At 30.6% G+C, this 85,262-nt stretch carries 86 protein-coding genes; 32 read left to right on the top strand and 54 right to left on the bottom strand.

Going from position 1 to position 85,262, the window contains the following annotated elements; genetic code table 11:
• The first annotated feature begins 228 nt into the window (after positions 1-228).
• Positions 229-534, top strand: a complete 306-nt coding sequence (locus MPF19_RS14570) for a GIY-YIG nuclease family protein (RefSeq protein WP_249988813.1) — start codon at positions 229-231, stop codon at positions 532-534.
• A 313-nt stretch (positions 535-847) separates the two neighbouring features.
• Here MPF19_RS14570 and MPF19_RS14565 read toward each other — a convergent pair whose 3' ends face one another.
• Together MPF19_RS14565 and MPF19_RS14560 are read right to left on the bottom strand one after the other, a co-directional pair.
• Entirely contained in the window at positions 848-2,014 is a 1,167-nt protein-coding gene (locus MPF19_RS14565) for an MFS transporter (RefSeq protein ID WP_249988812.1), read from the bottom strand.
• Positions 2,015-2,130: 116 nt separating this feature from the next.
• Positions 2,131-2,232, bottom strand: coding sequence for a helix-turn-helix domain-containing protein (locus tag MPF19_RS14560; RefSeq protein WP_249988811.1), 102 nt, complete (start codon positions 2,230-2,232; stop codon positions 2,131-2,133).
• A 213-nt stretch (positions 2,233-2,445) separates the two neighbouring features.
• On the opposite strand from MPF19_RS14560, the gene MPF19_RS14555 reads away from it, so the two are divergent.
• The 4 genes from MPF19_RS14555 to MPF19_RS14540 all read left to right on the top strand — a co-directional run bounded on the left by MPF19_RS14555 (position 2,446) and on the right by MPF19_RS14540 (position 5,632).
• Positions 2,446-3,480 (top strand): sensor histidine kinase, encoded by a 1,035-nt coding sequence (locus tag MPF19_RS14555; protein WP_249988810.1) that lies wholly within the window; start codon positions 2,446-2,448, stop codon positions 3,478-3,480.
• 3 nt (positions 3,481-3,483) lie between these two features.
• Entirely contained in the window at positions 3,484-4,218 is a 735-nt protein-coding gene (locus MPF19_RS14550; RefSeq protein ID WP_203392425.1) for a LytR/AlgR family response regulator transcription factor, read from the top strand.
• A gap of 126 nt (positions 4,219-4,344) precedes the next feature.
• On the top strand, positions 4,345-4,647 hold the full coding sequence (locus MPF19_RS14545; RefSeq protein ID WP_249988809.1) for an EF-hand domain-containing protein: 303 nt from the start codon (positions 4,345-4,347) through the stop codon (positions 4,645-4,647).
• Positions 4,648-5,005: 358 nt separating this feature from the next.
• Positions 5,006-5,632 (top strand): DUF6515 family protein, encoded by a 627-nt coding sequence (locus MPF19_RS14540; protein ID WP_249988808.1) that lies wholly within the window; start codon positions 5,006-5,008, stop codon positions 5,630-5,632.
• 63 nt (positions 5,633-5,695) lie between these two features.
• Here MPF19_RS14540 and MPF19_RS14535 read toward each other — a convergent pair whose 3' ends face one another.
• From MPF19_RS14535 to MPF19_RS14525, 3 genes are read right to left on the bottom strand one after another with little or no spacing between them, the layout of a single operon-like run.
• Entirely contained in the window at positions 5,696-6,946 is a 1,251-nt protein-coding gene (locus MPF19_RS14535; protein WP_249988807.1) for a mechanosensitive ion channel family protein, read from the bottom strand.
• A 57-nt stretch (positions 6,947-7,003) separates the two neighbouring features.
• Complete coding sequence (locus tag MPF19_RS14530; RefSeq protein ID WP_249988806.1) at positions 7,004-7,642, bottom strand: thiamine phosphate synthase; 639 nt, start codon at positions 7,640-7,642, stop codon at positions 7,004-7,006.
• 45 nt (positions 7,643-7,687) lie between these two features.
• Positions 7,688-8,302 carry a DEAD/DEAH box helicase gene (locus MPF19_RS14525; protein WP_203392430.1) on the bottom strand — a complete coding sequence of 205 codons (615 nt, stop codon included), beginning with the start codon at positions 8,300-8,302 and terminating at the stop codon, positions 7,688-7,690.
• A 546-nt stretch (positions 8,303-8,848) separates the two neighbouring features.
• On the opposite strand from MPF19_RS14525, the gene MPF19_RS19430 reads away from it, so the two are divergent.
• The 8 genes from MPF19_RS19430 to MPF19_RS14485 all read left to right on the top strand — a co-directional run bounded on the left by MPF19_RS19430 (position 8,849) and on the right by MPF19_RS14485 (position 16,146).
• Complete coding sequence (locus MPF19_RS19430; protein WP_203392431.1) at positions 8,849-9,712, top strand: helix-turn-helix domain-containing protein; 864 nt, start codon at positions 8,849-8,851, stop codon at positions 9,710-9,712.
• A 111-nt stretch (positions 9,713-9,823) separates the two neighbouring features.
• A complete protein-coding gene (locus MPF19_RS14515) occupies positions 9,824-10,153 on the top strand; it encodes a CBU_0592 family membrane protein (protein ID WP_249988805.1) in 330 nt (109 codons plus the stop codon).
• A gap of 165 nt (positions 10,154-10,318) precedes the next feature.
• Positions 10,319-10,939 carry a MarC family protein gene (locus MPF19_RS14510; protein ID WP_203392432.1) on the top strand — a complete coding sequence of 207 codons (621 nt, stop codon included), beginning with the start codon at positions 10,319-10,321 and terminating at the stop codon, positions 10,937-10,939.
• A 99-nt stretch (positions 10,940-11,038) separates the two neighbouring features.
• Positions 11,039-11,635, top strand: coding sequence for an NAD(P)H-dependent oxidoreductase (locus MPF19_RS14505; protein WP_203392433.1), 597 nt, complete (start codon positions 11,039-11,041; stop codon positions 11,633-11,635).
• A 3-nt stretch (positions 11,636-11,638) separates the two neighbouring features.
• The gene (locus MPF19_RS14500; protein WP_249988804.1) at positions 11,639-13,528 is read left to right on the top strand and encodes a monovalent cation:proton antiporter-2 (CPA2) family protein; all 1,890 of its coding nucleotides are present in this window, start codon (positions 11,639-11,641) and stop codon (positions 13,526-13,528) included.
• 6 nt (positions 13,529-13,534) lie between these two features.
• Entirely contained in the window at positions 13,535-14,413 is an 879-nt protein-coding gene (locus MPF19_RS14495; protein ID WP_249988803.1) for an AraC family transcriptional regulator, read from the top strand.
• A gap of 95 nt (positions 14,414-14,508) precedes the next feature.
• Positions 14,509-15,369, top strand: a complete 861-nt coding sequence (locus MPF19_RS14490) for a nuclear transport factor 2 family protein (RefSeq protein WP_249988802.1) — start codon at positions 14,509-14,511, stop codon at positions 15,367-15,369.
• 237 nt (positions 15,370-15,606) lie between these two features.
• The gene (locus MPF19_RS14485; RefSeq protein WP_249988801.1) at positions 15,607-16,146 is read left to right on the top strand and encodes a dual specificity protein phosphatase family protein; all 540 of its coding nucleotides are present in this window, start codon (positions 15,607-15,609) and stop codon (positions 16,144-16,146) included.
• 122 nt (positions 16,147-16,268) lie between these two features.
• On the opposite strand, the gene MPF19_RS14480 is transcribed toward MPF19_RS14485, so the two are convergent.
• Positions 16,269-17,192, bottom strand: coding sequence for an outer membrane beta-barrel protein (locus tag MPF19_RS14480; protein ID WP_249988800.1), 924 nt, complete (start codon positions 17,190-17,192; stop codon positions 16,269-16,271).
• A 371-nt stretch (positions 17,193-17,563) separates the two neighbouring features.
• Complete coding sequence (locus tag MPF19_RS14475; RefSeq protein WP_249988799.1) at positions 17,564-18,616, bottom strand: WD40/YVTN/BNR-like repeat-containing protein; 1,053 nt, start codon at positions 18,614-18,616, stop codon at positions 17,564-17,566.
• Positions 18,617-18,822: 206 nt separating this feature from the next.
• On the opposite strand from MPF19_RS14475, the gene MPF19_RS14470 reads away from it, so the two are divergent.
• On the top strand, positions 18,823-19,791 hold the full coding sequence (locus MPF19_RS14470) for a patatin-like phospholipase family protein (protein ID WP_203392439.1): 969 nt from the start codon (positions 18,823-18,825) through the stop codon (positions 19,789-19,791).
• Positions 19,792-20,031: 240 nt separating this feature from the next.
• Here the strand turns inward: MPF19_RS14470 and MPF19_RS14465 are convergent, their stop codons facing one another.
• Positions 20,032-21,525 (bottom strand): GFO_1087 family putative carboxy terminal peptidase, encoded by a 1,494-nt coding sequence (locus MPF19_RS14465; protein ID WP_249988798.1) that lies wholly within the window; start codon positions 21,523-21,525, stop codon positions 20,032-20,034.
• 160 nt (positions 21,526-21,685) lie between these two features.
• Between MPF19_RS14465 and MPF19_RS14460 the strand changes: the two genes are divergently transcribed.
• The 7 genes from MPF19_RS14460 (at position 21,686) to MPF19_RS14430 (ending at position 29,800) form a co-directional block, all read left to right on the top strand.
• The gene (locus MPF19_RS14460) at positions 21,686-22,195 is read left to right on the top strand and encodes a GFO_1088 family ECF-type sigma factor (protein ID WP_165731238.1); all 510 of its coding nucleotides are present in this window, start codon (positions 21,686-21,688) and stop codon (positions 22,193-22,195) included.
• Positions 22,182-22,604 carry a PG0215 family putative anti-sigma factor gene (locus MPF19_RS14455; RefSeq protein WP_249988797.1) on the top strand — a complete coding sequence of 141 codons (423 nt, stop codon included), beginning with the start codon at positions 22,182-22,184 and terminating at the stop codon, positions 22,602-22,604. Before MPF19_RS14460 ends, MPF19_RS14455 begins: the two co-directional genes overlap by 14 nt.
• A gap of 41 nt (positions 22,605-22,645) precedes the next feature.
• Positions 22,646-23,152, top strand: a complete 507-nt coding sequence (locus tag MPF19_RS14450; RefSeq protein ID WP_249988796.1) for a GFO_1090 family protein — start codon at positions 22,646-22,648, stop codon at positions 23,150-23,152.
• 119 nt (positions 23,153-23,271) lie between these two features.
• Positions 23,272-23,814 (top strand): GFO_1091 family lipoprotein, encoded by a 543-nt coding sequence (locus tag MPF19_RS14445; RefSeq protein ID WP_249988795.1) that lies wholly within the window; start codon positions 23,272-23,274, stop codon positions 23,812-23,814.
• 78 nt (positions 23,815-23,892) lie between these two features.
• Entirely contained in the window at positions 23,893-26,640 is a 2,748-nt protein-coding gene (locus MPF19_RS14440; RefSeq protein WP_249988794.1) for a Kelch repeat-containing protein, read from the top strand.
• Positions 26,641-26,745: 105 nt separating this feature from the next.
• Positions 26,746-29,148 (top strand): M1 family metallopeptidase, encoded by a 2,403-nt coding sequence (locus tag MPF19_RS14435; protein ID WP_249988793.1) that lies wholly within the window; start codon positions 26,746-26,748, stop codon positions 29,146-29,148.
• Positions 29,149-29,284: 136 nt separating this feature from the next.
• Positions 29,285-29,800: a GNAT family N-acetyltransferase gene (locus tag MPF19_RS14430; RefSeq protein WP_249988792.1), complete on the top strand. Its 516-nt coding sequence runs from the start codon at positions 29,285-29,287 to the stop codon at positions 29,798-29,800.
• A gap of 138 nt (positions 29,801-29,938) precedes the next feature.
• On the opposite strand, the gene MPF19_RS14425 is transcribed toward MPF19_RS14430, so the two are convergent.
• Entirely contained in the window at positions 29,939-32,296 is a 2,358-nt protein-coding gene (locus MPF19_RS14425) for a sensor histidine kinase (RefSeq protein ID WP_249988791.1), read from the bottom strand.
• Between the two features lie 222 nt (positions 32,297-32,518).
• Here MPF19_RS14425 and MPF19_RS14420 point away from each other — a divergent pair, with 222 nt between their 5' ends.
• Complete coding sequence (locus MPF19_RS14420; protein WP_249988790.1) at positions 32,519-33,295, top strand: M90 family metallopeptidase; 777 nt, start codon at positions 32,519-32,521, stop codon at positions 33,293-33,295.
• A gap of 96 nt (positions 33,296-33,391) precedes the next feature.
• Here MPF19_RS14420 and MPF19_RS14415 read toward each other — a convergent pair whose 3' ends face one another.
• Both MPF19_RS14415 and MPF19_RS14410 read right to left on the bottom strand, forming a co-directional pair.
• A complete protein-coding gene (locus MPF19_RS14415; RefSeq protein ID WP_249988789.1) occupies positions 33,392-33,916 on the bottom strand; it encodes a thioredoxin family protein in 525 nt (174 codons plus the stop codon).
• A gap of 53 nt (positions 33,917-33,969) precedes the next feature.
• Positions 33,970-34,620, bottom strand: a complete 651-nt coding sequence (locus tag MPF19_RS14410) for a peroxiredoxin-like family protein (protein WP_249988788.1) — start codon at positions 34,618-34,620, stop codon at positions 33,970-33,972.
• Positions 34,621-35,008: 388 nt separating this feature from the next.
• Between MPF19_RS14410 and MPF19_RS14405 the strand changes: the two genes are divergently transcribed.
• The 3 genes from MPF19_RS14405 to MPF19_RS14395 all read left to right on the top strand — a co-directional run bounded on the left by MPF19_RS14405 (position 35,009) and on the right by MPF19_RS14395 (position 38,134).
• Entirely contained in the window at positions 35,009-35,485 is a 477-nt protein-coding gene (locus tag MPF19_RS14405; protein ID WP_203392449.1) for an Hsp20/alpha crystallin family protein, read from the top strand.
• Positions 35,486-35,663: 178 nt separating this feature from the next.
• Positions 35,664-36,152, top strand: a complete 489-nt coding sequence (locus tag MPF19_RS14400; protein ID WP_249988787.1) for a hypothetical protein — start codon at positions 35,664-35,666, stop codon at positions 36,150-36,152.
• 122 nt (positions 36,153-36,274) lie between these two features.
• Positions 36,275-38,134 (top strand): B12-binding domain-containing radical SAM protein, encoded by a 1,860-nt coding sequence (locus tag MPF19_RS14395; RefSeq protein WP_249988786.1) that lies wholly within the window; start codon positions 36,275-36,277, stop codon positions 38,132-38,134.
• Between the two features lie 143 nt (positions 38,135-38,277).
• On the opposite strand, the gene MPF19_RS14390 is transcribed toward MPF19_RS14395, so the two are convergent.
• Positions 38,278-38,790, bottom strand: a complete 513-nt coding sequence (locus MPF19_RS14390) for a VOC family protein (RefSeq protein ID WP_249988785.1) — start codon at positions 38,788-38,790, stop codon at positions 38,278-38,280.
• Between the two features lie 157 nt (positions 38,791-38,947).
• Between MPF19_RS14390 and MPF19_RS14385 the strand changes: the two genes are divergently transcribed.
• Positions 38,948-39,226, top strand: a complete 279-nt coding sequence (locus MPF19_RS14385; protein WP_249988814.1) for a winged helix-turn-helix transcriptional regulator — start codon at positions 38,948-38,950, stop codon at positions 39,224-39,226.
• 97 nt (positions 39,227-39,323) lie between these two features.
• On the opposite strand, the gene MPF19_RS14380 is transcribed toward MPF19_RS14385, so the two are convergent.
• From MPF19_RS14380 to MPF19_RS14360, 5 genes are all read right to left on the bottom strand, one after another.
• Positions 39,324-39,839 carry a PepSY-associated transmembrane domain-containing protein gene (locus MPF19_RS14380; protein WP_249988784.1) on the bottom strand — a complete coding sequence of 172 codons (516 nt, stop codon included), beginning with the start codon at positions 39,837-39,839 and terminating at the stop codon, positions 39,324-39,326.
• 154 nt (positions 39,840-39,993) lie between these two features.
• The gene (locus MPF19_RS14375; protein WP_249988783.1) at positions 39,994-40,824 is read right to left on the bottom strand and encodes a mechanosensitive ion channel family protein; all 831 of its coding nucleotides are present in this window, start codon (positions 40,822-40,824) and stop codon (positions 39,994-39,996) included.
• A gap of 48 nt (positions 40,825-40,872) precedes the next feature.
• Complete coding sequence (locus tag MPF19_RS14370; RefSeq protein ID WP_203392455.1) at positions 40,873-41,256, bottom strand: DUF3037 domain-containing protein; 384 nt, start codon at positions 41,254-41,256, stop codon at positions 40,873-40,875.
• Entirely contained in the window at positions 41,246-42,025 is a 780-nt protein-coding gene (locus tag MPF19_RS14365) for a HipA family kinase (RefSeq protein ID WP_249988782.1), read from the bottom strand. The genes MPF19_RS14370 and MPF19_RS14365 overlap by 11 nt, the downstream gene beginning before the upstream one ends.
• Before the next feature lie 83 nt (positions 42,026-42,108).
• The gene (locus MPF19_RS14360; RefSeq protein WP_249988781.1) at positions 42,109-42,483 is read right to left on the bottom strand and encodes a helix-turn-helix domain-containing protein; all 375 of its coding nucleotides are present in this window, start codon (positions 42,481-42,483) and stop codon (positions 42,109-42,111) included.
• A 441-nt stretch (positions 42,484-42,924) separates the two neighbouring features.
• Here MPF19_RS14360 and MPF19_RS14355 point away from each other — a divergent pair, with 441 nt between their 5' ends.
• From MPF19_RS14355 to MPF19_RS14340, 4 genes are all read left to right on the top strand, one after another.
• Entirely contained in the window at positions 42,925-44,007 is a 1,083-nt protein-coding gene (locus MPF19_RS14355; RefSeq protein ID WP_249988780.1) for a M14 family metallopeptidase, read from the top strand.
• A 76-nt stretch (positions 44,008-44,083) separates the two neighbouring features.
• Positions 44,084-44,563, top strand: a complete 480-nt coding sequence (locus MPF19_RS14350; protein WP_203392458.1) for an Lrp/AsnC family transcriptional regulator — start codon at positions 44,084-44,086, stop codon at positions 44,561-44,563.
• Between the two features lie 412 nt (positions 44,564-44,975).
• Positions 44,976-45,980, top strand: a complete 1,005-nt coding sequence (locus MPF19_RS14345) for an NADP-dependent oxidoreductase (protein WP_249988779.1) — start codon at positions 44,976-44,978, stop codon at positions 45,978-45,980.
• Positions 45,980-46,165 (top strand): CPXCG motif-containing cysteine-rich protein, encoded by a 186-nt coding sequence (locus tag MPF19_RS14340; RefSeq protein WP_249988778.1) that lies wholly within the window; start codon positions 45,980-45,982, stop codon positions 46,163-46,165. Before MPF19_RS14345 ends, MPF19_RS14340 begins: the two co-directional genes overlap by 1 nt.
• A 272-nt stretch (positions 46,166-46,437) precedes the next feature.
• On the opposite strand, the gene MPF19_RS14335 is transcribed toward MPF19_RS14340, so the two are convergent.
• The 9 genes from MPF19_RS14335 to MPF19_RS14295 all read right to left on the bottom strand — a co-directional run bounded on the left by MPF19_RS14335 (position 46,438) and on the right by MPF19_RS14295 (position 55,579).
• Positions 46,438-47,142, bottom strand: a complete 705-nt coding sequence (locus tag MPF19_RS14335; RefSeq protein WP_249988777.1) for a pseudouridine synthase — start codon at positions 47,140-47,142, stop codon at positions 46,438-46,440.
• Positions 47,143-47,149: 7 nt separating this feature from the next.
• Entirely contained in the window at positions 47,150-48,271 is a 1,122-nt protein-coding gene (locus MPF19_RS14330) for a TlpA disulfide reductase family protein (protein WP_249988776.1), read from the bottom strand.
• 143 nt (positions 48,272-48,414) lie between these two features.
• The gene (locus MPF19_RS14325) at positions 48,415-49,608 is read right to left on the bottom strand and encodes a multidrug effflux MFS transporter (RefSeq protein ID WP_249988775.1); all 1,194 of its coding nucleotides are present in this window, start codon (positions 49,606-49,608) and stop codon (positions 48,415-48,417) included.
• Between the two features lie 217 nt (positions 49,609-49,825).
• Complete coding sequence (locus MPF19_RS14320) at positions 49,826-50,230, bottom strand: DUF805 domain-containing protein (RefSeq protein ID WP_203392464.1); 405 nt, start codon at positions 50,228-50,230, stop codon at positions 49,826-49,828.
• 47 nt (positions 50,231-50,277) lie between these two features.
• A complete protein-coding gene (locus MPF19_RS14315; protein ID WP_249988774.1) occupies positions 50,278-51,612 on the bottom strand; it encodes a DUF58 domain-containing protein in 1,335 nt (444 codons plus the stop codon).
• A gap of 66 nt (positions 51,613-51,678) precedes the next feature.
• Entirely contained in the window at positions 51,679-52,683 is a 1,005-nt protein-coding gene (locus tag MPF19_RS14310) for an AAA family ATPase (RefSeq protein WP_249988773.1), read from the bottom strand.
• Positions 52,684-52,686: 3 nt separating this feature from the next.
• Positions 52,687-53,895, bottom strand: coding sequence for a DUF4350 domain-containing protein (locus tag MPF19_RS14305; RefSeq protein WP_249988772.1), 1,209 nt, complete (start codon positions 53,893-53,895; stop codon positions 52,687-52,689).
• A complete protein-coding gene (locus MPF19_RS14300; protein WP_249988771.1) occupies positions 53,895-54,614 on the bottom strand; it encodes a hypothetical protein in 720 nt (239 codons plus the stop codon). Before MPF19_RS14300 ends, MPF19_RS14305 begins: the two co-directional genes overlap by 1 nt.
• A complete protein-coding gene (locus tag MPF19_RS14295; protein ID WP_249988770.1) occupies positions 54,611-55,579 on the bottom strand; it encodes a stage II sporulation protein M in 969 nt (322 codons plus the stop codon). The genes MPF19_RS14300 and MPF19_RS14295 overlap by 4 nt, the downstream gene beginning before the upstream one ends.
• A gap of 22 nt (positions 55,580-55,601) precedes the next feature.
• On the opposite strand from MPF19_RS14295, the gene MPF19_RS14290 reads away from it, so the two are divergent.
• Both MPF19_RS14290 and MPF19_RS14285 read left to right on the top strand, forming a co-directional pair.
• Positions 55,602-56,414, top strand: coding sequence for an RDD family protein (locus MPF19_RS14290; protein ID WP_249988769.1), 813 nt, complete (start codon positions 55,602-55,604; stop codon positions 56,412-56,414).
• A gap of 162 nt (positions 56,415-56,576) precedes the next feature.
• On the top strand, positions 56,577-56,960 hold the full coding sequence (locus MPF19_RS14285; RefSeq protein WP_203392470.1) for a hypothetical protein: 384 nt from the start codon (positions 56,577-56,579) through the stop codon (positions 56,958-56,960).
• Between the two features lie 1,018 nt (positions 56,961-57,978).
• Here the strand turns inward: MPF19_RS14285 and MPF19_RS14280 are convergent.
• From MPF19_RS14280 to MPF19_RS14145, 28 genes are all read right to left on the bottom strand, one after another.
• Entirely contained in the window at positions 57,979-58,422 is a 444-nt protein-coding gene (locus MPF19_RS14280; RefSeq protein WP_249988768.1) for a hypothetical protein, read from the bottom strand.
• Between the two features lie 10 nt (positions 58,423-58,432).
• Positions 58,433-59,335: a haloalkane dehalogenase gene (locus MPF19_RS14275; protein ID WP_249988767.1), complete on the bottom strand. Its 903-nt coding sequence runs from the start codon at positions 59,333-59,335 to the stop codon at positions 58,433-58,435.
• A gap of 5 nt (positions 59,336-59,340) precedes the next feature.
• Positions 59,341-60,054: a DNA alkylation repair protein gene (locus MPF19_RS14270; protein ID WP_249988766.1), complete on the bottom strand. Its 714-nt coding sequence runs from the start codon at positions 60,052-60,054 to the stop codon at positions 59,341-59,343.
• A 44-nt stretch (positions 60,055-60,098) separates the two neighbouring features.
• A complete protein-coding gene (locus MPF19_RS14265) occupies positions 60,099-60,734 on the bottom strand; it encodes an SDR family oxidoreductase (RefSeq protein ID WP_249988765.1) in 636 nt (211 codons plus the stop codon).
• 16 nt (positions 60,735-60,750) lie between these two features.
• Positions 60,751-61,491: an SDR family oxidoreductase gene (locus MPF19_RS14260; protein WP_249988764.1), complete on the bottom strand. Its 741-nt coding sequence runs from the start codon at positions 61,489-61,491 to the stop codon at positions 60,751-60,753.
• Between the two features lie 22 nt (positions 61,492-61,513).
• Positions 61,514-61,840 carry a hypothetical protein gene (locus MPF19_RS14255; protein WP_249988763.1) on the bottom strand — a complete coding sequence of 109 codons (327 nt, stop codon included), beginning with the start codon at positions 61,838-61,840 and terminating at the stop codon, positions 61,514-61,516.
• A 73-nt stretch (positions 61,841-61,913) separates the two neighbouring features.
• On the bottom strand, positions 61,914-62,576 hold the full coding sequence (locus MPF19_RS14250) for an NAD-dependent epimerase/dehydratase family protein (protein WP_249988762.1): 663 nt from the start codon (positions 62,574-62,576) through the stop codon (positions 61,914-61,916).
• Positions 62,573-62,905: a TfoX/Sxy family protein gene (locus MPF19_RS14245; protein ID WP_249988761.1), complete on the bottom strand. Its 333-nt coding sequence runs from the start codon at positions 62,903-62,905 to the stop codon at positions 62,573-62,575. The genes MPF19_RS14250 and MPF19_RS14245 overlap by 4 nt, the downstream gene beginning before the upstream one ends.
• Complete coding sequence (locus tag MPF19_RS14240; RefSeq protein ID WP_249988760.1) at positions 62,906-64,216, bottom strand: lactonase family protein; 1,311 nt, start codon at positions 64,214-64,216, stop codon at positions 62,906-62,908. It abuts the gene before it with no gap.
• A 21-nt stretch (positions 64,217-64,237) separates the two neighbouring features.
• Positions 64,238-65,164: an alpha/beta fold hydrolase gene (locus MPF19_RS14235; RefSeq protein ID WP_249988759.1), complete on the bottom strand. Its 927-nt coding sequence runs from the start codon at positions 65,162-65,164 to the stop codon at positions 64,238-64,240.
• A 73-nt stretch (positions 65,165-65,237) separates the two neighbouring features.
• The gene (locus MPF19_RS14230) at positions 65,238-65,801 is read right to left on the bottom strand and encodes a TetR/AcrR family transcriptional regulator (protein WP_249988758.1); all 564 of its coding nucleotides are present in this window, start codon (positions 65,799-65,801) and stop codon (positions 65,238-65,240) included.
• 673 nt (positions 65,802-66,474) lie between these two features.
• Entirely contained in the window at positions 66,475-67,074 is a 600-nt protein-coding gene (locus MPF19_RS14225; RefSeq protein WP_249988757.1) for a TetR/AcrR family transcriptional regulator, read from the bottom strand.
• 12 nt (positions 67,075-67,086) lie between these two features.
• Positions 67,087-68,364, bottom strand: coding sequence for a TolC family protein (locus MPF19_RS14220; protein ID WP_249988756.1), 1,278 nt, complete (start codon positions 68,362-68,364; stop codon positions 67,087-67,089).
• Between the two features lie 90 nt (positions 68,365-68,454).
• Positions 68,455-71,649: an efflux RND transporter permease subunit gene (locus MPF19_RS14215; protein WP_249988755.1), complete on the bottom strand. Its 3,195-nt coding sequence runs from the start codon at positions 71,647-71,649 to the stop codon at positions 68,455-68,457.
• 14 nt (positions 71,650-71,663) lie between these two features.
• Positions 71,664-72,686 carry an efflux RND transporter periplasmic adaptor subunit gene (locus MPF19_RS14210; protein WP_249988754.1) on the bottom strand — a complete coding sequence of 341 codons (1,023 nt, stop codon included), beginning with the start codon at positions 72,684-72,686 and terminating at the stop codon, positions 71,664-71,666.
• A 212-nt stretch (positions 72,687-72,898) separates the two neighbouring features.
• On the bottom strand, positions 72,899-73,795 hold the full coding sequence (locus tag MPF19_RS14205) for a helix-turn-helix domain-containing protein (RefSeq protein ID WP_249988753.1): 897 nt from the start codon (positions 73,793-73,795) through the stop codon (positions 72,899-72,901).
• Positions 73,796-74,299: 504 nt separating this feature from the next.
• Complete coding sequence (locus MPF19_RS14200; RefSeq protein WP_249988752.1) at positions 74,300-74,893, bottom strand: DsbA family oxidoreductase; 594 nt, start codon at positions 74,891-74,893, stop codon at positions 74,300-74,302.
• A gap of 24 nt (positions 74,894-74,917) precedes the next feature.
• Positions 74,918-75,184, bottom strand: coding sequence for an alpha/beta fold hydrolase (locus tag MPF19_RS14195; RefSeq protein ID WP_249988751.1), 267 nt, complete (start codon positions 75,182-75,184; stop codon positions 74,918-74,920).
• A gap of 333 nt (positions 75,185-75,517) precedes the next feature.
• Positions 75,518-77,008 (bottom strand): aldehyde dehydrogenase family protein, encoded by a 1,491-nt coding sequence (locus MPF19_RS14190; protein ID WP_249988750.1) that lies wholly within the window; start codon positions 77,006-77,008, stop codon positions 75,518-75,520.
• Positions 77,009-77,037: 29 nt separating this feature from the next.
• A complete protein-coding gene (locus tag MPF19_RS14185; protein ID WP_249988749.1) occupies positions 77,038-78,876 on the bottom strand; it encodes an antibiotic biosynthesis monooxygenase in 1,839 nt (612 codons plus the stop codon).
• Positions 78,873-79,499 (bottom strand): putative quinol monooxygenase, encoded by a 627-nt coding sequence (locus tag MPF19_RS14180; protein WP_249988748.1) that lies wholly within the window; start codon positions 79,497-79,499, stop codon positions 78,873-78,875. The genes MPF19_RS14185 and MPF19_RS14180 overlap by 4 nt, the downstream gene beginning before the upstream one ends.
• A 24-nt stretch (positions 79,500-79,523) precedes the next feature.
• Positions 79,524-80,462, bottom strand: coding sequence for an alpha/beta fold hydrolase (locus MPF19_RS14175; RefSeq protein ID WP_249988747.1), 939 nt, complete (start codon positions 80,460-80,462; stop codon positions 79,524-79,526).
• Between the two features lie 13 nt (positions 80,463-80,475).
• On the bottom strand, positions 80,476-81,417 hold the full coding sequence (locus MPF19_RS14170; protein ID WP_249988746.1) for an NADP-dependent oxidoreductase: 942 nt from the start codon (positions 81,415-81,417) through the stop codon (positions 80,476-80,478).
• Positions 81,418-81,456: 39 nt separating this feature from the next.
• Positions 81,457-81,975, bottom strand: coding sequence for a nuclear transport factor 2 family protein (locus MPF19_RS14165; RefSeq protein ID WP_249988745.1), 519 nt, complete (start codon positions 81,973-81,975; stop codon positions 81,457-81,459).
• A 154-nt stretch (positions 81,976-82,129) separates the two neighbouring features.
• On the bottom strand, positions 82,130-83,395 hold the full coding sequence (locus MPF19_RS14160; RefSeq protein ID WP_249988744.1) for a carboxymuconolactone decarboxylase family protein: 1,266 nt from the start codon (positions 83,393-83,395) through the stop codon (positions 82,130-82,132).
• A 7-nt stretch (positions 83,396-83,402) separates the two neighbouring features.
• Positions 83,403-84,257, bottom strand: coding sequence for an acetolactate decarboxylase (gene budA, locus MPF19_RS14155; protein WP_203392507.1), 855 nt, complete (start codon positions 84,255-84,257; stop codon positions 83,403-83,405).
• A gap of 32 nt (positions 84,258-84,289) precedes the next feature.
• A complete protein-coding gene (locus MPF19_RS14150; protein WP_249988743.1) occupies positions 84,290-84,913 on the bottom strand; it encodes a putative quinol monooxygenase in 624 nt (207 codons plus the stop codon).
• A gap of 31 nt (positions 84,914-84,944) precedes the next feature.
• A partial coding sequence (locus MPF19_RS14145) for a nitroreductase family protein (RefSeq protein WP_249988742.1) occupies positions 84,945-85,262 on the bottom strand: 318 nt, incomplete at its 5' end.

Below are 85,262 nucleotides of genomic sequence, written 5' to 3'. Positions count from 1 at the left end.
CGCTCGAACACCCTGTTAAATAAACTGTTTTCAAGAAGAGTAACCAAACGGTCTTCGAGCGGAGTCGAGAAGCAAAGTCAATATGTATTCAGATTTAAGGAAACAACACAAGTTCTCGACTGCGCTCGAACACCCTGTTAAATAAATGGTATTCAAGAAAAGTAACAAAATGGTCTTCGAGCGGAGTCGAGAAGGATAAATAAAAAAATCCTTATCTTAGAAAAAAAAATGGCTGGATACGTATACATATTACAATGCTCTGATGGCACCTATTACACGGGAAGTACAAGAAATTTGGAAAAAAGATTAGCAGAGCACCAATCAAAAAATGGAGCTAATTACACTAAAACCAGATTGCCAGTAATATTAGTCTTTCAAGAATTATTTTTAAATATTGCCGATGCTTTCTATTATGAAAAGAAAATTCAAAAATGGTCACATGCTAAAAAAAAGGCATTGATTGAAAACAATTGGGAACTCTTACCTATACTTTCAGAATGTAAGAATGATACACACTTTAAAAATAAAAAGTAAGGAAGATATACAAGTTCTCGACTCCGGTCGAACACCCTGATAAATAAACTTTATTCAAGAAGAGTAACCAAACGGTCTTCGAGCGGAGTCGAGAAGCATACCCAATAAGTATTAAATTCAAAGAAACCATACAAGTTCTCGACTGCGCTCGAACACCCTGTTGAATAAACTGTATTTAAGAAGAGTAGCAAAACGGTCTTCGAGCGGAGTCGAGAAGCGTATCCAACAAGCATTCAATTTTAAAGTAATAATACAAGTTCTCGATTCCGCTCGAACGGACAATTGAAAGTTAAATCTATTTAGTTACAGAGTTCTAAATAGATTTTTTAGGTTCAAAAATAAATTGAACGATTAAAATGGATATTGATATGAATAATCCTAAAACAGAAACCCCTTGCCAACCGTAATGTTCCCAAGCAAAAGCTCCTAAAAATGTACCGATTGCACCACCAATAAAAAAGCCGACCATATAAACTGTATTCACACGATTTCTAGCTTCCGGATTCTTTGAAAAAATAGTAACTTGATTGGTAATATGTAATACTTGCATTCCTAAATCTACTATAATTACTCCCAACGCTAAACCGATTAGTGAATATCCAGAAAAAAGGAAAATTAACCAGGAAATCATCAATAATATCGTAGAGAAGATAATAAGCCTCTTTTGTTTATATCTATGACTTATTTTGCCTACAACGGTAGCTCCAAGTGCCCCTACAATACCAAAAACACCAAAGGCTCCGGCAATATCACTTTCGTAATTGAAATGGTCTTCCATTAGAAAAACAAAGGTGGTCCAAAAAACACTTAAGCCCGCAAAACCAAGTCCACCACGTAAAGCAGCCAATCGTAACGAAGGTTCTGTTTTAAAATAATGTCCTATAGATTTTAACAAACTTCCATAACTACCTTTGTAATTTGGTTTTATTTTTGGCAATTTATATTGAAGTAAAATAAAGAGCAACACCATGAGTACTGTTGCGGCAGAAAACATAAATCGCCACCCAAACCATTTTCCGATAACACCACTTATAACACGACTTCCTAGAATACCAATTAACAATCCGCTCATTACAATACCAATGGCACGTCCTCTGCCTTTATCATCTGATAATTGTGCGACCATCGGGACAAATAATTGTGGTAATGCTGATGAAAAACCAATAAAAAAACTACTTATAATTAGAAGAGATAAAGAGGTTGATATTGATGCAGCAATAAGTGACAGTATCATTAAAGCAAAATCGAACTGTAATATTTTTTTATTAGAAACTTTATCACCTAAAGGGACGATAAACAATAAGCCAAAAGCATATCCGAGTTGTGTAGCTAACGGAACTTTGCTAATCGCAGATTCGCTAACACCAAACTCTAAAGTCATTTTGTGCAGAAGAGGTTGGTTGTAATAGAGGTTTGCTACAACAAGTCCAGCAGCTATACTCATTAAGTATAATACTGAATTTGATAAATTTTTACTCATATTTTAAAACTTAAGAATACCTTTAAATAAAGGATCAAAGGTATTAAACTCTAAAATTTTATAAGTAATTAAATCCCTAATTAATTTATCTAATTTTAATGCTCTTTATTTCTAAATTAAGTAGCTGCAACACCTAAGTTTCGTTTAAAAAACTGATTAAAATTAGCAACTTCATTAAAACCTAAAGTATACGCAACTTCTGCTATCGATTTATCCATTTGGTGCAGTATTTTACTATTATCATCTATTAGGTAGCGTCGATAAAATGGTCTGATTCATATAGTCAATTCCCTAAAACATCTATTCCTTATAGAAAAGAATGTAAATAGTTTTACCTTTGAAATATTCATCTTAAAAATTTATATTACATAATATATTTGATCCTTAAGTTGATATAATTAGTTTTAGAATAAGATTCAAATTAAAACAAAATGTATAAAAATAAAAACATAACTCTCTTTTCTCATATACTCGTTTGGCTTGTACTTTTTAGCATGCCTTACTTGTTATCTTATGGTCAGGAGCAAGATTTGAATAGAATAATAGCACATTTTTGGGTTCCCATAACGTTTTATGCAATTATATTTTATGTCAATTATTTTATACTCATTGACAAATACTTATTTTCTAATAAAACAGTTCAGTTTGTACTTATAAATGTATTAATTATTGCGTTGAGTATTACATTTAAAGAAACCATAGAAGATTTTTTATTTGGCGAATCTTTAAAAAGATCAGCTAAAATGGAGGGAGTAGGGCCACCTATTAAAATGTTTATTTATATACAAATGCTATCATATATGGCACCTTTGTTATTTTCAATAGCCATAAAAACCACCAAAAGATGGGTACAAACAGAAGCAGCACGTAAAGAAGCGGCTAATTTTAAATTAAAATCAGAATTGCAACATTTGCATTATCAGTTGCAGCCACATTTCTTTTTTAACTCGTTAAATAATATTTATGCCTTGGTAGATATTTCTCCGGATCAAGCAAAAACCTCGATACACAGTTTAAGTAAATTGATGAGGTATATGTTATACGAAACCAATGTAGAATTGATATCTTTATCTAAAGAAATTGATTTTATGAAAAAGTATATCGATTTAATGAAATTACGTGTTTCCGATAAAACCATTGTAAATTATCATTTTCCGTCTGAAGAAACAGGAATTAAAGTTGCCCCTTTATTATTTATTTCGTTAATTGAAAATGCTTTTAAGCATGGTGTTTCGGCAAGTAAACCAAGTACCATTGAAATTAGTATTAGCACACAAGAAAAAACAGTCTTATTTACGATCGAAAATGATGATTTTCCTAAAAAATCGGATGATAAAAGTGGTTCTGGAATTGGACTTGTAAATATTGAAAAACGATTGGCATTATTATATCCGAATAAAAATAGTTTTAAAACGTTTGTAAAAGACAATCGTTTTGTAGCACAATTAGAAATTGAAACCAACTAAAATATGAGCAATATAAAAATTACCTGTGTTATTGTAGATGATGAGCCGATGGCGCTTAATTTGGTTGAAAGTTATGTAGAAAAAACACCTTTTTTAGTTTTAAAAAAGAAATGTAGCAGTGCTATTGAGGCGATGGAATTTGTGAAAAATGAGCCCGTAGATTTACTTTTTTTAGACATACAAATGCCCGATTTAACAGGTATTGAGTTTTCTAGAATGTTGCCTAAAGAAACGCGTGTTATTTTTACCACTGCGTTTGATCAATATGCGTTAGAAGGTTTTAAAGTAGAAGCGTTAGATTACCTTTTAAAACCTTTTGATTATGCAGAATTTTTAGCTGCTGCAAACAAAGCAAATACGTGGTTTGAGTTGGTGAAAGGAAAAAAACAGCCTATAGTTTCTGAGGAAAAAGAGTTTCTTTTTGTAAAATCGGAATACAAACAATTACGTATTAAATTGGCGGATGTCTTGTATTTTGAAGGCTTAAAGGATTACATTAAAATTTGGTTAAAAGACAATCCGAAGGCTATTTTAACACTAATGAGCTTAAAAACTTTGGAAGCAGAATTGCCTGAAACGCAGTTTATGCGTGTGCATCGTTCTTTTATTGTATCCTTAAAAAATATTGATGTTATAGAACGTAGTCAGATTGTAATTAATAAACAACGGATTACCGTTTCAGAAAATTATAAGCCTAAATTCTTGGACTTTGTCAATAATAATTCCTTGAATAATTAAGTAAATTTTGGTTCATCTATTAATACCTATTATTAAAAGACAAATTGATAGCATTGGTCTATTTCTTTTTATCAATGTATTAAATAAAATTACTTTTGATGTAACATAAAATCATAATTACAAATCATGAAAAAATTCGCATTAACATTAGTATTAACAGCTTCAATGTTTAGCTGTAGTAGTATTCAAAATATGGGGTCTAGCTCTAGTATTAAACAAGCAGCAACATTATTAGGTTCTTTAAGTTCTAACTCTACAGTACAACAAGTTACTAGTCTTTTCTCTTTATTAGATACTAATAAAGATGAAGCTATTAGCAGTACAGAAGCTATTGGTTCTGTAGCAGAAAACTTTAATGTATTAGATACAGATAGTAATTCTAGTTTAAACCTTACTGAGTTAACAGGTTTATTAGCGTTATTGAAATAATATAGTTTTGAATTTGTTAAAAGAAGGCATGCTTTAAAAGTATGACTTCTTTTTTGTTTTTATTGCTGAGAGATAGTCAAGGTTTTATTCATTGAAGCTTACTTAGAAATGACAAACATTTCTTTTAGGAGTAAACTTCTTACCATTTAGGCGAGATTATTGATTACATACTGTGTTTATAATCTGATAGTTACTTTTAAAACAATAAAAGAAATATAATTCCATCTATAAAATTATCCAATTCATAGATACAAATACTTAGTTTGTCTATTCATCAAAAAAAAACATTAAACCAATGTTATTTCTAGGAGTCTTAGAAGTATAGAAAAGAAAGTTTAATTTAAAAATATTAAAAATCATGAGAAATTTTATAAAATCATTCGTTTTACCATCTTTGTTTATCGTTGCTGTTGCAACACAAGTTTCTGCACAATCTCGTAGAACAACAACGACAACAACTACGACAAAAACTAAAAAGGCACCTGTTAAAAAAATCACTAAAACAACGAAAGTAACTCCTAAAGCTACAACTAGGAGAGTAGCAAGCACAAAGGTTACTTATAAAAAACCTACAAAAAAAGTAGTTTCTGTAAGAAGTGTGCCAAATAAAAGTGTTGTTAGTTATAAAGGGCAAAATTATTATTATTCAAATAATAAATACTATACACAATCTAGCGGTAGATATATTGTGATTGCTCCGAAAATTGGATTTAGAATAAATGTTTTACCAACTAATTATAATAGAGTACGTTTTAATAACTACAATTATTACAATGTAAATGGTACTTTTTACATTCAAACTAATAATCAATACGAAGTAGTTGAACCAGAAATGGGAACTATTGTTTATGAATTACCAAATGATTATGAAAAAGTAGTAATAGACGGACAAACGTATTATGAATATGCAAATATTCTATATGAAAAAGTACAAGTAGATGGTACAAGAGCTTATGAAGTAGTGGGTATTATTGATGTACAATAAAAGATATTGGTTGATTGATAAAGGAGGGTTATTGAAAAATGACTCTCCTTTTTTTATGTAATACTATTTTTTTTTATTGATAAAACTAGAATTACTCGGTAATTCAAAAATTTCTAAATTAAAATAGGGAACGGCAGCGATAACATGGTCAAAGATATCAGACATAATGTATTCGTAATTTTTCCAACGTTTGTCGCTACTAAAAGCATAAATTTCTAAAGGGATTCCTTGAGTACCAGGTACTAATTGACGTACCATAATCATCATTTCTTTATTGGTACCAGAATGATTTTCTATATAGGTTTCTATATACTTTCTAAAAACACCTATGTTGGTAAGGTTTCTGCCATTTAAAGGTAATTCTTTATTGATATTATTTTTCTGGTTATAGCCATTAATTTCTGCCTGACGACTTTCTAAATAAGTGGTAATTGCTTGAATTTTTTTAAGATCATTTACTTCCTTATCAGATAAATAATGAATGCTATTTAAGTTGATGTTTAAAGATCTTTTGATACGTCTACCACCAGAATCTGTCATTCCTCTCCAGTTTTTAAAAGAATCAGAAATTAGGGCATAGGTAGGAATTGTAGTAATGGTATTATCAAAATTTTGAACTTTTACAGTAGATAGATTAATTTCAACGACGTCACCATCTGCACCATATTTTTCAAAAGTAATCCAATCTCCAATTCTTACCATATCATTTATAGAGACTTGTATACTAGCAACAAAACCTAAAATGGTGTCTTTAAAGACCAAAATAATAACGGCAGAAGCAGCTCCAATAGTGGTAATAAACTTGATAAATTCTATACCTGTAATAATGGCAAAAGCAGATAGAATTCCGAATGTCCAAGCAAAGATCATAAATACCTGAGTATAACTATCTATAGGTTTGTCTTTTAAGCGAGGTACCGTTTTTAAGTAATCTTTAAGAGCATTTAAGAGGCTTCTTACAATCCAAAGTATTAAAACAATGGTAAAAACCTCTAAACTTTTCTGAATTATATTTTCTATATATTGGAAATCTACAAATACAAAAGGCGTACATTCTAAAGCAAAAATTAACGGGATGATATGCGCTATATTTCTAGGGACTTTATTTTTTACTAATAAGTCATCAAAATTGGTTTTACTTTTAACAGCAAACTGAGTAAATAGTTGGACAATAATTTTTTTAACGATAAGATCAATGATAAACGCAATAATTAGCACTGCTAAAAGTAAGATAGCCATATTTATATAGGCAGCCAATGTTGCAGAAATCCCTGTCTTTACTAAATAATCGTATAATAAATGATCCGTATTCATAAATGTACAAGTTTTAATGAAGATTTTGTTTTCTTTAAAATAGGCTTTTTATCAAACCTAAAAAGTATGACGTTGCTCGTCTATAGAAGATGCGCTTAATAATTTATTAAATAGTTTTATACTATCAAAATTGCGAGTAATTTCATCCGATACCGCAATTCCAGAAATACCAGTTTCTAAAATAGCAGTCACATCGTCTGTGGTAATTAAACCTGCACCAATAATTGGGGTTTCGGTTTTTAAGGCTTCTACAATTACAGTAAAACCATTTAAACCTAAAACGGTAAGTGAATTGTCTTTGGTTTCTGAACTTCTAAACGGACTTAAAGTAATATAATCTACTTTTTTACCAATTAAGGTTTTACAATCTTGTAATGTGTTTGCCGTACCACCAACAATTTGCCACGTAAATAAATGCTCTAGCGCTGTTGTTGCGCAGAAATCTATGTTTTCTAAATGAACACCATCTGCTTTTACTTCTTTTGCTATTTTATAATGATTGTTTAAAATTAACCTCGTTTGAAAATGAGACGTAATTTCTCTCGCTTCTAAAGCAAATTTTAAATATTTTTTTTCTGAAATACCATTCAAACGTAATTGTACTAATTCCGCTCCAGCTGAACACGCTTTTTGTATATTTTCTAGATGCTCTTTTGGTGAACTTCCTTGTGAGATGTAATGTAGTTTAGGAATCATAATGTATTCGTTTTTCGGTGAGAATTATGGCAATAAAAAAGTAAATTATTTAATAGATACTATTTTTGCATATTGCATAAAATAAGACTCAAATCGTTTTAAAATTGGGTGCATTTTATCAGAATAGATTACATATTGGCATTTATGAATACTTTGTGTAATAGCCATTAATGCTGCATACGCAGTTTTTTCTACCAAAAATTCAGCATCATCAATATTAAATATCTTTAATTGCGTGGTATTTACACCTTCTAATAAAAGTAATTTATTCATGGTTTTAGGCGTTGCAATAAGAACATCTACACCTTCAAATATTTCTGACTTTAACAGTTCAATGTGGTTTCTTTCATCACAAGCATAAACCCGTAATGCATCATATTTACTATGTTTTATAAATTCGTCATGCAATGCTACAGCTTTTTCAGAGTTTTCTACTAAAACCAATGCTCTTGGTGCACTACCAACTTCTTGGCATTTTAATTTGTGTAAAGTAGTAAGCACAAGTGTGGTTGTTTTTCCACTATCTTTTGGAGCAGTGCAATAAATATTGGCACCACTTTTAATAACAGGTATACTTTTGCTCTGAAAAGGAGTAGGCGCTGTTATTTCTAGAGATTCTAAAATCTCTTTTATATCTACATGTAATTTTTTAAATGGCATATCTAGAAAAAGGTAATTGTTGATTGTAAAAATGAAGGCAAAGATACAATTAATATTCACGTACCTATTTTTTTTGCTTGGTGCATTTATCTTGGAAATTTATGATAAAGTTTATATTGTATAAATTAAAATTAATGCTTTATGTTTATGATTAAATAACATTGTATGACAATTTCTTTTAATTTGATAATCTCATAATTTTAAAATATTTTTTTTTAACAATTTTCTTGGTACTATTTAATACTGCAATATGTACATCACAAATTACTGACTGTAAGTTGTTCTTGCTTTCTAAAGTAACTTTATTATTTAAAACGTCGTTTTTTTTACTATAAATGAGAGCACCTAGTATATTTATAATTTCACTGTAAACGTTGATTCATTTAATTGTAATTTATCATCAAAAGGAATAGTTCCATAGAAATTTTAGTACCTGCATAAAACCATGTTAAAAATGGTGAAAAAAGAAGTGTATTTATTTAAAATGACTAAAAGTTTTATTAAAATTAAACATACTTTTGATTTTTAAATTAACAAGATTTATAAGTGACATCAGAAATTAAAAAATACAGTTTTAAAGAAGGTTTATCTTATGAGTTTGAGCGTGTAAACTTAGCTGAATTATATACCAAAAATTTTGAAAGTTTAACGGTACCACATAGAGCAGATTTCTATCAGATTATATGGTTTAAAAAAGGACAACCAAAACATATGATAGATTTTAACCATCTAGACATTAAACCAAACACCATTTTATTTGTAGATAAAAATAGTGTTCAATGTTTTGATCCTTTAGTACCTATTGAAGGAGAGGTCTTGCTTTTTACTGATAATTTTTTCTGCAAAACAGAAGAAGATACTCAGTTTTTAAGAAGTAATATGCTTTTTAATGATTTACATACTATTTCTACCATTCAAGTTCAAGATTTGAAAACTATTTTTCACAGCTTTTTTCAACTTATAAAAAAAGAAGAAGACACAACTTTAGATTACTTTCATGCTGATATTCTTAGAAACTACCTTAAAAACATATTGTTATTGTCTGAAAGAGCAAGACAGAATCAAAATAATATAACAATTGATAAGGGAACAGATTTGGAATGTGTTATTAGGTTTAGAGACTTATTAGATGTTCAATTTCAATATCAGAAATCTGTAAGTAAATATGCGCTTCAATTAAATGTTACTCAAAAACGTTTAAGTAGGGCTACTTTAAAAATAATGGCAATTACACCAAAGCAAATGATAGACGCTAGAATATTATTAGAAGCTAAACGATTACTTGTGCATAACTCTGCTAGTGTAAAAGAAATAGGATATACACTTGGTTTTGATGAACCTACAAATTTTGTAAAGTTTTTTAAAAAACACCAAACCATTACACCAAAAGAGTTTAGAATTAAGTTTTAAAAATGGCGTAAAATTACCATCTAAAGTTGCTTTTGTATCATATTTTATTAAAGCACTTACCGCAAATTTGCTTCATAGTTTAACAATTATAAATGAAACAAATTAAAAAAAATGAAACTATTAATTGATGTATTAGGATGGTCTGGTTCTGTATTTTTAATTCTAGCTTACGGACTAACACTTGTAGAGAATAATAAACACGTTAACTACTCTAAGTATTTAAATCTTTTTGGAGCGCTTTTAATAGCCATTAATTGTTATTACTACAATGCCATACCGTCTTTTGTTTCTAATTTAATTTGGAGTATTATGGCTACTTTTACTTTATATAGAGTTAAGAGAAAAGAGCGCCGTTTAGCGAATGTTAAAGTAGTAGAGCATATATTCCTTTATCAACGTTTTCGAGAACTTATGATGAAGATAAAATCAAAGAATTATTAAGTGTTGCTAAGTATTTAATAGCCACAATACCAGTACTTAATTATTTAAATGCTGAGATTAATTTTTTATTAATCTCAGCATTTCTTGTATTAAAAAAAAAGATAAAATTACTTAGGTAGTATCAAAGTTATTTTATCTTTTTGCATACTCAAATTATCATGATAAATGGATAACTTATTAACCTTTGCAATCACTGTATTTACTGGCTTTTTCGCCATTACCAACCCAATTTCTAACATGACAGTTTTTGTGTCTTTAACACGAGGATTGGATAAAAAAACAAAAAGGGATATTAATAAACGAAGTAATATCATTGCTTTTGTTATTGTAACTGTTTTTGTGCTTTTAGGAAAGTATATTTTTGAATTGTTTAATATTAGTATTCCTGCATTTAAAATTACAGGAGGTATTTTAATATTTTACATTGGATTTGAAATGCTACAATCAAAAAAATCTGATGTGAAAAACATAAAAAATGTAGATATTGATGAAGATATTGCGGTGTCTCCATTAGCAATTCCTATTTTGGCAGGCCCAGGAACCATTGTAACTGCTATGAATTTTGTGGCAAATGTACAAACCATACACATTATTTTAGTAATTGCTATATTTGGTTCTATGAGTTTAATTACTTTTTATACTTTTAGATTGAGTGATTTAATAGTAAAAGTAGTGGGGAATAACGTAATTTCTGTTATTGGTAAAATAATGGGACTAATTATTGCCATTATTGGTACAGGTATGGTAATTACAGGTATTAAAATTACTTTTCATTTAATGTCTTAAGATTTTTAGTGAAATTTAAGGGCGAAAAAAAAGTAGTTATTGTTAAAATTTAGACTATCTTTTTACAAACACCAACATTTATCTTTATAACCGAGTAGCATGAAAAAAATATTAATTCTGTTTTCGCATCCAAAGTACGAAAAATCAAGAGCAAATTCTATACTGGTAGATCAAATTAAAGATAAAGAAGGAGTTACCTTTATTGATTTGTATGAACGTTACCCAGATTTTCATATAGATGTACCTAAAGAGAAGGAGTTGCTAAAAGAACATGATGTTATTATTTGGCATCATCCTTTTTATTGGTTTAGTTGTCCACCTTTAATGAAACAATGGATTGATATGGTTTTAGAATTTGGTTGGGCGTATGGGCCAAATGCAGATGCTTTACAAGATAAAATTTGCTTAAATGTAATAACTACAGGTGGTTCTAAAGAAATATATTGTTCTAAAGGTACCAATGGGTTTACTGTAAACCAGTTTTTAAGACCTTTTGAGCAAACTGCAAACTCTTGTGGTATGAGTTATTTACCGCCATTTGCGGTTATGGGAACTCATCATTTAAGTAAAGAAGCTTTAGCAGATTACGCCAATCAATACAGTAAATTAATAGAATTGTTACAGCAAGATTTTACTATAGAAAACTGTGCTGAACGTTTTTTTCTAAATGATATTCCAGAACTAAAAACCTCTTAAAAAATGACCGGAAGTTTACTTTTTCAAGCGATTATATTTTTAGCTGGAGCTATTATTTGTGTTTCCATAGCCAAACGATTCGGTCTCAGTTCTGTAATAGGTTATTTATTAGCCGGAGTTTTAATTGGTCCTTATGTTTTAGGTTTTATTGGAAATGAAGGGGAAGATATTTTACACTTTGCAGAATTTGGAGTAGTTATGATGTTGTTTTTAATTGGGCTAGAAATTGAACCAAAAAATTTCTGGAACATGCGAAAAACAATTATTGGTATGGGAGGCATACAAGTAGGAGGTACCATGTTGTTCTCTTATTTTTTGTTTACGCTTTTAGGGTTAGAATGGAAAGTAGCTTTGGTAATTTCTATGGCCGTTGCCTTGTCATCTACCGCAATTGCAATGCAAACCATAAAAGAAAAAGGTTTGATGAAAACCACATTTGGTACGTCTTCTTTTTCTATCTTATTGTTTCAGGATATCATTGTAATTTTCATGTTAGGTTTTATTCCGTTATTGGCAAATACAGATGGCAGCACTTCTACAGAAAACCATGGTAATACTAATAGTTTATTAGAGCAACTTCCTTTGGGTTTTCAAACCTTGGCTATTCTTTTATCTGTAATTTTAATTATTGTGGCGGGTAAATTTTTAATTGTTCCCATGTTACGTAAAGTAGCAAAAACAGAGGTTAGAGAATTGTTAATTGCTGCGGCTTTTTTAATTGTTTTCGGAATTTCATTTTTAATGGAATTTGTAGGTATAAGTCCTGCTTTAGGTGCCTTTTTAGGTGGTGTTGTTTTATCTAATAGTGAATTTAAGCACGAACTAGAAAGTACTTTAGAACCATTTAAAAACTTGCTTTTAGGATTGTTTTTTATGGCTGTTGGTGCTTCTATTAACTTTATTGTCATCGCAAATAATCCTTTAAAAATAGGAGGATTATTAATAGCCATTATTCTTATAAAAGCACTTGTTTTATTTATTACAGGACAAATTTTTAAGTTAAAATTAGATCAAAAATTACTACTAACCTTTAGTTTGGCACAAATAGGAGAATTTGCTTTTGTACTGTTATCATTTGCCTCTGGTCTTCATATTTTAGAACAAGATCAAATGGACATGATGTTGGTAATAACCGCATTAAGTATGTCTATTACGCCAATTATAAGTATTATTAATGAACGTTTTATACTACCAAAAATAGGCACGAAAGAATCTATAAAACGTCCGATGGATCATATTGCCAAATCTCAAAAAATTATATTGGTAGGTTTTGGGCACTTCGGGAGTACTATTGGACGCTTTTTACGTTCTCACGGAGTAGAAGCAACTATTTTAGACCATGATTCTAATCGAGTAGATTTTCTTAGAAAAATGGGTTTCGAAGTGTACTATGGAGATGCCACTCGTTTAGATTTGTTAGAATCTGCAGGTATTGCAGAAGCTAAAATAGTTATTTGTGCAACTAATAAAATATCGGTTTCTAAAGCTATTGGTAAAATAATTAAAGATAAATATCCACATGTGGAATTTATGATTCGTACAAAAAACAGATATGATGCTTACGAATTATTGAATCTTGGTAATGAACATGTGTATAGAGAATCTTTAGAGACTTCATTAACTTTAGCTAAAGATGTTTTGAGTAAAATGGGGTATAGAAAATACACCTTAAGTAAACAAGTTAAAAATTTCATCAAATATGACGAAGACAGCTTAAGGCGTTTATCATCCGAAGCAAAAGATGAAGAAAATTATATTTTTAAAGCAAGAATAGAGTTAGCGCAACAAGAAAAATTCTTAAATGAAGATTTAAAGAGAGGTATTGTAGAGTATGATAAACATTGGGACAGTGAATTTATTAGAAAATCGTTAAAGAAAGTTCAAAAAAAATAATCTAGTATGCGAAATGACATTCCTAATCTTGATTTTAATTCTAAAAAACCAGACAATAGCGGAATTGATATCTTAACTATTGAAAGTCTTTTTGTACGGAAACATGAGATTGCTCACCACCCAGAAAAAGCACATCAGGTTACCTTTAACATGATTGTTTTTTATACTGGTGGAGAAAGCAGACAGTTGGTAGATTTTGTATGGCATAACGTAAAAAAGAATACAGTAATCCATTTATCTAAAGGACAAATAACTGCTTTTCAATTTACCGAAGGGCTAAAAGGGTATATTATATTGTTTACCGAAGCGTATTTAAAAAAACAGATTCATTCATTGCCAAAAAATGAGTTAATCCGTTTGTTTAATGCACATTTATTCTCACCAGTTATTCAAGTTCCAGAAGACGATAATGTAATTACGTATCTGCAATTATTTTATGAAGAATATTCAGATATAGAAGAAGGTTACAATCAAGAAAACACGTATAATTCTTTATATTCTATCATTTTTTCAAAATTAGAACGTTTAAAACAATACCAAACATTTCATCTAAAACGGTCAGATAAATTAACCCATTTTTTAGATTTTAAATCACTTTTAGAAATTCATTTTAATACAAATAGAAATGCAGATTTTTATGCAGAAAAACTTCACATTACGTATAAACATCTAAACACCATTTGTAAAGATACCGTTGCAGTTACTGCAAAACAATTTATAGATGCCTTTGTGGTTTTAGAAGCAAAACGGCTCCTCATAAATTCGGATATTAAAAGTACAGAACTATCCTATTTTTTAGGATTTGAAGAACCTACTAATTTTATTAAATATTTTAAAAAACATACAGGATTAACCCCAAATAGCTTCAAAAAAACCTATTTATAGATATGTAGGTTCGATATTTACCGTTTTTAAAACCTTTTTCACCTATAGTTAACTGCAGTACTACTGTAATTTTGTCGTCATAAATAACAACAATTATGAAACAAACAATTACAGCAATAGCATTAGTGATGACAATAGTGTCATGTAAATCAGAAAAAGAATTAAATACAATAACAGAAATGGAATTATCAACTAAAGAAAAAACGGTAGCGGTTTTAAAAAGTATAGAAACCGGAGATGAAAAAGGAGTAAGCTATATTAATCCAACTAATTACGTACAACACAATTTGGCTGTGGCAGATGGTTTAGCTGGTTTTGGAGCATTATTAGCACAAGCACCTGAAGGTGGATTTAAAGTGAATACGGTAAGAGCTTTTGAAGATGGAGATTATGGTTTTGCACAAACGGAATACGATTTCTTTGGACCGAAAATTGGTTTTGATGTTTTTAGATATGAAAACGGACAAATTGTAGAACATTGGGATAATTTAATGGCAACAACTCCTGCAAATCCAAGTGGACACACACAAACAGACGGAGCAACTACGTTAACAGATTTAGATAAAACGGAAGCGAATAAAACTTTAGTATCTAATTTTGTAAATGATATTTTGGTAAACGGTAAAATGGACAAATTATCTGGTTATTTTTATGGAGATAACTACATACAACACAACCCAAATATTGGTGATGGATTGTCTGGTTTAGGACAGGCATTAGAAGCAATGGCAAAACAAGGTATAACTATGGTGTATACAACTACTCATAAAGTGCTAGGACAAGGTAATTTTGTTTTAACAATTAGTGAGGGAACATTTGCAGGTGTACCAACTTCTTTTTACGATTTATTTAGAGTTGAAAACAATAAAATAGCAGAACATTGGGATGTTTTAGAAACAATTGCAGCAGAGGCAGACAGACAAAATACCAACGGAAAATTTAATTTCCCTCAATAATTAATTTAATTTTTAGAGATTATTTAAAAATAGGCTGCCTTAAAAAGGTGGCCTATTTTGTGTATTATAAAAACATTTAACCAATTTTATTATGGTATTAATTTTTAAAACTAAACTTATAAAAAAAGAAAAAGAGAACCTTAATAAGATATCAAGGTAAATAACTTTAACTTTTATTTTAAAACTATAAATTAAGTTTAGCATCATTTTTGATTAATCATTAAAAAAAAAGATACAATGAGAAAATTGATATTAATGATGCTTATCTGTCTTGGTGGTGTTACCTATAATTATGGTCAAGAAGCACCTTTAAAAAAGGTGGATTCAAAGCATTTCAAAAATCTATATAGAGTAAATGATAATTTATATAGATCGGAGCAACCTAGCAAAAAGGGATTTAAAGAAATTGAGTTGATAGGAGTAAAGACCATTTTAAATTTACGTAGACTTAGAAATAACACCAAAAAGGCAAAGGACTTCAATTTTAATTTGGTGCATTATCCCATTAAAACAAAAGTATTAAATGAAGAAGATATTTTTAATGCGCTGCGTGTTATTAAAAATTCTATGCAGCCCGTTTTAGTGCATTGTTGGCATGGATCTGATAGAACAGGTACCATTATTGCGGCTTACAGAATGGTGCTAGATAATTGGTCTAAAGAGGAAGCTATAAATGAATTTCAGAAAGATAATTTAGGATATCATTACAAAATGTATCCCAATTTATTGGTGCTATTGAATAACTTAGATATTCAAAAAATGAAGAATAGATTGTAAGATTTATTTATCATTCTTAATAAAGGAATCGTTTAGAAGTGTAGATTTATCGCAAAAAAAACACCCAATAATTATAACATAAAGTGATAATTATTGGGTATTAAAAGATAAATCTTTTTTAATTATTTTTTACTTGAACCACTAAACTTGTAAGTAATACCAAAGTTTATTCCAAAAGAAGAATAAGGTACTTTTTGAGATAATTCAGTAGAATGAGAAGAGTCTCCTGCAGCAATGGCCGCTGCTTGTGCTGCTGCTTCTGTATGTGATAATTCATCTACATAAGTTGTATTACTAAAAACATTAGTAGCCATAGTCTCAAGACTTGGTGATGGTAAATTATCTAAAGAATATAAACCGCTTACCGCAACAGTACCATCTGCTAAAACAATGTTAGTATTGAATTCTGCTAACTCAGAATCTTTTCTTTTTAAACTAATTCCGTAATATTCTGCTTCAACAAAAAGAGAAAAATTTTCATCTAAATCAAATTTATACCCCAATGCCCCCACAAAACCTAAAGGAAAATGTCCGTGAAAGTCTTCTACATAGTTTGTTTCAGAGTAAGAGCCACTAGGTAGACCTTGAGCCGTAGCTTGTGCATCTGAAAAGTAAGATTTGCTAGAAACAACGGCTTCTGTTTTACCACCAACTTTTAATAAAGCACCAATACGTCCGTAAAAGTTTTCTGTAAATTTATACACCATAGAAGTAGATGCACCAAATGCACGTGCTCTTGCAATGGCATTTACTTCTGCAACACCAGGTACAGATGTTTTATTAATTGTTTGGTCTGCTCCGTTTAAATATCCTAAAGCTAATTCTAGTCCAAATTTTTCATTTAAAAAGTAAGTACCTCTTAATTGAAAATTTAAACCTTCTCCGTAACTTCCGTAATTGTTTTCTGTACTTGTTGTAGTTGTGGTAGTTCCTGTAAGCATTCCGGCACTACCCATTGCATAACCGGTACTTGCAGAAATTTGAAATTGTGCATAAGACACCGTACTAATTAAAATGGCTGCTACTACTGTAATTAATTGTTTCATAATTTAAAATTTTTGAATTATTTATTTATAAAATGATAGAAATTATAGGGATTATAATATCTCAAATAAAAGTATTTATTTTTTTAATATATAGAGATAATTATGAATACCATAAATTAAAATCGCCGTCAAATATACTTTTTTTTTAATAAGATTGATTGGCGTTATTAAAGGTAAATATTTTGAACTTAATTAGATAGTAAATCAAGAAAAATATTATAAAACATTACTCTTTAATTACTAGGTATATAGCTTTTAAATTAGGGTGCTTATTTGTGCTTTTAAGACTTAAACACGTTAAAAATCCCTTTAAATTGATAACACGATGAAAATATTTTTAGTTTACAAAAAGAGCTGATATTGTTTGTTTTTTACTTCAAAACTAATTTACCTAATTTAGTATTACCAGATAACCAAGCCGTATTTCTATCTACAAACTGAATGGCATAATAGGCGTCTTTGCTTACTTCTGTCCAAGATAAACCTCCGTTATTAGAAAAAGAAACACCTGTTTTACCTACAGCAAAAATTTCTAAGCCGTTGGTGTTTGGTACATATTGTACGCAGCTTTTGTAATTAGGTTCTTGTCCGTTGGCTACTAGCGTCCAAGTACGTCCACTATCTTTGGTAATGGCTTTATTTGCTTTGTTTTCTGAAGGATTTGAGTAATCACCACCCATTATAATTCCGTTATTTTTATCAGTAAAATCAATAGAATAAATGCCTTGTGGTCCGTTTCCTTGAATGATTGGAGTTTCAAAAATTTGCCAAGTATTTCCAAAATCATCAGATTTTAAAATACGTGCTTTTTTTCCTCCAGAAGCAATCCAAACCGTGCTTCCAATAGTTTTAATATTGGTGTTACTTGCTGCAAAAAAAGCTTCGCCTTCTTTAAATTCTGGTAAATTAGCACACGGAATTTTATGCCAACTATCTCCACCATCCGAAGTTAATAGAATAGAAGCACAATTTTCTGTTGGATCTCCTACTGCAATTCCGTGCAGGTTGTCATCAAAAAATTGCAAAGCATCATAAAAAACTTTCTCATGATTTTCGGTATATTTTAAGGTAGCTTTTCTATCTGATATCTGGTATAATAGGGCAGGATTTGCAATACTTAAAGCAAACACGGCTTTACCATTAGAAGCAATACTTCTAAAGTTCGGCCGTATAGAATCTTGATATTGAATTTTTAAGACCATAGTTTCTAATGCGGGCTCTTTACTATCAGAAAAGAAACCAATATCTCCATTAGAGCCTGCGTAAATAACTTCATTCTTATTGATAACCTGAATTGCACGGATGCTAACACTGTCTATTTTAAACTCTTTAATGGTAATAGCATTGATTTCTCTAGGTTGATAATTGTCTTTGCAAGAGACAAAAATTAGGAAACCAAAAATAAATATGATTATTCTCTTCATTTTTGATACTTTTATAGGACTAAAATAGCTGTTTTTTTTTGAACTATAAACTTATTTAATTTAGTTGCATATAATGTATTGCAAGATTAATTTTATAAACAAAAAAAAACTATTTTAGATTTCCACGTTTTTGGGAATAACAGTTTTAAGGACATCCACTAAAAAATAGTTGGATTTTTTTTAAATAAACAAATCATTTTTAGATAATGAAAAAAGCATTGGTAATTTCTGGAGGAGGAAGTAAAGGAGCATTTGCAGGAGGAGTTGCACAATATTTAATGAAGAAAGAAAACAAAGATTACGATTTGTATATAGGAACGTCTACAGGAAGTTTAATGGTTTCTCACCTAGCTTTAGGTAAATTAGATGAGCTAAAAGAGTTATATACCAACGTAAACCAAAAAACTATTTTTAGTAATAATCCTTTTAAAATTAAAAAAGTAGCCGGAGAAAAAGTAGTTAGTATTCGACATTTAAATACGATATGGAACTTTTTAAACGGAAGAAAAACTTTTGGGGAAAGTAAAAACTTACGGACTTTAATAAAAAACAAGATTACCAAAGAAATATACGATGAAATTAGAGAAAACAACAAAGAGGTTGTGGTTACGGTTTCTAATTTAACAGCCAATCAAATTGAATATAAGTCTATAAATGATTGTACTTATGATGATTTTTGTGATTGGATTTGGGGTTCTTGTAATTATGTGCCTTTTATGAGTTTGTTAGAAAAAAATAATTGTCAGTATGCAGATGGTGGTTTTGGTTCTTTAGTTCCCATTAGAGAAGCCATATTAAGAGGAGCAACAGAAATTGATGCCATTATTTTAGAAACAGAAGTTACTCAGTTTAATAAATTGCCTGCTACAAACCCGTTTTCTTTATTGTTTGATGTATTCGATTTTATGCTAGCACACGTAGAAAGACACAATATTACCATTGGTAAATTGGCAGCTACAAATAAAAATATTAAGCTAAATTTATATTATACACCTACGGTTTTAACTACAAATTCTTTAGTTTTTGATGAAAAATTAATGAGAAAATGGTGGAAATCTGGTTATAAATACGCAAAGTCTAAAAGAGAAGAGTTAATGAGCGAATTTAGACCCGATGTTTTAACCGATCAAGAAATAGAAGAAGGTATAGAAGATTTAGACAACTTAAATTTCTAAGCAGTATTAGCTAGAGCGTTGCGCTCAAAAATTCAATAAGTAAGACATAACACGCACGTTACAAAGTGCTTATATGAGCCTTTTGTAATCAATAATATTTGTATTAAGTAGAAAATGTTAACGGTATTGGCACGAGCGAGACGCTCGCGCTAGCGGAGATGATTTATTTGTAAAGAAATTAATATGATGGCAATGGTTAATAATCCGCTATCTACATATACCATCATTATAATTTCATTTTTATTTTTTAAAATCTACATACATGTTATTACCTGCAGGAGTTGCTAATTTAGAATTGTAAATCTCAGAATATTCTTCAACATTCGTTTTAAAATCACCTTTAGATCCGGTAGTAATATAAGTTATAGTTCTTGCTAATAAAGGTTCTGTTGGGTCTCCTAATTCACCTAAATTGTTATAATCTTCTTCCAATTGAATTCCTGGTAATGTTACTCCGGGAGTAAAGCCATTAATTTCATCTTGATCGTCTTTATTAGATATTTTTAATACAATAGGTTGCATTGCATACGTATGATTTGTGTTTAAATCAGCACCTGTTCTAGAATAATCTTCAGAGTCATATAAAGTAATAGACCCAACTTGTTTTCCTACTGTTGTTGTACCTACAAGTTTAACATCTATATATGGTCTTAAAGCATTTATAACCAATTCTGATGCAGAAGCTGTGCTACCAGAAACTATAAAATAAACACTAGTAAGATTTAGACTATTTATAGGCTCTTGTAAAATAACACTTCCATTTTCATCGGTATTATTAATTTCATTTGTAAAATAATTAATCAAATTATCAGGAGTAAAGACTTTCATTGCTTTTTCATTCCATACTTGTTTAGAAAAAATGTTATCAGTAGGTTGTGTGCTTATCATACTACCTAAATAGGTTGCTGTTCTAACAGAGCCACCACCGTTGTACCGTAAATCTATAATTAATTTATCTACAAGTTCTGTTTTAAAATCATTGAATGCTGCATTTAATTCGCCATCAAAAGAACTAGAAAATTGATTATATAATAGGTAACCAATTTTTTTACCTCCTTTATTAATTACTTTAGAAATTGCAACCGGGTTTTCTGTAACGATTTCTTTAGTTAAAGAAATCGTTGTTCCGTTTGTGTTAGGGTTTCCTGCATTATAATCTGCTAAACCAATCTCTAAATTAGAGTTAGTACCAAAAAGTAAATTTTGATAGTTTGTGTCTGTTAATTGAGTTCCGTTTATGGTATTAAAAATCATGCCTCTTTCTACGCCTTTTATTTCGGCATTAGTAGTCGGAATTACATATCTTACGTAGCCATAAACATTTGTGGTACTGCTATTATAGCGTTTTAAGCCAAACTCCATTCCTGTGCTTAGGTTTATTCCTTGAAAAGAGTTTTCTAAAGCAACATAATCATCAACAATCCAAGAAAAACGATCGTACCCCTTTTCATTTACAGGATAGCCATTAGCTTCTGTATATAATAAATTATCAAATAAATTTTCAGGTGATGAAAAACCTTCTAAATAACTGTTTATTTGATTCTGATTACTAAAACGTACATCTGCCAAATCTGGCACATCATTTTGCCATAAATAATAAGCGTTTAAACCTCTCCAAACAAAGTTTTCTATTTCTAGGTTTTCGGGTATACCATCTTCACTTTTAGTACAATTAAAAAAGAGTACAGAAATTATAAAAAAGACAATTACTTTAGGGAATAATTTAAACTTCATGAATTTAATATTTATAGAATATAACGCAAGATAAAAAGAAATAGTATTATTTTTAAAATATGTTGTAACAAAATATATTGTGTATCGTCTTAATTATGTAGACCCAATAATAACAAGTAAAAATTATTATGAGTTTACAAGAACAATCAACCAAAACCAAATGAACCAGTCAGACTTTTTAAAAGTTGTTTTACCCTTTAAAGACAAAGTCTTCCGTTTAGCAAAAAGACTTTTAGTTTCTACAGAAGAAGCTGAAGATGCTACGCAAGAATTGATTTTTAAATTATGGAAAAGCAAAGAAAAGATTGCTGATTATAAAAATGTTGAAGCGTTTGCAATGACCATGACTAAAAATTATTGTTATGATCGGTTAAAAAGTAAACAAGCAAGTAATTTAACATTAATACACAGTAATTATAAAGAAAAAGATACGTCTTTAGATAAGCAAGTAGAACATCGAGACAGTGTAAACCAAGTACACCAATTGATAGAAGCATTGCCAGAGCAACAAAAAATTATTATTCAATTAAGAGATATTGAACAATATGATTTTGATGAAATCTGTAAAATGGTAGATATGAAACCAACAGCAGTAAGAGTGGCATTATCTAGAGCAAGAAAAACAATAAGAGAACAATTAATTAAAAAACACAACTATGGAGTTAGCTAACATAGAAAAATTAGTAGAAAAATACGAAAACGCAGAAACGTCTTTGCAAGAAGAAACAACCTTAAGAAACTATTTTACAGGAGGGTCTGTTGCACCACATTTGCAAGAATACGAATACATGTTTAACTATTTTGCTACTAGCAAAGATGAAACGTACACCAAAACCATTAAGTTAGAACCTAAGAAATCTAAAAAGAGAAACTTAAAATGGTTGTCTGTAGCTGCATCATTAGTCTTATTATTTAGTGTATTTATTGGTAAAAATGAATACGATAGATATCAAGCAAAAAAACAATTCGATCAAATAAGTAAAGGGTTAATGCTTTTATCTGCCAATCTTAAAAAAGGAGAGCAAGCGGTAGCAACTTTGTATACTTATGAAGATACCGTAAAAAAAATATTAAAATAAAAACCAAGTAACAATAGTAAAACCAAGTAAACACAGAAATTATGAAAAAAATAGCAATATTAATAGCGTTAGTAGTTGCCCCAATGGTAACAAGCGCACAGTCCTTTTTTGACACTTTAGAAGATATGAATGGAGTAGATATGGTAGTAGTTACCAAAGATGCTTTTGAGTTAATCTCTAAATTTAAAAATGTACAAGTAGATGATAATGAAGGTATGAAGGTATTTCAGATGATTCAAGACTTAAAGGAATTTAAAATGTTTTCTACGAAAGATACTGGCATTGCAAACAAAATGGAAGCGATGACAAATGCTGCAATTAAAAAACAAAACTTAACTCAATTAATGCGAATTAAAGACGATAATTCTCGTGTAAAAATTTATGTAAAATCTACAAAAAATAAAGATTTTGTGAGTGAAGTATTAATGTTTATTAAAGGTATTGATAAACAAACGAAAGGAAATGCAGAAGCTGTAGTTGTTTCTTTAACAGGAAACATAGACATTAATAAAATGTCTGAATTAGCAGATACTTTTTCTAAAAAATAAAGCATTAAAATGAAGTCTGTTTGAGCGCAGTCGGAAACTTTATCTGTTCTAAAACGATAGCAATAATTTTCAACTGGGCTCAAAAAGGCACTTTTATCAACAAAAACTTAAAATAAATCATGAAAAACACAACCAAAATACTTTCTCTTTTATTACTTGTCTTGATGATTACTTCATGTAAAAATGAAAAATCATTACAAGGATATTTAGTAGAAAGCCAAGAAAAATCGGGTTTCATAACTGTAGATATTCCTACAAGTTTTTTACAATTAAAGTCTGAAGATGTTTCCGAAGAAGTAAAAGAAACCTTAAAAAGTATTCGAAAAGTTAACGTAGTAGCTTTACCAATTAAAGGAAATGAAGCTGCGTATGAAGTTGAGAAATTAAAATTAAAAAGTATTTTTAAAGATAATGAAGATTATAAAACTTTAATGTCTCTAAAAGCGCAAGGAATGAATGTAAGCATTTACTATACTGGAGATACAGAATCTATTGATGAAGTAATTGCTTTTGGTTATGGTAATGAAATTGGAGTAGGAGTTGCCCGTTTATTAGGCGATAACATGAATCCTGCTAAAATTATAGAAATGATGAATAGCGTTAAATTTGATGGAGACAATGTGAATCTAGATCATTTTAGTGCCATTTTTAAAGGGAAATAGAACTTAATTTTTTTATCTGTAAAAGCTGTAATTTCATTAGAAGTTACAGCTTTTTTGTTATTATATTTGTTAAAAAATATGAATTTAAAGATTAGTTTATTAATATGTCTCTTTTTTCTTATTATTTCTTGTGAATCTAATGAAAGTGTTGAGGAAAAAGTAATTCCAGATGCAAAAATTATTTCACATACTATTTTAGAGAATAATGAAAATTTTCTAAAAACTCAAGTTGATTTAGAATTTTCAGACTCAAAAAATAAATTTTTAGAAGAACATGGTGTTTTTTGGTATAAAAAATCAACTCCTAAAAGAAAAATTAACTTTGGGGTTTTAGAAGCATCTCATTTTACAGCAGCTATTTCACAAGGTTTATTAAAAGATTCTATTTATAAAACCTATCCATTTATTAAGTTTCAAGACAAATATATTTATGGAGATACTATCACTTTCAAAAGTTTATTTACTTCTATTATAACAGTAGATGAAATTTTACCTAAAAATGGTTTTATAAATGATACAATTAAAATTATTGGTAAAAACTTTTGTGTAGAAGATTTTAGGAATAGTGTTTACCTTGGTCAATTTTCTCAATTAGATATTATTTCTGAATCAGATACTTTAATTAAAGGTACTATTCCTGCTTATTTAAAAGAATCAACACTTTCTTTAACTCTTAAAACCTGTAACACAACCACGCAAATAAAAGATGAATTTACGATAGATGAACCTATTTTAGATTCTTTAAGTTCTGGAGAAAAATATATAGGAGATGAATTAACCATTTATGGGAAAAACATTCATTCCTCAATCTCTGAGGTTTGGATAGACAATATAAAAGTAGAAGTTTTAAATAGTAATTCCATAGATAGTTTTTCAGTTAAAATCCCTAAAAATTTATCTATAGGTAAAGTAAATTTTAAATTAAAGGTAATTGATAAAGTAATTGAAAAGGAAAAATATTTTCAAACAACAACTCCATTTATAGAGAGCTTATTGCCACAAACAGTTGGTTTTCTAGACACTTTAACCATCAAAGGAAATTATTTTAAACAGAAGAACTCTCAATTAAAAGTATATGTAGGAAATAGTTTGCAAAGTATAGTAAGTCATAAAAAAAACGAAGTTAAAATTTTTATTGACCGATATTTTAACGAAACAGAGCCAAAAGTAAAATTAGAATTTAATGACTTTACGATTGAAGAACCTGTTCAAATAAAACCTCCAGTTATCAAAGGTTTCAATAAAGAGATTTATCATTTAAACGAAACTAATTTTGTGATAAAAACAGAAAGTTTTTTAGATGATGATATAGAAATAGGAGGAAGAGCAAAAACATTTGGAGTTAAAAGTGAAGTTGATGTATCAGGTAATTTAGGTTTATCTCTAAATAGTTGGTTAGACATTGATTTTTATAGTTGGGGATATAATCTAACAACACCTGGTAGTTTAGAGGTTAAGATTAAAACACAGTTTGGAGAAGATTCTAAATTGGTTAAAATTCATAAACCAGAAATAACTTCGGTAAATAAAGAAGAGTTTTTATATAATGATCATATTATTTTAACAGGAAATAATTTTGCATATAGAAGTTTTACAAAAGTTTATATAGATAATGAAGAAGTGCCTTTTCAATCAAATTCAGCTTATACATTAAATAATAGTAAAATAGAATTTCCTTTAAATATAAATACAACTGCAGGAAAGCATAAACTTTACATAATTACTGCTGGACAGAAATCTAATGAAATAGAATATAGTATCAAAAAAACAGAAGTTTTTTCTTTAAATAAAAATATGGGTACCAGAAAAGACCTTTATGAAATTCAAGGGAAAAATCTTAAAAAACTAGAAATAACTGCAGATAATTTTTATGTTTTTCAAATAGGTGAGGAAGATGAAAAAGTTACGTTTAGATTACCTTATTTTAATAAATTAAAACCAAGTTTTAAAATTACAGCTTCAAGTGGTGACCAAAAATTTGATTTAGGTACTTTTAATGGTATCGAACCTTATGATATTTTTGAAGATGCTTTTGAGAATGATGTTCGTTATTATAAAAAACACATTACTTTTTCTGATGAAGAAAATTGGTATTATTGTAATAATGATGGTGTTTTTAAGTTTTCGTTAATAAAAAATAAATGGGAAGTTTTCGATACAAATTCGCCTCCTTTTAATACCCCTCTTTTTGGAGAAAGCACATTTGTTTCTTTGGAAAATGGAATCGCAAAATATGCAATTGGAAGCCAGTTACATACTTACAACACAAATACTAAAGAATGGAATCTAATAAATCTAAAAAACATAATTATAAAAACAGGTATTGTAGTTGGTGATTTTATTTATGCAAAACAATATGATAAAATAAATTTTATAAAATATAATTTGAAAAATCAAACATTTGAAGATTTAAATAAACCATCAGATTTAAATATATCTTTTGAGAATATTACTTTTGGAGACAATAAAATATTTATAAATCCAGTGCAAGGAAGTGGATATTATTTTGATATTACGAATGATACTTGGAACAATATAGGAAGACCAAGGAATTTTTCAGGAACTTACAATAATGTTGCTCTAAAATATTTTAATGGAAATTTATATTTTAGTGGTGGTTATACAGATGGGGGAATAGAACATAGATTGTATGAGTATAATTTAATCTCAAATTCTTGGACAGAGAAAACACCAATGCTGCAAAAACTATTGAGTCATTCTATGTTTATAAAAAATGGTAAAATCTACTTTAGTCTTGGCATGAATGAAAATTATAGTATAAATTCTAATATTCAAGTTTATGATTTTATTAATGACCCGAACTAGTTTAACGGGTAATTAACGTTATATGGTATCGTATTTGCTAATTTTGTTTTATTAATAACACTATTTATGATAATTAAAAAAGTTTCATTTCTCCTTTTAATATTGATGAGTTCAATAAGTTTTTCTCAAACTTATAAAACCTATAAACCAGAAAGAAATAAAATTCACAGTTTGGTTCACACAAAATTAAAAGTAGATTTTAATTTTAGTGAAAAACAATTAAACGGGGAAGCTTGGGTTACTGCAAAACCTCACTTTTATGCAACTAATAAAATTACATTAGATGCGAAAGCGATGCTAATTCATCAAGTTTCTTTAGATAATAAGAAATTAGACTATAATTATGATGATGCTAGCATTGTTATCGATTTACCAAAGGAATATAAAAAAGACGAAGAGTTTACACTTTATATAAAATATACTGCACGTCCAGAAAAAGTACAACAGAAAGGAAGCGCAGCAATAACTGATGCAAAAGGATTGTATTTTATAAATGCTGATGGTTTAGACAAAAACAAGCCAACTCAAATCTGGACACAAGGTGAAACGGAAGCAAGTAGCTGTTGGTTTCCTACTATAGACAGTCCGAATCAAAAAACTACACAAGAAATTTATATCACCGTTCCAGATAAATATGTGACACTTTCTAATGGGAAATTAGAAAGTTCAATTAAAAACGGAACAAACAGAACCGATTATTGGAAAATGGACCAAAAGCATGCGCCTTACTTATTTTTTATGGGAGTAGGAGAGTATGAGGTTATTAAAGATTCGTATAAAAATATTCCTGTAGATTATTATGTAGAAAAAGAATATGCTCCGTATGCCAAAGATATTTTTGGTCTAACCCCAGAAATGATTGGTTTCTTTTCTGACATTTTAGGAGTAGAATATCCTTGGAATAAATACAGTCAAATTGTAGGTAGAGATTATGTTTCTGGTGCTATGGAGAATACAACGGCAGTAATTCATGGAGAACAAGCCTATCAAACTCCAGGACAGTTAATTGATGAAAATGTACAAGAAAATACCATTGCACATGAGCTTTTTCATCATTGGTTTGGAGATTTAGTAACTTCAGAAAGTTGGTCTAACTTAACTTTAAATGAATCTTTTGCAAATTATAGCGAGTATTTATGGAGAGAACATAAGTACGGGAAATTAGATGCAGATATGCATTTGTTTGAGGACCGTCAGGCTTATTTAAATGGTCAAAATACCGACAAACATTTGGTACGTTATAATTATGTAGACAAAGAAGATATGTTCGATTTAGTCACCTACAATAAAGGTGGTTCCATTTTGCACATGTTGCGTAATTATTTAGGTGATGAGGCTTTTTTCTTAGGTTTAAAAACCTATTTAAATGAAAATAAATACAAAGCTGCAGAAGTACATCAATTGAGATTGGTTTTTGAAAGAATTACAGGAAAAGACTTAAACTGGTTCTTTAATCAATGGTATTTTGGAGCTGGACACCCAAAAATTGATGTTACTTATGATTATAACACCATTCAGAAAAAAGTAACCGTTAATCTTTTGCAATTAAATGTAAATGAATTTAAATTTCCTTTGGCTATCGATGTTTTCGAAGACGGTAAAAAAACAAGACATAATGTGTTTGTGAATGGAAATGATGCTTCTTTTACGTTTCCTTACGCAAAACAACCTACATTAATTCAAATAAATGCAGATGGTGTTTTGTTATGTGAAATCACAGAAAATAAGGTGTTAAGTGATTATATTTTTCAATTAAAAAATGCTGAAAATTATCAACATAGAAGAGAAGCTTTATTAGAAGTAGCTAAGAAGCAAGAAGAAAAAGATGCTTTTAATGCAGTTGTAAATGCAATGAACGACCCTTCTTATAAAATTAGAATTTTGGCCTTACAAAAAGTAGATTTAATTAATAAGTTTTCTAAAAAAGATGCCATTTCAAAAATAATGGAAATTGCCAATAATGATAAAAAAACATTGGTACAGGCTGCAGCAATTGAAACGTTAGGGAAATTAACAGATCCAGAATTGAAATCGATATTTGTAAAAGGATTAGAAAGTAAATCATATTCTGTAATAGGAAAATCTTTGGTAGCGATGTATTATATAGACAAACCTACTGCAATTGCAAAATCTAAAGAATTACCAGACGAAATTAAAAAAATATTAGCAACGCCTTTAACACGCATTTATATAGAAGAAAATGACGAAAAGGAATTGCCTTTTATAGCAAAAAGTGTCGTTTCTGGTATGTTTTTGTCTGGTGATGATGCTACAAAAAGTTTGTATCAAAAAGCCTTTAAACAAATCTCAGAAAGCAATAATTCTGAAGCTATTCAGAATTTAGTAGATGATATGGTGGTAAAAGGAAACCAATACAAATCTTTTAATTTTGATAAGGTGGTGATTAATTTAATGAGAACCATGATAAATGATCAAAAAACCAAAAACACTTCAAATAAAATTAGAAATACTGAAATTATTAAGGAAGCAATGGCTAAGTTACTGTAGTATAAAATATTCATATTTTTTATAAGCCCAAATGGATATCCAAAACATAAAAAATAATTTAGTAGCACCAATTGCCAATCTGAATAATAAATGATGAAAATTATTGGTTAAATTAGACTGTAATAAATAAAATAAAATGGTGGAAATTATAAAAGCAAACGCAACGCATTGCGATGTTATTATAGCTACTGGAAAACAAGCCTTTCTAGAATCTCATGGGCATAGTGCTTCTAAAGAAGATATTGAACTTTATATTGATAAAGCATATCAGAAAGAAACTATTCTTACAGAGTTAAAAAACAGTAAAGTACATTATTATCTTATTTATATTGATACCATTATTGCAGGTTTTTCTAAAATTGAATTAGATACTACCAACAAAAATATAGCCGATACAAACATTACAAAGCTAGACAGAATATACCTTTTAGAAAGTTTTCATGGTAAGCAGCTAGGTGCACAATTATTTAATTTTAATTTAGAATTATCTAAAAAAAATAATCAGAATGGTATTTGGTTGGCAGTTTGGACAGAGAATAAAAAGGGAGTAAAGTTTTATCATAAAATGGGTTTTAAAATTGCTGGAGCATTTGATTTTAAAATATCTGATACGCATACCAATCCTAATCATATTATGTATTTAAAATACTAAAAACTCAATATAAAATTCGATAGGGAATTAGTACATTTTTACTTTATAAGGCATAACAAAAACTATATTTTTAATATTTAATTTTTTTCTAAAAAGAACTAAGAAGCCCAAAATACGGTTAAAAAAGTTGGCGATATTTTACAAGTTTGACGCTTTAGGTAGCGTAAAATAAAATGTGGTACCTCTATCAACTTCACTTTCAACCCAAATTTTTCCTTTATAAAATTGAATTACTTTTTTAACGATAGAAAGCCCAATTCCAGATTTACTTTCACTACCGTCTATACTTTGAAACAATTCAAATATTTTTTTAAAATATTTTTCATCAATACCTTTTCCGTTGTCTTTAATGTAAAATTCCCAAAACAGATCAGTTTCCTTTACACCAATCTCTATTTTACCAGTTTCGGTAATGATGCTTTTTATTGCGTTTTGTAGCAAATTTTGAAAGACTTGAAGAATTCTATGCTTATTACCTCTTATCATTGGCAGATCTGCAGCTACTTTAATTTCAACAGAATCTGGTATAATCATTAATTTTATAATATCATTTACCAAATCATAGGTATTAATTTCGTATTCAGGCATATCTACATTATCAATGCTAGAATATTTTAAAATACCAGTAATTAAAGATTCCATTTTTTCTAGATTTTCTAGAATTAATTGAGAATAGGTTTTACTTTCTTCTGAAAGTTTATTTTCTGAATCCTCTTCAATCCAATTAAGCAAAGTATAAATGCTATGTAAAGGTGTTTTTAAATCATGAGAAACAATGTGAGCATAATTGTTTAAATCTGTGTTTTTCTGTTCTAAATTCACCAAAAGTTCTTCTCTTGCTTTATTGGCATTTAAAATATCTTTCGATTGTTTTTCAATGTGTGCTACTAAATTTATAGATTCATTTATTTCCGAAATATTTTCTACAGAGTCAATATTTAAAACCTTTGCAATGTAATTTAGACTCTTTATAACTTTTTTAAGATTCTTTGTTTCTTTTTGTGCGTCTTTACGTTCTGTAATATCACTAACAGCACCAATTACATTTATAATTTCGTTTTCTTTATTAACTAATAAAGAAACATATAAATCTCCCCAAATAACCGTTTTGTCTTTTCTTATATATCGTTTTTCTATATTATAAGCATCAATTTCTCTATTAATTAATTTATTAAATTTATCTAAATCATTTTCTAAATCATCTGGATGTGTGAAATCTGAAAAGGTCATTTTAGTAAGGTCTTTTTCAGAGTATCCTAAAACATCCATTAATTTTTTATTTGTAAATACGGGTTTCCCTTTCAAATCTAATAATGTAATTCCTATACCTGCATTGTTAAATATGGAATAAAATTTTCTTTCGGTAAGTTTTAATTCATCTAGTTTAATGCGTAAGGTTTCTTGTAGCTTATTTTTTAGATTTTCTAGCTGGTTGTTTTTGTGTTGTAATTTTTTATATTGAAGTTGTAATTTGTAGTTGTAATATTGATTTCCTATTAGAAGAAATAGAATTAAAAGAACAATAATAATAAAGGAAATCCATTTATAGGCAACGTAAATAAACTTGTCTTTTTTAATCTTTTCAATGTCTATTTTATGAATAAGAATAAGGGCTTTATTGTCTTTGTAAGAGTTGTTTTTTATACTATTATCATCTATTGTTAATTTTTTATAGACATAAATAAAATTCTTATTGGTGTAACTACCAGTAGCATGTTGGTGTATCTCATTCCATAGTTTTTTCTCTGTTTTATATAATGTCAAACTATCAGAATTTGACGTAATATGAGCAAAGTTGTTGTGTTTGTTTTTAGAGATTAAACTAAATCCTTCTTCAGTTCTAAGCTCAAAATCTGCATATTCTCCCTTGTTCTGTGTAGCCAATTTATGAAACAAATTATCCATAAAATAGTTAATTACTATTAAGCCATTCCACTTTCCATTTGGTGTATATACTTTTTTTGCAACTCTAAGCACCGGGTTGTATGGAGTTTCAATTTTTCCATATTCCATATTCAAATCAATATTAGAAAAATAAATATCACCTTTTTGTACTTTTACAGCATTCTTAAAATAATAACGATTGCTTTTATTTTGAAGTTTATTATATTCTTTCACTTTAGCCGCATTAATGCTATCAAAATCTACACGAATCGTTTCAAGACCTAAAGTATCAATAAATCGAACCTGATCGTAAGTAGTTTGTAGGTTTGATAAATGAAGAAAAAACTCCTTAAGTTTTTCTTTTTTAGGTTGATTATCTCCTGCAAAATCTTTACTGAATTCCCAATGAATAAGATCAATATCCGTTGCCAAAGACCTGTACATATCATTAATTATAATCCCTTTAGAATTTAAATCATTAACTGCTCCATTTTTAATAATTTCTAGTTGATTTTCAGTAATTATTCTATAATAATTATGAATAATTAAATAACTAATTAAAGACAAAGGAATTAAGAAAAGGAATAGTTTTTTAATATTTATAAATTTCATTATTAGTTTTTTAAGAAAAATAAAACGGTGTTGTTTTATAAAGTAATAATTTATTTTAACATAGTGAAATTCTAAATTATTTAGATTTTAAATGTATAGTAAAAGTCTTAAATAGTAAAGTATTTATTAAGGTTTGTTTTTAAGTGCTCTATAATTATTTAGAGAATTTATGATAGTAGAAATCAAAGAGATGTTGTAGATTTCCGTTTCTAAAAAAATACAATGCTTTATTTTATTACAATTATTATACTACTCATTATTTTGTATATGAGTTTAAAACCTAATAAAAAGGAAAAAATAATTCCTTTAGAAAAAGGGGTAATTCCAACGCATTGGCATCAAAGATTAGCAGATAATGTACTTTTCTATAAGAAACTTACCCATAAAGAACAAAAATTATTTTGTGCTAAGATGGTCTATTTCTTAGAAGTAACAAATATAGAAGCCATTCATTTTAAACTAGAAGAGTTAGATAAGTTGTTAATTGCAGCCAGTGCGGTAATTCCTGTTTTTAGATTTCCAACATGGCATTATGCGAATTTATATACGGTATTAATTTATCCAGATTATTTTGATGAAGACCTGCAATTTAGCAGTAAAACCGAAGGCAGAAATATAGGTGGTTTGGTAGGTACGGGACGTTTCGAAAATCAAATGATTTTATCTAGAAAGGCATTACATCTGGGTTTTCAAAATAAAACAGACAAAGGCAATACTGCTATTCATGAATTTATTCATTTATTAGACAAAGCAGATGGGGTTATAGATGGCATTCCGGCTGCTTTGTTAGATAAACAATTTACAATTCCTTATTTACAGATAATTCATAAAGAAATGGAAGCTATTAATAATGACAAATCAGATATTCGAAATTATGGTGGCACCTCAGAAATTGAATTTTTAGCCGTTGCAGGAGAATATTTTTTTGAAAGACCTAAGTTGTTTAAAAGAAAGCATCCAGAATTGTATACAATGCTAGAAGCTTGTTTTGTGAAATGAGATAATGGTTTAAAAGGTAGATTAAGTATACCTTTTAACTATAAAAATAAACTTCTTTTCGGCTCTTACTAAAGTCAAAAAGAAGTTTATTTTGTGTTATTTTTTCATTACAAATTGATTTGTAATATTCTCGATATCCTTTTGGGTAACCTTTTTGGCAGATTTCTTTATTTTTTTGATAAAGACCGCTACTTCTTCGGCACTTCCTGGAGCTCCTAAATTTTGATTATTAGCATCATTAGAGTCTGTAATTACTTTTAAATTAGCATCTAAAATTAACCAAAAAGGTAAGCCAGCTTTATCTCCATTATACTTTTTTAATACTTCTAGAGAACCTGGATTTTCTAAATTTCTATTTTTTGCAGATTCTTTAACAACAATAGGTACAATTACATAATTGTCATCAAAAAACTTTTTAGTATTTTTAGATTGCATGTCTTTGGTCATTTTATGGCACCAACTACACCAAGAGGCTTCAAATTTTATAAAAATAGATTTCCCTTCTTTTTTTGCAAGCTCTTGCGCATTTTCTAATAAATTTTTTGTGCTTTCTTGTGCGGAAACTTGTTGATTAAAAGCGAATAAAGAAGTTATAAAAAGTGCTAGAAATTTAGTTTTCATAGATGTTTTTTTAATGTTTAAAATGTTTTTTTTTGTACTGTCTCAATAATTTACTAAGATAACTTTTTTAAAGCTTCTATAATTTCATCAGGCTCAGAACGTGTTCTATAATCAACATTTACATAATTCCATGTAACTATGCCTTTGCGGTTCAATATAAAAGTGGCAGGAATTGGCAATACACTAGCATTACCATTATTTATTTTATCTAAATCAAGATTGCGATCTACGCGCATGTGTTCTGCCATAAATTCTGGTACTTCCCAAGCAACACCATATTTAGAAGCTATTTTTGCATTTTGATCAGACATAACTATAAAATCCATTTCACTAATCTCACTTTTCGTTAAGGATCCATCAGGCACTTGCGGACTAATAGCAACTAAGTTAGCTCCTAAGTCTTTAATTTCGTTTAATTTAGCTTGTAAAGCTCTCAGTTGTAAATTACAGTACGGACACCAATCTCCTCGGTAAAATGTAATTACAAGCGGACCTTCTTCTAATAAAGAATCTAAAGAAATTAATTTTCCTTCTGCATTTGGCAACTCAAAACTAGGTGCTTTTTCTCCAACTTTTAGCGCATTTTTTCCTTCTTCAAAAGCTTTTGCTTTAGTTATTATAGCATCAACACCTTGCATGAAATCAGGGTTATTTTTTCTTCCAGCTGCAATTTTAGCATCTGTTTGTGCTCTTAAATTCTTCATTATTTTATTTTTATATTACCAAAAACATCACTAATAATTGAATTTAAAAAGAGTGAATTTATAGATTCATTCTTTTTAGATATTTAAAATGAAATATTTATCATCTTAATACTTTTATAAGTAAGCTGTTTTCGCAAAGCTAAAGAAAAGATAGTTACCATTGTGTTGATTTATGTGTTATGTAAAGCTTTTTTTAAAAGAAATTCAAATGAAAATATGTCATTTTATTCTAAGGTAATTATGACAATTATTCATAATTATGACAAAATATCATAGAATATTTTAGATAAAAGCAATTAATTTATTTTGGTATTTTTTTTGTTTAAAAAACTATGAAGTCTAAAAGATTTCATAATTGAAATAATGTTTAATTTAAAATTTTATAATTATGAGCAATTTAGTAAGTGTTCCTAAAAATGGAAGTTTAGAGAACAGTAATTCAAATCAAAACGTTCTAACTTTGTCAAATTGGTTAGATGACATCTTTAACAGAGAACTGCCATCAGTATTCTCTTCCAATTTTAATACTGGTATTACTTTACCCAAAGTAAACATAAAAGAAACTGCTGATTCTTTTATAGTGGAAATGGCGGTTCCAGGTTTAAAAAAATCAGATTTTCATATAGACCTAGATAATCAAGTATTATCTATCTCTACAGAAACAAAAAAAGAAAGTGAACACAAGGAAGATAATTATACCCGTAGAGAGTTTGGTTATTCTTCTTTTAAAAGAACCTTTAATTTACCAGAAACGGTTAATGATGAAAAGATTAATGCAAATTATGACAATGGTATTCTAAATATTCTTTTACCTAAAAAAGAAGAAGCCAAACAAAAGCCTGTAAGAAACATACAGATTTTATAATTGTATCACTTAATTTTAGAATCAAATATTAAGAGGGATGCTGATTTTTTTCAGCATCCTCTTAATAATCAATTTATTTCTTTAAAATTATATTATGATATCAGCAGAATTTATATCTGGAGATTGAATAAAAGTTTTAGACTGCCCTTAAATTAATTATAAATTAAACTTTAAAGTGATGAAAAAATATATTTTATTATTTATGCTTGGCTTGTTAAGCGTTGGTTGCAAAGGACAAGAAAATGAAACTAAAAAAGTTGAAAAAGGAGGAAACAAAACAAATGTAATTGAAGAACCAAAAGGCACATGGAAAGTTGATAAGGAATTTGATGAAAATGGAAATTTAACCAAATATGACAGTATTTATTCTTGGTCGTCCAATAAAAAGTTAGAGAATCTCTCATTGTCCGATAGAGATAGTTTGATAGAATCCTTTAAATCACGATTTTTTTCAAATTTTTTAGGATTTGAAAACCAGGGGTTTGATAATGTGTTTTCTAAAGATTCACTTTTTAGCAAACATTTTTTTAATGATCATTTTTTTGAAAGTGAATTTGGTAATGATTTTATGAATATTGATACATTAAGACAACAAATGATTGTTAGACAAAAGAAATTTTTAGAAAAATATCAATCAGAATTTATTAAACCTAAAGACGAGAACTAAATAGGTTTTGTCTTTTTTATTAGTATCTAAAGCTATAAAAGAATAAAATCATTTCTAAAAAGCAAATACAATTTTAACTATAGTTCATAAATGAGATAGTATCTTTGCGCTTTATTTTATTTATGTCTATAAACACACTTTTAATAACACCACCTTTTACGCAATTAAATACTGCGTATCCTGCAACTGCATATATTAAAGGATTTTTAGATTCTAAAAATGTACCAACAACTCAAATGGATTTAAGTATCGAGTTGTTTACGGCAGTGTTTACCAAAGAATTTATAGACGCTATTTTTAAACAAGCAGAAATGCTCGGCAATAAAGAGTTGCCTTTAGTTTGGAAACAAAGAGAGGATTACATAAATAAAGTAGATTCTGTAATGGATTATTTGCGTGTACAAGAAGTTACGGCGGCGTATCAAATTGTGCATAAAGATTATTTACCTCACGGGCACCGACGTATAAAATTAAACAAAGATTTAAGTACAGAGTTCGGGAAATTAGGAATCTTAGACAAAGCAAAACATATTGCAACGCTGTTTGTAGAAGAATTGGGCGATTTTATCAACACCAATGTAGACGAGTTTTTCTCGTTTACACGCTATGCCGAACAAATTGGTAGAGCCGCTTCTAGTTTTGATGAGATAGATGACTGTTTACAGTTCGAAACTACGCTGATAGAAGATGAAATGTTGTATTTGTTGGATGAGAAATTACAACAAAATAACTACGATTTAATCTGTTTTACCATTCCTTTTCCAGGGAATTTATTTTCCGCTTTGCGATGTGCTCAGTTTATAAAACAAAATTATCCTGAAATTAAAATAGGAATGGGTGGTGGTTATTGCAACACCGAATTAAGACGTTTATCAGATCCTAGAATTTTCGATTTTGTAGATTTTATTACGTTAGATGATGGCGAAGGTCCGTTGTTAAGAATCACCGAATTTTTAGACGGTAAAATAGGTGAGGAGTCTTTAGAAAGAACTTATATCTGTAAAAATGATACAGTAATATTTGCTGATAAAAAACCAAATACTATTTTTCATCATAAGAATTTACCAGCGCCAAGTTATATTGGTTTGCCAACCGAAAAATATTTATCTTTTTTAGATGTTATGAATCCGATGCACAGAATGTGGTCTGATGGTAAGTGGAATAAACTAACCATTTCTCATGGTTGTTATTGGAAAAAATGTACTTTCTGTGATGTAAACCTAGATTATATCAGCAATTATCAAAATACAACGGCAGATGATTTGGTGGATAAAATTGAGAAAATAATTTCCGAAACCGGAATTACAGGTTTTCATTTTGTAGACGAAGCTGCACCACCTAAAATGCTAAGAGCATTGGCGAATAAGTTGATAGAACGAAAAGTGTACATTACTTGGTGGACCAATATTCGTTTCGAAAAAACTTTTAATGCCGAATTATGCGCGTTGCTTTCTAAATCTGGCTGTATTGCTGTAACCGGTGGATTAGAAGTTGCTTCAGACAGGTTATTGGCAAAAATGAAAAAAGGAGTTGATATTGGGCAAGTAGCTAGAGTTACTAAAGCTTTTGCTGATGAAAATATTATGGTGCACGCCTATTTAATGTTTGGGTTCCCTACAGAAACGGCACAAGAAACCATTGATTCTTTAGAAGTTGTACGTCAGTTATTTTATAACAATTGCATTCAATCTGCATTTTGGCATCAGTTTGCATGTACAAGCCACAGTCCGGTTGGTAAAAACCCAGATGAATTTGAAATCAATATTATTGGTCCAGAATTTAAAGGTTTTGCAGAAAACGATTTGTATCACGAAGATCCAACAGGAGCAGAGCATCACTTATATAGCGAAGGTTTAAATATTGCTTTAAATAATTACTTAAATCACAAGGGATTTGAAATTCCGATAGACGACTATTTCAATTTTAAAGTTCCTAGAATTACTTTAGAAAGTAATTTGATTGCAGATTGTTTAAAGGAATAGAAGCTATTATTTTATAAACATCATTGCGAGTTTTCTAATACATCTTTTTAATTTGTCATTGCGAAGTTTACTTTTTTGTAAACTGTGGCAATCTCGTATGTAATAAATAGATTGCTTCGTGCCTCGCAATGACAAGTTTATTTTTATTTTGCGTACGCTCCAGAGGAATATGTTAACTCATAACTATGTGTGTAAACTTCAAAGACAATACCGAAAGGATCTTCTACATAGCACATTTTAAAAGGTTTGTCTTTTGGGTAATATTCTCTAATTGGCATTCTTTGTTTACCGCCGTAAGCCACAATTTTAGCTACCAATTCTTCAATATTTGGGTCTTGGATACAAAAATGAAAAAGCCCTGTATTGAAAGGGCTAAACTCTGGCGCTTCCTTTATACCTTGTGGAAAAGAAAATAATTCTACCCCAATTCCGTCTGAAGTAGACAAATGCGCAATTTCAAATTCGGTCCAATCTTCACCAAAAACATCAATACACATCATGCCAATGGCAGTTTTTTTTTCTTTTTTAACCGTAGATGGCTCCATAATAATATACCAACCCATTACTTCCGAATAAAATTTTACTGCCTCTTTAATATTAGGAACCGTAAGACCAATATGTGAAAATGACTTAGGATACTCTTGTTTTGTATTCATAATAATTAATTTAAGTTGCAAAATTAATTTATATTTGCCTTATAAGCAATAACTTACCTAAAAGTAGTATAGTTACCAAAACGAGTAAAATATTGATTATCAATATAATAAATATATCATTTTGATAGAAAAAAATACATGTCCGTTAAATTATACCATGAATTTAATAGGTACAAAATGGAAACCTTTAGTTTTATTTCATTTATTAGAAGGTGGTTTACGTTCTGGAGTACTGCAAAAACATATTGCAGGTATTTCTAACAAAATGTTTACACAGACTGTTAGAGAATTAGAAAAAGACGGACTTATTTCTAGAAAAGTATATCCTGTTGTTCCACCAAAGGTGGAATATAAATTAACTAAAAGAGGCCAGTCTTTAGAAGGGATTTTAAGAAGTTTAGACGAATGGGGGTTGGAAGATACTTTGAATCAATAAAATCGATCTATTTTTAAATGCAGGTAATTTTTATTGGTTTTATTGCCGAATTAAATTCAGTAATAAAACCAATAAAATTAATTTACGCTAATTTCTCTTAAACAAACAATAAAATAATTGTCAATACAATTCCACCAGCAGCAAAATACATTCCTTTTTTAAAGACTGGCATTTTAGGCGTGTACATCCAAAAAGCAGAAAACACAAAAAAGAGCAATGCTACACCAAAAAAGATATTTAAAAAATAAAGTGGACTATTGGTATTTGCTTTGTGTAATTTTTCCATTTTATCTAGCACAAATGGTAATTGCATTTTTTTAATATTGGCAAGACCTGTAGTTTGGTTGTAATTTCCGTTTCTTAGGTATAATACAGCTCCTTCTTGCTTTATTACTTTTGCTCCTTTTTTAAAGATAGGAGCTAGGTCTCTAGCAGTTAAGTTTGGCGCTAATTTTTTCTCAGTAATTACTTCTGTTTTTAAGAAATCTGTATCTCTAAAAATCATAATAATTCCGCTTAACGCATACACAAACATAATTCCTGCTAAAAAATAACCTAAATATCTGTGAATAATTCTAACTTGTAATGAAACTGGATTTTTTCTTTTTGCCATGACGATATAAGATTTTAAAGTCTATTATATAGACATAAAATTACAATAAAGGTTTAACTTAAAAGCTTCTTTTTATTAAAAATATAGTACTTTTTTATCAACCTTTTGGTATCGTTTTTTATGTTAAAGATATGCCGTTCTAACTTCCTTTTATTTAATTAGATTTCATGTGTACATCCATTTGTGGAAAAGGAATGTTAATGTTATGTTCAATGAATTTACGTCTCATAACTCTACGGATATCACTTTTCATTCTGTCGGAACCAAAGATAGTACTGCTATAAAATAACACTTGAAAATTTAAAGAAGAATCTCCAAAACTCACCAATCTAGCTTCTATGGTTTTTTTAGCATCTACCTCTAAATGTTCTCTGGCACTTTCTTCTAGAATTTTAATTACAAATTCTACATCACTTTCATAAGACACCCCAATATCTATTCTAAAACGGTTTAAATGTGTTTGATGGCTCCAGTTAATCACTTTATTTGTGGTGATTAAAGAGTTAGGAATTATAATAGAAATATCATCTGTATTCAATCCTTTAGAGGTACGTAAACCAATCTCTTGTATTTTTACGATATCTCCATCTATTTCTAAAACATCAGAAATTCTAATAGATCTTTCCGAAAGTAAAATAATCCCAGAAATAATATCATTAAAAGTTTGTTGCAAACCAAGACCAACTCCTACCAATAATGCTGCAGAACCAGCAATTAATATAGTTACTTTAATGCCTAGTGTTTCTAAAACTAATCCGAATGCGATCACCCAAATTACATATTTTATAATTTGAAATAAAGAATAGGTATTCCCTTCATTAAATTCTTCTACGTTTTTATGTCTAAACATAGATTTCTTTAATAACCATAAAACCATTTTTGTGAAAAGTATTATTAAAAGTACCATACATAAAGTACTTACTTTTAAGCTATATTCTTCAAGACTAAGAAGTTCAAAGTCTAAAATTTTCTTTACTAATTCCATCTAGTTTTTATTATTAATTTTCCTGTTTGTTATCTTTTTCTTTATTTTTTATAAAACATATTTGTCAAAAATATCATTTATGGTAGTTGCCGGATTTTCGCACAAACCCGGATGCGTTTTAGAACTCTGTATTATAGTGCTTCTGCAAGCTGCCAACCATCTAAATCGATCTGATATTTCAAAGGCACCTATTTTACCACCAGCAGATTTTCCGTCGCAAATTAATTTCCATGCATTTAAATAGTTATTAAGAGTTTCTAGTTCTAATTCTGGCGCCATTGCTTTTAGCTTGTCTGCATTGATATGATATTTGATATCTAAGAACTTTTTACGTTTAGAGAATAAAATTACACCTACATTAAAGAATTCTTCACGTTCTACTTTTGGCACCAATCTAATAATAGCGTATTCAAAGGTAACTTTATCTTGCATTTTCGGCTTCTTTAACTAATTCGTCAATCATAGAAAGTTTTGCATTTAAAAATTGAGTATATGCAGCTCTTATTTCGTTTGGATTTAAAACATCTCCTTCATTCAATAACCAGTCTTCCGGAATGTTCGCAATAATTTCTTTGATTACATCTGCATTGATTCGTTCTTTTATTTCTGAGGAAGCTTCTTGTAAATGAGTCGCTTTAGGTAAAAGTACATGGTCTTTTATTAAAGGAAAAGTTCTTGTTAAATGGTTTTCCCAAGTTTCCCAATTATGATGAAAATAGAAACTAGCTCCATTATCAATAATCCAAAGTTCATTATTCCAGTTTAGTAGATTGGTGTTTTTAGCAGTTCTATCAATATTACTAATCAAACTATCTAAAATAACCACTTTAGAAGCCGTGAATGCATCTACCTCAGAAACCAAAGGGTCGTAGGTAATGGCGCTAGATAAAAAATGGAGTCCTAAATTTAAACCGACGCTAAATTTTAATAAATCCTGAATTTCCTCATCGGGTTCCGTTTTGCTAAAAGAGTCGTCTAGATTCATAAAAACCAACTCGGGTACATGTAAGCCAATTGCTCTTGCGAGTTCTCCTCCAATAAATTCTGAGATCAATGCTTTTTTACCTTGACCTGCACCTCTAAACTTAAGCACATATAAAAAACCATCATCTGCTTTTACGATTGCGGGCAAAGATCCACCTTCTCTTAAAGGTTGTAAGTATTGAACAACGTTTACTGTTCTAATATCTATTTTATTCATAAATACTAAATTATACTATTTAAATAAATTGAAGATAAAAAAGGAAAATTTGTTTTGCACAATCCTAAGAAGTTTCTTTTTGACTATTTCTGATATTCTTCAAAAGTTCCATCAGAATAAAAAACGACAATACGTTGTATTTTTTTTCCGACTGCTTCAGAAGAAGAAGTATCATTAAATAAAGTTGGAGTACCAGTAGAAGTTAATTTAGGTTCAATTTTATTTTCTACATTTTTAGGAAAACTACCTTTTCCATTTAACAACCAATACATGTCTACGTCATTAAATTCTGTTGTTACTTTTAGAATAAAATCTAAACTAGGTTTGTTTCTTCCAGAGAGTATATGAGAAATACTAGAACGTTGTACACCTATTTTATCTGCAAACATAGAGGCAGATAATTGATGAAATTCCATCACCTTTTTTAATCGAGTAGTAAATTCAGATATGTTTACCATTGTAAAAGTATTGCTTTATACAAATGTATACAATCTAAGAGTAGTAACAAAGTATAACATTGTAAATAATTACAAGACAGAATATATGATTAAATTAAAACTTTAAGTAAGTTGTGTAATTAACTTAAATTAAGCAAATTAAAAATCAAACATAAAGAATTCTTATAAGGTTTAAGTGAGTTATGACAACCATTCACTAGTTTACAGTTTACAATTTACAACAGTAACATTTGTAACCCAAATCACACTTTACAATTGTAACATTTTGTTGATTTACAATTGTAACTTGTAAATTAGTAACAATTGTAAATAAGAGTATAGGAGAAAATTATTCAAATAAAATACCTTTAAAAAAGAGTGATTTATTAAAAAAAAAATCACTTTTTTAATATTAAGATGATTAATTATAAATGATCGTTAGGTTTCAAAAATTCTTTATTTTTGAAAAAAAATACATCATCGAATATGAATACTTTACCAATCAATTTTTTAGAAAATATTTACGCCCAGCAAAAAGAAAGTACTCTGCATGGAAAATGGATTACCTATAAAGACATTGAGAATCTATTTTCTAAATATGCTTCTAAGTTTGAAGTTTCTCAAATTGGTTCTTCCGAAGAAAACAGACCTATTCATCAATTAAAAATTGGAAATGGTGCCAAGAAAATATTATTATGGTCTCAAATGCACGGAAATGAAAGTACAGGTACAAGAGCATTATTCGACCTTTTTAATTGTATTTTAAATTCGTCAGAAAGTATTTTTACTAAAATATTAGAAGAATGTACCTTGGTTTTTATACCAATGTTAAATCCTGATGGCGCACAAGCTTATACAAGAGTGAATGCAAACGAAGTAGATTTAAATAGAGATGCTGTTAATAGAAAAGCAAAAGAAAGTAAGCTTTTACGCAGTGTTTTAGAGCAATTCAATCCTCAGTTTTGCTTCAATTTACATGACCAAAGAACTATTTTTAGTGTAGAAGGTACTAAAAACCCAGCAACGATTTCTTTTTTAGCGCCATCCGAAGAAATTACGAGAGGTCTTACAGAAGGTAGAATAGCAACAATGGATGTTATAGTAAGTATGAATACGATGTTGCAAAACGTGATTCCTAATTTTGTTGGTAGATATACAGATGAGTTTTACCCAACAGCAACGGGAGATAACTTTCAGAAGCTAGGACATAATACTATTTTAATAGAATCAGGACATTATCCTGATGATTATGACAGGGAGGAAACAAGAAAATATACATTCTTTTCTATATTACAAGGATTGCATCACATTGCTAATTCTGCAACCTTTATAGCGTATGAAGATTATTTTAATATTCCGAATAACGATAAAATTTTCTATGATATCATTCATCGATATGCAGACTCTAAAAATGATATTGCTTATCAATATGTAGATAAAATTATAGACGGGAAATTTGTTTCAAAATTAAACAAAGTAGATGAAAATAGTTTAAAATTCAAGATTGGGCACTCCGAAATCGTTTTCGAAGATAAAATTGTTTAAGTATTTGTCAGTTTTGTGCTAGTTAAATTAAATTAAATTCATAAATTTGCATAGTAATTTGAATAATACGTAAAAAATGAAAAAATTTATATTAGACGAAATTGATCATCAAATATTAGATGTGTTAATTGAAAACGCAAGAACCCCTTTTACAGATATTGCTAAACAGTTATTAGTGTCTGCAGGTACAATTCACGTACGTGTTAAAAAAATGGAAGACGAAGGTATTATTCAAGGGTCTACACTTACCTTAAATTATGAAAAAATGGGCTATTCTTTTATAGCACATGTAGGTATATATCTAGAAAAAACATCTATGACTCAGAATGTTATTGAAGATTTAAGAAAGATACCCAATGTAACAGTAGCGTATGTTACTGCTGGCAAATACAATATTTTCTGTAAAGTTAGAGCTAAAGGTACTAATGATGCAAAGGATATTATTTATAGAATAGACGATGTTCCTGGAGTAAATAGAACAGAAACAATGATTGCTTTAGAAGAAAGCATCAATGATAAAAAGAGAATGATGCACGAAATTTTTCAACAACTGTAAGCTTCTTTTTTTTTATACTATATAAAATCCTTATCAATAATATGATAAGGATTTTTTTATGGATTCTGTATTTTTATCAATAACATTATTGATGTCATAATATTTTAGAGGTTTATATAAAAAGTGAATTGGAGAAAAGTTCACGAGATAATAATTTTGCTGGAATTTATAACTTTTAGGGTACGTGGTCATAGAAGAATCGAGTGATGGGTATTTAGATTTTTAAGTGATGTATCTTACATTTCCACAAGGCTACAAGTACTTTATTTATTTCCGCAATAAGCAATCCGAATCTGCTACTTTTATTTATTTGGTATTCTAACACAAATTATTAGTAGACCTTAAAATTTTAACATTTCTATATTTGTTGAATTATTAAAAAATACTATTTTTAGAACTTAAACGACTACTAATGAACAATAAACAAATCACCTTAAAAAATCGTCCAAAAGGAACTCCAGACAAAAACACTTGGCAATTCGAGGAAAACCCGGTTCCTGAGCTAGAAGAAGGAGAAATTTTAATACAGCAACATTACATTTCTTTAGATCCAGCAATGCGTGGTTGGATGAATGATACCAAATCTTATATTCCGCCTGTTGCTATAGATAGTGTTATGCGGGCAGGTTCTATTGGTAAGGTAATTAAAAACAAAAACAATCCTAATTTTCAAATAGGCGACTGTGTTTCTGGTTGGGGTGGCGTGCAGCAGTATATTGTTTCAAATGGAGAAGGTTGCTTTAAAGTAGATGAAAAAGTGGCTCCAATGCCAACTTTTCTCGGTACTTTAGGCATGCCTGGAATGACTGCTTATTTCGGAATTTTAGAAGTAGCAAAGATAAAAGAAGGAGATATTGTATTGGTTTCAGGCGCTGCAGGTGCTGTTGGTAGTATTGTTGGTCAGATTGCAAAAATTAAGGGGTGCAGAGTTATTGGTATTGCAGGTGGAAAAGAAAAATGCGATTATATTATAGATGAGTTGGGTTTTGATGCTGCTATAGATTATAAAACAGAAAATATTTACACCGCTTTAAAGCAGAAATGCCCAAGAGGAGTGGATGTTTATTTTGACAATGTTGGTGGTAAAATTCTAGATGCAGCTTTAAGTAAGTTGCGCATGAACGCAACTGTGGTGCTTTGCGGAGCAATTTCACAGTACAACAACAAAGCAAAAGTTACTGGCCCAAGTAATTACCTATCTTTATTAGTTACGCGTTCTACAATGAAAGGAATGGTGGTTATGGATTATGCTAAAGATTTTGGTAAAGCAGCAAGTCAGATGGCAATTTGGATGCAAGAAGGTAGGTTAAAGTCTCGAGAAGATATTTACGAAGGCATTGAGAATTTTCAAGAAACATATAATAGATTGTTTACGGGAGAGAAAAACGGAAAATTATTGTTAAAGGTTATAGAGTAGTGGAGTTAGAGCACTTTTTTCAATGTCCACATTGTTGGGAAGAAATCTCAATGATTTTAGACAGCAGTGTGCATCAACAAACGTATATAGAAGATTGCGAAGTCTGTTGCAATCCCATAGAAATTACGCCAATTTTTGAGGATGGTGAACTTGTTAGTTTTAACGCACAGTCAATAGATCAATAATATTTTATCTTTTTTGAAGCCATTTCCTGCTTTCCGCACTCGCTTTTTTTATTCAGAAAAAGAATAAAAAAGAGCTCAAACAATTGCTGCAATCAGGGCTAAGATTGTTTGCAAACTTTTTGTAATAATTAATAAAAGAACAGCCTATAAAAATGAAGCATAGGTTCCTATCTGTGTAAGAATGACAAAATCATAGATTCTCTAAAAGAATATTTAAAAAAAACATTGACTCTCTGAATTTTTACTTTGTGAATCTCTGCGAAACAATTTATCTACTCATGTGGGTTTTTCCAAGAAAAAGCTTTAAATAAGGCTATCCAATCTTCGGGAAAAGAAGCTTTTAAGATTAACTCTTCTTCTGTGAAAGGATGTTTAAATTCTAATTTTCCAGCATGTAAAAACATGTTTTTCCAACCAAAATTTTCTTCAAACATTACATCATGGTTTTTATCACCATATTTTGTGTCACCAATTAAAGGGTGACTTATTTTGTTAGAATGCACACGTAATTGATGCATTCTTCCCGTTTTTGGAGATAGTTCTACCAAACTATAACGAGAAGAATCGTATGGTTTTACAGGGATGTCTAGTGTAACTTGTTCTAACGTTTTTAAGTGTGTTAAGGCTTCTTTATGTACGTTTGCATCTCTACCTTTTACAGGAGAATCAATAACTTTTGTTTCCGGAGAAAAACCACGGACAACTCCATAGTAGGTTTTCTGAATTTCGTTAGCTGTAAACAAATCTTGAAACTTAGAAACATACTTCGTTTCCTTAGCTAGTAAAATAATGCCAGATGTTTTTCTGTCTAAGCGATGAATCGGGTAAAATTTTCCACCTATTTGTTCGTCTAGCAGTTGTAAAAGAGACTTCTCATCAGCAACATTTCTAGAATGATGCGCGTGATGTACGAGTACGTTATTGGGCTTTGCAACACAAATAATATACTCATCTTGGTAAATTACAGGGATTTCCATAAAAAAATTATAATAATTTTTGAAGTTGATACTCTAATTCAGAAACAGATATCTTTTCTTTAATAATACCACCGTTTCCATCTATTAAAACCATATAAGGAATTGATTTAATGCCATACATAGAAGAAATTCGGCCATAATCATCAAAAATATGATGCCAGCTTAACATATTGTCTTGTTCAATACCAGATTTCCAAGTTTCCCTGTTTTTATCTTCAGAAACCGTAAGAATTGTAAAACCTTTGTTTTTGTACTTATTATAGATTTCTCTAACTCTAGGCGTTACCATTCTACAAGGTCCGCACCAACTTGCCCAAAAATCTATTAACACTATTTTATTGCCTTTTATAATGGATTCTAAGGAAATTAACTCTCTGTTTAAGCCATCACCAGAAAACATAATAGCTGGTTTTCTGTATACTTTTTTAGCAGCTACTATTTTATTTTTTTCAGCCAATTCAGCATCAAAAATTTGTTGTTGCCTCGTAATTTCTTTATCTAAAAGAGTTTTTAAAATGGTTGATTTTGCAACTTCAGTATTACTTACAATGCTTTTAAGCTCTTCTAAATTAAAGTTTTGAGGTGTTAAAAAGAGCGTAGATGATAGAAGGTTATTTGCGTTGGCAATAATATAATCAGAATTTAAGATTTTAAGTTCAGAATTTATTTCTTCAATAGATTTTCGAAAATCTTTAGAGGTTATTTTTTTAACCATAAAAGAGTCTAATAAAGCTAATTTTTTGAAGCTTAGCTCTTTTTTTAAGGAATTAAATTTCTGTTGTTTCGTGTTTAATAAACCTCCTATAATGGTAATGTCGTTTTTGTCTACAAAAACAGAATACTTACTATTCTCTATAATTATTGGGTGTTTTTTAGTTTGATTTTGTACTTGTATTTTATAGTCTTTTGCAGAATCTACAAAACCGTTAAAGGTAAAAGAGTTCTTGTTAATTTTAGAAGAATCTATTTTTACATTTAGATCGTTAAGTAAATAAACGAGAGAAGAATTTGTGGTAGATAAAGTCCCATTTACGGAAAAACCACTTTTAATTACTTCTTTTTTAACATCGGTCTTACAAGAAGTAAGTGTAATGAAAACTAAACTTAAAAAAATAACTAGTTTACGCATAAAACATATTTATAAATTGATGTAACACCTAATAACCTCGCAAAATACTATTATTTGCTCAATTTATATATTGAAAAGAATTATTTTTAAGTGTTTCTTTTTAATTGTAGTTATTCATCCCGCGAAAGCGGAATCTATTCGTATTAGTTTTTTCTAAATTTTAGAAGTGTAATTAAAAGTAAAGAAATAGCACCGCAAACAAAAAAACCAATGAATAGAGGTAAAGCAGTAGTGGTAATGTAGCTGCCAATATAAGTGGCAATTGGCACTGCCATAATTGTAGAAACAAAACCATTTATTGCGGCTCCAACTCCAGCAATATGACCAATTGGTTCCATCGCTAATGCTCTGGTGTTACCAAATAGAAAACCAATAGAAAAAAATTGCAATCCAAAAAAGAGCAATAAAATATAAATACTAGGATTTGAATCTCCCCAGAAAAAGACAATATATAGTAGTGAAACTATTGTAAACATGGCTGTGAAAAAGAAAACTAATTTAAACATTCCTATTTTTACAACTAGTTTTCCGTTTAAAAAAGTAGCCAAACCAATACTTATAGCCAAGCCAGCAAAAATAAAAGGAAATTCTTCTTCTAAATTATATTGTTCTACAAAAATATGTTGACTAGCGCTTAGATACACCATAAATGAACCCGTTATAAAACCAGAAAATATGGTAAAAATTACCGCGTATTTATACTTTATAAATTCTTTAATACCATCTACAAAAAGTGCTAACCTAAATTTCTTTCTTTTTTCTATTTTTAAAGTTTCTGGTTGTCGTTTCCAAACCCAAAGCATAATGAAAACTCCTACAACTAACTGACTATAAAAAATAGATTTCCAACCGTAAGCATCTAGTAGTAACTTACCTAAAGCAGGTGCTATAACAGGTATTAATAGAAAAATAACGGTGATAAAAGACATCACTCTTGCCATATAGTTACCGTTAAAACGGTCCCTAACCATGGCGATGCTTATAGTTCTAGGTGCAGACAAACCAACTCCTTGTAAAAGTCGACCTACAATCATAGTATCTAAATCTGTAGCAAAAAGACAAATAAAACTAGCGAATACAAAAACTGTAAAACCGATATAAATAACAGGTTTTCTACCAAAACTATCAGATAATGGCCCGGAAACAAGTTGCCCAAAACCAATACCTAAAAAAATCATGGTAATAAATAGCTGATTGTTTTTTGGATCTGCAATATGAATAGTCTTGCTAATATCTGCAACAGCCGGCAACAAAGCGTCTATTGCAAAAGCAACTAACGACATTAATGAAGCCATTACAATAATAAATTCCGATTCTGATTTTTGTCTGATTTTCACGTATAGAAAATGTCTTTATTTAATTTTTTTAAGCTTGTATTTATTAAAGCAATGTAAAAAAAGAAGTTGTCTAAGAAGTAATATTACTTGTCATGCTGAACTTGTTTCAGCATCTTTACTTACTGAAGTTTCATCTTCCAAAGAATCTGAAATAAATTCAGATTGACAAAAAAATACTTTTTAGACAACCTATATTGTAATTGAATAAATTTTCTATTTATTCTCTCCCAATTTCATTTATTGTAGAATTATTTCCAATTCCTTTTGGGTTTTCACCCCATTTATTTGCACCAGAAACACTATCTGTACACAATATTACCAATAACCAAATAGAGCCAATTAAAGGTATTAGTGCAATTAAAAAGAACCAACCACTTTTTCCTGTATCATGTAATCTTCTTACAAGAACAGCTAAACTTGGTACTAAAACGGCCAAAGTATAAATATAACTTAATCCCCCTAATAAAGGCGACTCTAAAGCGATACCAATTCCAGCAAACACAAAAGTTATTACAATAGAAATTATTGCATTAAATAGTGTAAACATCCAAAATTCTTCTCTTCTTGCTCTACCGTTAAAATCTGCGTAATGTTCTTTTACTACTTTTAAATACCAATTCATATAATTTATTTTTGTTTTTTATTAAAGCTGCAAATGTAAGTTATTATTTAAAAAAGACCTCTCGATTTTAACTCTAAATACTTGTTTATTGTATCTCCCGTTAAGTTTTTTGGCTTTGTTAAAACAGATTGTATACCATACTTTTTAAGTTCTTTTACAATGCTTTTCTTTTCGTACATAAATTTTTCAGCAATAATACTGTCATAGACGTCTAAAACATCTTCTGATTTTGAGGTTGTTAATGCTTCTAAATCAGTGTTTTCAAAAAAGATAACTAGCACCAAATGGTTTTTTGCCAACGCTCTTAAATAGGGGAGTTGTCTCTTTAAACCATCCATAGTTTCGAAATTTGTATAAAGAATTAACAAGCTTCTTTGTGTAATTTTTCTTTTAACAACGGCATATAACGTACTAAAATCCGATTCTGAGAAATCTGTTTTTATGTTGTGTAAAGCTTCTGAAATTAAACTCATTTGAGAGTTCCTTTTCTCTGCAACTACCCAATCTTCCAACTTTGTTGAAAAAGACAACATACCTGCTTTGTCTTGCTTTCTTAAAATAATATTGCTAATGGCCAACGTAGAATTAATAGCATAATCTAACAGACTTAAATTATTGAAATGCATCTGCATAGCACGACCTTTATCAATAATAGAATATACAGGTTGCGATTTTTCTTCTACATACTGATTGATCATTAACTGACTTCTCTTTGCAGTGGCTTTCCAGTTTAAAGACCGAATATCATCACCCGAAACATATTCTTTAATCTGCTCAAACTCTAAAGAATGACCGATTCTTCGGACTTTCTTTGTCCCATAAGAAACCGCATCATTGTTAAAAGCTCTAAAATCGAATTCACGTAACTTCAAAAACGAAGGATAACATTTGAGCTCTTTTTGTTCTCCTAATACGTGTTTTTTAGTCGCTAATTGCAACGGAGAACTTGTGTATACATTAATATTTCCAAATAAATAAACGCCTCGTTCAGTTGGAGTTAAATCGTAATGAATTGTTTTTTCTTCTTTTTTTGATAAAATAATATTGAAGATAAAATCTCTTTTTTGAAACTGAAACGGAATTTCTTCTATGATAGAAAGATGTGTTTTAAACCCGTAAAAACTCTGCAATTGCATTGAAATTTTATTCTCATCGCCATTTGATAAGCGTTCTGGTAAATACCTGTTTACTGTAATTGCGTTCTTGGTGTTGTATAAAATAAAAATATCTACCAATACCAGCACCACTAAAATAAAAAGCAACATTTTAGCCACCACAAAAAAGAGAGGAATAAAAAATCCAACCACAAAAAGGGCGGCAATTCCGCCTAAAAGGTAGAAAAATCGGTTGTTTAAGAATAAAGTGTTGTAAAAATGTTTCAATGTTGTTTGCTATTAGCTTGTTGGCTTTTAGCTCTTAGCGAAACGCTAAAGGCTAAAGGAATATTTTTACCTCGGAATCTCTACTGCCTCAATAATTTGCTCTATAATTTGTTTGCTTGTTAAACCTTCCATTTCTCTTTCTGGAGTTACAATAACTCTGTGTTGCAAAACAGGAATGGTAGCTCTCTTAATATCTTCTGGTGTTACAAAATCTCTTCCTTCAATGGCAGCAAAAGCTTTAGATGCGCCTAAAATTGCAATACTTGCTCTTGGCGACGCTCCTAAATATAAAAAGGAGTTAGAGCGTGTATTCACCACAATATTGGCAATGTACTTGAGTAAATTCTCTTCAATTTTAATCTGATTGACTAAATTTCTAAACTCAACTATTTTAGCTCCAGTAATAACGGTTTCTATTTTACTCGCTTTTGTGGTGTTTTCTAACGCTTGCTCCTTTAAAAGAATTTGTAATTCCTCATCAGCATTCGGGTAATCGACATTAATTTTGAATAAAAAACGGTCTAATTGCGCTTCTGGTAAACGATAGGTTCCTTCTTGTTCTATAGGGTTTTGCGTTGCTAAAACCACAAAAGGCTCTTGTAGTTTAAAGGTTTGTCCGTCTATAGTAATTTGTTTTTCTTCCATCACTTCAAACAAAGCAGCTTGTGTTTTGGCAGGCGCTCTGTTTATTTCATCTATTAGAATCATGCTAGAAAAAATAGGTCCTTTTTTAAACTCAAATTCAGATGTTTTCACATTAAAAACAGAAGTTCCTAAAATATCCGAAGGCATTAAATCTGGTGTAAACTGAATTCTACTAAAACCGACATCAATAGTTCTTGCTAACAATTTTGCGGTAATGGTTTTGGCAACTCCAGGTACACCTTCAATTAAAACATGACCGTCTGCAAGCAGTGCAACAATCAATAAATCCATCATGTCTTTTTGACCGACAATTACTTTTTGTAATTCCTTTTTTATCTTAAAAACACTCTCTTGTAATTCAGATAAATCGATTCTATTTTCAAAAGAGATGTTCTCTTGTGGTTCTTCGTTATTTGGTATTTCCATATCTTAGTTATTTAAGAAATTTTCTATCATTTTATGCAATACAACTAATTCTTCTTCAAGACATTCTGTCTTTTTATTTAAAGTAATAATTGAATTTACTAAATACTTTGTTCTTTGCAAATCATTTCCAGATTTAGCGGCTAGTTTTTCTATGAAATCAGTATTTAAATTACTAGTATCTAAAAGGTATTTAGACCTTACTTTCTCTAAAAAGTAAGCTATTTTTTTATCAACTAAATTCTTATGATCTTGTTCTTTTAAATACAAATTGGCAATGGTTTGTGTAAATTCTACCGTCGAGTTTTTTAAAGGTTCTATAATAGGAATTGCACGTTGTTTTCTTCTTGCATTAAAAAGCATAAACAGTAATAACCCAATCAGGGAAACAAATAAAAACCACGTTAATGTAGGGTGTTCTAAAAAGAATTTAAACACATTAGAGTTGTCTTCTTTTTTATCTGCATGTTTGCTAGATTTTATATGTGTATCCCAAATAACGTCTGCATTTGGCAAATATGAAAATACATTTGCCATATATTCTTCATTATTGTTTAACAAATAATAATTAGTGAATGCAATTGGTTGAATGTGTAAATAGAAAGCGCCTTTTCCGTGATGGATTTTAATAAAGTTAGGTACTTTTTCTCCATCAACCTCAAAAGTTCCTAAAACACTAGTGGTATTTTCATCATATTGTAAAAAGTAGTTTCTTCTAATGTTTCTATCAAAAGAAAAAGAAGTTTTAGCAAAATTGTTGTTATTTAACTCAAAAGTTCCTTTTAACTTCTTTAAAGCCTTTACGGAATATACGTTTTTATCTAAATTATTAGTGGTAAATTTTAAAGAAGCTTGTAAGGTATCTCTAAAACTATTAAATGCTAAAAAGACATTATTTCCTTTAGAAACAAAGTCTAAAAGCGCTGTAGTAGCACTATTTGTATATTTATAACCACTGTACTTTATACAAACGTAATTGTGTTTTTTTAAGCTGTCAAAATCAGCATTAAATTCTAAATAATCATAAATATTTTCTTTGAGCAAGGTAACATCTTGGTCTTTAAAAAGGTTTTCTGCCTCATGATATGCAATATAATTGCCAAACGGACTTTTCTCTTTCTCTTTAAAGTTTTCGTTCCAATCCGTTTTATTGCAGCTTATGAAAGCGAATAAGAGCAGGAGCGGAGCGTACTTTTTAATATATTGAAGTATCATTATTTTAAAGACTTTTTAAAAGATTGATACTTGCTTTCTGCCAATTTAAAATTGGTTTCGTCTATCGGGAAATCTCCATACCAAACATAAGAATACACATACGACAAATATGAAAAATTGGTTCTTGTAGTGGTGTCTTCAATTTCAAAAAGGTACTCTGAGTTTGTTTTATCTTTATGATAATCAATAAGTTTCTTGTTTGATAATATTTTTAAAACCGACAAATAATAATAGCGAATTGCCAATCTGTATTCTTTAGAAAGAATCGCTTTTTGCAGTAAGCCTTCGATATCTGTTTCATGAATATCTTCGTCTTCATAAATTAACTTTTCGGCAACTTTCTTTTTAGACTTTTTAAAGTTCCAAAAATTAGAATCTGCACCTAAAATAGTTTTTAGAATAATAAAAATGATAATAGCTCCTAAAATAAACGGGAATATATGACTGATAAAATATATAATTGCACCAATAATAGCAGCACTTGTAGGAGAAGTTGGTTTTTTTTCTTCTTCCTCTTCAACATCTTCTTCTGTATACTGAAATTCTTTATCGTTGTACTTTTCTTTTAAATCTTCAGTAAAAACTCTTTTTTCAGCGTATTCTATAGATTTATTATAATGAATAGTCTCTTTTTCTAAAAAAACAAGGCTGTCATTTTTTACCTGAGAGAACCCCACAGTTATATAAAAAAACAATAAAAGGATCAGGCTTTTTCTCATGAACGCAAATTGTATTTATTAGCTACCTTAAAAGGAAAAACCAAATAATAATAACTTATAGAAATAAGACTAAAGCCAATAATAGCAAAACATACAATGGTAGGCATTATATTAGAATATCGTGTAATATACCCTTCTAAAAATGCTGCGGCTAAGGTAAACGGAATGGTGCTTATAAAAATATAAAACGCCGCTTTTACCCCAATTTTAAAAGATTCGAAACGTTTGTAAGCGCCCGGAAACAAGATGCTTGCGCCAATAATATAACCAGCAGCAGCTTCTATAATCATTCCGAAAATTTCGTAAGTTCCATGAATCCAGATTCCTTTTAAACTATCAAAAAAACTATTATTCTGATAAAAGAAAGCCTGAAAAACCGCCACCATAATGGCATTATAAACCACATAAAACCCAGTGCCAATTCCTAAAAACAGGCCAGATAAAAACATATTTAAACCTACACGTTGGTTGTTATCGTATATACCAATAAAAGTTCCCCAATTGCTTCCGCCTTTATAGATGGCCATGGCATCGCCACTTTCTATGTTTTCTAAGGTTTTTTCTACATAACTATCACCCAAAATTTGTCGTGCAAAAGAAGCATCATTCAATGTAGATAATAATCCGATGAAAAAACAGGCAAAAAAGACGATAAACGATAAGTAAATGAGTTTTCTGTATTGGTAGGCGAGTAGTGGTACTTTATCAAAAAAGAAATATAAAAACACATTTCTATTACGCCTTTTTGAGTGGTATACCTTATCAAAGCTAGATTTTGCCAACTTATTTAAATACTCTGTAACCTTACTTTTAGGGTAATACGTTTGCGCATATACCAAATCATTCATGATCTGAATATGCAGGTTGGCTATGTCGTCCGGACTTTTTTTCTCTTTATTTGAAAAACCTTGTTCAAATTCGAGCCATTTTTCTTTATTTTGCTTTATAAAAGCGACCTCTCTCATTCAGAGCGAATTTAACCATTGCATGAAAAGACTCCAAATAAAAACAGCACAAAATGTCAACATCAATTTTACCCTTGCAAATGTGGGGCAAAGGCTCTTTGCGTTTGGTATAGATAACATTTTAAAATTTGCTTATATCTATTTTGCTATTAAAATGTTAGACTTTAAAATGTTTGAAACCGCGGTAGAAGGAGATTCTTGGTCTTTACGTGCCATCGATATTATGATTTTTTTACCCGTTACTTTTTATTCTTTGTATACAGAGATTTTGTTAGGCGGACAAACAGTGGGTAAAAAACTATTGCATTTAAAAGTAATCAATATTGAGGGTTTTAAACCCTCTACAACCGATTTTGTAATCCGATGGTTTTTAAGAGTCGTAGATTTTAACCTTTTTACCTTATTATTTGTTTATGTGGCGTCTTTAGGGTTAGACGGTGAAGTTGTTTTATTAATGCTGCTATTTTTCTTCGGAAAAATGATTGGTTTCTTTTTGATATTATTCACCAAAAACCAACAACGTTTTGGGGATATCATAGCCAATACTGTTGTTATTTACCTAAAGGATAATGTAAAGTTTTCTGAAACTATTTTAGAAAATATTTCAAATACGTACATGCCAACGTATCCGAATGTGATTAAATTGTCTGACAATGATGCCCGTATTATTAAAAGTACGTTTCAAAATGCACTTAAATTTAACGATTACAAAACACTCATTAAACTACGATCTAAGGTACTAGAAGTTACGGGTATTAAATCTGTACATAATAGTGATAAAGAGTTTATAGATATTGTTTTAAAGGATTATAATTTCTATACGCAGAATATGTAAATGATAGTTAAACCTAACAAAAATCATGTTTTGACTGCTGCTAATTTTTTAATTTTATCGAATTCTTTAAAAGATTTCACTTTTAAGAATTTAGATCCTTATTCTTGCTGATGCTGTAAAGTATTTGTGATAAGAATTATTTAATTTTAAAAATAATACTGTATGCAAACAAAAATATCACACTTAAGTGATTTAAAATTTAACTTAGAAACCTGGAGGAGAGAATTGCGTTTTCATTTTAATGAAATGGATACGTTTGAAGAACAATTGGAAGAAATTGCTGCAAGAAAGTATAACAAAAATGCTGCTATACAAATAGAGCAATTTCAAAATCGAATTCTGTTAGAGAAAGATGCCATCGCCAAATTAAAGCATCGTTGTAAGAATAAAATGGCTATTTTAAATAAGTTGAATTTCTGTGAGGATGTTGATGCAAGGTATAGAAGTGAACATAGACCTTTAATGAAGGATATGCGCACGTATATTAAAATGCATTATGAATTGAAAGAGGAAATGATGGCGTTTTTCTTAAATTGGTTGGAATAGCGTTTTAGTCTTTTATTTTATAAAGTAAGTAGGATCTTCTTTTTTCTTTATAAAAAACCTATTTAACATAATATAAATTATAATACACTTTATAACAATTAGCGAAATAGCGCTTTTGGCCAATATTTAACATAATTGCAGATATAATGTCTTTAGACTTATATCGATAGTAATTATGTTAAGCTAATTGTGGGTTCATTAGAATAATATAAATTCGTCAACAAGTGTTTTTTAGAATTTCGTAGAATCGTGTAATTGATATAAAGCTATAAATTTTTTGTAATAAGCTATTATCAAAACCAACATTGTCAGTTCGAGTGATTTCGATTTTTCATCGAAATTGTATCGAGAACTTTTTTTAGTAAATTATAAATTTCTCTGGATTAAAAAACTTTTCCTATTCACTGCAATATATCTTGGTGGTGAGTAAAAGTCAAATTCTATGCACTTGTTCTATTTTGAAATTAGAATTTACCTTTTTTGGTTGTGTTTATATTATTATGTTAAATACAAGACAATTCTGAAGTTTAATAAAACCTAGATTTTTGCTATTTTAAAAATTTATCCACTGGATTAATTCTTTAAAATAATATGTTAAATAGATAATAACATTGTTACTATTAATCTTTAATTATTTTCTTTTTATCCTTGATGAAAAGAGAAATCGACTTTTTAGGAGATTCACGAACACTTAAGAATATAAACGTGTGAGCTAAACAAAAAAATCAAGACTTACATATAATTTTGGAAACTATAACGGTTCATTCGCTATATTTTAGACTATTTAACGTTAAGAAAATGTACCCAAAGTACATTTTTAGTTAAATACGATTTGAAACTAACATTTAGTAAAGTGTTGTATCCAAATACAATCATCCACTGGATCATTGTATTTGGATAGCCTAAAATATTTACGCTCACTTCACCTTATTGTTTTACCAAAATTTTATGAGGCCAAGGTCATTATTAGAATTCTCCTTTTTAGATAAAATTCAGAATAAATAAGCAAAATAAAACTTTACTTACTAACCCAACGTTCTGTCTTATATAGCTTAGAGGCTATAAATGCACCAATTAAGAGACCAATCCAAGCAAATAGTATCGCCAAAAAGCCTGTAGACCATTCTCCTAAACCTGTATTAACAGTTGCTATCCAAAATATGCCAATAGTAGCCCAAGCTGTTACAGTTGCACTTATAAAAATAGCTTTAGTAGTGTTGCCAAAAGCTTTCGCGCAAAGCCAAAAAATGAAAACCAATATAATGGTTAACAGCGTATCCCATAAGGTCCAGATAACCATATTCTTAAGTGCCATTTCCCCTATTACCATTTTACCCTCAAAAAAGGATTGCATTCTAGGGAATACTAATAAAACAGCACGTAAAACTTCTGAAATATTTATCCAAATACTGGTTATTAGTGTGATTACAATAAACTGTTTTAAATTAAAATCGGTTTTCATTTTTATCTTTTTATTTATTTAATATTTTTTTATACCAATCTACAATACCTTCCCCAATTTCGTGTGGATGTGATTCTTGTAGATAATGCTTTCCTTCACCTAAATCTACTGCGGTAACATTTTTCCATGTTTCAGCTATATGCTCACCTAATTTTCGGTTAATTATGAGTCCTGGTTCTGCATAAAAGAGCAACTTAGGAACGTCTGAATTTTTGTGGTATTCATTATATGAATTAACAATGTCTGTAGTGAATTTTGGAACACCATCAAACGAAATTTGACCTGGCCACATAAACAGTGGTTTACGGCTATTTTCTTCCAAATAAGGAGCTCGGTAATGGTCCATTTCTTCTTTAGTTAATTCTCTGCCTGCCATCATAGGTAGCATAGTTTCAATAAAGAAGTTGTTTTTAACGATCATTTCATGTCCTTCTACAGGGTCACGGAATTTTTTGAATAGTGTTTCAGTCTCTTTAGTCGTATTTTTCCAATAAGAAACTTGAACCATAGCTTCAAAAAACACTATTCCTTTTACATTTTCTCTATGCTGATTGGCATAATTGAAACCTAAACCAGAACCCCAATCTTGTATTACTAGAATGACGTTTTTTAGCCCTAACTTTTCAACAAATGCATCTAAATAAGCAATGTGATCTTTTAATGTGTAGTCTATATCTGGCTTGTCAGATTTGCCCATTCCAATAAGATCTGGAACAACTACACGACCTAACGGACTTACATGCGGAATGATGTTTCGCCATAAATAACTTGATGTAGGATTACCGTGTATGAGTAAAAAAGTATGTTCTGAATTTTTATCTCCTTCATCTACATAATGCATTTTAGAATCTAATACTTCTTGAAATTTAGATTCAAAAGGAAACGCTGCTGATATTTGTTTTTTGTTAGTCATATTTTTTATTTTTGAAATTTTGAAATTGAATTTTTGCGGTTTAAAACTCTTCCTGCTTTTCTAATTTCCTTCAGTTTTTCTCGTTTTGTTTTATCCCATTTTTCCGTACCTGCACTATATCCATAAGCACAAATTTTAGTTGCATTTTCAAATAGAAATTCTTCCTGCTCTTTTGGGTAAATATTTCCTATTTCTCTAAGCGTCCAACCTACTCCTTTCTCTACATAATAAGCGTTGTCAGAAATTAAAGGTGTTACCAAATCTATAAGTACCTGAAAAGGTAAATAGTGCTTTCTATGTGCGCTATAATAAAGTAAACCTACTATACTTTGCCTTCTATGCCATGGGTTTTTAGAAGTATTCCATTTTTTATACGTTGGCAAAATTAGTGCTGCATCATATTCTACTAATTGCGCATATATTTTTGAAATACTATCACTTGTTTCCCAACGATTAATTTTGTCTTGCCATACTTTAATCGTTGACCAAGAGACAAGCATTTCTTCTTTGTTTTTAATATGCTCCTCCAAGAAATACAAACAAAACATTTCTGCTCTATACACTTTTGTGTTCGTCCAGATATAATTCCATATCTCTAGTTGTTCACTAAAAGTTAAAAGGCTAAAACTAAAGCCGGCATTAAAAGCTTTCCTTTGTAAAGGAACGGTTTCACCTGCTTTAGAAGTGATTGTTTCTATTTCTTGAAGGTAGTTTTGCATTTCTGTTCTAAAAATTTTGAACTGTTGGGCGAATTATTAATTCATTAACTTAAAGATTCTCTAATAGATTCCTTTCCACTAAATAACTCATATGTTTTGCCTTTTGTAGAGTTATTTTCTAGACAATACGTAATTACATGAGCGACATCTTCTCTTGGAATGACTAACTCTTTAAAATTATCAGATCTATTAGTTCTAATTAAACCCGTTCCTTTTTCATTGATTAAACTACCAGGTTGTAAAATCGTATACGCTAAACCACTTTCTAATAAATAATAATCGGCAAAATACTTCGCTACTAAATATGGTTTTAAGTCAGATACAAACTCGTTAGGATCACCAGCACCCAGACCACTTACCATAATAAAATGCTGTATATCATTTTTTATAGCATAATCAACAGCCTTTTTGGCTGCCCATAAATCTATTAAAAGTGTTTTATCGTAACCTGTATTACCTCCAGAACCAGCACTAAATACTACTTTATCGCAATCCTTAAAAGCGTGTTCAAAATCGTTTTCAAGGTCTCCAACTACAATTTCTGCACCTAGTTTTTCAAGTTCTTGCCCCTTCTGTTCATTACGAACCAAGGCAACTACAGAATTTTCTTCTTGGAGCAATTTTTCAACAAGCATTTTGCCTATTTGCCCACTTGCTCCTATAACTAATGTTTTTTTCATAATATATTTTATATCATTAAAATTCCTGTACCGTAGGACGAATTACTAATTCATTAATATCTACATCATCTGGTTGCTCAATAGCATAAGCCACTGCTTTAGCAATAGAAATTGCAGGAATAGCATCTTTATATACTTGTTGAACATACTGAGATGTAGCCTCGTCTGAGCTTCCTAATTGCAATTCAGAATCTATTAGACCTGGTGTAAGTATGGTGGTTCTAATGTCTTTACCTACTTCTTTTCGTAAGCCTTCACTAATCGCTCTTACTGCAAATTTAGTCCCACTATACACAGCTCCACCTGGGCTCACATTTAATCCGGCTACGGAAGCAAGATTTATAAAATGACCTGATTTTTGTTTCTGAAATTCTGGTAATGCAGCTGCAATTCCGTATAATACTCCTTTGATATTTACGTCAATCATGCTATCCCATTCGTCTACTTTAAGTGCAGCTAATGGTGCTAATGGCATAATGCCCGCATTATTTATCATTACATCAATTTTACCAAAACTGTCAATTGCTTTTTTAACCAATGCCTTTACATCATTAGCTTTGGTAACGTCTGTTTTTAGTACTTCAATTGCTCCTCCGTTTTTTCTTATTTCATCAGCAATTACTTCTAATTTATTTAGTCTACGAGCACCTAAAACTATTTTGGCTCCTTTTTCTGCTAAAAAACGTGCTGTAGCTTCTCCTAATCCACTACTTCCTCCTGTAATTACTACTACTTTACCTTCTATATTATTTTTCATCGTATTTGATTTTAAGTTTTTATTAATTTGTTTTTCCTATTACTAATTTTGAAAATGGTATTCCCGTAACTTTTACACTTCCAATTATGAAGACAATTGCTAATACTAAATCCATTCCCGTAGTGTATATCATTTCTTGTGGCACATCCCCAACCGTTGTGGCATAGGATACTAGAAATACGTTAAATAAGCGCACAAAACCATTCCAAAGGATTATGGGTGCTCTTGTGTTTACTTCTTGTATCGCCCATATTAGTGATGCTCCCGCGAAGATTATAAAAGCACCTGCTACCGAATTGGTTATTAAGGCTTCGCCCGTTTTACTAGAGATTGCTTGTACAATCATCATAATACCTATTGGGAAGTTTAAGACACCTGCTATTAGAACTATTGTTTTAAATATTTTATTCATTTTGATTGATTTAATTTTTGGCTAATTTATTAACCTGTTCATTTTCTAAAAGTTTGTTGTCGGTTCCAAAAAGAACGCTATTAATCATAGCGAGACCAACGTTGACACTTGTGGTGTTATTTTTCTTTTTTTCTAAAAGTCTAAAAAACGGACGAGCGATAAAATAGAATGCATTTACCCACGCGGTCTTGGATTTCACGCCTTTCAAAGGAAGAATTAATTGAAGTCGAAACATATAAGCATCTTTAAAACCCATATTCAAAATCATATTCTCGGTTTTCCCTTTCACTCGAGCCCACATCAATTTTCCTTTTTCGGTACTGTCTGTGCCTTCACCAGAAACATAGTTAAATACCATTTCAGGATTTATATGATAAAGCGTTTTAGCCAATGCTTCCGTTATTCCGTAGGTAAAACGATGATATTCTTCCTCTTTCTTTCCAATAGAAGAAACTCCCATGCAATGAAAACAAGCATCATACCCTTTTAAATCTTCCTTAATGGAACTAAAATTGAAGAAATCTTTATGAATTACTTCTTTCAATTTTGGATGCTGCATTTGCAAAGAGCTTCGGTTTATGACCAATACTTCTTCAACATTTGGAGATTCTAAACATTCTATTAAAACGCCTCGTCCTACCATACCCGTGGTTCCTGTTATAATTACTTTCATACTTCGTTTTTTCTTTTTTGAATCTCTAAAGAGGCTTCAGCCCAAACCACAAATTGATTTGCGTCTTCAATAATTTCAACAGGAACCTCATAAAAAGAAGCGACCACACTGTTACTTTTAAAAAGTTTTAAAGTCTCTGACCCAGCTTCTAAATACTTGTTTTTATTGGAGTCGTCTACTTTAAAATAAATAGTTTCTTTGGCGATTATACCGAACATTAAACCGTCGGCATACAAGCCAATACAACCAAACATTCGTTTTGTTAGTATAGGTTTCCAATTTGATAATTGGTCCAGAATAAAGTCTAAATAATCGGTTGAAGCAGCCATTTAATCTATTCTTTTAATAATGTGCGATCCACGCATTACTGGAATGGAATATTTTGTCTGAATCAGTTTCGGATTTTCTTCATCTAATAATCTAAAGAAATCTACCGAACCACCTTTTTGGTTTGCATCATGATGGTCGAAAACAGCAACCGCTAAAAATTTGCTTGCCCCATCAAAAACAACACCTTCAGGCATAACACCTTCATAAAAAAATTCATCTTTTAAAGTAATTTTACCAGTCTCTTGATTTAAACTATATAAAGATATGGAATAAAAAGGCTGATAGTTTGGACTCTCTACAGGAAATAAAGAGGCTTCGAAATTTAAAGCAACCACCCATTTTCCGTCAGGACTCACAGCAATATTTTCTGGAGACACTCGTGCTGGTTCAATAGATACAATTTGATTTTGCGGTCCGTTTTCACCTTTATTTTCTCTATCTAAACGAATAGCAGCAACGGTACCTCTATTCGGTGCCAAGTACATACCAGGTACATCCATTCCCCAACCAATGTTGGTTACCAATAGATATTTACCATTGGGAGTCCAGTACATAATACCCGGTAATTTTCCTGGTTTAACAGGCATTCCATATGCTATAAAAGTTAAATCGGTTTCATTGAACTTGTAAAAACGAACCGTTTCGTCTCCAAAAGAACTAGACATTGCTAAATATTCCCCTGTAGGGTCAAATGTTAAATGCGAAATTTTAGAACCAGGAAGTATGGATGCTGCTAGCTCTTTTAAAACAATGTTTTTTGCTTTTCCTAATTTACCGTTTTCTAAAGGGAAAAGAATAATATCTTTACTTTCTTCCATAGTAGAAACCACCACATACTTTCCGCTTGGGTGCACATCTATGGCGTTTACACCATCTGCAATTTCAGCACTACTAATCACCTTTGCAGTTTCAAGATCTACAATCGTTATTTTTCTACCAACCGGAGTATCATTAATCATAGACTCACCTAAAGGAGCAGGACCAAATAATTCTGCGACCAAAGCATATTTACCATCAGGAGTAACGGTTAAACTGTTAGGCCAATACTTAACTGAGTTACTTACTGGTGCCGTTTTTAATGCTGATGGGTCTGTTATAGTTGCACCATTTATTATTGTTAATTGATCCTTTAAATCGGCTGTTTTATTACCAGATTTTCCATCAACGTATGTTGAAGCCAATTGGTCTGCATCAGACAAAACCACTAACTTTTTGGCTTTAAAATCTAAAGGTTTAAATTTTTCTTGTGCATTTACTGAAGTCAATACAAAGAGAATTGTGCTTAATACTATGGCGAACTTTGTTTTCATTTTTATTTAAGTTTAAAATTTCTATTCTAGATTTTTCATCATTCTTCTCAACGAAAACACAAAACTCTCTGGGCTATCTTCTTGTGTAAAATGACCAGCTTCTGGTAACAATTGCACTGGTGCTTTAGGAAAAATAGAACGCCATTTATCTTGAATATTTTGAGAGGCGACTGCTTCATCTTTTAATCCAAATATAAGTTCTACTTGTTTCTTTTGTAATGTATTTAAATTGCCTTCTAAATCTTCTAACCAATCTACTGCCAATGTAATTTGTGCCGGAAAAACAGCGGTTCCTTTTCTAGACTCTTTGGTGGGGAAAGCCATGGCATATGCATCTGTAATGGCTTTATTACTACTCGATTTTGTATTGATTGAACTTTGCATCAAAGTGGTAGCAAAAAAGTTTTCGTCTATAATTTTTGCTTGCATTTCTGGTGTTCTCATATACATGGAGAAATCGAACATTTTTCCTTCAGCTTTCCAAGCCCAAGTATTGCTTATAACAACTCCCAATACTTTATCAGGGTTACTTGTAGCCACAGATAATCCTGTAGGACCTCCCCAATCTTGAACAACAATAATAAATTTATCTAATTTTAAATGTTCAAAAAGTAGTGAGCTAATCCATTCTACATGTTCTTGTGGTGTGAAACCATAATTTTCTGGGGTGTCAGAAAAACCAAATCCAGGTAAATCGTAAGCTATTACTCTAGCTTCACCAGAAAGTGCTTTAATAATATTTCTATTTAAAAAAGACCAATCCGGATTTCCGTGTGTTAATACAATAGGAATACCTTCGCCTTCATCTATATAATGCATGGAAATTCCGTCTTTTTCAAACCAATTACTTTTAAAAGGATACTCTTCCTTATCTACTATAAATGGTCGTTGTTTCTTGTTGGTAACATCTTTGTTATATACTTCTTGTGACTGCATGTTGTTTTCCATAATTTCTATTTTTAAAATTTCTTTCGTTTTATTTTATTCTAATCAATCGATTAGTTTTAAGGTAAAAAAAATGTTATAAATTTTTAAATGTCATTTCTATATAATCTTCTATGACAGCATTGTCTTTTACTTTTGTTGCTAAGCCTAAACCACCAATAGCCAAATCAAGGTAATTTACTTGTCTTTTTATAGTGTCGTTATCTTTTGTAGTATTGAATTCAAGATTCTTCTTAAATAAAGCCTTTAACTGTTCTGCGTAATTTGAAATAAGAGCACCAACTTCTTTATCTACCTCAAGACCAAATTCAGACATTGTATTGATCATTAAACAGCCTCTTTTGTACTCATTTTGGTTTGAAAATTCTGCAAATGCATAAAAGAAGTTCTTAATACTCTCAATACCATTAGAATTCTCTTCAAAGGTTTTTAATAATTGCTGTAGCTTAGTTCTGTACAATTTTAAACTTTCTAAAAACAGATTTTGTTTATTACCAAAACTTGCATTTATAGAAAATTGATTGATACCCATTTCTTTGGATAACATTCGTAAAGAAGTACTTTTATAACCATTCTGCCAGAATAAGCCCATTGCACGTTCTATTACTTCTGCTTCATTATATTTTTTTTCTCTAGGCATAAAACTAAATTAGAGTACAAAACTAATCAATTGATTAGTTATAAAAAAATAAACACAATATTTTGTGATAATAATAACATAAGATTATAATACGATACGAGAACTTATTTAAATTTTAATAAGAAATTAGTGATTTGGTATAATTGCCATTTCACACACATTACGCTTCCCTCCTAAGTCGTCGCATAAAAAGTGTTCCATTAGCATTGTATAAGAAACTTTTAGAATAAATTTTTCTAAGAAACGGTAGAAACAACTTTGCCATTGCATCATCTCGCTCAAAAAACAAAAGGTCTGCAAGACCTTCTATTTTTATGCCGTAACCTAAGCTCAAGTTACATAACACGGAACATTATAATACACTTTATAACAATTAGCGAAATAGCGCTTTGGGCCGATATTTAACATAATTGCAGATATAATGTCTTTAGATTTATATCGATAGTAATTATGTTAAGCTAATTGTGGATTGGTTTCTAAAATATAAATATGATAGCTATTATTCTCTATAATAGAAAATATGCGAGAAGATTCTGAACAATATTCTATAAACATTCGTTTGGACGTGTTTTATTTAAATATCGTAGAATCTCGTATTTGGTATTATGTAGGAATATTTTTTAAATACGCGATTCTCAGATATTGACTATATAGAGAAACTTGAGGTATATAATTAAATGCTATTCAAACGATTTAAGATCTCCAAACCTTTTACAGAAACTAACCTATGCATAAATAATGCATTCAAAAAACACACTGCATTTTTCTTGGTTTCTGGGCTGAATGACATCTCTGAAGTGACAATAATTTTAGAAATATTATCAAAAGAATTGCACATATCTTGCGTGGAAATATCATCTTTATAGAGTCCTTCAGTTATTCCTTTTTCTATATTATATAATACAAAAGGAATAATGATTTCATTTTTATACTTAAAGATTTCAATATATTTATTAGGGTAATACTTTTTTAATTCACGACTATAAGCAGGTGAAATTACTAGTGAAAGTGCATTTATATATTTAAAAAACGAATGCAATTCTTCAATAGCATTTTTAGATATTGCATTCGTTTTTTTTAAAGTTACTTTTAAATCTTCTACTTGTAAAACAATGGTTTCATTTAATAAATCACTTTTATTGGTATAATGCTTGTAAATCGTTTTTTTAGACACTCCACATTTACTGGCAATATCATTCATACTGATATTCTGAATTCCAAAACTGAAAAACAACTCTCGGGACACTTCTAAAATATGATTTTTAATATGCATAATTAAAAAGATTTAATTAATTTGACCAATAGATTTTTTGTAATTCGCCTGACTTATTTGTTGCATTGCTTTGGCGTCGATCACTTCAGAATAGGCTTTTTGCCAAAGTACTTGCGCTTCTAAAACATCTTTTCCTACTACAGTACCAGCATCAAAACGATCTTGGTGTAACCTTAAATTTTCGTCAGCTTGTGCTAAAGATTTTTCAGTGATTTTAACTCTTTTTATGGCTTGTTGCAATTCTAAATAGGCATTTTCAATCTGAATCACAATTAACTCTTGTGTGTCTTGTAATTCCAATTGTTTCGCTTCGGTTTTAAACTGTTGTTCTTTTACTTTTTGTTTACGTCCACCCCAATCAAACACAGGTATATTAACACTCAACACGCTATAATAGGAAGTTAAATCGTTAGAAGCATCACTAAAATTGATTGCTTTTCCTGTGCCATACAATCCACTTACATTAAAGGCAACCGTTGGTTTTCTATCGGCTTTTAAAACTTTAGTTTGTAACGTTTCAATTTCAACAGCATTCGTAAGCATTTTAATTTCTGGCCTATTCGTTAAAGCATCTTTAGCATTTGCTTTTTCCGTAAGTGGAGCATTGATGTTTAAAGCGTCCTTAACTTCAAAATCAGCATTTTCAAGTCCTATTAATTGTGCCATTTTAAGCTTTAAAATTGCTAATCCGTCATTGGCTTTTAATAAATTTAATTCAGCTGTATTTAGTTGTACTTGCACTTTAAGTACATCATTTTTGTAGATAATGCCTGCATCAAACGAATTGGTTAAATCTTTCAATAATTCTGTTAACAGGTCTTTGTATTTGTTGGCTAAATCTACTTTAGCAGTAACATTAATAATTTGCCAAAACGTAGTTTCAACGTCCAATAAAACTTCTGCTTGGGTGAGTTCTTTTTGCGAGGTATATAAATCTACAGCCGTCGAACTTATTTTTTTTGCTGTATGTATTTTACCACCAGCATAAATAACTTGCGAAACACCTAAAGAGGCTACTGCTTGATTTTCTGGTAATAATGCGTTAATTGGTTCACCTACATGAATTCCCATAGCGCTAGCATCTACAAATGGTTTATCTGATGCATAAACCGAAGCTTTTGCAGCTTCTGCTGCGGCTATATTTTGTGACGCACGTTTTGTCTTTTTATTGTTTGTTTTTGCTAATGTTTTGGCTTGTTCCAAGGTTAATATTCGATCTTGAGCCTGTAAGCTTTGAAATGAAATAACCAATAGAAAAACAAAAGACAGGATATATTTATATGTTTTCATTATTTATTTTTTTAAATATACTATAGTGACTACCACTTCCCTTTTAGGGGGGATTGAAATAAATTCAAGAAGCAGTAGTCTATAGTTTTGTTATTTAAATCGTTTTTTTAATTTGTGTTTTAATACCTCTATTTTTCTTGACGTTCTACTTTTCTTAGGTTTGTAAAGAATAGGTTCAAATTCTTCAGCATCTGGGTGTGGATGTTCTGCATCAGGTGTTGGTTTTACAAACTTGTAATACAAAACAGGCACAATAAATAAGGTCAAAACCATAGAAACAATTAAACCAACTGCTAATACACTTCCCAAAGGTGCCCAAAGTGGAGATTTACCAACAATCATTGGCACTACTCCAACGGCAGCAGCAATAGAGGTTAAGAATATAGGGCGCATACGTCTTTTACCAGAAGCTTTAGCCGCTGCTTTTATAGTGTAGCCATGTTGTAGTACCAATTCATCTGCATAATCTACCAGAATAATTCCGTTTCTTACCACGATACCTATTAAGCTTATGACTCCCATAAATGCGGTGAAACCAAGTGGATTATTTGTCAATATTAGCCCTAAAAAGGCTCCTAAAAGACTTAACGGGAATGTAGCTAGTATGACTAATACTTTGGTGAAATCTTTAAATTGAAATAATAAAACCAAGAATATTAATACTAAACTAATACTTAAGGACATCATCATGCCTGGAGCCGTATCATTGGTACTTTCATATTCGCCACCATAATTAATAGTTATACCATCTGGTAATTCTAAATTGGCAATTTTTGGCATCACATTATTTTGAACCGTAGCTGCCTTTAATCCCATTTGCGTTTCGGCAAGTACAGTTAATGTTCTTAAACCATTGCGATGTGTAATAACTCCTGTATGCCATTCTGGTGTAATGGTTGCCACTTCTTTTAAAGGCACTTTAGTACCGAACATAGTAGAAATAGAAAGCACACCCAAATCACTTATATTTTCGCGATTATTGGCATTGTAACGCAATACAATATCGACCGCTTTATCACCTTCATACAATGTGGAAACCGGATACCCTTTTAATCCTGCACCCAATGTTTGCGAAACCATCGCATTAGTAACCCCTAACCTATTTGCTTTATCATCTTTTAAATTGACATTAACACCATAATAATCATCTTGATATGAAGATCTCACCCAGTTTGTACCTTCTTCATTATTTAATATAGAAGTTACTTGTTCTGCAACTTGTTTTTGCTTGGTTAAATCCTCTCCCACAATACGCACTTCTATTGGTGCAGGGGTATCTTTCATAGACAATTGTCTAATTCGAATATAACCATCGGGAATAAAGCCATCAAACTTTTTAATATAGGCATCAGCCAACTCTTGCGTGGCTTCTTTTCCTGTAGTGGTTATGAATATTTGTGCAAAGTTTTTACGTGGAAATTCTGGCGCGTACGTTGAATGAAAACGAGGTGAACTGGTGCCAACAAAACTAGCAACACCTAAAACTCTTTCATCTCCTTTAATTTCTTTTTCAATACGATTAACAGCAGCTTCTGTTTGTTCTAAACTTCCTCCATTTGGTAACCAAACTTCAATATTAAATTGATTTCTTTCGGCTGTTGGAAACAATTCTTGTTCTAAACCTGTAGCAAGACCTAAAGCTAATACAACTGAAGATAAGCCTACTAACAATGTGTTTTTTGGATATCTAAAGCTAAAATCTAAGGCTTTGTTAAATACAGTTTGCAATCTATCTAGCAATGATTTCTTTTCTAGTTGATCGCTAACTTTATGTTTTAATCCCTTTTTAATAAATACATAGCACATGTATGGTGTTAATAATAACGCCACAAGTAACGATGCAAATAAGGCTACAGCCACAGCGATTGGTAGGGCTTGAATAAACTCTTTTGCGATACCATTTAAGAAAAAAGCCAACGGTAAAAAAGCAAAAATTATTGCCATGGTTGCTGTAAAAATTGGCACCATTAATTGTGTAGCACTTTGCCATGCCGCAGTCCAACGATCTACGCCTTCGTCTAATTTTTCTATATAATTATCCACTACAACAATAGCATTATCTACTACCATTCCCAATACTATAATTAATGCGGCAAGCGTTACTTGGTGAATTTCAATACCAAGGATATTTAGTACACCAAAGGTGATAACGATAGCTATAGGACAGGCGATAGCTGAAACAATAGCCACTCTAAAGGGTAGTAATATAATAACTACAATTATTACTGCTAAAATAGCAATGACAAATTCTAGCATAAAGTGGCTAATACTACCTTTTACAACTGCAGGTTGATCTACAATAGTATTGATAGATACATCTTGTGGTAATTGTTGTTTTATAAAGTCTATTTTTTTGGTAAGCTTTTCTCCAAACTGAACGATGTTATTTCCCGGTTGCATTTCTACCGTAAGCATCATTACTTTATTGTTGTCTACTTGAATGAAACTAGAAGTTTCTTCATAACGACGTTCAATAGTGGCCACATCTTTTAAACGTACTACTTTTCCGTCTGGGCTACTGTATATAATTTGGTTTCCTAAATCGGCTTCGTTTTTATATTGATTTTTTGCAAAAACGGATACTTCGGAATTTTTTAATGTAATTCCGCCAGCATAGCCCGTGTTATTTTGCATTTGTATAACTTGGGCAATTGTTGAAAAATCGAAACCATATTGTTTTAGTTTTTCATCCAATACTGTCACGTATATTTGTTGTTTTTGCCCTCCATATCGTTTTATTTTAGAGGTTTCATTAATGGTTTTTAACCCATCTTCTAACACATCTAAATACGATTCTATTTCAGCATAACTACGGCCTGGTGCCGAAACTGTAATCATTTGCGCCACAACATCTCCAAAATCACTATTTACCATTGGACCAACAACGCCTTGTGGAACTGCAAAATCTTGTCTGAATGTGGTATTTAAGCCATGCTGAAGTGTTGCCCAAAAACGATCCGTATCTTTTACATTTTCATTTAACTCAGCTGTTATAATTACTTGACCTTCTTTGGTTTCCGAAATTGTCTTTTCTTTTCTAATTTCTTCAAAACCAAATAAATATTGTTCTAGCTTGTTTGTTAATTGTTCTTCTACCTGCAACTCATCTGCTCCAGGAAATACTGCAAATATCAATCCTTTACGAACTGTAATTTGAGGATCTTCACTACGCGCCATCGTTGCTAAAGAATAGATTCCTAACAGCATTAATAATGAAGTCAAAACAATGGTAACCTGTCGGTATTTCATTGCTGCCTCTATAAAATTTATTTTTACTCTCTTCATTTTAAAATGGGATTTTATTTAGATGACAGTTTTATTGTTTGTCCGTCTTTTAAAGTTCTATGTCCTGCAATTATAAGATGGTCTAGTGCTGTTAAACCATCCGTAACAATAACTTCATTACCATAAAAACCACCAAGAGACACTCTTTTTTTAATCGCTTTATTGTCTAGTGCAACAAATACATAGTTGATATTATTGGCGTCTCTAACAATGGCACTAGCAGGAATCGAAATAATACTTAAGTCATTGTCGGTTTCAATTTTAATGTCGCTAATCATCCCTGGGAGCAATTTGTTCTCAGAATTGTCCAGTCTCACTTTTACATTAAATGTTCTTGTTAAAGCATCAGCACTTGGATTCACAATAGCCACTAAGCCATTAAAAGTTTCTCCCATTGAAGCGATTTCTACTTTTGCTGGAGTTCCTATTTTTAGTTTCGAAATTTCAGACTCAGTAATAGAAGCTTTAGCATACACCTTATCTGTTTTCATAACTGTAAAAGCAGGAATACCGGGAGCTGCTGTTGCTCCAATTTCTGTTAGTTTTGCAGTGATAATACCAGAAAAAGGCGCGTATAATTTAGTGTCCGATAGATTTTTAGCTGCTAAATTTCTATTGGCATTTGCTTGAGCTACAGCAACTTTAACGGCTATAAAATCGCGCTCTGGCAAACTTCCTTTTTGGAATAAACCATTTAGTCTTTTAAAATTATCATTGGCAAGCTCTAAGCCTGCATTGGCAATATCAAATGCATTTTTGTAGGTGGTAACATCAATAGACGCCAATAATGCTCCTTTTTTAACTTTCTGGCCTTCTTGCACATAAACATTAGAGATTCTCCCTGGAATAGAAAAACCTAAAGACACAGTATTATCTGCCTCAATGGTTCCGCTGTAATTTAATACTTCTTTTGTAGCAGTTTTTTCAATTTGTTTTACCGTAACTTCTGGTATGACTTCTGTTTTTATATTTTCTTTTTTTCCAGAACAACTTGCTAATAAAAAGACAAGCGCAGTAGCAGTTAATAAATGTTTCATAGATATGCTTATTTGTGTAATTATTATTTTAATGTTTTACACGGCAAAATTGCATCTAAACGAAAGATTAGAAAAGGTCTATAAAATGAATGAATTGGTCTAAAACCGTTATTTTACAAATGACATGTTATAAATAAATGTAGAAAACAGTTGATTTTTAGAGCTAAACAGGAATAACACTAGTCCAAAAAAGTTATTAAAATCACAAGTAATTAGTGTGCTTTTCGGAAAGCTGTTGGAGACAAACCTGTATGTTTTTTAAAGAATTTACCAAAAAAAGATTGATCGCTAAATTGCAGCTCTTCAGCAATTTCGGCAATACTTAAGGTTGGTTTATTTAATAATAATTTAGCTTCTAAAATAACAGCTTCATCTATTAATTGATTGGCCGTTTTACCAGAAACTTCTTTTAAAACTTTAGATAAATAACCTGAAGTTATGCAAAGTACATCTGCATAAAATTGAACCGTTCTTTCGCTCTTAAAGTTTTCATTTAAAAGGTCTAAAAACCGAAGCATAAGCGCTTCTTGACGAGATAAATTTGCTTCCAAATTCGGGAATTCTCTTTTATAAATAGAACCATATTGATATAATAACAGCTTAAAAGAAGAATGAACTAACTCTTCCTTATATGGTAGTTTTTCTAAAGAAAATCTATGATATCGTTCTAGTGTTTTTGCTATAGAAACGGTAGAATCCATTTCTTTTCCTGTCAGTTTAAGTTTAGGAATGTTGCTCGCTGTAAAAAAATCAAATGCATCAAAATCTTCTTTTCTAAATCCGTTTTTAAGAATAAAATCGACTGTAAAACTAATAGATATAATACTTAATTTTGGGCTCATTTCAAGAATTTGAGCTACAGCTTGTGGCTTTACAATGATCACTTCATTTTTTAAAAGTGTATGTGGAATTAAATTTAACTGTAATTTAAAAGTACCTGAAAGTAGTAATACTAGGGAATAACCATCACTTCTAAAAGGATAGCCAAGAGGGATTTTTTCGAATTTATTATGTGAAATATGTACGTGCAATCCATCACCTTGGTCAGAGTCCCCAACGATTTTAATAATTTCACTTATTGTATGCTTTATTATTGATGAATTTTTCAAATGAAAAAGTTAGTAATTATGTCTACTTCAAATATACTATTTAATTTTAGGTTTATTTTTATACTAATAAAGAACTAAAATTGACTTGAGTTAAAAATTAACCCATTTCACACATATTACGCTTCCCTCCTACGTCGTCGCATAAAAAGTGTTTAATCACAAGGTTAATATTTTTTTAGAGGAGTTCTTGAATCTCGTAAACTCGATTTCATTGACATTGCAGAAGAAACTTTTAGAATTAATTTTTTTAAGAAACTGTAGTAAGAACTTTCGCTTTTAACCAAAGCTCAAGTTGTATAATGTAGAACATTATAGTTCATTTATGTAGTAACTTCTGCATAGCCGTTTTTACGGCTATTTACACATTATTGTAGTTATAAAACGTTTTAGATTTAATAGATGCCTTCATCATCAAATAACATCAGTTCTATAATTTGTGTGGAAGGCAATCTATTTTTATCAATAGTAGCAATAACTACTGAATGTGTTTTGGTTACTGTTCATTTATACTTTTAATTCTTCAAAGACTTTTCTAAAATTTTCAGCACTTTGAGCCCCAACCACTATAATTTTATTATTAATAATAAAAGTTGGAACACTAGAAATATTATTATCAATACAAAACATTTTATTGGCTTCTAATATTTTTTTATACTTATTAGTTGCAAAAACCTGATCAACTTCTGCTTCTGAAATACCTACTGTCAATGCCATTTTCTTTATTTCGGGAACCAAACTTATGTTTATGTCTTTAAAAAAGAATGCTTCGTACATTAGGGAATTAAAGGCATCAGATTTGTTTACCTCTTTAGCATACTCTGCAACTTGTAATGCTTTGTTAGAATTAGGCATCGCAGTGATGTCTGCAAATTCATAGCCGAATTGACGTCCAAATTCTTGTAGCTGAACATTTTTCTGTTTTGCATTTGGGAAATAATCTTTTGAAGGAATACCGTTTTCCGGTATGTCTGAATGAATTTCATAACCTCTAAAGTTAATTTCAATATCATATTCTTTTTTCAGACCATCAATAGTTCCTTTTGCAATGTAGCAATATGGGCATTGAAAATCGGAAAACATTGTAATTTCGTATTTCATTTTATCTCGTTTTTTTAGTATTATTTATATAGAATTTTTATTTTCTTTAAGCTCTTTTAATATTCGTCTAAGAGCAAATACAAAGCTCTCAGGGCTTTCCTCCTGCGTAAAATGATCTGCATTTGGCAATAATTGAACATTTGCATTTGGATAATAAGAACGCCACTTAGCAATCGATTCTATATTTCCTAAAGTTCTATTTTTCTCACCAAAGATCAACTCCACTGGTTTGTCTGCTAAAAGGTGTAATTTTTCTTCTATTTCTAGAAACCAACAAAAGTGCCACAACACAACCAAAACCTAGATATAAATAAAAGTATCCAAAATAATTCCGAACCCATAAAAAAGTCCTTTCAATAGCGTTATAACTTTCTTCGGTGGTAAATAAGACGACTAAAGTGTAAAAAAAATGATCCCTACCGAAATAGATAAAATGGCGTGTTTTTGAATGTATTTTAGCATTAAATCTTCATTTTAAGTAAAACTAAGGATTCGTTTTTAAATACGAATCCTTACTTAAAAAATGCAATTACTGTATAAGTATTGTTCAATTCAGCTAGAATATTTGAAGTTTCAAGCCTTATAACGATATCCCAACATTCCTAATAAATATACAATTACGCTCTATTGAAAATCAGATGCCTTAAAAGGGTACTTTCTTGGTGTTTTCTGAATAGTAATCCAATGTGCAACAGTAAACGATTTTACTCCCCATTGTCCATTAAAACGACCTAAACCTGAGTTTTTAACACCTCCAAATGGTGCATAAGCACTATCATTAACCGGTTGGTCATTAATATGCGTCATACCAGCTTCAATACCTTGTGCAAATGCCATTCCTTTAGCTTCGTCTTGTGTAAACACAGAACTAGACAAACCAAAATCTGTAGCATTAGCTAAACGCAATGCGTCTTCCATATCTTTAGCACGTGTAATAGATACTGCAGGTCCAAAAATCTCGTGTTTGAATAACGGACAGTTTTCATCTGTATCTACAAAAACGTGCGGTGGCATATGTAAACCATCTGCTTCACCACCTAAAGCCATTTTATAACCTTGTGCTTTAGCTTCGTCTATTAGGTTTTTAACGGTGTCAAATTGTGCTTGATCTATGATTGGTCCTACAAACGTGTCCGGATCATTCATATCCAAACGTTTTAAGGTTTTAACTTTTGCGATAAACTTCTCTGTGAATTCATCATAGACTTTATCTTCTACGATAATTCTGTTAATCGCCATACAAATCTGACCTTGATTCATAAATTTACCCCAAGCAGCAGCTTCTACAGCTTGATCAATATCTGCATCTTCAAGCACTACAAACGGACTGTTACCACCCAATTCTAATTCGATATTTTTAATAATATCTGCACTCAACGCATTTTGCCCTACTTGACGACCAACCGGAGTTGAACCTGTAAAAGAAATTAATTTTGAGATTGGATGCTTTGTAATTGCAGTACCAATAGTTCCACCTCCACCAGGCAACACACTTAATAATCCTTTTGGGAAACCTGCTTCTTCTAGAAATGAAGCGAAAATTAATCCTCCAGTAACTATAGATGTTGATGCTGGTTTTAAAACCACTGCATTACCAACCGCTAACGCAGGTCCTAAAGTACGAGCTGTTAATTGTCCTGGGAAATTCCAAGGAGAAATTAATCCTATTACTCCTAATGGTTTTCTAACTGCAATAGATTCTTTACCCTCTATATCTCTTGGTAAAATTTTACCTTCTACTAATAATGGTAAATGCACAGCGCTTTCAAAAACACTAGCTACTAACTCAGCTTCAAAATAGCCTTTTGCCAAAGTTGCTCCTACTTCTTTTCGTGCCCATTCTGCAAATTCTTGTTTACGATTTCTAACAACCGTAGCTAGTTTTTGCATCATTCTGCTCTTTTCTGGAGGTAATACTGCAGCCCATTTTTTTTGTGCAATTGCAGCTGTTTCAAAAGCTTCATTTACATCATCCTCTGTGGCACCGTTTAAAGAGAATAACTCCTCTTGATTCCAAGGATTTATATCTTTTATTACTGGTCCTTTTCCATCTTTCCATTCGCCACCAACAAATATTTTTTTGGTGTAATCAGGTAATTCTTCTTGTGTTTTCATTTTTGGTATGTTTTCTTAATTAATTTTTTCTATTTTTCAATCTGATTCACAAAAAATTCTTGCTGAGAAGATGCTATAATAGCCTCTTTCATTAATTTATCTGTAACCTGTGTATACGATTGTTTTCTGTGGGTAACACCAGCTTCATCATTTTTCCAACGTTGTTGCAATGCAAAAGAATTTTCTTTTCCTTTAATGCTGTAAAAATCAAAACGGATGTTGCCTTCTTCTTGTCTGGTAAGTTCTGTGTGCTCTATTAATTGTTTCACAAACTCTTCTTTATAGCCTTCTTTAATTTCAAAAATGAAAAACAATAGCACTTCATTATTGTCCACTTTAATTTGACTAAAATCATTAGTTGGCAACGGTTTTTCGTTATTTAAAAACAATGTTTTAGGCGCTTCAATTAAAGCCGATTTTACGCGATCTGCAATTCCTCTTTTGTCTACTGCTTCCGTATGAGATTCTAAAGTCTTTTCTCCTTCATTTATTCCGAAGACCAAAAAATTTTCTGGATTGTTTTTATCTTGAAACAACTTCATCTCTAAAGTTCCAGCCTCTTTACGCACCACCTCTTGATTCTCTAGCATTTCCTTTTTAAACAAATCAATCTTGTCCGATTTTATTTTAAAAGTGGATAAAATGGTAATTTCTGGGTCTTTCTTTTTATCATAAACCACAGACATCCCTGTTCCTTTATTTAAAATTAAACGCATTTTAGTATCTGTAACATCAATCTGAATACAGTCTGAACCTAAATCCATCGTTCCTAGAGTACTTGTTCTACAGAAATATTCACCTTCCCAATTCCAAGTTCCTTTTAATTCTTGTCCGCCAAAGTTTCCTTTAATTATTCCGTCACTTGTAGCAATAGACGCTCCACCTTCATCACCATAATAATTGTCGGCTCCTTTTTCTATATAATCTTCTTTAGTAGTAATTCTATCCCAAGAAACGGGCTGGTAGGCAATCAATTTATTATCGAAAATATAAGGTGCATAAATGATTTCGCCATCCGTATTAATGTCTGCAATTCCTTTGGAAGACGCATCAATTAAATAGCTTTTATCACCATCAAACGTGAATAATTGTCCTGTTGGGTTACTGCTGGCAAGTAAAACACCGTTAAAAGATGTAACACCATCAAACACTCCTTTTTTATTTGAAGAAGTAATTAACGTTACCTTTTTAGAAGTGATATCAATGTTATATAATGAACCAAAATCTTCAGGTTCCCATTCTTTTCGCATTAATCCTTCGCCATTTTCTAGTCCGTAATTAGCAACAACCAAGGTGTTATTTTCTACAAAAACGCTATTCGGAAACGGAATTTTATCCGACTGTAACCACACCACTAATTTGTCATTCTCAATAGTGTAAATTTTACCACCAGGCACATCAGAAATAAAAACTTGTCCTGTTTTTTGGTTTATGGTTAAGTCATTTAAAGAACCTGCTTCGTTGTCTGCGTAACTTTTTATGATACTTCCGTTATCTAGATTTATAAGATGCACTTGCTTTTGGTCGGCAACATACAAGGTGTTTTTATAAATATCAGAACCTGTAGGAGCTGTTAATCCGGTTGTCCAATTAAGGTTGTCAATTACTCCATCTTTAGAAACGCGACTTATAAAACCAGGTGCTGCACCATTGGTGTTAGAAACATACAACCATTTATGATTTGGTGAGGCATACACAGATTCCGGCATTTTAAACCCGTCTAATTCCCATTTTATAGCTACAGAAAAATCGTTAGTAATTAGCTCCTCACTTTCTTTATCTGTTGAAACTTTTGGCACTTCTTTGTCCTTACATCCTGCTAATACAATGACTAGCAGTACTACTATTGTGTAAATTGAATTTTTCATATCTCGTTTACTTGATGTAAATATTCTGGAATAGGACGTTCTAATGTTTCTGATAACACTTTACCTGTTTCCATAGAAAGTGCGTCTGTTGTAGAAAACTTCTGTGCTAATTCTTGCGTTTTCCATTCTTCAATAACCACCAACTGATTTGGATTTTCTAAAACCGTATATGCGTTAAAAGAAACACAATCATCTTGAGCTCGCACATTCGGAATTTGCTTCTCGTATTGTGCGATCAGTTTTTTGTTTTCATCTGCTTTAATATCAAACAAAGCAATAACACGTAGTTCTGCTGAATTAGCAGTACTGCTAAACTCTTCAACTCCTTTTTCTTCGGAAACTTCACCAACCAAAACATAAGCTTTAGGTGGGTTTACAAGTGCTTCATTAGCTAATTCTGCTAGTTTTAGTTCGTAGGATTGAGAACGATGAAATGCCACAGCCTCTTCTCCGGTAAACAATTCATATCCAAAAAACATATTAGGGTTTTGCTTATCTTCAAACAAGCGAATTACCAAACATCCTGGTTCTGTAACACTTCCCTTTTTTACAGTCATTAAAGCCTCTTTAAATTGAGAACGGAATGCTGGTTTTACTTCAAACTGACCTATAACTTTTATCATCTTATCTCGTTTTTTTATTGCTATTTATATAGAATTCTTATGCTCTTTTAATATTCGTCTAAGCGCAAACACAAAACTCTCAGGGCTTTCCTCTTGCGTAAAATGATCTGCATTAGGCAATAATTGAACATTTGCATTTGGATAATAAGAACGCCATTTAGCAATAGATTCTGGATTTCCTAGAGTTCTATTTTTCTCACCAAAGATCAATTCCACTGGCTTGTCTGCTAAAAGGTGTAATTTTTCTTCTATTTCTAGAAACCAAGATTCTGAAAGTGTAATATGCTGTGGAAAAATCAATGTTCCTTTTCTAGATTCTGGTGTTGGAAATGCCATTTCATAAGCATTAATAATCGCTTGATTATTGCCAGATTTTTTATTCATACTTTTTAAAAGCAATGTTCTTACAAAGTAATTCTCCTCATAAATAAGTCTTTTTCCTTCTTCCGTTTTAAAGAAATTAGAAAATTTTTCTGATTCAGGATTTGCTTTCCAAGCCCAAGTATTAGAAATAACGGCTCCTAAAATACAATTTGGATGGTTTGTAGCAAGATGCAATGCAGTTGGTCCGCCCCAATCTTGCACAACCAAAATAAACTTTTCAAGTTTTAAATGATCAAGCACCAAAGATTTCACCCATTTTGCGTGCTCTTGTGGCGTATAATCAAAATCTTTAGGCGTATCTGAAAATCCAAAACCTGGTAAATCATAAGCTATTAATCTTGCTTCACCAGATAACTCTTTTATAATATTTCTATATATAAATGACCATTCTGGATTTCCGTGTGCTAATACAATAGGTATGCCTTCTCCTTCATCTATGTAGTGCATCGAAACACCGTCTTTGTCATACCAATTACTTTTAAAAGGATACTCTTCTTTATCTACTAGAAAAGGTCTTTTCTTCTGGTTTGATGCATCTTTGTTAAAAATTAAAGCATTTGTAGAATTATTATTTTCCATAACCAAATTGCTCTTAAATAGTAACAATTACTTTACCAACTGTTCTTCCTTTTTCAACTTCTCTATGTGCGTCTGCCATATCTTCAAAAGCAAAGGTTTTATAGATATTTGGTTTAATAGCACCACTTTCTAACATTCCTTTTAAAGTGTTCATATCTTTAGCGCTAGAATGCACTAAAATATTAGAAACCGTTTTGTTTTCTTTCTCTGCTATAGCTTTAGCTTCCTCGGGCATATCCATACCAAAAGTGGTAATTACTGTTCCTCCATCTTTTAAAACCTTAGTGGAGTTCACTAATACTTGACCACCTTGAGTATCTAATACAAAGTCGATATCAGATAAGATTTCTTCAAATTTTTGTGTGTGATAATCTATAGCTTCATCTGCACCAATAGACAGTATGAAATCTTTGTTTTTAGCTGATGCAGTTGCAATAACATACGCACCAAAACTCTTTGCTATTTGAATTGCAAAATGACCAACTCCACCAGAACCAGCTTGAATTAAAACTTTATCTCCTTTATTAATTTTTCCTTCTAAAATTTGTAATGCCGTTAAAGCAGCCAAAGTGGTCGCAGCAGCTTCTTCAAAAGAAACGTTGCTTGGCATAAGTGCTAAATGAGCTTCTGGAGCTGCAACAAATTCCGCGTATGCTTTACCTGCTCCTGGAAAGTTTACCATCCCAAAAACAGTATCACCTACTTTAAAATCGGTAACGGCTGTACCAGCCTCAGTTACTGTTCCTGCAATATCCCATCCTAAAATAACTGGACGATTTTTACCGTACATTGAATCCAACATTTTGTCAGCGTACTTTGGTTTTACATCTGCAGGGTTTAATGAAATTGCTTTAACAGCAACTAACACTTCGTTTTCTTTTATGCTTGGCTTTTCTACTTCTGCTAAATGAAGGTTTTCTGGTCCTCCTGCTTTTGTTAATACTATAGCTTTCATATTGTGTGTTTTTTAAAAAATTATATTTGATGAATTTGATTAAAATAAAGGATTATCGTTCGCAGATTTATCTCCTTTATTGAAGGTGTTAAACGCATCCCAATGTTCAGAAATTTTACCGTCTGTAATTCTAAAAACATCCATTGTAGAGGTTCTATCACCTTCTTTATTTGTAATTACTTGAACGAAAACAAGGTCTTTCTCTGCCACAACAAGATTGAAATTGAGTTTAAATTTAGGAGCATCTTTTAACCAAATAGGTAACATTTCTTTAAGCGCTTCTCTACCATCTGCAACATTAGGGTTGTGCTGAATGTAAACTGGACCAACATATTTATCTATGTTTTGATAATTCTGGTTTCCGAAGAGATCTTGATAAAAATCTGTTACTACTTTTTTGTTTGCCTCTAAAGTCGCTTGCTCCTGATTTTGAACTTCTATTTTAGATTCCAAATTTGTAATGTTTTCATTTAATTTTTTTAATTCCGCAGAATTGTCTGTACAAGATGCAAATAAGATAGCACCAATTAATACTACTGTTAGTTGTACTTTTTTCATAATTTTAATTTTAGTTATTAGTTAATTTTAATGATACTACAAATCTAAAAATGTCTTGTAGTTTAGTAATGGTAAATAATGTACCTTTAATGGTATATTGTGTTCGTAATTTATTTAATATCAATATTTTATGATTTAATTAACAAAGTACGCCTTACTTTTTAACGTAAATCATAGGAAGTGAAAAAGATTCAATTTTATTACTAAAAAGAATTGGCGCATATAGCGTATTACCTTGAATACTTATATCTGCTAATCCTTTAGGAAATGTTCCTACTCTTTTTCGAGTATCGTTATTAATAAAATACAAATCACTAACAATTCCGCTAGTCACTAAATATCCGTCTTTAACTGCCGCTAAACCATCTAAAGCACCTAACTGATACGCACTTTTAATCATCGTAGCTGTTTTGTCTTTTAGGTTGACTTTATACAAACTACCAAACTTATCTGGAGTTAATTCTAAGGATAATTTTGTGCCAAAATCAGCTATAATTAAATTATCATCTTGAATAAAAATTCCGTTTGGATGTTTAATTTCTGGTGTTTGAAACCAAACTACTAGTTTGTTATTTTCTAAAGTGAAGATTTTTCCGCCTGCAATATCAGAGATAAAAACCTGACCTGTTTTAGAAACTACAACATCATTTAATGAAACCACATCTGTTGATGTAAAGCTATTTATGAGCTTACCTTTTTTTACATCAATTATATGAAGTTCCTTGCCATCACCTACATACAATTTGTCTTGGTATAAAGCTAAACCAGCAGGGTTGTTTAACCCTGTTACCCATTTATAATTATCTACTTTACCTGCTTTTGTAATTCGGCTTATATATCCTTTTTCATTCTGATTTACGTTAGAAACATACAACCAATTTTGTGTGGGAGAAGCCACTATAGATTCTGGCATAGAAAAACCTTCTAATTCCCAGTTTTTAATTAATTGATTAGAAGAATTAACTTTTGTAGTTGCCACATAATTGGTTTCTTTTAAAACTTCTTTCAAAGCAAAAACCCCATTGTTTGCTGCAGGAAAACCAGTATAGAGACTCAACAAAATCATCGTTTCAGAAATCTCATTTGGAGTTACACCTACGTTCAAAGCAGCTTTCATATGCGACTTTAATTGTGATGTTGAATTAGCTTGTGTAGTAAGACTAGCAATTATTAATAATTCTTTTGTTTTAAAATCTAAACCTGGTCTGTTATAAATTTCTCCAAAACCATAGCGAATTATGTAATCTGACATATCTGGGGATACGTCTTTAAACGCCGCTTCTAAACCATTTGCAGCGCCTTCTCCATTAACCTCATTTACAATTTTTACGCCTGTTTTATAGTTGTCTTCTTTTGTGTTTTGTGCAATACTCGCAAAAGAGAAAGACAATGCTAAAACTAAAATTATGTACTTTTTCATAATCTTATTATTTTCCGTTTTGTTTTGCTGTAGCCTTTGGTGCTGCACCTTGTTTTAAGTCTTTATTTCTGAATTTTTCTGTTTCTGGAAGTTGTAAATTAACTTGGTTTACTTCTTGAATTTCAATAGAAAGTTTATCAAATTTGATGTCTTCTAAATGCCCACCCAATTTTATATCGTCTGATAAAAAGTGAAAATGCATTCCCGGAATAACGATGTTTCCTAGATAATCTGGTGTAAATAAACCTACCAAAGTCCCCTTAATGTTGTCTCTAGTATACATTACACGTGTATCTAAATATTCAAATAAAGACACATCTTCATTCTCTACTTTATGGGCAGAAGCCATTTTTAAGTGCTTAAATTCACCTTTAATTCTATACGCGTAAAAACTATTTTTAGAGGTTGAATATTTTTGAAGCTCTCTAGTTAAATCTTCATAAGACTCAATATTTTCAACAGTTACGGTTTGTTTCGGTTGAAAGTTTATCATCGTCATATTTGGTGATTCTAAATCGTCTGGTGCTTCTGCGATTCCGCCTTCGGCATCAATCGTATAGACCACTCCGTCTACAGCAACCAGCTCTCCAGCCAAATGATTTACGGTTCCAATACCAATATTACCTTGCTGTACCATTTGTTGTGGCGTAATATTACCTTCATAAATACTATTTAATAAGGCAACCGTTGGTGCATATTGGTGAATGGTATTTTCGGTATGAGGCGCCAAACCGTGTTTGTCCGTATCCTGAGAATGTGAATGTCCGTGCGCTTCTTCCGAAGTTGACATTGCTTCTTTTTTAGTCTCATTTCCGCAGCTTGCTAAAAGCGCCAACGAAAATAGTAGTATTAGTTTTTTCATAATAGTAGTTTTTAGTTGAAGGTTAATGAGTATTAAATTTCTTTAACGAAATTCATATATTGCTTTAAATCACCAATTACAGCTTCTTCCATAAGTTTACCTGTTTTTTCTGCGTACGGTTGGTGAAAGTGAATGTCCCACACATCAGATTCTTTTCTCCAATGTTCATATACAGCCAATGTGTCTTCTTGGTCGTCTACTGTGTATAGATCAAAAAGAATGTTTCCTTTTTCCTCTTTTCTGGTATGTGTAATGTGGTCTTCAAACTGATTTAAAAGTTGTGCTCTAAATTCTGTTTTCAACTTAAAAATGAAGAAAATAATAAATACTTCATCTTCTGGGTTTGCAGATTTAGTTCTTTCCGGTAACGGATTGGTATCCCCTAAGAAATAAAAATCTGGAGCACCTGCTAATGCAGTTTGTCCAACTTTCATTAACTTCTTTGTGTGCGGCTTATTATCGTGAGATGTTATTGCTGCTTTGTCTGCCCAACGTTCGTAAACAAAAAATACATTGGCATCAGTATTCGATACAAATACTTTAATTTCTTTATTGCCAGCTTCTTTTTGTGTCGCTGCTTGTGCTTCTTTTAAAGTTGCTGCAAAACTAGTTGCGTGTTCCGGTTTTGCTGTGAATTTTACGATTGTGCTTTTCATAATATGATTTTTTATAGTGTTCTCGTTTATTTTATAATTTGGTAATTATGGTTTCTTCTGAAAATCTAGATTTTGGAAGCTTCGCATTGAAATCAGTGTCTTTTCTATAACCTAAAGATACAACTGCTAAAGCCGTATATCCTTTTTCGCGTAAGCCGAATTCTTCATCTAAAGCTTTTACATCTACACCTTCCATTGGGCAAGCGTCTATGCCTAAAGCTGCAGCACCTAATAAAAGAGACCCCATATTTAAGTAGACTTGTTTTTCCATCCAATGTGGTAAATCTTTAAGGTCGTATTTATGAATATCTGCAAACAACATACGTCCACCGTGCATTTGGTCTTTAAA

This window comes from Polaribacter sp. Z014 (assembly GCF_023555435.1).
Classification (GTDB): domain Bacteria; phylum Bacteroidota; class Bacteroidia; order Flavobacteriales; family Flavobacteriaceae; genus Polaribacter.
This window is presented reverse-complemented; position numbering and strand designations above follow the sequence as displayed.

Bases quoted from the DNA above. Each gene is read 5' to 3' on its own strand.
- MPF19_RS14290 (WP_249988769.1), top strand. From the start codon at position 55,602: ATGAAAAGACTCCAAATAAAAACAGCACAAAATGTCAACATCAATTTT.
- MPF19_RS14295 (WP_249988770.1), bottom strand. From the start codon at position 55,579: ATGAGAGAGGTCGCTTTTATAAAGCAAAATAAAGAAAAATGGCTCGAA.
- MPF19_RS14535 (WP_249988807.1), bottom strand. From the start codon at position 6,946: ATGAATACGGATCATTTATTATACGATTATTTAGTAAAGACAGGGATT.
- MPF19_RS14385 (WP_249988814.1), top strand. From the start codon at position 38,948: ATGAATTTAATAGGTACAAAATGGAAACCTTTAGTTTTATTTCATTTA.
- MPF19_RS14165 (WP_249988745.1), bottom strand. From the start codon at position 81,975: ATGAAAAAAGTACAACTAACAGTAGTATTAATTGGTGCTATCTTATTT.
- MPF19_RS14170 (WP_249988746.1), bottom strand. From the start codon at position 81,417: ATGAAAGCTATAGTATTAACAAAAGCAGGAGGACCAGAAAACCTTCAT.
- MPF19_RS14475 (WP_249988799.1), bottom strand. From the start codon at position 18,616: ATGAAGAGAATAATCATATTTATTTTTGGTTTCCTAATTTTTGTCTCT.
- MPF19_RS14460 (WP_165731238.1), top strand. From the start codon at position 21,686: ATGAACCAGTCAGACTTTTTAAAAGTTGTTTTACCCTTTAAAGACAAA.
- MPF19_RS14225 (WP_249988757.1), bottom strand. From the start codon at position 67,074: ATGCATATTAAAAATCATATTTTAGAAGTGTCCCGAGAGTTGTTTTTC.
- MPF19_RS14485 (WP_249988801.1), top strand. From the start codon at position 15,607: ATGAGAAAATTGATATTAATGATGCTTATCTGTCTTGGTGGTGTTACC.
- MPF19_RS14320 (WP_203392464.1), bottom strand. From the start codon at position 50,230: ATGAATTGGTATTTAAAAGTAGTAAAAGAACATTACGCAGATTTTAAC.
- MPF19_RS14530 (WP_249988806.1), bottom strand. From the start codon at position 7,642: ATGATTCCTAAACTACATTACATCTCACAAGGAAGTTCACCAAAAGAG.
- MPF19_RS14390 (WP_249988785.1), bottom strand. From the start codon at position 38,790: ATGAATACAAAACAAGAGTATCCTAAGTCATTTTCACATATTGGTCTT.
- MPF19_RS14270 (WP_249988766.1), bottom strand. From the start codon at position 60,054: ATGCAAAACTACCTTCAAGAAATAGAAACAATCACTTCTAAAGCAGGT.
- MPF19_RS14465 (WP_249988798.1), bottom strand. From the start codon at position 21,525: ATGAAGTTTAAATTATTCCCTAAAGTAATTGTCTTTTTTATAATTTCT.
- MPF19_RS14370 (WP_203392455.1), bottom strand. From the start codon at position 41,256: ATGCAAGATAAAGTTACCTTTGAATACGCTATTATTAGATTGGTGCCA.
- MPF19_RS14400 (WP_249988787.1), top strand. From the start codon at position 35,664: ATGAAAAAATATATTTTATTATTTATGCTTGGCTTGTTAAGCGTTGGT.
- MPF19_RS14310 (WP_249988773.1), bottom strand. From the start codon at position 52,683: ATGGAAATACCAAATAACGAAGAACCACAAGAGAACATCTCTTTTGAA.
- MPF19_RS14345 (WP_249988779.1), top strand. From the start codon at position 44,976: ATGAACAATAAACAAATCACCTTAAAAAATCGTCCAAAAGGAACTCCA.
- MPF19_RS14210 (WP_249988754.1), bottom strand. From the start codon at position 72,686: ATGAAACATTTATTAACTGCTACTGCGCTTGTCTTTTTATTAGCAAGT.
- MPF19_RS14395 (WP_249988786.1), top strand. From the start codon at position 36,275: ATGTCTATAAACACACTTTTAATAACACCACCTTTTACGCAATTAAAT.
- MPF19_RS14425 (WP_249988791.1), bottom strand. From the start codon at position 32,296: ATGAAATTTATAAATATTAAAAAACTATTCCTTTTCTTAATTCCTTTG.
- MPF19_RS14500 (WP_249988804.1), top strand. From the start codon at position 11,639: ATGACCGGAAGTTTACTTTTTCAAGCGATTATATTTTTAGCTGGAGCT.
- MPF19_RS14235 (WP_249988759.1), bottom strand. From the start codon at position 65,164: ATGGAAAACAACATGCAGTCACAAGAAGTATATAACAAAGATGTTACC.
- MPF19_RS14565 (WP_249988812.1), bottom strand. From the start codon at position 2,014: ATGAGTAAAAATTTATCAAATTCAGTATTATACTTAATGAGTATAGCT.
- MPF19_RS14275 (WP_249988767.1), bottom strand. From the start codon at position 59,335: ATGACTAACAAAAAACAAATATCAGCAGCGTTTCCTTTTGAATCTAAA.
- budA (WP_203392507.1), bottom strand. From the start codon at position 84,257: ATGAAAAAACTAATACTACTATTTTCGTTGGCGCTTTTAGCAAGCTGC.
- MPF19_RS14365 (WP_249988782.1), bottom strand. From the start codon at position 42,025: ATGAATAAAATAGATATTAGAACAGTAAACGTTGTTCAATACTTACAA.
- MPF19_RS14545 (WP_249988809.1), top strand. From the start codon at position 4,345: ATGAAAAAATTCGCATTAACATTAGTATTAACAGCTTCAATGTTTAGC.
- MPF19_RS14350 (WP_203392458.1), top strand. From the start codon at position 44,084: ATGAAAAAATTTATATTAGACGAAATTGATCATCAAATATTAGATGTG.
- MPF19_RS14245 (WP_249988761.1), bottom strand. From the start codon at position 62,905: ATGGCTGCTTCAACCGATTATTTAGACTTTATTCTGGACCAATTATCA.
- MPF19_RS14445 (WP_249988795.1), top strand. From the start codon at position 23,272: ATGAAAAACACAACCAAAATACTTTCTCTTTTATTACTTGTCTTGATG.
- MPF19_RS14180 (WP_249988748.1), bottom strand. From the start codon at position 79,499: ATGATAAAAGTTATAGGTCAGTTTGAAGTAAAACCAGCATTCCGTTCT.
- MPF19_RS14360 (WP_249988781.1), bottom strand. From the start codon at position 42,483: ATGGTAAACATATCTGAATTTACTACTCGATTAAAAAAGGTGATGGAA.
- MPF19_RS14450 (WP_249988796.1), top strand. From the start codon at position 22,646: ATGAAAAAAATAGCAATATTAATAGCGTTAGTAGTTGCCCCAATGGTA.
- MPF19_RS14480 (WP_249988800.1), bottom strand. From the start codon at position 17,192: ATGAAACAATTAATTACAGTAGTAGCAGCCATTTTAATTAGTACGGTG.
- MPF19_RS14260 (WP_249988764.1), bottom strand. From the start codon at position 61,491: ATGAAAAATAATATAGAAGGTAAAGTAGTAGTAATTACAGGAGGAAGT.
- MPF19_RS14375 (WP_249988783.1), bottom strand. From the start codon at position 40,824: ATGGAATTAGTAAAGAAAATTTTAGACTTTGAACTTCTTAGTCTTGAA.
- MPF19_RS14560 (WP_249988811.1), bottom strand. From the start codon at position 2,232: ATGGATAAATCGATAGCAGAAGTTGCGTATACTTTAGGTTTTAATGAA.
- MPF19_RS14230 (WP_249988758.1), bottom strand. From the start codon at position 65,801: ATGCCTAGAGAAAAAAAATATAATGAAGCAGAAGTAATAGAACGTGCA.
- MPF19_RS14495 (WP_249988803.1), top strand. From the start codon at position 13,535: ATGCGAAATGACATTCCTAATCTTGATTTTAATTCTAAAAAACCAGAC.
- MPF19_RS14300 (WP_249988771.1), bottom strand. From the start codon at position 54,614: ATGAGAAAAAGCCTGATCCTTTTATTGTTTTTTTATATAACTGTGGGG.
- MPF19_RS14250 (WP_249988762.1), bottom strand. From the start codon at position 62,576: ATGAAAGTAATTATAACAGGAACCACGGGTATGGTAGGACGAGGCGTT.
- MPF19_RS14280 (WP_249988768.1), bottom strand. From the start codon at position 58,422: ATGAAAACCGATTTTAATTTAAAACAGTTTATTGTAATCACACTAATA.
- MPF19_RS14240 (WP_249988760.1), bottom strand. From the start codon at position 64,216: ATGAAAACAAAGTTCGCCATAGTATTAAGCACAATTCTCTTTGTATTG.
- MPF19_RS14435 (WP_249988793.1), top strand. From the start codon at position 26,746: ATGAGTTCAATAAGTTTTTCTCAAACTTATAAAACCTATAAACCAGAA.
- MPF19_RS14510 (WP_203392432.1), top strand. From the start codon at position 10,319: ATGGATAACTTATTAACCTTTGCAATCACTGTATTTACTGGCTTTTTC.
- MPF19_RS14305 (WP_249988772.1), bottom strand. From the start codon at position 53,895: ATGATACTTCAATATATTAAAAAGTACGCTCCGCTCCTGCTCTTATTC.
- MPF19_RS14405 (WP_203392449.1), top strand. From the start codon at position 35,009: ATGAGCAATTTAGTAAGTGTTCCTAAAAATGGAAGTTTAGAGAACAGT.
- MPF19_RS14285 (WP_203392470.1), top strand. From the start codon at position 56,577: ATGCAAACAAAAATATCACACTTAAGTGATTTAAAATTTAACTTAGAA.
- MPF19_RS14190 (WP_249988750.1), bottom strand. From the start codon at position 77,008: ATGAAAACACAAGAAGAATTACCTGATTACACCAAAAAAATATTTGTT.
- MPF19_RS14570 (WP_249988813.1), top strand. From the start codon at position 229: ATGGCTGGATACGTATACATATTACAATGCTCTGATGGCACCTATTAC.
- MPF19_RS14470 (WP_203392439.1), top strand. From the start codon at position 18,823: ATGAAAAAAGCATTGGTAATTTCTGGAGGAGGAAGTAAAGGAGCATTT.
- MPF19_RS14175 (WP_249988747.1), bottom strand. From the start codon at position 80,462: ATGGAAAATAATAATTCTACAAATGCTTTAATTTTTAACAAAGATGCA.
- MPF19_RS14185 (WP_249988749.1), bottom strand. From the start codon at position 78,876: ATGAAAAATTCAATTTACACAATAGTAGTACTGCTAGTCATTGTATTA.
- MPF19_RS14455 (WP_249988797.1), top strand. From the start codon at position 22,182: ATGGAGTTAGCTAACATAGAAAAATTAGTAGAAAAATACGAAAACGCA.
- MPF19_RS14415 (WP_249988789.1), bottom strand. From the start codon at position 33,916: ATGAAAACTAAATTTCTAGCACTTTTTATAACTTCTTTATTCGCTTTT.
- MPF19_RS14410 (WP_249988788.1), bottom strand. From the start codon at position 34,620: ATGAAGAATTTAAGAGCACAAACAGATGCTAAAATTGCAGCTGGAAGA.
- MPF19_RS14380 (WP_249988784.1), bottom strand. From the start codon at position 39,839: ATGGCAAAAAGAAAAAATCCAGTTTCATTACAAGTTAGAATTATTCAC.
- MPF19_RS14220 (WP_249988756.1), bottom strand. From the start codon at position 68,364: ATGAAAACATATAAATATATCCTGTCTTTTGTTTTTCTATTGGTTATT.
- MPF19_RS14265 (WP_249988765.1), bottom strand. From the start codon at position 60,734: ATGAAAAAAACATTAGTTATAGGAGCAAGTGGGCAAATAGGCAAAATG.
- MPF19_RS14555 (WP_249988810.1), top strand. From the start codon at position 2,446: ATGTATAAAAATAAAAACATAACTCTCTTTTCTCATATACTCGTTTGG.
- MPF19_RS14430 (WP_249988792.1), top strand. From the start codon at position 29,285: ATGGTGGAAATTATAAAAGCAAACGCAACGCATTGCGATGTTATTATA.
- MPF19_RS14540 (WP_249988808.1), top strand. From the start codon at position 5,006: ATGAGAAATTTTATAAAATCATTCGTTTTACCATCTTTGTTTATCGTT.
- MPF19_RS14255 (WP_249988763.1), bottom strand. From the start codon at position 61,840: ATGATGATTGTACAAGCAATCTCTAGTAAAACGGGCGAAGCCTTAATA.
- MPF19_RS14200 (WP_249988752.1), bottom strand. From the start codon at position 74,893: ATGAAATACGAAATTACAATGTTTTCCGATTTTCAATGCCCATATTGC.
- MPF19_RS14440 (WP_249988794.1), top strand. From the start codon at position 23,893: ATGAATTTAAAGATTAGTTTATTAATATGTCTCTTTTTTCTTATTATT.
- MPF19_RS14505 (WP_203392433.1), top strand. From the start codon at position 11,039: ATGAAAAAAATATTAATTCTGTTTTCGCATCCAAAGTACGAAAAATCA.
- MPF19_RS14335 (WP_249988777.1), bottom strand. From the start codon at position 47,142: ATGGAAATCCCTGTAATTTACCAAGATGAGTATATTATTTGTGTTGCA.
- MPF19_RS14215 (WP_249988755.1), bottom strand. From the start codon at position 71,649: ATGAAGAGAGTAAAAATAAATTTTATAGAGGCAGCAATGAAATACCGA.
- MPF19_RS14330 (WP_249988776.1), bottom strand. From the start codon at position 48,271: ATGCGTAAACTAGTTATTTTTTTAAGTTTAGTTTTCATTACACTTACT.
- MPF19_RS14515 (WP_249988805.1), top strand. From the start codon at position 9,824: ATGAAACTATTAATTGATGTATTAGGATGGTCTGGTTCTGTATTTTTA.
- MPF19_RS14160 (WP_249988744.1), bottom strand. From the start codon at position 83,395: ATGAAAAAGTACATAATTTTAGTTTTAGCATTGTCTTTCTCTTTTGCG.
- MPF19_RS14420 (WP_249988790.1), top strand. From the start codon at position 32,519: ATGCTTTATTTTATTACAATTATTATACTACTCATTATTTTGTATATG.
- MPF19_RS14490 (WP_249988802.1), top strand. From the start codon at position 14,509: ATGAAACAAACAATTACAGCAATAGCATTAGTGATGACAATAGTGTCA.
- MPF19_RS14525 (WP_203392430.1), bottom strand. From the start codon at position 8,302: ATGCCATTTAAAAAATTACATGTAGATATAAAAGAGATTTTAGAATCT.
- MPF19_RS14150 (WP_249988743.1), bottom strand. From the start codon at position 84,913: ATGAAAAGCACAATCGTAAAATTCACAGCAAAACCGGAACACGCAACT.
- MPF19_RS14550 (WP_203392425.1), top strand. From the start codon at position 3,484: ATGAGCAATATAAAAATTACCTGTGTTATTGTAGATGATGAGCCGATG.